This window comes from Paenibacillus sabuli, assembly GCF_014705605.1.
Classification (GTDB): Bacteria; Bacillota; Bacilli; order Paenibacillales; family Paenibacillaceae; genus Paenibacillus_D; species Paenibacillus_D sabuli.
The window spans coordinates 1-115,343 of the sequence record NZ_JACXIZ010000016.1 but is presented as its reverse complement, the minus strand read 5'-3'; the positions used below and the strand labels follow the sequence as shown (position 1 = coordinate 115,343).

The following is a 115,343-nucleotide window of genomic DNA, read 5'->3' as shown; positions in this document are numbered from 1 at the left end:
GCAGATGAACGCCGGACGGCATGAAGCGCTGACGACCCAATCCAACGAACGCATCTTGCGCTTCGCTCGCCATCTCTCGGACAAAGGCACGCGAATCTGGATTCGCCATGTACTCGTCCCCGGCGTGACGGACAGCTACGAGGACTTGCTGGCGCTCGGACGGTTCGTCGGCACGCTCAATCGTGTCGAGCGGGTCGAGCTATTGCCTTATCACCGTATGGGCGTCTACAAATGGCAGCAGTTAGGACTCGACTATGCGCTTGATGGAGTACCGACACCGGCAGACCCGGAGGTCGCTCGTGCCCGCCGCATTATCGAATCGGGCAGAGCAGAGCGCGCTTCATCAAGCCACAGCGGCTAATGAAAACGGGAACGCAATCCTACGTCGTAGACGGGCTGCATCCCCCGTGCTGAACCGTCTCGTCCGCATCCACGCTCTGCGCCAGCCGGCGCCCGATCAGCCGCTTGCGATACAGCATCTTGCCGACCTCTGCCACACCGGCAATCGTGCTCCGATTGCTCATCGAGCCGAACAGGATGCCCGCGACCGGAATGATCTGGAGGAGCTTTTTCCAGCCGAACGACTCCGCGTACGTATGAAAAACCTCTCTCCAGCCCTGGAGCTGCGACACGGCCTGAATGTCCCGGTTCGGGTCGTCGTAGTCGGCCAGCTCCTCCAAAATCGCCTGCTTGCCCACAATGTCGGACGAGGCGAATTGCATGCATTTGACGATGAACACCCGCTCCAGCGGTTCGTCCGGATTGTAGCCGTAGCACAGGGCGATCTCCTGCAGCACCTTCAAGGACTGCCCGATGACGAGCGGGATATCGGCCGCCAGCGTCACGAAGCCTCCGATCCCGGTGGTCGCGCCCTGTGCCGCCGCCAGCCGGGAACGATCGACCGCCAGCTCGTCGGCTACCCGATCCAGCACGCTCAGCGGCAGCTCCTCCACCGACGGCACGCCCGATGCCTCATGCGCCGTACTGTCCAATCTCAGCTCATAGCCCGCTTGGCGGGCATGCTCCTGCAGCAGCAGGGCGATGCCTCGCTTCTGCACAAGATGCTTGCCGCCTTCCTGCACGAATTGACCGAGCTCGGCCATCCATTCCGCCAGCTTGTCCTTGACTGCCTTCGGCATTAATCGGTCCAGCATCGCAAAGGGCAAACGGCCCGCTTTATCCCAAATCGGCAAGCTTTTTTGATCTTTCTCCCATTCGACTATGCGCATGAACTCCTGCGCCAACGCTTCCCGCGATTCCATTTCTACCTCCGTGTGCGCCTGTTTGATCTGCCTTCATGATACCCGAAGCGTGGCCAAAAAGTGCTAGGTTTGTGTGTGTGTGAGCGATTGACCGCTCTCGCCTGGTCACGGCAATTAATATCGTATCTGCATAGTTCAACCCTAACCGTTCCCGTTTTTAGTTAAAGGACAGTCAGGACTACCATTTTCGTAGAATGCGTTGTAATCATCTCCTTTGTCATTTTCCGAAAAGCCGTTTTGAAGATCCTTCAAATCCTAGCGAGCAACGCGGCAGATGCCCTCGGCTTCACGCAAGGCAGGCGTTTCGCCTCAATTCGTCCTTACAACAAGAACATGCGCGAAGACAAGGATTTATCACAAGATTGCGCCCGGCACCGGGTCCCAGCTCAGCTCGATGCGGGTGCTGCCCGCGGCGGCGGCCTGGAGATGGCCCGGCGCAGCGGGCAGCGTATAGATCAGGATATACGGGCTCCAGTCTCCGGCGACCGCGCCATTGACCGCGCGTACCCGATACTGATGCTCCGATGCCGCTGCCAGCCCCTCATGCAGATTATTGGCATTCAGTCCCCCCGTGACGACCAGCGTTCCGTATACTGTCAGCGTCAGCGGCTGGTTCGTATTGATGCCGTCGACGATCAGATAGACGGGCTGGTCCGGCGAGCCGAAGGTCGCGGATTGATCGAGATTCAGATGGCCCGCCCGCACGACCGCCAGCGGCCCTTCGCGGCCCGCTACGAATGCCGCGAGCGCCGAGGCGCCGCACCCGGAGCAGCTTTCCGCTTGCGCCATGCGCTCGTCGAGCTGCTGCCCGGGCCCATCCAGCTCGGACTCCAGGTAGTCGCTCACCGCTTCCCCGATCCCCTCCACCCCGATGAAGGGGATCAAGTTATGCTCATTTTGCTGACTGCCCGAGAGGAGGATCGCATCCCCGGCAGTGGGATTGGCCAGCGCCGGCCGCCGGATCGCGGGGCTCTCCCGCTCGCGCATCACAGGCGTCGTGCTCTGGCGGATCGACACGTCCCGAATGGCCGTGCGCGCAGTCCCCGGATCGCTATGGATCGTCAGACGCGTTCACGTGATCGATGACCCCTTCCAATTCGTAAAATGACAACACAAAAAGTAAGCCAATCTTTGTTGGCAGCCCGGCTATCTTATGCGTTCGCACGCACGTAGACCCGTGGCTTTGCGCCCCCGTCTTTCGTTCGGGTTTGCCGTTTTCAACCTGCGTCGACTTTCCTTCCAGGTAGGCCCTTTTATCTATCCACTCAATCCTTTTCTATCCATGGAAACGAATCCCTGTATCCTGATTCGTCTAAATTGTAAACTTTGTCTAATTTTGAAAGAAAAAAGAAGACTGTCCAATGACAGCCTGCTTTTCCTTATGATGTTGTTCTCGGGAGGAGCGGGCTTGCCGCCACGTCTCTACACCTTAAAGGCCGCCGTGCGCTGCTTGAGGTCTTGCGACGCCTGGCGCAGCTGGTCGGCGAGACCGCCAAGCTCGTCGGAGATGCGGTACTGCTCCTCGGACAAGGTGTTCATGTGCTTCATCGAATCGTTGACCTCCGAGCTGGTGGTGGTCAGCTTCTCGACGGAGCCGACGATCTCGCCCATGCCCTTGGAAATCTCGCCGATCGAGGCGGAGATGTCGCTCACCTGCTGCGACAGGACGGCGCTCTGCGCCTCCAGCTCCTCGAACGTAGCGCCGCTCTCCTCCGACAATATCTTGGTCTGATCGATGACCTCGGCGAAGCGGCGGATCGTGCCTCCGCTGCGATCCAGGTCGCCCTGCATTTTTTTGATCTCGCCGGCGATGCTGCCGGCAATCTGATCGGTCTGCACCGACAGCTTGCGGATCTCGTCGGCGACGACGGCGAAGCCGCGCCCGTGCTCGCCCGCCCGCGCCGATTCGATCGAAGCATTGAGCGAGAGCAGGCTCGTCTGCTCGTTGAGCTCGCGAATCCCCGTCAGGAAGCCGGAGATCTGATTGTAGCGCTCCTGCATCATCTGGAAGGCCTCCAGCAGCCCGCCGAATTGCTCCGCCGTCTCCTGGACCTGACGCTTGACCTGATTCATACGCTGCAGCCCGACCTGCGAGGAGCCGCGCATCTGCTGCATGTCCGAATTGATCGTCTGGCTCGTCGCGTCGATCTCCTCCGAGCTGGCCGAGACCTCCTCGGTGATCGCGGAGATCGCCGCGGTCTCGTCGTATTGACCCGTCAGCAGCGCGCGCCCCGTGACGATGCCGCCGCGCACCTGCTCCGAGGCCTCGCGGTTGGTCCCCAGGCGGCGCTCGATCGTGTCCGACAGCCGCAGCACATCGCCGCTGACGCGGACCGTCGCCTGAATCGTCTCCCGCAGCTGCTTGCCCATCGCGCCGAGCTTGGCGTCGATCTCGCCGAATTCATTGCGCTCCTTGACCTCGCCATAATAGGTAAAATCTCCGGCACCGTAAGCGTCGATGCGGGCCATGATGCCTTGCAGGCCGCGCTTGATGCGGCGATTGAAGTTGATCGACATCACGTACGGCAGCACCGCCAGCACGATCAGATTAATGATGGCGATCGTAGATGCCAATTGTACCTGGCCGTCCAACCGCTCGTTCGTCTCCTCGACGTTACGGTCGAAGCGCAGGTTGAGATTGTCCGTCGTCATCTCCAGCATGACGGTGTAGATGTTGATCAGGTCGCCCAGCAGCCGCGAGCGCGTCTGCGTATCCAGCTGCTGATCGAGCTGGCCGCTGAGCAGCTCCAGGTTGTCGTAGGCCATGCGGATGACCCCGATCTGCTTGCGATACTCCGGCTCGTCCTCGAGCGCCTCGAATTGCTCGTCCAGCGTGGCGAACTTCTCGTCCAGCGCATCGACCTGCGCCGGCAGCGCGCTGAGCCGCTCCTGCAGCGCTCCCTCGCCGACGGTCTCGGGGGCGTCGATGGCCTTGACGACATACAGCATCGTCTCCAGGATCGCATCGGACAGCTCGCGGTAGCTGCGCTCGGCGTCGGCGAGTTCATTGTTCGCATTGACGTCGCCGGCCACCTGCGTGTTCAGATAGATGATCAGGCCCCCCGACGCGATATTGACAGCCGCGATGATCAGCATGAGCATCAACAACTGCTTGGCCAGTCCCAGCCTCCTTTTCCCCGGCTTTTTCTGCGCTTTTTCACCCGGTTTTTTTTGCTGCTTCTCGGTCATAATCGTCCTCCACTCTCTGTTGTAGTGCAACCCCGGACGCGCGCAGCTGGCGCAGCGGCAATGACCCTCTGTGAAGCAGCGAATCGTTGGCGTTCCATGCTATTGGCATACCGGCAGTCTGGCTGCCGTGACGGGACGATTGTCCGCTTTAGGCCCAAGACTTTGCGTCCCCGTCTTTCGGCGGGTTTGCCTTTTTCAGTTGGATGATATTATCGACATAATCCGACAATTTCAAGTATAAGGGAAAATATTCCGGGTGTAAATGAGGGAATCTTCATGTAAGCGCTTGTCGAACAAAAAAAGAGGGCCCTGCGACTCAGGGTCCTCTATAGGCGTCATGCGGACTAGCCGGGGTCCGCCGGAGAAGGCGCTGACCGCGGCTGCCGCTGCGAGGCTCCGGTGATTCGATAAGCCGTGCCGCTCGCGCGCTCGTGCCAGAGCCGGCGGCGGTGGTTGAACAAGCAGCGCATCACATGGATGAATACAAGAACGTCGAGCACCAGCAGCGCCAGCGCCGCGGGGACCAGCAGCAGGCCGGGGATGGCGTCCCCCAGTTGGCCTGCCATGGCCATATTCAGCCCGAACCAGCCGTAGAGCAGGCCGCCGCGCAGCGCCGCTTCGCGGAAGGTCAGACGCTCGCCTGCGCCGACGATGCGGATGCGCACGAGCGCGCGGCCCAGCGAGCGGCCGTTGGTCGCATAGGGAGCCAGCACCATATACCCGGCTGCCACCAAGCCCCCGGCCAGCGCTTGGCCGAGGATGGCGCAGACGACGAGCATCGCCAGCGCCGCGCATGCATCCACGCCGAATGCGATCAGCCGCCGCGTGTAGCTCACACGCTTGACCGTCAGGTCGAGTGCGTCGTCGAGCCGGTCGATCCGCGGCAGGAAGCGCGACAGGACCAGGGCCGCCAGCAGGAAGCCGACCATCCCGCCCAGCGTGTTGAGCATCAGGTCGTCAACGTCGAACAGCCGGTACGGATAATCGTAGTAGCCGTAGATGCCGGTGACCTGCGTCACCTCGAAGAGTAGCGCCAGGCCCGCCGAGGCGGCGAAGCAGCCGAACCAGGGCCAGTGGAAATAATAGCGCATGAAGATGCCGAACGGCACCGTCAGCAGCACGTTGAACACCGCCTGCAGCACCGCGCGCTCGCGGAGCAGGCGCACATATTCCGAGGGACGGCTGAGATCGATGCCGCTCTCGCGCAGGATGTCCCGGATGAACATGAAGGGCGTCAGCTGCATGTATGATCCGGACGCCGGCGGCGCATTGTGCCGGGAGGGCGGCAGCGGGAGCAACACGAGGAAGAAGGCATTCATCATATAGAGCAGGAACAAGTAGAGCAGCACGCCGCGCAGCTTGTTGACATAGCCGTGACGGCGGTATTGGACGATCAGGAAGGGCAGTGTGAACAGCAATGCCGCCACGGGGAATAGCAAAAATGCGTATTTTACGGGAAACAGATACGGCTCCAGCAATCGTGCACCGCCTTTCGCGATGGTCTCGGGTCGGGCCGCAAAGCGCGCCCGCTCCAGCATTATACCCGATCGGATCGCTTACAGAAACAGCGGCGTTTGCGTACTGCGCAAAAAAATGTGCGCTGTGCTTTTCGAACACGCTCGAAGCGGGTAAAGAGGTAATGGATAAGCTAGGTACGATCACCCATCCGTATGTACCTAATAAAAGGAGGCATCGCTCATGATCGAATGGATCGTCGCGTTCGCCCTGCTGCTGCTCCTGCTCGGTCCGCTCGGGATGTCGCGCTGGCGACGCGGCGTCTATACACGGCTGCGCGCGCAAGCCCCGGCCGGCCGAGGGACGATCAACAGCATGCGGCAGCTCGGGCGCGACGAGTCCCATATCCTGGTCCGCTTGCGCATTCGCATGGAACAGCCGCCCCAGCAGTCGCATACCTACTATGTCGAGCTGCGCATTCCGCTAGACCAGTTGCCGGAATACCGGCCGGGCAATCCGGTGACCATCTACTTCCGCGGCGGCAATCAGATCATCGTCGGCACCCTGCTCGGACGCTGCCTGTCGGTATCCTGAGCAGACGGTGCGGCACGCGTCATCTTCCCTGCCGAGGCCGGCCGTGATACGATAAGAGCAACATGATAGGTTACGGTCGCAGCACCGATGCGTCCGTCCGGAGGAGGAACAAGCATGAAGCATATCGTATCGATGCGCTGGCTGCTGGCGAGGCTGTACGAGCCCGACCTGGTCATCGTCGACTGCCGGTTCAAGCTCGGAGCGCCCGAGGCGGGGCGCAGCGCTTACGAGGCCGGCCACCTGCCGCGCGCAGTCTATCTCGACCTCGAGCGCGATCTGTCCGGCCCGCTCGGCGAGCATGGCGGGCGCCATCCACTGCCCGAGCCGTCCGTGCTGGCGCAGCGTCTGAGCGCGGCCGGGATCGGGGCCTCTTCCCGCGTCGTCGCTTACGACGATCAAGGCGGCGCGATGGCCGCACGGCTGTGGTGGCTGCTGCGCTATCTGGGCCATGAGCAGGCGTACGTCCTGGAGCAGGGCTACACGGCTTGGACGGAGGCTGGATTCCCCATCACGACGGAGCAGCCGGTGGTCGTGCCGGCGGCATTCGCAGCCCGCGTGCAGCCGGACATGCTCGTGCGCGCGGAAGAGGTGCGGGACCGACTGGGCCGCTCCGGCACGACGCTGATCGATTCGCGCGAGCGGCCGCGCTACCTGGGCGAGGTCGAGCCGATCGACCCGGTGGCCGGCCACATTCCCGGAGCGCGCAACGATTTTTGGGGCGAGGCCAAGCACCCGGACGGGACGTGGAAGAGTCCGGAGGAGCAGCGCGCCCGCTTCGCCGGGCTGTCCGAGACGGACGAGCTGATCGTCTACTGCGGCTCCGGCGTCACCGCCACGCCGAATGTGCTCACGCTCAGCGAGGCCGGCTTCACGAATGTGAAGCTGTATGCGGGGAGCTGGAGCGATTGGATTTCTTACTCTGACAATCCGATCGCAACGGGAGAGAAGTAAGAACTGCGAGGCCGCGTGGGACGCGGGTTTGGGGGCTGTGACAGGTTGCCGGGAGGCAGGCTGTTGCGGCTCTCTTTGGGCTTTTCTGTCAACAGCTTGCAAACAATCGTTGCTTGAAAATGATTGCAAGCGGCCCGGAACCAGCCACAGCGGAATGGTCGCGTAAGGTTGCTGTTGATCACTCGGAGGCTTTGCTTGCGGTCATCCACCAACAGGCTCGTCACAGCCTTCCTTGCGGAGCATGAGCTTCATCACCATTGGAAACACTTCGCTTCGTTTTCCTTGGCGTTGCTGGTATCCCCCGGTTTAGGAGCATCGACATCAGGAACGGAGCGGTTCGGGGGAGTGGTCGCGACGGAGCCGGATTCGTCCCGCCGCGTTAATCGTTACGAGCGGGCACTGTGTGGGGTGTCGGGGTGGCTCGGCCTCAGTGGAAGCGGAGGCTAAGGGGATCATTCATCCACAAACCCGGAAGGGTCAAAAGCGGAGCGCTAGCTTAAAGAAGCTTACGCAGCCTTACGTTCCTAAGCTTCCAAGCGTAAGGCGAAGCAAGCCCCGCACGGCTGAACACCCTAATTGTGGACACTGCACCTCTTATTCGATATTAATCGTAGAATTGCTTTAAATTGCTTCGTTTTTCACTAGTGCCGATGATCAAACCTTTATTTGCTTTGGCTTTACAGCACCTTGCTTCACCGCTTCCATATATTCATACTGACTCACGACTTCATAGGCCTGTGGATAAGATTCAAACTCATGTCGCTGGTAACATTCCGCCTCTATGATCGAATGATACGATTCGATGTGAGCGTTTTTATTCGGCGTTTTAGGCGGAATCCGCTCATGAATCATGACAAACTCGGTACAGGCATCTTCGAACAGATTGCTAATAAACTGCGGACCGTTGTCCGAACGTATGACGGGCTTTTCTGCCTTGTCAAAGAGCTGGCGTTTCATAAGCGCTTCCTGCGTGATCTGGACGAGATGCTTCGCCTCACATGTCAGTCCAATATGATACGTGACGACGGCGCGATCAAACACGTCCAGGATGCTCATAAGGAAGAAGAAACGTTGCTCGCCGCTAATCCAGCCATACTTAAGTCGGTCTCCCACAGTTGATTAGAGGCCGTTATCACGCGATTGTTGGCTAGTCGCTTGGGATGCTTGATCTTAATCTTTCGCTGTGGACGGAGCACATCCATTTGCTTGCATAGACGGTAGACTTTCTTCTTGTTAATGTTCAGATGATGGCGTCTTCGAAGAAGCACCGTCAGCTTGCGATAGCCGTAGTTCGCGCCTTCACCTGCCAGGAACTCCATGATCCATTCGCAAATCTGCTCATCGCTGATGGCTTTGCCGTCTTGTGTATACGATAAACCAGGTGCAGGGCGACCGGCCCTGTGAAGGGTTTCTTGTTCCTGCTGCTGCCTATTCACATGTGCATAATACGTGGATCGCTCTACCTCTAGCACTCGTAGCACGAAGCTCACGCTATGCCCTTGTCCAATGTATTTCTTAGCAATCTCTATTTTATCCGCAAGTGCGGGTTCGTTTTTTTTAGTAGGTCTTTGAGAATGTCCCTCTCCAGGGCTTGCTCTGCATAGAGCTTCTTAAGCTTCTCATTCTCTTTGGCGAGCTCTGCATAATCTTCTGCGGTGGGTACAAATTTCGCTTGCTTCATGCCTGTCCCATCCAATTGATCCAGATCCTTTCGCTTCTCCAGCTCTCTGGCCCAACGGAGTACCATCTTCGGGTCAAGCTCGTGCTGTCTTGCTACTGCGGTCATGTTGCCAATTTCTTTCCCCTTGGCGACCACCATCTTCTTGAAATTAAGATCATATTGCTTCTTCTTCATCTCGTTCCCCTCCGCCTCATTATTTATTGTATCTGAGTAAGGGGTGTACTGTCCAAGTTCAAATAGGGGCTAAATAGATACACGAAATCCGGTGTACTCGACGTACTACGCAGAATCGGCAAGTCCTTCTTGTGAACCCGATGAAGAATGCTGGAATGATTGTACAAACTTTGTCTCGCAGGCGCTGCTCGCAGGCGGAATGGAAATGAGATACGGGGTGAACTATCAACACTATCTTTCCTGGCATTTCGGTCCGCTAGTACCAAGTTTTCCATGGGGCGGAGCACAAAATTTTTACCAGCATTGGAGTGATAGGGCGGGTGTTGCAGCATACGCTACAGACTTGCAGACTGGCGATGCCGTAAATGCTGACTTTGATGGTGACGGTGATATGGAACATACGGCTATTATCACAAAAAATACAGGTAGCACAACGGCCCACAAATTCCTTACGCAGCATACTGCAGACAGAAAAGAAACAACAACTCTTAGCACTTGGTATAGTGCAGGCTACAATGTTTATGGTTACGAAATGGACAAAGCAGACAATTAATCACTGCAAGAAGCCCCCGCATTATGCGGGGGCTTCAGCTTATCCTGAAATGTCAGCAATATTATCCTTAACATCGAAAACAACAAAATATCGATTCAAAATTTTCTTTGTTGTAACTACTGTTTCTTGGCTGTCCTTTTTAAAAAAATAACCTGCACCCTCTTGTCGTTCAAATGTCCAACCCTCCCTCTGCATTCTTTCTTTGAGAAGATCCGTGTGCCTTGACGCTTTAGCAAGATATTCCCCCTTTACTTCCATTCGGAGGATAGATTGATCAGTTGTGTGTAACGAGTAGATGAGCTTCGCATTTTTGAATCCAATATTATTAATATAAATCCCCGCTATCATTATGCAAAGAATAATGACTCCGATAATACTAAATAAAAAAACTTTAGTTATCCTCCTCAGAAAAAACCCTCCCTCATAAGTGAAACGTTCATCACAACAGTAATGTTGCAAATATGAAGCAATAAAAAATCCACCTCACCTATTATGAGGCCAAAGTATATGCACATAAAGCCATCTCTGATCTTCTGATACCTCGACAATTTTTTTCAGACAGGACTGTTCGAACCATATCAACGATGGCATGGCTAGAAGGCACAAGTGACCCACGTGTAATTTTACCGGAACCTTTCGTTGTTCGGTTCCCCGCAACTACTAAGTACTGCGGGGAAATATACGATTACTTGCTCTTGATATTCAGCTTGAAAGTACCGTCTTTGACCAACTTAGCAAAGGTCATATTCTTCACAAGCCCATTATAGTTGAGCCATGGCAATCCACAGGATTCATGAAAGCGTTTCCCAAAATGACCCATGTCGGTTGTCGACCATATGGCCGATCCTGCGGCATCCTTCCCCTCCTGCTGCCCTATGCCGGTATCAAGTCGCAAGACTTCATACATAAAGTCCAATACCGAATGAAAAGAGGGAAATGACATGACAAGGCAACAGAAATGGTGGAGGAAATCGGGTATGGCGCTGCTGATCGCTTCACTCATGGTCAGTGTGTGGCCGGGTATCGCGGCAGCCCTGACGGCAGAAGCGCACGATGTGCATACCGATTCCACTACGCAAGGCAACTGGGTGGGCGCTTACGGCGCAGAGGGCTACGTGCTACCGTTCTTCAGCTCGAATCGCAGTACCGAAGGGCGCGATGACCCGCCCGCTGCCGATGTAGCGCTGCTGCCTGCCTACGTGGACAGCTACAGCAAATCGGGCAATGTGTCCTACTGGCAGTCCAACCCCACCGGCCTCAACTCGCTACAACTGCCTGACGCTAGCGGCAGGAAACGAATCGCGGTCTACACGGGCGGCAGCTTCACCTATTCCTTTCAATTGAACGATTCCGCACAGCATCTGTTTTCCGTGTTCTCCACCGATTACGGTGCAGGTGCCAGCGAAATCGTACGGTTCGAAATTTTGGATACAAACAATCAGGTGCTCGAGTCCCGGGAAGTGGGAGCCGTTGCAAACGGCAAGTATGTCAGTTTTTACGTGCAGGGCAGCTTCAAGCTCAAAGTAACGAAGGTTAGCGGCACACGCGCATTTGCGCAAGGCTTCTTCTTTGATGCGCCCGTCCCGCTGACGGCTGCGGGATTGACGGTCACCCCCTTGCCCGGGCGCGATCTCGAGCTGGAGTGGAGCGACAGTGCTTCGGGCTCCGTTGCGATACTCCGGAAGATCCAGGGCGAGGCCGATTTTGTAAAAATCGCAGAAACCGCCTCGGGTGTCGACAGCTATATCGACGAAAATGCAATGCCCGGGACGGAATATACGTATGCCCTTCAAAGTATTTCCGGCACGTTGTATTCGTTGCCTTCCGCTGCGGTCTCCTATGTGACGGCCAGCTATGATCCCACCAGTCTGGCGTGGGTACAAGCCCCCTATTCCGTCGCAGCTCCGGGTCAACCGGTCGAGCTGACCGCTGTGTTGACCGATGAGCACGAGGATCCGATCGCAGGCTACACGGTAAAATTCGAGCTGGAAGGGGAATATGTAGGCACCTACATCGATCCGGTCATCGGCGAGGCCGAGACCGACGGTAGCGGCACGGCCTCCCTGGTCTATACGCCGCCTTATGCAGGTGAGTTCGGGATCAGAGCGTGGACGGAGCCAAACGATGTCGATCTGCTGGATCGAGCTGAAGCGGTCACTGCATTGGACGTCCTGACGCCGGAGTGGGAATTGGAGCCGCTACTGCTGCGCGCGACTGATGCCGTGAAGCCCGGCACGTTAGTACAGGTGAGCGGTCATGCCATGCAGGCAGACGATTGGGACGACGTGAAGGCGGTCATCGAGCCCCTGGCATCCGCCGGTCCGACGCCGTCAGTAGGAGCGGTCGAGCTGGACATCATTCAAAAAGATGAACTGCGCGGTCAGTTTATGCAGATGTTGCTCCCTTCGACGATCTCGCCGGGCTCGTATCGGCTATGGGTCAGCAATGCGCAGGGATGGAGCGCGCCATTCGATCTGAATACGCCGCGTCCGTTGTTCCTGTCGGACTACGAGGCCTTCGAGGGATTGTCCATCGACGTATCGGGCCGGAATTTCCAGGCGCGCGAATTCGATGCGGAAGAGGAGACGAAGGTTCGACTGGACAATGGTACGAACGCCTACGAGGTGCCGGTTACCGAGCTGACCCCCTATTCCTTGCGATTTGTGGTCGAGGACGTACCACTCGGCGAATACGAGGTGCGCGTCTCCAACGACGGCGGGCAGACCTGGAGCGCGGTGCAGAGCGGACAGACGCTGACCGTCGTCTCCCCGGGCGAGGATCCGCTCGGACTGGGCGTGGCCTGGGCCGACCACTTTGATTGGGACAATGTGCTGGATGTGACGGATTACGGCGCCCTTGCGGACGATGGCATCGACGACACGACTGCGATCCAGGCGGCGATTGCGGCGGCCAAGAGCGACGGGGGCGGCGTTGTTTATTTGCCCACCGGTACCTTCCATGCCTCCATCGTGCAATTGCCCAGCGAGATCGTATTGATGGGCGACGGGCCCGACAGCACGATGCTCTATCATATCGGCGGCAAAGCGAACTTTATCCAGGCAGCCGGCGACGGCAAAACCGAGGGACGTACGGGAATCGCCAAAATCGGAATTCGCGCGGCGGACGATGCCATGTATCCGGACGCCTTTATCTGGCTCGGTCACGATTGGGGCGCGGCCGTCGACGATATGACGAAGCGAACCGCCAGCGAAATGTTCGTAGTCGAGACGAGCATCGAATATCCGGTGCTCGATCCCGTCGATACCTCCCAGGGAAGCGGCCGCGGACAAGGGATGCTTGCGATCGGCGATGAGCGGCTGATCATCAAGGACAATCGCATGATTGGCTGGGTCGCGCAATATAACCGCATCTATATGAACCGCTATGTGCAATCTTCGGGCAACTATCTGGAGTACAGCTACAGTCAGATGCCGATCACGGCCGATTATACGTTCATTCGCGATAATGAATTCGTGATGCGCGGGGAAATGGATGTGCAGGTGCACGGCATCAGCATCAAGTCGAACAGCCACGTCGAGAATAACATTGTCCGCACGACCGGGGCCAGCCTGAAGACGACGTACAACAACGACGGAGAGTCGATTATGGCGGAAATGCCGGGCGCTTACTTCTCTGTGGGCGAAGTGCTCGGGGCGACTGCCGACACGATCACGCTGGCGCCGACCCAGCCGTTGCCCGAGCCGATCACCTTGCGCCGAGGTACGCTGCAGATTGTCATCGTGGACGGGACGGGACTGGGACAGTATCGCGAGGTGCAGTATACATCGGGCACGACGTATACGTTGATGGAGGAATGGGATGTCGTCCCGGACCGCACGAGCAAGTTCTCGCTGATCGCTCCGAATGACCATATCACCGTCTACCGGAATGAGCTGACCGACAATCAGCGCGGGGTCTGGTTGTACGGCAACGCCATCGACGCCGTTGTCGTCGACAATACCCTGACCAATACAGACGGCATTTATATCGCTTCCACCGGTGCAGTGCAGACGGGCCGTTATACGCCCACTTATTTTGTCAACGTGAAGGGCAACCAACTGCTCGGCACGCCGGGCACGGGACATGCGTCGGGCATCATTGCGGTCTCGAATCGGAAGAATGTAGGCGGTCTTTTTTATGCGACAGGCGTTTACGGCATTGAGATCAGAGACAATTACTTGTACGGCAGCCAGGAGCCGATCTCGACGCCGCGGCATCAGAAGTTTTCCGGCATCGTCTCTTCGGCGGCGACGCTGTCCAGCGACGGCAATCCGGTGTTTACGCCGGAGGACCGCGACAATTTGAACGTCCTTATCGAGAACAATCAGCTGGAGCAAATGGCCGACGGACTGGTGCTGATGAGCGGCCTGTACGGCCACACCGCCCTCGGCAATCAATTCACCGACGTGCTGCGCGAGGTGTACGAGCCGTTCGGGCAGGACACGTCGCATTTGCTCGAGCTGCCGGGCGCATTCGCAGACAGGAGGGCGCCTTATTGGCCGACCGACAGCGAGCTGGAGATCGGACTGAGCGCATCCGACGAAGCCGAGCTGAGCTGGGACCCGGCCGAAGATATCGTGGGAGTGACGCACTACCGGATCTATAGGGATGATGTCCTGCTGGACACCGTCCCTGCCACTGCCACCGACTACGTCACCGCCCCGCTGCCCACAGGCGCGACGTACCGCTTCCAGGTATCGGCGCTGGATGCGGCGGGCAACGAGAGCTATTCCGTTCTGAGTGGAAGGGTTGAATTGTAACCTCTGGCGGCGGCGCAGCCTCAACCCCACTCGCGGGGTTGAGGCTTTTTGCTGCGTCCGATACTGCGACCGTTAAATTATCGCTTCATGCGTGATACATTGTGAATACACAGTCCATGGGCGAGAGACGTCTTCTATGGCTCCGGGCTGGAGAATACACCGCTGCAGCTCGCCATTCTGATCGCAGGCATCGCGCTTTTCGCCGCTTTCACCCTGCTTGCCTACCGACTGGCGGCGAAGCGCTTTTTGAAGGTCGAGCTGTTATGAACGTCACGCTTTCGAATCGCTCCGAAAAACCGATTTACCAGCAGCTCTACGAACAAATCGGCGCCCAGATTCTAAAAGGCGAGCTTGAAAGCGGGTATTGCCTGCCCCCCATTCGACAAGCCGCCCTGGAGCTCTCGGTGAGCGTCATCACCGTCAAGAAAGCCTGGGAAGCGCTGGAACGCGGCGCTCTGATCCACACGGTCACAGGCAAAGGATGCTTTGTGGCCGCCTTCACGCCCGAGGAGATGCTGCGCCTGCGCAACGATACGGTCTTGAAGCAAATGGCCATTGACGCGACCTTTTACAAGTCGTATGGCGTCACGCTGGAGAAACTCGGGCGGGGGGATCAGCCTGTGATCATTTTATCCATATGTCCAATTCAAATTTTATTTTTTTGTGGAAGCGATTTATCGGTTACAAGCGTATTGATGCTCCTCAATTTATATGATACTTTTGGCATATAGAGAGTTGGGGAGGAATGCCTATGAGTGCTGTCAATATCCATGCGGTCAAGCCCGGTATGATTGCGACCAAGGACATCTACAATTCAGAAGGTAAGGTGCTGATCGCCAAAGGTGTCAAACTGACGGAACGTTACTTGAACCGTTTGAAAAATTTCAATATTACAGAAATTGAGGTGCGCGAAGAACCCGGCGATGTGGGAGAGACCATCGCACTGTCGCTCGACCCGATCACGCTGACCCGCGATGAGTTGGAACTGCTGGTCAATCAGTCGATTCGGCGATTAATCAAGCCGGATGCCAAAAAGCAGGATCTTCGGCTGCTCGTCGAAGAGGTATTTGAAGAAATACTTCGCGACCATGCGCTGCTGAATGTAATGTTCAAGATTAAGCTGACTGGGGATACGACGTTCTTCCATGCTGTTCAGGTTGCCGTGCTGTCCGTTTCGACCGGCATGCAGATGGAGCTGGGCAAGACGCCCCTGGTTCAATTGGGCAAGGCGGCGCTTATGTGCGATTTCGGGAAATGCTTTCTGGATCGGGAGTTGCTCCATCATATCGGCACCTACGATGCCCGACAAGCCACCATGATGCACGAGCATACGATTGCCGGCTACATGTTTCTGAAGAACGAGTTTGCCGAGGAAATTGCGCTGGGTGCGCTTCAACATCACGAACGTTTCAACGGTTCGGGCTACCCGCAGCACTTGCACAATGACAAAATGCACTTGTATGCACGAATCATCTCGGTCTCGGACGTTTACATGGCGCTGCGCAGCCACCGCGCTTATCGTGCGGCCTATCAGCCCTACGAGGCCATCGAATACATTCTCGGCGCGGGCGATTATCTCTTCGACTCGCGGGTTGTCAACAGCTTCAACGAAATCGTCATTATCTACCCGCTTGGCAGCGTCGTTCAGCTCAACGACGGCCGTGCAGGACTTGTCACCGGGACCCGCGCGACGTATAGCCAACGGCCGGAGATTACGCTGATGTTCGACAAGCAAATGATGCCGATTCAGCACGATGTCATGGACTTGACCGTTCACCCTACGGCATTCATTACCCGAGTCCTGCACGAGTAGACGGCTACAACGGTTAATCGTTGCCTGTGCGTGCACATTATTTTCGGAAAATTCAGGCTTTTTGGTTACCCAGGCGTCTCCCGCCTGCGGTTAGGGGTCGAGAAGAAGCGACTCGCGCTGACGGCCTGCCCCGATAGAGCGGAGAAGCGACGATGCCATCGACCGGATGACGGCTCTAATGGACAAAGTGAGCGCCTTAGATGCCCTTCGCCGCCTAGCGGTCATACGAAACGCTTAGCGGGGATTATCCGCTGTGTAGGTGGTGGATATCACCGCTAGGCGTCGCTGGGGTTCGCTGGTGTCCATTAGAGCTGCCCTCCAATTGGCGTCACCCCGCGCCCGAACGCGCCCTTCATATTCACGCCCCCCGCCTCTCATACATTTCCCGCTGCCGCTTCTCGGAACCCCAGGTCTTTGCTGTCGGGGAGGAGATCAGGCACGCCTTGTGGAATAGGATCATGTACATCGATGCCGTGTCAAGGAGCCGACGGGGGGCCGTGTGACCTTGGGCTGCTTGTTTTTGGCATCGGTGCGCTCCTGCTCCTCGTGCTGATCGTGCTCGCCGTAAGGATTTCGTAATATTTATTCGATACACTAGTAAGACAATCGTTCGAATTCGGTTAGCTCTTCCCTGTAAGCTCAGAAATGCAAGACCTCCCGGTCTGCATACTGAAAGGGGATGAGCGATTGTGCGACAAATGCGTAAAACGTGGAGCTTGATGGGTCTGCTGCTGAGTGTCATGCTGGTGCTGGCTGCCTGCAACAACGGGATGAACGAGGAATCGACGAACAGGAATACCGCAGGCATGCAAGACGGCGACATGGAGTCGATGGGCGAACCAGACATGCAAGACGGCGACATGGAGTCGATGGACGAACAAGACATGCAAGACGGCGACATGGAGTCGATGGACGAACGCGAGAAGTAGACGTCCAGCAAAGGGGGAGGTGCGGCGGTGACAGCGCGAATCGTAGTAGCTGATGACGAATCCAACATTACCGACGTATGCCGGCGCTACCTCGAACGCGAGGGCTACGCCGTATGGATCGCCGCCGACGGCGAGCAAGCGCTTCGCCTCTGGGCCGCGCATCGACCGCATCTGCTCGTACTCGACCTGATGATGCCCCGGCTCGGCGGCCTGGAGGTCTGCAGCACCGTGCGCGGCCAGGCCGACACCCCGATCATCATGCTGACCGCGCGCGGCGAGGAGGCCGACCGGCTACTCGGGCTGACGATGGGCGCCGACGACTATCTCACCAAGCCCTTCAGTCCGCGCGAACTGGTGCTGCGGGTGCGCAATATTTTGCGCCGTGCCGGTCATGGCGGCAATGTCGACGCGGCACAATCCTACCACAGACACCCTCCGCTAGTCGGCGGCTCGGCCTATGGCGGGCCGGGATCGCAGGGCGCGGCGACGGGCGGCGAGATCGACCAGTGCAGCGCGCATGCGGGAGCGATCGTCTTCGACGGCCTGACGATCTACCCCGACGAGCGGCGGGTGGTCGTCCAGGGCCGGGAGGCGGAGCTGACGGCCAAGGAATTCGATCTCTTGCAGCTGCTCGCTACATATCCGGGCAAGGTCTTCTCCCGCAATCAGCTCCTGAGCGCGATCTGGGACATGGCCTACGACGGCGACACGACGACGGTGACCGTCCATGTGCGGCGGCTGCGCGAGAAGGTCGAGCCCAACCCCTCTGATCCGACCTACATCAAGACGGTGTGGGGAATCGGGTACAAGCTGGGCACGGGCGGCACGCCGTCATGAGGCTGCGCACCTACCTGCTGCTGGCCAACTGCATCAGCATCGCCTTTATCATTATCCTGCTGCTTGTTTTTTTTCGCTTCATGCTCGTGACCCGCGAGCAATTGATCTGGCTCGGCGCCGCGACCGTGTCCGCCGGGATCGTATCGGCCGCGCTGCACTTCTTGCTGGTGCGCCCGCTCGAAGCGAGCGTGCGGCGCATGAGACGCGGCGCGGCGCGCGTCGCTTCGGGCGAGCTGACGGCGCGCGTCGCGGACGCCGGACTCGCCGAGTTCCGGGAGCTGGCCGGGCAATTCAACACGATGGCCGCCAATCTGGAGCGCAGCTTCGCGCAGGTCGTCGCCGGGGAGCAGGCCCAGCGCCAGCTGGTGGCGAATATCGCGCATGACTTGCGCACACCCCTCGCCTCGCTCCAGGCCTACGCCGAGGCGCTCGAGGACGGCGTCGTCACCGACGAGGACGCCGTCCGGCGCTATGTCGGCACGATCCGCGCCGAGACGATCCGGCTGGGCGAGCTGATCCAGGATGTATTCGACCTGTCGACGCTGGACGCCGCAGACGCGGAGGCCGGTCCTCACGGCTCGCACGGCCCAGGCGATGGCGCCCGGACCGGCGACCCCGTCTCGACGGTCGTCGAGGACCTCCTCGTCGAGCTGCTCCCGCGCTTCGCGCCGCAGCTCGCGGCGAAGTCGCTCCAGCTCCAGGCGAGCGCGCCCGAGCGTCCGCTCGCCGTGCAGATGCCCGAGCGCTCACTCGTTCGCGTCCTGCAGAATCTGCTCGAGAACGCCATCCGGCACTCGCCGGCAGGCGGGCGGATCACAATCGAGACGCAGGCGGCGTCCGCCCGGCAGATCCGGATCGCCGTGATCGACGAAGGGCCGGGCGTCACGCCCGAGGAGCGCGACCGGATCTTCGAGCGCTTCTACCGTATTGACCGCTCGCGCAGCCGCGATGGGGGCGGCGCCGGGCTGGGGCTATCGATTGCCCGACTGCTCGTCGAGCAGCATGGCGGTGAGATCGGCGTCGAGGCGGCCCCCGGCGGAGGCGCCCGATTCTGGTTCTCCCTGGCGGCAGCGGATGGGATCGAATCAGGGAGGAGTAGCTGAAATTAGCTGCATGGTGCGAATGAAGCCCGGTTGCCCCGGGCAGGAGGTAGGGAAGGAGCTGACGGAATGAACGAATGGTTGAAGCGTCTGCGCAAGGGGTACGGCAAAAAGCTCGTCGCCCTGCACACCTGGAACGGCTGGATCGTCGTGCTGCTGGCCCTCTCCGGACTCGTCCTGCTCGGCGGGTATTGGCGAGGCGTGCTCGGCGAGGGGCGCGTCTGGCTCAAGTGGATTCACATCGTGATCGGCATCGTCTCTATCCTGCCGATTGCCTACTACCTCGCGCTCGCCGGCAAGCACTGGAAGCAGCTGCGGGGCAAGCCCTGGCAGAAGTTCAACGTCTATGTCGTCCTCTTCCTCCTGGTAGGCTGGCTGCTGTCCGGCCTCTTGCTGTGGCAATTCCGGCTGGTCGGCCCCGCTGTCGCCAATGCGGCGCTGGTCGTGCACGATCTGCTCACCTGGGTCGGCCTGCCCTACATCATCTATCACTCGCTGACCCGAGTGAAATGGCTCAAGGACCCGAATCGCCGCACGGTGCAAGCGCCAAGACCCGAGACTGCCGTCCATCCGGCAGCGACGCCGCAGCCCGTCTATACCCGGCGGGCGTTCATTCGCGGCGCGGTCGGCGTCGGACTCGCAGTCACCGTAGGCCCGTCCTTCGTGAAGTGGCTGGGCGAGGCGCTCGGCACGGCGGGCGGCTCCAATCTCGAGCAGCTCGTGGAGAACGATGCGAATCAGCTCCTGCCGGCTCCACAGCCGCTGCCAGCCTCTGCGCCGCCGCTGGGGGGCGGCGCGCAGGGCAGCTTCCGCGTCTACACGGTGACGCCGATCCCGTCCTTCACCAATGCCAACTGGTCGCTGCGTATCGACGGGCTCGTCGACAAGCCTCAGCAGTGGGACTGGGCAACCTTCGTCAAGCTGAAGCGCGCCGTGCAGGTGAGCGACTTCCATTGCGTGACCGGCTGGTCGGTGTACAACAACACCTGGGAGGGCATTCCGGTCAAGGACATGCTCGAGATGGCCGGCGTGAAGGGCACTGCCACCTCCGCGATCTTCCATTCCGGAGACGGCGTGTACACGAGCGGCATCTCGCTGGAGCAATTGGCCCAGGACGACGCAATGATCGCCGTGCTGCACGACGGCAAGCCGATCCCGAGCGATCTGGGCGGCCCGGTACGGCTCGTCATGCCCAAGATGTACGCCTACAAGTCGGTCAAATGGCTCAGTCGCATCGAGCTCATCGAGGGCACGCATATCGGCTACTGGGAGCAGCGCGGTTACAAGAACGAGGCGTGGGTGTAAGACCGCGCCTCGTTGCGCAGCTTGTGCTACTTGCTCCAGATACGTGTGTTCAGGTTCAACAAATCGACGATATCAAGGATCGACCGAAACTCTTGATAGGTTTTCATAATCGCGTCCTCTCCCAATCTGCGCAGTCCTTTTACCTCGAAAAAATCCACCCGGTGAATGGCAATCACCAACATACCCTCGTGCAAGCATAGATGAATCCCCTTTTTCGGAAACTGCTCACGGAGCCTCACCAGCCGCTCCAACATATCGACCGGCAGCAAATAGCGCGACGTCGTCTCATTGGTCGTACGCAGCCGATAATGCTGATCGAACTCGTGGCTAACGGTATTCATTTTTGATCCGGACAAGCTTGGCGGATAACCGATTCTTCCTTTACGCGACGCAATCGTCGTCGTGCCCGCAAAATGCTTGTGGAAATCGGCCATGAAGATCAAGCCTTCGAACACCGTGCTTGTGGTGTTGCCGTCCTCGGTCTCTTCCACTTCCTGTGCATGCAGCTCGGCCAATTTAAAATCGGTCTCGCCCAGCGTGCCGGCAAACAAATCCTCGCTTGTGTATTTCGTCGCCGCCTGTAAATAGTCGAACAGTGGCACCTTCAGCAGCTCCTCAAGTGGAATACCGCCCTCTGCTTCATAGTGACAGATGAAGCGGGCGCCCGCATCACCCTCGTAAGAAGCTTGTTCAATCATATTGGCCACCAATGGCGGCACGATGAGTCGCTTGTAATGGCGACTATAGCTCTTGATTATCCTGCGCGAGGCATAACGCATGTAGATGAACGAGCAGATAATCACCACGACGCCGAACACTAGTGCTGCGCCCTGCCCTTCCGAATCATCCCACTCGCCGTCCTGCACGACCAATACGAGAATACACACGCCAACTACAAATATGACCGCCCCCAAGATCCAACTAAGGCTGCGCAGCACCAGCGCCTTGTTGCGATGACGTCGTAATTGCTGCCACGCCTCGCCTACCGAAATCCCCCGAATTACATCCTCATACGATGGAAGCATCCATTTACCTTCTTTCTCCATTTTTAAGCTCCGTAACAACCGCAGAACGCCGCCTCGCACGGATTGCTCTGTATAATTCGACATCATTCGCAAAATTCCTTGTGCTTCCTTGCCTGCTGTTCTACAATAGATTTGCAAAAAGATGGTGATTCACAAGAGGGAGAAGGAGTGAGAAACGTGGTTCTAGCGGGTATCATCGTCGTGTGCATTATCGCGCTATACGTCATCGTCAAGTATAACAGTCTGGTTGGGATGCGAAATCGGATTAAGGAGGCACACGGCGCAATCGAGGTTTATTTGCAACAGCGCTTCGATGCCCTGCTCAAAGTGGCGCAGGCGGTCGTGGAATATGCGCGATACGAAGCGGACACATTGAAGGAAATCACCGCATTACGGGCCGGCGCCGACCAGCAATCTGCGGAAGCGAAGCTCAGTGCGATGGAGGGCCTGAACCAAAAGCTCAGCGCCATCGTCGCACGGGCGGAGGACTATCCCGAGCTGAACGCGGGCGAGAACTATCTGCATCTGCAACGGACGGCCAACGATCTGGAGGAAAAGCTGTCCGCCAGTCGCCGTACCTACAATGCAAACGTCGTTGCGTATAACACCGCCATCGCCTCCGTTCCCACCAACCTGTTTGCAGGCATGCTAGGCTTCCGGGAGCAAGGACTGTACGAGGTCGAGGAGGCCAAAAAAGCGGACGTGAACCTGAGCGAGCTGCTGCAGCGCTAGCCGAGCGGCGGGCCTCGTCCGATGGACGGCAGATGCCCGCCTTGTGCACGCCGTGACCGCGCCCAGCGCCGCCACTCGCCTGTTGTCCGCATTCCGCGAGGACGCCTAGCCAGCCGCGTCCCCCTCCCCGCCTCACCCCTTGATCGAGCCGACCAGCGCGCCCTTGGCGAAGTACTTCTGCAGAAACGGATACACGATCAGGATCGGCACCGTCGCGACGACGATGACCGCCATCTTGATCGTCTGCTCGGGCGGCGGGATGTAATCGGCGGCGAACGCGCCGGATTCATTGCTCATCCCCGTCGCCAGGATGACGATCTGGCGCAGCACGACCTGCATTGGATACATCTGCGCATCATTCAGATACAGGATCGCGTGCATATACGTATTCCAATAGGTCACCGCGTAGAAGAGCGAGATCGTCGCCAGCACCGGCATCGACAGCGGCAGCACGATCCGCAGCAGGATGCCGAAGTCGTTGCAGCCGTCGATCTTGGCCGACTCCTCCAGCCCCTCGGGCAGGTTCTGGAAGAAGCTGCGCAGGATGATCAGGTTGAAGGCATTGATCGCCGTCGGCAGGATCAGCGCCAGATAATTGTCGATCAAGCCGAGCTCCTTGACGACCAGGAAGGTCGGAATCATGCCGCCGTTGAACAGCATCGTGAACACGACCAGGAACATGATCGTCCGGCGGCCGTCCAGATCGCGCCGCGCCAGGCCGTAGGCCATGAGCACCGACAGGCACATGCTGATCAGCGTGCCGCCCGCCGTGACGCCGATGGAGACGAGCATCGCGCGCAGCACCATATCTGTGGAGAAGATATACGTATAGGCGTCGAAGCTGATGACCGTCGGGAACAGGATGAACGACTTGGACGACATTTCGGCGGCCGTCGTCAGCGACCCCGCCAGGACGTGGACGAACGGGAGCAACGTGACGAGTGCGATGATGGCCAGCAGTGTGAGATTGACGCCGCTGAAGAGGCGGCTGCCCCACGTTTTATCCTCGACCATGCGTAGTCCCTCCTTTGCGGGGCATCAGTAGATGCCCTCTTCGCCGAATGTTTTGGCCAGCCAGTTCGCGACCATGATCATGATCAGTCCGACGAACGACTTGAAGAAGCCGACGGCCGTACTGTAGCTGAATTGGCCGTTCTTCAGACCGGCGGTGTACACATACGTATCGAAGATCTCCGCCACCTCGCGGTTCATCGCATTGAGCAGCAGGTACACATGCTCGAAGCCGAGCTCCAGCACGTCGCCGATCTTCAGAATAAGCAGGAGCACGATGACACTGCGGATCGCCGGCAGCGTGACATGCCAGACCTGCCGCGTCCGTCCGGCGCCGTCCATGCGCGCCGCCTCGTACAATTGCGGGTCGACCGCCGCAATCGCCGCCAGGTACACAATCGTGCCCCACCCGGCCTCGCGCCAGATGACCTGGGCGATGTACATCGGCCGGAACCAGCTGTTGCTGAGCAGGAAGTTGATCTTCTCCAGCCCGAAGAACACGAGCAGCTCGTTGACGATGCCCCCGTCCAGCGTCAGCATGACGAAGGAAATCGAGACGATGATGACCCATGACATGAAGTGCGGGATGTAGACGATCGTCTGCACGATCCGCTTGAACATCAGCTGCCGCACTTCGTTGAGCATCAGCGCCAAGAGGATCGGCACCGGGAAAAAGAAGACCAGATTGAGTGCGAACAGCACCAGCGTGTTGCGAAAAATCATCCAGAAGGTCGGCTCGGCGAACAACCGCTCAAAATGTTGCAGCCCGACCCAGTCGCTGCCGGATATGCCAAGGTAGGGCTGGTAATTCTGAAACGATATGACCAGCCCCCACATCGGCACGTATTTGAACAACAGGAAGAAGAGGGCGCCGGGCAGGATCATGATATACAAATAGCGGTTCTTGACAATGCGCCGCAGCCGCTCGCTGCTGCGCCGGGTCGGCGCAGCAGGCGCTGCGCCGCGGCCGGAGGCCGGTGCAGTCGAATTCATGTCGGATCTTCCTTTCCTTGCGCCTGGAAGTTATTGCTGCGCTTGATACGCCTCGGTGTATTCCTGCATGATCTTGTCGCCGCCTTCGCTCTTCCAGCGGTCAATCGCCTTCTGGAAGCCGGCCGCATCGAGGTCGCCGAGCACGTACTGATACGTGGCGTCGGTGATGATCTGCTGTAGCGCCTGGCCGCGTTCGATGTAGGTCGGCGAGTCCAGCGGTGCGGACGGGTCGTGGATCAGCATCGAATTGTTAGCCTCGACCAGCTCCTCCGCCAGCGCGCGCGCCGGCAGCTCGAAGTAGCCCTTGAGCATCCCGTCGATCGTGTCCGGCCCGCCGATGCCCCAGGCGTTGTTCGGCTTGACGATCGTGTTATCGGTCACCTGATCGACCGTCTTGTTGGCCAGACCGTCCTTGATCTCGTAGTGCTCGCCTTCGACGCCCCAGGTGAGCAGGTTGGCGTTCTCGGCCGTCATCAGCTGATCGTAGAAGGCGAGGATCTTGTGCAGGTCCTCCTCCGACTTGACCGCCGACTTGGGGAACAGCACGATCGAGCCGTAGCCCGGGATCGCCCAGACGCCTCTGCCGCGCGGGCCTTTGATGCCGTTCTGCACGGTCAGCTCGGCATCCGGATTCATGTCCGCGAGCTGGTTGGACAGGGTTAGCACGTCGGGCATCGAGCCGATATAGACGCCGGCCTTGCCGTTGACGAGCAGATCGATCTGGTCGGTCTTGGACGTCACCGGGAAGTCCTGATTCATATAGCCCTTGCTATGAATGTCATGCAGATAATCGAGTGTATCCTTGAATGCCTCGTGCATGAATTCCGGCTTGAACTGGTCGCCCTCGTCGATATACCAGTAGTTCGGCGTGCCGAAGTAGGAGCTCACCGTCTTGAATGCGCCGTAGATGAGGTCGCTGCGGTCGGTCAGGCCGATCGTATCGTCTTGTCCGTTCTGATCCGGATCATCCTCGGTGAAGGCGCGGATCATCTCGTACAGATCCTCGGTCGTCTGCGGCGCCTCCAGGCCGAGGTTGTCCGCCCAGTCCTTGCGGTAGATCACGCCTTGCCGCGACAGCGGCCGTTCCATATACAGCGAGTAGATCTTGCCGTCGACCGCCGTGTTTTGCAGCACGTCCGGATTCAGGTTGCTCAGATTCTCATACTCCGCCAGCAGCGGGCCGATCTCCCAGAATTGATCATTGCGGATCGCTTCCTTGGCGAAATCGGTGTTGGTCGCCGAGACGGCCATCGGCAGGGAGCCTGTAGCGAAGGCCGCGTTCAGCTTCTCTTGATAACTGCCGGAGGGCACCCACTGGATGGATAGCTTCGTATTCGTCTTCTCCTCGATCATGCCCGGAATCAGGTCGTCCGGCACCTCGGCGGCGTGCTGCGTCGCCATCATCGTGATTTCGAACGGCGCTTCTGCCGCGCCGCCGTTGCCGCCTTGCGCCCCCGATGTGGTCGTGCTTCCCGCGCCGGTGTTGCCCGTGTTGACGTCCTCGCCGTTCGAGCCGCCGGCGCACGCCGCCACCAGACTCAGCGACATGACGGCCGCCAGGCCTGTCGCCCATGTACGAATCCGTTTCTGTGTGTGTGTCATGATCGTGTGTAGACCTCCTTTTAATGGATCGCGATCGCTTTTTGCCCTCGCGAATGAGTGGGTGTTAACGCTTTCACTATACGACCCATCGGGGGTTACGGGAATAATCATCATCTCACAATCCCAGTCGTACCAAGGCCTGGCGCGTCCGGACGCCGCCTTGGCCTGTCGTCATGATTATCGGTGGAACCGCAAAAAACCGACGCCGCGAGGCGTCGGTGAATCGTAAGCGTCGGGACTGCTGTCGGCATGCGCGATCACATTTTGTGCTGCTCGCGATACTGGCCGGGCGTCATGCTCTCCTGCTTGCGGAAGGAACGAATGAAATTCTGCGAATTCGTATACTGCAGCCGCGCCGCAATATCCTTGATCGGCAGCTCGGTCTCGGCCAGCCACTTCTTGGCCACATTGAGCCGGTAGGCGGCCAGGTATTCGCTGAACGAGCTGTTCGTCTCCTTGCGGAAGACGCTGCTGAGGTAATTGGCATTGTAATGCAGCTCGGCGGCGCACTGCTCGAGCGTCAGCTCCGTGTCGTAACGCCGGCGCACAATCTCGATGATCTGCTCGGAGATGTTGTGATACTGCTGCTCCTGACGGTCGCGGAAGACGCCCGCCAGCGGCACGACGATCCGCTCGCGGAACCACTCCTCGATCTCGGCCGCCGTCTGCCGGCGATGTAGCTCCTCGAAGAGAGAGCCCGAGGCCTGCAGCTGGGCCTGGCCGATTCCCGATTCCTGCATCAGGATGAGCAGATTGTTGAGCAGGCGATTGAGCGGGATCTCATACTCCTGCGGCGGCAGCTCCGCCTGGAAGACCGCCTCCATCAGGCGCGCCAGCACCTCGCCGGCCTTGTCCGTGTCGGCGAGCTTGATGGCATCCATCAGCTCGGCTTCCTTCTGCTTCGGGTAGTTCAGATTCAGGTAATGCTTGCCCGAGTTGACGTCCGCGTACTGGATGATGATGCCCTCGCCGAGCTTCATCCGGTGCCGCAGCGCATCCCGCCCCTCGCGATACGCCTCCGGCAGCCGTCGCACATCGGAGAACGGCAGGCTGATGCCGATGCTCACCGTCAGCGAGAGATACGACTCGATGCTGTCGCGCAGCCGCTCGGTCAGGCCATAGACCAGGCTGGTGAAGGCCGCTTGCTGCCCGTCGGCATGCCCGATCAGCGCAGCCGCCGTCGTCTCGATTGCGACCGGCGCGGCCAGATGCTCCGCCGGTACCAGCTCGGCCACCATATTGTCGACCGCGAACAGCAGCAGCGGCAGGTCCTCCTTCTTGTAGCGCGTCTGCTCGAGCCCGTCGATCTGCAGCGTCACGACCGCCATTGTTCGCCAGCTGTCGAGCTGAGCGCCGTACCCGTAGCGGCGCAGCCGCTCCGGGATGCGGGAGGGCTTCACATTGCCCTGGTAGACCTTGATCAAGTCAAAGGTCCGCACCTGCCCCAGCTGCCCGCGCACCTCCTGCTCCAGCGCCGACTTGGAGCGGAACAGGCCGCGCACCTCGTCGCTGATCACCTGGAGCTCGTCGCCCTTGCCGCGCTGCCGGCCGCCGGGGGCGACCTGCCGCAGCAGCTGGCCGATCGGCGAATACATCCGCCGCGAGCCGAGCCAGGCGATCGCCATCGACAGCAGCAGCAGCGCGAGACAGACATACAGGGTGTACTGGCCGATCTTGCCGGATTCGCGGGTGATGCTGTCGATCGAGACGAGCGAGATGTAATACCAGCCGTTGAAGCCCGAGCGGTAGTAGCTGAGCGTGTACGGCTTGCCGTCGATGCGGGTCGTGACCTGGTCGGCGGATTGGCTGCGCAGCAGCTCCGGCGCGAAGACGCCGGTCTCGGCGACGGTGCGCCCGATCAGCGACGGATCGGGATGCAGCAGGATGCGCAGCCGATCATCGACGATCATGACGCGCCCCGACTCCTCGTCGATGTTGTACTGGATGACGTCCTGCAGGCTGCAGGCCGGAATATTGGCGGCCACAAAGCCGATCTTGTCCAGGCTGTTCGGAGGCAGCTGCTTGACGAGCGAGATGTTGTACGGGCAGCCCGGCTGCACCGCCAGCTCCTCGCCGTGGAACCAGCCGCTCGGATTGAGCATCCATGACGTGCTGTCCGGGATGCGGGTCATGCTGAGCAGCTCCTGATGGTAGGCGTACTCATCGAGTTGATAGAGGCCCGAATTTTTGACGAGCCAGTTCAACGCTTCGTTGACGAGGATGACATCCTCCAGCTTCGTATCGAAGGCCTGGAGATGCCCCAGCTCGTTGCGCAGATTGTTGTAGATTTCGAAGGATTGTTCGCTTAGCGATATTGTAATCGCTTCCTTTACAACCGTCGAACTCACCAGTTGATTGAGCGTATGATTGACTGTGGAGAGCACCTGCTCGACATTGGCGTTGGTCTGCCGCAGCAGCTGCATCTTCGAGCGCGTCACATGCTCCTCGATCTCATGCTTGGCGGTGACATAGGAGGTGATGCCGATGAACAGCACCGGCAGCGCGCTCAGCAGGAAGCCGAATAACGTCAGCTTCGCCAAAAAGCTCAGCTTGTGCATGCGCAGCGCCCCCCTTTCGTGATACACTAATCATACACGTTCTTGTCGGGTTGTAAAGTTCTAGGGGGTGCCGCACGATGCACGTCAATGCTCGTCCGCGATTGCTTAACCGCTTACACCCAAAATCGCTGCCGCTCCTGCTCGCACTGCTCCTGGCAGCGGCGCTGACCGGCTGCAGCCGGCAGCCGGCCGCGCCGGAGCAGCCGCCATTGGAGCTCAGCATCATGCTGCCGCTGCACCTGATCCAGCCGCCCAGCGACGAGCTGGTGGCCGAGCTGGAGAAGATGACCGGCACCGACCTCGACCTGCGCTGGGTCCCCGACGAGATCTACTCCGACAAGCTCAGTCTCGCCGTCGCCAGCGGCTCCTATATGAAGGCGACCTATGTCAATTTCAACGAATACCAGTATATGAAGAACGCGATCCGGCTCGGCCACTTCTGGGAGATCGGTCCTTATCTGTGGGATTATCCGAATCTGCGCAAGCTCAGCTCGCTTGTCTTCGAGGAATCGGCCGTCGACGACCAGATCTACGGGCTGTACGCAGAGCGTCCCGCTTCGCGGCAGGGCATCATCCTGCGTCAGGACTGGCTCGACCGTCTGGGGCTGGAGCCGCCGGGGACGCTGGAGGAGCTGTACGAGGTGCTGCGGGCCTTCACCGAGGACGATCCCGACGGCAACGGCCAGGACGATACCTTCGGACTGGCCGACCGCAACGATCTGATCTACGGCGCCTTCAAGACACTCGGCTCCTACTTCGGCACCCCGAACAACTGGGGCCTGATCGGCGGGCAGATCGTGCCCGAATTCGAGACGGACGCCTACATGGAGACGATGAAATTCATGAAGCGCCTCTATGACGAGGGCCTCATCAATCGCGACTTCGCCGTGACCAGCAAGCAGAATCAGCGCACGAGGTTCGTCACCGGCGCGGCCGGCGTCTATATCGGCAGCATGGCCGACGCGCAGCGGCTCGCCGACTCGGCTGTTGCGCTCGATCCGCAGGCCGCCTTCACGCTCGTCAACCGCATCCAGGGCCCTGCCGGACTGCGGGTGTGGGCGATGCCCGGCTATGGCGGAATGTTCCTGTTCTCCAAGAGCGCCGTGCAGACCAAGGAGGAGCTGCATCAGATCCTTGCCTTCTTCGACCGCTCCATGGACGCCGACGTCAGCAACATGATGCGCTACGGCTTCGAGGGCCGACATCATGAGCGGGCCGATGGCGAGGTCGTGCTGCCGCCTGAGCAGGAGCAGCTGCGCGTCGACGAGGTCAATGCGATGCATACGCTGATGATCGGCGAGCTGAGCAACCCGAATCTGCTGCCCATCGCCGAGCTGCGCCCGCTGGCCGAGCTGGCGGAGACGCTGATCAAGGACAATACCCGCTTCGTCGTGCGCGACGCGACCGCGAACCTGGAGTCCGCCCGGGACGACGAGTCCGGACTGGAGCTGCAGGGCATCATCACTGACGCGACCTACAACTTCATGCTCGGCTACCTCGACGAGCAGGGCTTCCGCCGCGAGGTACAGCGATGGAAGGACAGCGGCGGGGCCCGAATCATCGAGGAATACAATGCGTCATACCAACAATTCCGCGGCAGCCAGTAACGCCGCCCATTCGGAGGAGATCCCCATGCAGATTCAGATTAAAATGTACACCGACATCCCCTACGGCCCCCATGAACGCAACGTCCTCGACGTCTATATCGCCGAGCAGGAGCCGTCGCCCGGCCCGTCGCCGGTCCTGGTGTTCTTCCACGGCGGCGGCTATATCCGCGGAGGCAAGGCTGATGTGCATCGCTACGCGTTCGTCCACCAATGCCTCAGCGCCGGCATCTCGGTCGTCTCCTGCAATTATCGGTTCATCCAGAGCGACCCGTATCCCGCCCCGATGGAGGACGGGACGCGCGCGCTCCAATTCGTCCGGCATATGGCTCCGGAATGGGGGCTGGACCCGGACCGCATCGCCTCCGCCGGGGCATCGGCCGGCGGGCACCTCGCGCTGTGGAATGCGCTGCGCGGCGACCTGGCCCGGCCCGACAGCGACGATCCGATCGAGCGCCAATCCTCCGCCGTGTGCGGCTTCCTCGGCTTCATCACCCAGGTGTCCAAGGATCAGCGCTTCTACGAAGGCCGCTACCACGGCCCGCACATCCAGCCGAATCTGCAGCTCTTCTACGGCCTGTCCGATCCGGAGGAGCGTCATCGGCCCGAGATCCTCGCCCTGGCCGAGCAGGCGTCGGCCATCCACTATATGTCGGCGTCGGCGCCACCCGCCTTCATGGTCTACACGCTGCCGCTGGACGGTCCGACGATCCCGGCTGACGCGCCCGTCGGCGAGGTGATCCATCATCCGGTGCACGGCTACGTGCTGCAGCAAGCGTACACGCGATTTGGCATCCCGTATACGCTCCGGCATGGGGCCGATCCAGAGCGTCCGGGCGAGCTGCTGGCGTTCCTGCAGCGCTGCTTCACCAGAGACTGACACGCACAGGGCCGCCACCGGAGGCGACCGGCATGTCAAGATCCGCATATGCATCTTGAATCCCGCACATCCGACAGGATATGCGGGATTTTTGACATGAATATGCCGCTGTGCCGCTCGTGCTGCTGTACGCGATCAGCGTCTATCTGTCGGCGCTGATCTACCGCAAGCAGCTGCAGCAGGATGCGGCCTTCGATGCGGGGGATACGGATCGTCGCTGGCCATGGAATCGCCGAATAGGAACTTCAAGCAACACCAAACGGCTTGGCTCTCCACAAGCCCACTAAGCGGCAGCATCCTTCGATGCTGCCGCTTGACCGATTTACAGGGGATACGATTTAATAAAGTAGAACATCATGAAGAATTGGAGGAAGGCCAATGATTACCGGACATTTGAACCGATGGCCGCTCGAAGCGGCGGCCTACGGGCCGCGCATGCGGCAAGCCATGGACTTTTTGACGCAGACCGATCTCGCCGGGCTCGCGACCGGCCAGCACGAGATTGACGGCCCGCATCTATTCGCCATCGTGCAGGAGGTCGATACCGAGCGCGCCGCAGCACGCCGTTGGGAGTCGCATGATCGCTACACCGATATCCAACTGCTCCTCGATGGCGAGGAACAGATCGGCTTCGCGGATCAGACCGGCAGCGTAGAGTCCGAGCGCCACGACGACCGCGACCTCGTCTTCTACAGCAAGGCCGAGCTGCAGCACGAGCTGCAGCTCTTGCCTGGCATGTACGCCGTCTTCTTCCCGCAGGAGCTGCATCGCCCCTGCTGCACGAATGGCGAGCCGCGCCGCATCCGCAAGATCGTCGTCAAAATTGACCTGAACGGATAGGTTTGGCAGGGGCGGCCGGCTCTACCGGACAATGGAGCCGCTTAGCGGCGTTTTTTGGCCCCCTTCGACGTGTAATGGACATGAGGAACGCTTAGCGAGGATTTGGGTCCGTGTACCTGGCGCAAATGCCCGCTAAGCGTCGCTGGTGTCCATTAGAAGTGACGCCGCCCCGCGTCCGCTCGCCCGCGCCTCTCTCGCTGCAGTCCGCCAGCTCCGCTTGGGATGGCGTCGCCATCCGCGCCATGCGCCTACTGCTAAGCCTTCAGGCGCCGAGCGCCATCCCCTCTAGCGCCCCTGACGCGGTACGCCGCCGTTGCCGATGATCGGACGCCGGCTCTCGCCGGGGGGCGGCGCCTGCGGCGCATGGCCGGGGTACGGCGAATACCCGTAGCCCGACTGGACGCCTCCCGCGCCGCCGGGCGAGGCGAATTCCGCAGTACCGATGCCGGGCCAATCGGCCTGCGGTTGCGGGATTCCGGCCTGGAAGGAAGGCTGCGATTGGGGCATGTAGGCCTGCGGCGGCTGGGCCAACGGTTGCCATATGCGGCCTTGCGGCATTGAGGCTTGTGCCCCCGGCGCCTGCGGCTGTGCGATGCGGCCTTGCGGCATCTGTGCTTGCGGCCCTCCTATGCTCGCCTGGGGCATCCCGCCTTGGAGCTGCGGCATCTGCGGCTGCGCTATTCGAGCTTGCGGCATTTGCGCCTGCGGCGGCTGCGCTTGCGCCGCCTGTGTTGCTTGCGCGGCCTGCGTGGCCTGCTCCGCTGACTGCGGCGCACGTGTCGACTTGCGATCGCAGCCGACCGGCGGCCCGATCGTGACCGTCGACTGGATTGGCGCCAGCACCTGCTTCAGCAGCTTCTCGTCGAGACAGTACGTATATGCCAGTACGCTCGGCGGCGCGAGCCGCAGCAGATCTGAGACCGGAATGAACTCCGGGATGGGCGCGTCAAAGACCGCCAGTAAATGGGTGTTGTCCTCGGTAGCGATCTCCCAGTGGAACCAGCCTTGCGGCACATTGGCAACCGTTCCCGGCGTGATCGTGAAGCTCAACAGTTCCTTTGTAAACGGATTAATCAGCGAGACGACAGCCGCGCCGCTGATCGCATACACAATCTCGCTGGCATTCTGGTGAATATGCGGCTCCACCACATTTCCCTTTGATAAGAAGATATCCAGCAGCGAGGCATTGCCGAGCGTATTGAGCTGCTGGACGCCGAGCGCATTGATGTAGTTGTTTTTGTCCTTCGTAAAAAAGCGATTGTTGTTTAAATTGTACGTATACTGAACATCCGGCGATGTAAAGTCCATGTACGAAACCGCCATCCCTCATCCCTCCCGTGAAAATTCGTATCGTCTACTTCTATTCCACGGTTCGTCAAATTATGAGTTGTTCATTTTACATGCGTTCACGCGCCTTGTACACACTGGGCTTGGCACCGACCTGCCGCTCGAACAGCCGGCTGAAATATTTGGCATCCTCATACCCGACTCGACGCGAGATCTCATACACCTTGAGCTCGGTCGTCAGCAGCAGCCGCTTGGCGTGCTCCATCCGGACCGCGGTCAAGTACTGGAGGAAGGGCTGCCCGGTCTTCTTGTGAAAAAGCTGGCTCAGGTAATGCGGATGGACATAGAAGCGCTCGGCCACCTGAACCAGCGTCAGCGGCTCGTGGGCGTGCAGGTCGATATAGGCGCGGACCCGATGCGCCAGATCGTAGCGCTCCTCGTCCGAAGGCGGCGCAGGCAGACTGTCCTCGTCCGTGGCAGTCTCCTGCAGCCGCGCTCTGATCCGGCTGTAAGCCGTCGAATGCTCGCGCAGCGCCGCCAGCTCCTGCTTGCTGTCCAGGCCTGCCCGGATGTCGGACGCGAGCTCGCGCAGTCCGCGCTCCACCTCCTTCTCCTCGATCGGCTTGAGCACGTAGTGGCGCACCCCGTACTGCATCGCTTGGCGGGCATATTCGAAGTCCGAGTGTCCGGTGAGGATCATGAAGCGCGCCTCCGGCCACTCCGCTCGCCAGCGTGCGATCATCGCGAGTCCATCCAGCCGCGGCATTCGAATATCGGTCACGATCAGCTCCGGCTCCAGCCTGCGCGCCGCCTCCAGCGCCTCGGCTCCGTTGCGCGCCTGGCCGCAGACGACATAGCCGTTGCCGTGCCAGTCGATCATGCTTTTGAGGCCCTCGACGATCTTGGTCTCATCATCGACGAGCAGTACCCGCAGCCGCCGCGCTTCTTCTTGCTCTGATTGCATCTGCTTCAGCCCCCTAGTCGAATTGCCCCTGCTCATGAAGCCCTCCGCTCGGCAGCGCCACCGTCACAGTCGTCCCCTCCCCCGGTCCGGAGACGACGTCGAGACCGCAGCCGCAGCCGTACTGAAGCCGGAGGCGTCGATGTACATTGCCCAGTCCGATCGAGGACTGAGGCCGCTCAGCGTCAGCCTCCGCAGGCTCTGTCGCTACGACCTCCCCGGCAGGCGACTGCTCGCGGACATCCGCGGCCTGCAGCTGCGCCTGGAGCCGCGCCAGCGCGAACGCAGACATGCCCTCGCCGTCATCAGCCACATGCAGGCGCGCTTGGCCGTCCGGTCCGAGCGTTCCGTGGATGCGCACGCGGTAAGCGCGATCCTGATCGACGAAGCCGTGGACGATGGCATTCTCCACGATCGGCTGCAGCGTCATCTTCATCAGGGGCATCCGCATCCAGGCAGCGCCCAGCTCCACCTCCAACCGGAAGCGATGGTCGAATCGGATATTCTGCAGCTCCATGTACAGGCCGATGTATTGCAGCTCGTCCGCCAGCGTATGGGTCTGGTCGTCCGCCAGCGTCAGCTGGAACATGCGGCCGAGCGACTTGATCATGGCGGCGACATCGGGCGCCTGATCCAGGTAGGCCTGCATGCGGATCGATTCCAGCGTATTGTAGAGCCAGTGCGGATTGATCTGATTCTGCAGCGCCCGCCAGCGGGCTTCGTCCTGCCGAATCCGCGCCTGATAGACGTCCTGAATCAGATGCTTGATCCGGGCGACCATCAGATTGTAGGTGCGGGTGAGCGCGCCCAGCTCGACGTTGAGCCCGCGCTCCGGGATCGGGAGATAGCGGCCGTCCTCCAGCTGCCGCATGTGGCGGATCAGCCGGGAGATCGGCCGGCTGATCTGGTAGCTGAGCAGCATGGAGATGACGAGCATCGCGCAGACGGCGCTGGCCGCGATCAGCAGCGCCAGCTCGCGGGAGGCGCCGATCTCGCTGCGCAGCTCCTCCATCGGCACCGCCACCGTGACCTGGAGCCGTTCGCCGCTGCCGTAGCCGAGCACCCACGCATGCGGCGCCAGCTCCGGAGCGGCACGCTCCGGGGCGAAGGCCGCGGCGGCTAGGGCAGAATCGTAGACGAGCGCATGCTCCGGCGTCTCGATCACGATCCGGCGCCGGAACGGCAGCGCCGCGCCGTCCGCCGGCTCGCTGCCTGCGACCAGACGGTGCGGCGAGAGCTGGAACAGCAGGATACCGGCTTCGCGGCCCTCGATGTCCTGCACCAGCCGCCCCGCGGAGAAGACGCCGACCACCGCGCCGGAGGGATGGTAGAGCTGGGCATGCGTCGGCACGATGACCAACTTGCCTCCGGCTTCGCGGATGCGCGACAGCCACTTGTCCCAAAAAGCCGAATCCGTCACGTCCGGCGCGTAACCGTTGTTGTACGCGATCCCGGACGATGCCAGCAGCGCCACGCCATGCAGATGCGGCAGCTGCGTCATGAAGGTCGACAGCTGGCGATGCAGCAGCAGATTCAGCCGAATCCGCTCGCTGTCGGTATACCTGGTCTCCCGCCCGATGTAATCGACCAACTCGTAATCGCTGTAGATCGTCAGGGACGCATTCTCCACCTGGGCGATATACGTATCGAGCGAGGTGCCGAGCTGCGCCGCCAGCAGCCCGGCGAGCTGCGTGGAGGTCTCGACGATTCGATCCTTGGCCGAGCCGAAAAAAATCTGCACGACAATCAGGATCGGAAGAATGCAGAGCAAGGCAAAGCTGATAAAAAGCTTGGTGACGAATCGGCTTCCCTTGCCGGTCTCGCCCAAGCTCGGCGCAATCGAACGGTCCACGGACATCCCCTCTTCTGCGAACGCTTACAATCGGAGTATGTCCATTATAAGGAGCCCGCCACGCCACCGCAACCGCAAGATGAGCATTCGGCCCAACACCTGAACGATGTCCCCCTATAATGTGAACGATGTCCCATCGTACTCGGCCAGACCGACAGTTATAATGAAAGCGCAACCAAAAGGCGCAAGCCAGAAAGCAGGGGATACTCATGGCAGACGCCGCCCAAGCGAGGCGGACTTCGCACAACACGGCGGTTGGCGCGCGGCCACAACGGCAAGGACTGCTGCGCGAATTGCGCAACTACTGGCCCTTATACGCGATGGCGATGCCCGGCGTACTGTTTTTTCTCGTCTTCAAGTACGTGCCGCTCGCCGGATCGGTCATCGCCTTCAAGGATTACATGATCTTCAAGGGGCTGGCGGAGAGCCCTTGGGTCGGATGGAAGCATTTTCGAGCCTTTTTCGAGTACCCCGATTTTGCCCGTGTTTTTCGCAACACGCTGCTGATCGGGCTGTACAACCTCGTCTTCGTGTTTCCGTTCCCAATTGTGCTGGCGCTGCTGTTCAACGAGCTGCGCAGCATGGCGTACAAGCGGACGCTGCAGACGATCTATTACGTGCCGCACTTCTTCTCCTGGGTCATCATCGCCGGCATCACCTTCGACGTGCTCTCCAATACCGGGATCGTCAATGCGCTGCGCGAGTGGGTCGGCCTGGAGCCGGTGCTGTTCATGCAGGAGGAGCGCTTCTTCCGCAGCATCGTCGTGCTGACGAGCATCTGGCGCGACGCCGGATGGGGCACGATCGTGCTCCTGGCGGCGATCGCCGGCATCAACCCGGAGGTGTACGAGTCAGCGCTGGTGGATGGCGCGGGGCGGATCCGGCAGATCTTCAGCATCACGCTGCCGCTCATCATGCCGACCGTCCTGGTGCTGTTCCTGCTGCAGATCGGCCACTTCCTGGACCTGAGCTTCGAGCAGATCTACAATCTGCTGACGCCGATGACCTACGGCGTCGGAGACGTCATCGACACGTACGTCTACCGGGTCGGCATCATCGAGGCGCAGTACAGCTCCACGACGGCGATCGGGCTGTTCCAGTCCGTCATCGGACTTGTCCTGGTGCTGGGCTTCAATAGCCTGGCCAAGCGCTACCAGCGGGAAGGAGGGTTGTTCTGATATGCCTGCCATGCAAGCAAGTCTCGGCGAGCGGCTATTTCGCCTTGGCGTCATCCTCGCGCTGGGCGCCTTCGGCTTCCTGATGCTGGTGCCGCTGCTCAAGGTGGTGTCCACCTCCTTCAGCTCGCCGTACGCCGTCGACGCGGGCCGGGTGTTCCTGTGGCCGGTCGACTTCACCCTGGCCTCGTGGGCCAAGATCGTCGAGCGGACGGCGCTGTGGCGCTCGTTCGGCCTGACGGTCGTCGTCACGGTACTGGGCACGACGCTCTGTCTGCTGCTCACGGCGCTGATGGCGTACCCGATGTCCAAGCGGGAATTTCGCCCGGCTCGGCTGCTGGCCGTCATGGTCGTGATCACGATGATCTTCCGCTATCCGATCATTCCGTACTTTTTGACGGTCCGGGAGATCGGATTATACGATAATTTCTGGGTGCTGATTGTCCCCAATCTGCTGACCGCGTACAATCTGATTATTATGCGCACCTTCTTCCGGGAGCTGCCGCGCGAGCTGGAAGAAGCCGCCCAGATGGAGGGCTGCGGTTATTTCCGGACCTTGTTCCACCTGGTGCTGCCGATCTCCAAGGCGGTGCTGGCTACACTCGGTATCTTCTACGCCGTCATGCTGTGGAACCAGTTCATGCACCCGCTGATGTTCATCGACAATCAGCATCTGTATCCGCTTCAGCTGCGCCTGCGGGAGTATATGGTCAGCACGGAGTCGACGCTGGCCAGCGGCTTCGAAGGCAGCGTGCCGTACAACAATGCGACGCTGAAGGCCGCTACGGTGATCTTCGCCACGGTACCGATTTTGGCGGTGTACCCGTTCTTGCAGCAACACTTCGTCAAGGGTGCCACGCTCGGCTCCGTCAAGTAGGTCACGCAGGTCTAGAAGGTCTAGCAAGTCTAGCAACGTCAATTTAACACGAGAAAGAGGGATGTCAGCAGATGGCACACACACCACGCAGATGGGGATACGCCGCCATGGGCGCCGTACTGGCTACGGCGGTACTGAGCGGCTGCAGCGGCGGCAATGCCGGGGAGCAAAGCGACGGGAATCGGACGAATGCGGGGAACGGTGGCGACCCTGGCGGTCAGGGCAAGGCCGAGGAGACGCGCTATATCGAGGTATGGCGCAATCTGGACAGCACCTTCGCCATCGAAAAAGACGGCCCCTACTCCAAAATGGTGCAAGCCGATACCGGCGTCGGGCTGTACATGCCCTTCGTCGCCTGGAACAGCGGCAGCGCCTACGTGCAGAAGCTGAACACGCGCATCGCCAGCGGCGAGCTGCCGGACCTGTTCATGCCGTGGCAGGGCAACGAAGCCGCGCTGATGAAGCAGGGCGCGCTGGCCGACCTGACCGAGCTGCTGCCGGAGTACGCGCCGCATGTATGGGACCGTATCCCGCAGGAGGTGTGGGATGTGGTGCGCAGCGCCGACCCTTCCGGCGAGGGCCGCATCTACTACGTGCCGCTCGTCCAGACCTATACGTATTACGGTGCGTACATTCGACAGGATTGGCTGGACAATGTCGGGATGGAGCTGCCGCGGACGAAGGACGAATACGTCGAGGTGCTTCGGGCGTTTCGCGATCAGGACGCCAACGGCAACGGCGACCCGAGCGACGAGATCCCCGTGACCGGACGCGAGCAGGGCCGCTGGATGGATCATCTGTTCGGCATGTACGGCGTTGCCATGTGGGAGGGGCTGCCGATGTGGGACCTGTACGACGGCGAGCTGACCTACTCCGCGATCACGCCGAATATGAAGGCGGCGCTGGAATTTGCCCAGATGCTGTACCGGGAGCGGCTGCTCGACCCCAATACGTTCCTGAACAAAGGCAGCGAATGGACCGCCAAGATCTACAACGACAAGGTCGGCAGCTGGTACCACATCAATCAGGGCATGAACGTGCGCATCGAGAATATCGCCAAGGTCAACCCGGACGTCAACCTGGTCGCGCTCGGCCTGCCCGAGGTGGACGGCTACGACGGCTTCATCACCAATACGCAGATCAACCGCCCGATGTGGGTGATCGCCGACAAGGACGAGCAGACGACGATCGACGCACTCTCGCTGCTGGAATGGTCGGCCGACCCGGCTCATGCGGAGCAGGTGCAGCTCGGCGTCGAGGGGATGCACTACGAGGTGCAAGACGGCAAGCGCATCCTGCTGCCGAGCGACCCCGACCGGCAGGAGACCAGGATGCTGGCGAGCTTCATCACCGGCATGGACGAGGTTCAGCTCCAGGCCCAGTTCCAGCGCGATTCCTCGACGCCGGAGCAGCTGCGGGTCTTCGAGATGCGCGATGCGATCGTAGCGGAGATGCAGCCCTACGGCAAGACGGTCGCCGGGGACGGTATTCCTTCCTCCATCTATGACGGCTACTCCGATCTGAAGAACCATACGATGTACCAGGAATACATGAGCAAAATCATCATCGGCGAATGGCCGATCGACAAGTTCGACGAATTCGTGGACAAGTGGACCAAGAGCGGCGGCGAGGAGGTGACGGCGCGCGCCCGCGCATGGTATAACTTGATCGGCCGCTAATTGCGACGCCTCCCGGCACGGCGGTCAACCCGTCCTGCCGGGAAGCAATGGGGGCCTCTCTTTTGAGGATTATTGTAAGCGTTTCAAAAAAACATGCTGTATCTGGGAGGCGTGAAGGAATGATGAACTGGATGAGACGGATGCTGCCTTTACTGATTGTCGCCCTGCTGCTGCTGGCCGCGCCGCCGGCGCAACTGCGGGCCGACCCTGCCCCGACGTGGCGCAGCGCGCTGTATCCGGACGACTGGACGCCGGGCTATAGCGACGCCGAGGGCCGCTTCCTGCACGACTTCTCGTACGCCGGCTATGCCAAGGGGGAGCGCTCGATCCCCGATGTCGTCTATGGCTTGCACGTAGACGTCACGGCGGCACCGTACGCGGCCGACGCCGGAGGGACGGCTGACGCGACGGCCGCCATCCAGCAGGCGATCGACGACGTCGGCCTGGCGGGCGGCGGAGTCGTCTACCTGCCCCCCGGCACCTATCGCATCAAGCCGCAGGGCGCCAATCCTTACGCGCTGGCCATTCCGTACAGCAACGTCGTGCTGCGGGGCGCCGGACCGGAGCAGACCTTCCTCTACAACGACGACACCTATATGCGGCAGAAGAGCATCATTCTGATCAAGCCGCCGGAGGGAGACTGGTACGAGCCGGTCACCGACGCCGTCTATGCAACGTCCGACATACCGAGCGACTCGACGACCTTCGCCCTGGAGTCGGTGGACGACCTGCAGACAGGCGATTGGATCGTCGTGGCCGGCTCGGTCACAGAGGGCTTCATGGCGGACCACGGCATGGTCGGATACTGGAACACGTCGCTGCGTGGCCCTGCCTTCTATCGGCAGATCGCCGCGATCGACGAGACAGAGCGAACCGTCACCATCGATATCCCGACCCGCTACCCGCTCCTGGCGCGCGACGACGCGCGCGTCTACAAGGTGGCCCCTCATATCGCCGAGGTCGGCGTGGAGGACCTGTCCATCGGCAATCGGGAGAATACGAAGACCGGCTGGACGGGCACGGATTACAATACGGCCGGCACTGGCGCTTACGACGCGCATTCGAGCAATGCCGTCCTGCTAGTGCATGCTGTGGACAGCTGGGTGCGACGTGTGCACTCCTACCGCCCGGAGGTCAACGATGCCGATCATCACCTGCTCTCCAACGGCATCAAATCGCTGCGCACGCGCGGCGTGACCGTCATCGACTGCGTCATGTCCTCGCCCCAGTCGATCGCCGGGGGCGGCAACGGCTACATGTTCACCTCAGGCGGCAACGAAGGCCTGATTCAGGACAGCCGCGCTTCCTACGGCCGGCACAATTTCAGCTTCCAGCACATGGCCGCCAGCGGCAACGTGCTGTACCGCAATACGTCGACCGATCCGCTGCATGTCAGCGACTTTCACAATTTCCTGAGCATGGGCAATCTGTTCGACAATACGACGCTGCACAACGACACCATCGAATCGGTCTTCCGCAATTACGGCAGCGTGCTGGTGCACGGACAGACCGGCACGCAGAATACGTTCTGGAACACGCAGAGCTATGGCGGACTGCCGGGCTATCTGCAACAGACCGCCGTCGATTCGCGCCAATACGGCTACGGCTACATCATCGGCACGAGCGGCACCACGCCGGGGGTCAAGACAACACCGACGCAGATGAGCGGCGTCGAGACGGCGCCTGAGGACTGGGCCGAGGGCGTCGGTCTGGGCGAGACGCTCAGCCCGCAGTCGCTCTACGCGGATCAGCTCGCCAGACGGACCGGACGGACGCCTACGAATCCGCCCGCCCCCGAGCCGCAGATGCCCACCGGCTACCCGATCACCCAGGATGCCTATACGTACGGGGGGGCGCCGGATACGAATTACGGCACAGCCGTCAATCTAGCCGTCAAGGGCGACACTAATCCCGCCTACGTGCGCCGCGCCTATCTGAAGGCCGATGTGGCCGAGTGGGACAGCAGCGGCGGCGATGAGGCGGAGCTGCGCGTATACAGCGCGACGCCGGTCGATCCGGTCGACGTGCGCGTGTGGGGGCTGGCGGACGATGCCTGGTCAGAGAGCGCGATCACCTGGAACGATCCGCCCGATCCCGCCGGGCGCGTCTTGATCGGCGACGTGACCATCGCAGGCGCAGGCTGGTACAGCCTCGATGTCACGAGCTATCTCAATGGACTGGACCCGCAGCAGGCGGCGGCCTTCATGCTGGAGATCCCGGCCAAGTCGCCGGCCTACGTCCGGCTGCACGCCCGCGAGCAAGCGACGGAGCAGCCGTATATCGCACGGCTCGCCGATGATTCCGTCCGCCCGATCTGGCCGGTGCGGCCGGCGCTGGCCGGCAGCCAGACAATGCAGAGCCGCCTGACCGTCAATTGGCCGGCAGCTGTCGACGACCGCGGCGTGGCCGGGTACGAGATCTACCGGGACGGCGTGCTGCTGGATACGGTGGACGGCGATACGCATGCTTACCCAGTGAGCGGACTTAGTCCGGCGACCGCGTACGCCTTTGCCGTCCAGGCATTCGACGCGGCGGGCCATCGTTCGGGCGCGCTCGCGGGCGAGCTGAGCACGGCCCCCGACGACGGCCGCTACATGATGACGGACAATACGTACGTCACCGGCGGCCAGCACGCCGATACCAACTACGGGCAGGCCGCCGGCCTCGTCGTCAAGTCCGACCACAACAACAAGAGCTACGAGCGACGCGCCTACCTGCAGCTGGACATGGCGGATTACGAGGCGGCCAGCGCCGCCAGCGCGACCCTGTACGTGTACAAGAATACCGCGTCCGACCCGGTCACAGTGTCGGTATACGGGGTCGCGGACAATGCCTGGCAGGGCCAGACGCTGACCTGGAACACGCAGCCGTCCGCCGCGCTCCGCGTGACAGTCGGCGAGCTGGAGATGGAGGATCCCGGCTGGTACAGCCTCGACGTGAGCGCATTCGTGAACGAGCGCCTCGGCTTGGACCGCATCGCCTCCTTCGTGCTGCTGGGCCCGGAGCAGACCGTCAGCCCGTTCGTCAGCCTGGCGTCCAATCGGCATGCGGAGCACTATCCGTACGTGCGGATCGAAGCGCCCGGGGCATCGTAGGACGCGACCGCCTCGCGTCCCGCGTGCGCATTTGCGAGCGCGGCCCCGACTTTGGTATGGTTAGGAGGACACTGACCGACCAAGGAGGAGAATGACGATGCCGACTCATCTGGCAGATACGACAAAGCTGCACAACGGCGTTGAGATGCCCTGGCTGGGCCTGGGCGTATGGCGGGTGGAAGATGGGCAAGAGGTGGAGAGCTCAGTCCGCACCGCCATCGAGCATGGCTACCGCAGCATCGACACCGCCGCGGTATACGGCAATGAAGAAGGCGTGGGACGGGCGATTCGCGACTCTGGCGTGCCGCGCGAGCAGCTCTTCGTGACGACCAAGGTATGGAATGCCGACCAGGGCTACGACTCCGCACTGGCCGCCTATGAGCAGAGCCTGCAGCGGCTCGGGCTGGACTACGCCGACCTGTACCTCATCCACTGGCCGGTGAAGGGCAAGTACAAGCAGACGTGGCGCGCCCTGGAGCGGCTCTATTCGGACAAGCGCGTGCGCGCCGTCGGCGTCAGCAACTTCCACATCCACCACCTGGAGGATCTGAAGACAAGCAGCGAGCTCGTCCCGATGGTGAATCAGGTCGAATGCCATCCGCGTCTGTCGCAGGCGCCGCTGCGCGGGTATTGCCGCGAGCAGGGCATCCAGTTCGAGGCGTGGAGCCCGCTGATGCAGGGCAAGGAGCTGCTGGAGCATGAACTGTTCGTCCAACTGGCGGCCAAGTACGGCAAGACGCCCGCGCAGATCATCCTGCGCTGGGACCTGCAGCAGGGCATCGTGACGATCCCGAAGTCGATCACCCCGTCCCGCATTCGCGAGAACGCCGATGTCTTCGACTTCGAGCTCTCCGCCGAGGATATGGCGCAGATCGACACGCTCAACACCGATACCCGCGTCGGGGCCGATCCGGACAATTTTAATTTCTAAAATCCGATCTCGATAGTAAGCGAAAAACAGCAAGCACCGGTTCGAGCGAACCGGCGCTTGCTGTTTTCAGCTCGAAAATTTGACTTGCGCTTCCGCCCTATCTTCCGAATACGTGTTCCAGCTTATAAGCCCTCTATTTCTTCGATCACCTTCCTAGTATCCAAAATTTTTCTCCATAAAATGAAACATATTCAAAAAATGGACGTCTATTATTATAATATCTGGAAATCGAGAAGGAGATTCAGGCGGCGGAATTTGATAAAGGCCTGTTCAAGTTATTGGCCACGGCCACAGTTTCCGAGAATGGTTGGTTTATGCATCGAAGGGAGAAAACATAATGAAAGACCTTTCTAGTAATAATAAGTTGTTTTATTTAGATGGTCTAAGGGGACTTGCTGCACTAGTTGTCGTGATTTCACACTACATACAAGTATTTTATCCAGCAGCGTTGAATGGAAAAGCGGAACAAGCTCATTTTAAATGGGATACTTGGTACGGATATTCTCCTGTTAACTTATTTTATAATGGACAATTTGCCGTTTGTTTGTTTTTTGCGCTCAGCGGTTATGTGCTTAACGTCAAATTGTTTGATAAAAAGCTTGATGATAAAACCTTTCAAAAATTTTTATTTAATTATAATCTATTTATTGATATCTATTGAAAATAAGAATATTTTGTTATTTAATATATAAAAATATTTTTTAACATTTAAAAATAATTAGATTAATTATGGTCATGGTTGTGTCACCGAGAGAACTACAAGCTTTACAAACGAAACTATGGTAGTAACGGTTAGTTTCATTCTCACTTTACAACTATAACTAAATGTTAAAGGTGGTTTGTAGCCGATTAATTCTAGCGTACCACGAAATTAGTAAGACAAATCACAACATCAATAGGATAATAAAAACTATAATGGAAATTTACGTTTTACTTGTTGACTATTTCTAATACAATATGATACTCTAGTGGAAATATAAACTTGTTTTATATTCTAGTTGATATGCTGGCCAGCTGTCATATAAAAACATTGGGAGGTTACAAGTATGAAGATGAGGGTAAAAATTTTGGGGATAGCAGTAGTTGCATCTTTGCTAATAGGAGCTTTTTCGGTCTCCGCTTACTCCGAGAAATATTGGTTTGAAGTGCAAAACTATTTAAACGGAACCACCGTATTCAGCTTGGATAACTTGTCAACAAACACCAAAGTAAAGGCAGACACACTTAATTATGATAAAAGTATTAGCTCTAGCAAAGCAAAATTTACTGTGAATTTATACAAAAACTTTATAAATAATTATCCCGTCTCTACAACAGCAAACAATACACTTTATACGCTTGGATTTGGCACTGTTCCAGCAGGTAATTACACTCTTAATATTACAAAAAATGGGTCAGAAGGTCACTGGGTAAATGGAGAAGGGACTATAAATCAATAAATTCAGAAAAAACCTCAAGAACAAATCTAAAGCAAAAGATTTGTTCTTGAGGTTTTATAAAAGGAGAATCAACATGAGGTTGATTTATGACACGTTTTTATTTTCGATTTTATCAACTATTATTTATTTTATTTTCAAAATATCAACAAAAAAAATTAACAAAACTTTATGGAAAACTGAGTTAACTAAACTATCTTTTGTTTTCTATATTTCAGTCTTAATATTCATAATTTTAATATATAACACTGTTAAAACTGATTACCTTTTGTATAATTTCATTCCTTTAAAGTCCATATTAGATTATTTGAAAAACATTAATTTAAATGTTTCATTAAAGAATTTATTAGGAAATATAATTATTTTTTTTCCATTGGGTTTCTATTTTAAGTTTGGGTTTAAAATTATTCCAGTGCGAAGTTTGCTATATTATTCACTTATTATTCCTACAGTTTTTGAGTCAATACAATTTGTTTTTTATTTGCTTAACATAGGAATGAGAACAGTTGATATTGATGATGTCATACTAAATGGTCTTGGTATCATATGCGGATATTATCTGTCAAAAATAACTTTAGAAAAATGGATTTCTAGCTATAATACTAATCGCTCTCAACGAGGTGAAACATGATATGACATTGTTAATAAAAACAAATAATATATGTAAGAAATATAATAGTAACATTAATCAGTTTCAATTAAAACCTACTTCTATTTCATTTGAAAAAGGGAAAATTTACATCATTAAGGGACGGAGCGGTTCTGGAAAATCGACACTGTTAAATATTATTGGCGGTATAGATCGCCCTACCTCAGGAACTGTATTTTTTAATAACGAATCTTTTTATGATTTGTCAGATAATAAACAATCCGAAATAAGGAATAAAAATTTTGGATTTGTTTTTCAATCTTTTAATTTGATTCCTGAATTGACAGCAAAAGATAACATTTCCCTTCCAAAGCATTTTAATAAAAATATTAATATTAATGATAATAAAATAAATAGAATTGCTGAGGAATTGGGAATTAAGCATTTACTAAATAGTAAACCTTTTCAATTATCAGGAGGGGAGCAACAAAGGATAGCAATTGCGAGAGCTTTAATAACAACTCCTGAAATTATATTTGCAGATGAGCCCACTGGAAATTTAGACAATTTAAACAGTCAAAATGTTGCTAAATTATTAATTGATTTAGTATCAAACAGAAATGTAACCTTGATCTTAGTTACTCATGAAGAAAACCTAATTAAACATCAACACACCAAGTTTTTTATGCATGATGGAGAATTAAAATTGGAGGAAGGGGAAGACGATGCTTAGTCTCGCATTTAAGTTATTGATTTCACGAAAAAAATGGTTTTTGCTTCTAGTAGTCTGTTTTGCTCTTGTTATTTCTTCTGTTGTTGCAATTTATTCTTCAACAAAAACTATACAGACTAATTTGGTGAGCCAATCAATTCAACAGTACGGTGGATTTTCTGGAGTGGTACTGGGCGTTAAAAATGGAAGAGCAAATAAAAATCAATCAATTGAATTTGGTGAGTATAAATTAATCGATGCTTATAACATTCAAAATAACATTTCACTTAATATAGGATGGGCCGATAAAAAATATTTTGAAATAGGTGAAATATCACTTATTTCAGGCAGATTTCCTTTGGCTGAAAAAGAAATAATTGTTGAGTCATATTATTTGAAAGCATTAGATTCTACATGGAAAATTAATCAAACCAGAAAAATAAAAGTTGGAGATAAGAAGCTTTCACTTAAATTAGTAGGGATTGTTGAAAATTATTCATCAAGATGGATCATTCGTGACAACAAATATCCAAACTTTTTTTTATTTAATTCTAATCAAATAACAAAATCAGATAAAAGTAATTTTTTAGTAAAATTCATTAAAGAAAAATCTATAAATGAAAACATTAACATCCTACCAAAAGTTTTCGAAAACTATAATGATTACATTATTAATGATAATTTATTGTATTTCGGGTTAAGAGATTACGAAAAAATATCTGTATTATCCCTTGTTTTAGCAATTGCATTGTTAATTTCTTCATCGTTCTGCATAATTACTATGGTAACCTTTTTCAATATAAATCAAAAGAATAAATTCGCAATACTTAAGACGTTAGGTTGTTCAAATAATAATTTGCATTTAATATCATTTACACAAACTATTTATATATATTTTTCAGGAATAATAACCTCCATTCCCCTAATATTATTGTTTCACAGTTTAATTATCAAGAATTCATATGTTATTTCCGCTTTCAGCAAAACTATATTTTTAGACATTTTATTAGGAGTTATGAGTTGGATTTTTACACTTTTTATATTAGTAACATCTTTACATTTTTTATCTAATAAAAAAAATCAAAAGAATAGTATTAATGAAAATATAAAAGAAATAAACACAATAGATAATAAATACTCAAACATTATAGACGGAAATAAATTTTTCACTTTTAAACAACTATTGTTTCAATTTTTTACATATAGGAAGCAAAATATTTTATTTTTATTTACATTAAGTTTTTCAATAATTCTAATACTTCTATCAGTAACTTTTGCAAAAGAATCTCAGGGAATTTGGAATACCAAAGTAGATTTTTATTTAAATTCTCAGCAAATGATTGGTTTAAAGGTTATAAATGGACATTCAGTTGTTTTAAATAAAGGAAATTCTTTTACACCTAGTGAAGTTAGAGAAATCGAATCACTTAGAGGAATAAGATTTATAGAAAAATCTCCATATATGCTTGATGTTCACCCAGTTATTGATGATAATCTTTTAACTTCAACTCTTAAAACTTGGGTAAACGATTATAAATTTGAAAATGGGCAATATTCTTTAAAAGGAACTATCGTCCCTAACGTTAAATATGTTCTAGTTACAACTGAAGAATTATCAAAATTAACTTCAATTTCAAATAAAAAAGAATTAGAGAATATAGTTTTCATGCACATACCTGAGATTAAAAATGATGAAATAAAAATATTACAAGGTAAAAATATTAAATTATCAAGATCTACCTTAAATGAAAATGTAATAAGCACAGAAACCTGGGATTTTAAGATTTCAAAAATTTCAAATGATCCTTATGAAGTGAATTTTGATGGTACTTCTAATACAAATAATGAAGTAACAATTATATTGGATGAAAGAACAGCAATTGAAAAAAAAATTACACAAGGATACAGAGAATTAAAAATTTACACACATGATGAGTTGTCTAATAACGATGCTGCATTTATATACAACAAAATTAATGAATTAACCATAGGTGTGCCGGGTTCTCTTTTTCAAAATATATCAAATTTAATCTTTGAACGCACTCGAATTACTAATTTTTTAGATTTTTTAGGGAAACTCTCATTTTATATTTCAGTATCATTTTCTATTGTATCTTTTTCATTGGTTATATACGGAAAATATAAAATTCAAAAAAGGAAATGGGGAATTTATAGAACATTAGGAATGAGTACAAACAGACTTTTTTATTACCTATTAATAGAACTATTTGTTTACTATTGTTTATCATTATTAATAACTTTCGCAGTATATTTATTATATTTATTTTTAAATAAATTAGTTTTTTCTTTAATATCCTATATTTTCTTTTATATTTTAGTGATTTTTTTGGTTTTACTAATGATGATTGCCTCCGCACTAATAATTAGAGAAAAAATTACTAAAGATTCAATCTCCAAATTATTGAGAATTGAAGATTAAACGGAATCAATGTTCCAAGAAATGAGTTTAATTGACAACTGTTATTTAAAAACAATGAGATGACCAGTAGCCGCCGCCGCACCGCGGTGCCTGGCTTCGGCTGATAGGCGTGGAGATACCGCACACAACCATTTAACGTAAAAAGCCGTTAAAGATTGTCCGCAACCGCACAACTCAGTCGAATCTGGTAAACCCTTAGTACCCTGTTGAACCATGGACTGAACCGTCCAAATTAAAAATCGTTTGACGAATGTAACGGCACACTCTCGCTGCAATATTCACGATGTTTCGAATCAGGGTGCGAATTCGACGACGAAGGGTCCATCGTCTTCACGCAAACTTTCTCGGCTCACGATGCGAAGCAGATTGTTAAGTGAACAAACCTTAGTGCAAGTCCAGTTCATTGGTGCCGAGCTTACTGGCTGGGGGGTGTTCCAAATCCAGACCGGTTTTAAGCTCGCTGTGGTACTTCTCGCTTATCTCAGATCGAGATGTAATTCGATGACACGCCACACGGAGAGTAGGCAAAGTGAGCGGCGACACTGCACGGCTGCCACACCGCGTATTCCGCAAAATTGGAAAGCTTCGTCCCGAAATCTGCATACGTCGGCACCGTGGCAATCATTACATTTACATCCCACATTATCGCCAAATTATAAATAAATTTACCTTAAAATCCCATATTGAGGGGATTCTCAGAAGTTTCTCTTCCCGTTATCCTCCATTCCACAATGGAAGTTGTTTATGCCACTCGTGTATGTAATAAACAAGAAGAACGGCATCGCCTATGTCTATGAGTCCGAAAACTAATGGGATACAGAGAAACAGCAATCGCGTAGACGCCACACTTGTGTCGGTAAGATAAATCCAGTTACAGGTGCGTTGATTCCATCGTCTAACAGAGTCCTTAACGCCTGCTAAACGGGGAACTGTTTACATTACAGAAACGAAGCGTCTCTATGGAGGCGCGACGAATCTGCTGGATACGAGCAGTGGGCATTACCGCGGATTTGAAGCAGTGCTTTCCGGATCATTACAACCTAAGTTCCCGCCTCCAACCCTCGTTATAATTGAGGCGGGAACTTAGGTTACATGCAACACATCCAACATGCTAGTGAGCCTCAATTATTTACTAGGGCAATCGATCGTAGGCGTCCTCTTACTCCCCTGCACCCGCCGACTGATACCATTCATTCGCAGACGCGACCATCTCGGCGCCGCCCTCGGCGTGCCACTGCTCGAGGAACTGGTCGTACTCGGCGATGTCGCGCGAGCCGGAGATGAACATGATGACGGCATCGGTCAGCAGCTTGTTGAGCTTTTGCGTGTTGCGCGAGACCGCGTCGATCGGCGGGGCTGTCGACATCGGATCGATGATGATTTCGGCTGCTTCCGCGTTGGCCTGGAACGTCTCATAGTAATGCTGCAGCACCGGGTCCTTGCGCACCCGCGCCTGCCAGTAGTCCGGATACGTATGCTCGTTGGTCCCCGTCATGTACGCGCTGCCGTTGTTCAGATCGTCGTTGAACTTGGGCAGGATCGGGAAGTACTTGCCGTCCTTCACCTCATGGTGCACGCCCTCCTCGCCGATCGCCAGGCTCTTGAAGACGTCGTCCGCCAGCTTGGCGTCGAGGAAGCGCATCGCCGCTTCTTTGTTTTCCGAAGCCTTCGGAATGGCAATGTACCACGTAATCGCGGTGCTGATGCCGACCTCGGCCGCGCCTTCTGCGCTCTGCAGATACGGAATCACAGCAATCTCGCTCTCGGGCGCGCTCTGCTCCAGCGCCTTGACCAGACCTGGCGCGTTCCACCACGCCATACGGAACATCGCCGCCTGCCCGCTGCTGAACTTCTCGATCGCCTTGGGCGTCGTATTGATCGGCATCTCCGAATCAAGCAGTCCCTCGCTGTACAACTTGTTCATATACGTCAGGAAGTCCTTCATCTGCGGCAGCTCGGCCTTGTGCGCGAGCGTCCCGTCCGTCTCGTTCCACGCATTGTGGATGCCGAAGGCGGCGGAGATATCGCCGAAGATCGCGTCCTTGCTGCCCGTCAGCGGGATGACCCCCTTCTCGTCCTTGATCGTTTTGAGCACCGTGTACAGCTCGTCCGGGGTCGTCGGCGCCTCCAGCCCGAGCTCATCCATCCAGTCCTGGCGCACGATCAGCTCCTCGCCGATGCTGATGCCCGAGCCCGTCTCGGGCACCGCGTAGATCTGACCGTCGATGGTCGAGCTCTGCCACGACGGCTCTTTGATGGCCGCCTTGACGTTGGCTCCGTAACTGTCGATCAGCTCGTCCAGCGGCTCCAGCGCGCCGGCCGTCGCGAGCTTGAAGAATTGGGGCGCGCTCAGCTTCATCAGATCGAAGTCCTCCTTGTTGGCGACCATCAGATTAAGCTTCTCGTCGGCGTTCTCGGCCGGCAGCATCTCATACTTGACCGGGAAGCCGGTCTTCTCCGTGATGGCCTTGGCCATATAGTCCTCGTTCGGGTCGAACAGGCTGTACTGCATCAGCATGCGCAGCTCCGGCTCCTCCGCCCCTTCCGCATTACCGCCGCCGTCCCCAGACGACGCGCCGTTGTTGCCTCCGCATGCCGCCAGTACGAGCATGCACGCGATCGCCAGGGCGATCATTGCGTTTCGTTTCATCGATTAGCGCCTCCCTTGTGCAGATAGATTGCGTGTCGCGCCACGCTCACCCCTTCACCGATCCGACCAGCACGCCCTTGACGAAGTACTTCTGCAAGAACGGATAGACGAGCAGGATCGGCAGCGTAGCCAATAATATGGAAGCAGCCTGAATCGACTGCGGAGTGGTATTAAGAGCAGCGTCGACGTTGTCCTTGAGGAACTCGCTGCTCGAAGAGACGAGTAGCTCCTTGAGGAACAGCTGCAGCGGCTTGAGATCCTGGTTGGTGATGTAGATCATCGCCGTGAAGTAGTCGTTCCAGAAGTACACCGCGAAAAACAGCGCAATCGTCGCCATGACCGGCAGCGAAAGCGGCAGCATGATCCGGAACAGCGTACGGACATTGCTGGCGCCGTCGATCTTGGCCGACTCCTCCAGACTGTCGGGGAGCGCCTCGAAGTAATTTTTGATGATCAGCAAATTGAATACATTGATCGCCGCCGGCAAGAACAGCGCCGGCATCGTGTTGACCAGCCCGAGCGCCTGCATCAGCAGGTACATCGGGATAAGTCCGCCGCTGAACAGCATGGTGAAGACGAACATCAGCAGCAGCCACTTGCGGCCGCGCAGCCGTAACCGCGACAGCGGATAGGCCGTGATCGTCGTCACGAACAGTCCGAGCGCCGTGCCGACGACGGCGAGCAAGACCGAATTGCCCAGCGACGTCAGGAACATCGCGTCCTCCAGGACATATTGATACGTCCCGAGCTGGAAGCCGACGGGCCATAGATTGACGCTGCCCGACACCACCGCCGCCTCGCTGCTGAGCGACTTGGCGGTCAGGTTCACGAAGGGCAGCAGCGTCACGAGACCGAAGAAGATAAAAAAGGCGATATTGCACCCGTTGAACAGCCGCTCGGATAACGATGTGCGAATGGACACGTCGTCCCCCCCTTTCTTTACCAGATGCCGCGCTGCAGATACTTGCGACTCAGCGCATTGCCGCCAATGACGAGCGTCAATGAGATGAGCGATTCGAACACGCCCACCGCAGTCGTAAAGCTGTAGTCCTGATTGCCGAGTCCCATACGGTACACATAGCTGCCAATGACGTCGGAGACGTTGTAGACCGTCGGATTGTACATGACAAGGATCTGCTCGGTGCCAGCCTCGAGAATATTGCCCAAACGCAGGATGAACATGAGCAGGATGATCGGCGCAATGCCGGGCAGGGTAATGTGCCATAGCTGCCGCAGCCGGCTCGCGCCGTCGATCTTGGACGCCTCGTAAAGGCCCGGATCAATCGTCGCGAATGCCGCCAGATAGACGATCGTGCTCCAGCCGGTCTCCTTCCATCCCGCCGAGGCGATCAGGACGCCGCGGAAGACGCTGCTGTCGAGGAAGAAGGCGATCGGCTCAATGCCAAGCAGCCCGAGCGCCTTGTTGAACAGTCCGCCGTTGGTCGAGAGCAGGTCGATGAACAGCCCCCCGACGATGACCCAGGACAGGAAGTGAGGCACATAGATGACCGTCTGCACCGTACGCTTGAACAGCATATGCCGCAGCTCGTTGAGCAGCAGCGCGACCAGAATCGGCAACGGGAACAAAATGGCGATCTTCAGCACGCTGATGATGACCGTGTTGCAGAACACCCGGGCAAAATCGGGCGACTGGAACAGATTGGCGAAATGCTTGCCGCCGACCCATGGACTGCCCGCGTAGCCTTCGAAAATGTTGAAATCCTTGAACGCAATGCTGATGCCGTACATCGGCGCGTACTTGAACACCAGCAAAAACAAGATGCCTGGCACAAGCAACAGATACAAGTCCCAGTCCCGTCGCATGTCGGCGCCGAGCCGCTGGCCCGCGCGCGACCGCGCCGGACGCATGGCCAGTGTGCCGCGGCGAAGTGCGGCTGGCGCGTCGTTGTGTTTCATCGTGGCCCCTCCCCGTCCATGCCGCTTGTGATGTATGCTTAAATTGTATCGGGGAGCGCGCGGCGCGAACAGGCGAGGCTCATGACGCTTTTTGGTACTTTCATGTCGAGAATGCGCTTTCAATAATTTGCAAGCGCAAACAACGGACAACTAGCGGGAGATAATCTGACTCGGAAATGAGCGGCGCGAAGCCGCGGCGATCGGCGATGCGCCATCGGCTCGCGCTCACCCCGACTTCATCCCGCCGGGCGTGATGCCCCAATACTTGCGGAAGACCTTGGTAAAATAGCTCACGTCGCGGTAGCCGACAAGCCGGGCCGCGTCGTATACGCGACCGCCGTCCCGCAGGAAGGCCTTGGCCCGCTCCATCTTGCGCTCGAGCACGTAGGCGGAGAAGGAGACGCCCGTCTCCTGCTTGAACAGCCGGCTCAGGTACGAGCTGTTGACATATAGTCGGTCGGCAACCGTATGCAGCGTAATGTCCTGGTCGAGTTCACCGTCGACGATCTTCAGGATGGCGCGTACGACCTGATTATTCGTCGTCTTGCGGCGGCACTGCAGATATGTGCAGATGCGCGCCGCCATTCGGCTCAGCCAGTCCCATGCCTGCGCCTGGCTGGCGAGCGAACGGACGTGGTGGAAGTAGTCCGCATCCTCGCCCGCAACCTGACGGATCGTCCAGCCCCGCTTGCGAATCGCCCGCAGAAGCAGATGGCTCGCGTACAGCACCGCCTCGTGGACGTCCTCCGCTGTCTCAGCCCGCGCCAGGCTGTCGTCCCACAGCAAGCGCAGCGCGGCCTGCGCCTGCGTCTCGTCGCCCGTCTCCAGAGCGAGCTCGAGCGCGTGCTCGGAGCCGGGCGTCGGTGCGGCGGGCGGAGCGTCTCCCGCCTGACGCTCGGCCGCATAGGGGATGGCGATGCCGCCCCCGTACACGATTCGCTCCTGCAGCGCCCGGCAAGCCTGGGCGTACAGCTCCGCCGTATCGCCGATGCCGCCTGCGCGCGCACAGATACCAGCGCTGGCAGACAGCCCGAGCGTCTCCCGCACATGGGAGAGCAGCCGGCCGACCGAGGCATGGACGCGCAGCGCGCAGTCATCCGGATCGTCCTCCGGCGGCATGGTGAAGATGAGCAGCGTCCGCCCCGACGCATCCGAAGCGATCCAGCACGACGCGGCAGCCAGTATCTCGCGGGCGAGATGCTCCACCTCGAATTGGGACAATGGACTGCCGAAGGCGCGATCCGCCCACTGCCCGGGGGAGACGGCCTCCCGTCCGACCGCGGCGTCCGCGCTCGGCTTGTGGTCGCCAGCCCCTGCCGCCTCCGGCTGCGCTGCGCCGCCCGCAGGGACGCTTGCCGCGCGACTGCCGCCCCGGCCCCTTGCCTGCCCGTTGTCCTCTCGCGTCGGCTCGCCCGTCATGCCCGCCGCGTCGCCGTACCGCCCCGGCCCCGGCAACGGGTCGACATCAACCACCGCGACGACAAAGCACTGGTCCGCGCGCAGCGCGACGCCGTAATCCTCGCAGCGCCGCAGCACCGTGGTCTCATCGTAGGCACCGCTCGTCCAGCGCTGTAAGAAGGCGCTCTGCAAATGTGGCAGATGAGCCGTCCAGCGCTCGCGCAGCGCCGCCTCCTCCCGCCAGCGCTCCAGCTCGGCGCGCAGCTCGCGTCCCGCCCGCAGCACCGCTTCCAGCAACTCCCCGTCGTCGACAGGCTTAAGCAGGTACTGCGAGACGCCCTGGCCGAGCGCATCCTGCGCATAGCGGAAGTTGTCATGGCCGCTGACGATGATCAGCTTTGTGAAGGCGCTCGTCTCTGGACGCTCCCGCAGCTTGCGCACGAGCGTCAGGCCGTCCATCTGCGGCATCTGCACATCGATCAGCAGGATGTCCGGCTTTTTGCGCTCGGCCAGATGCAGCGCCTCGGCCCCGCTCGCAGCCAGCGCCACGACCTCGATGCCGTGCGCCCCCCACGGGATATGATTGGCCAGCCCCTGCCGCTGCTGCAGCTCATCGTCTACAATCATCAGCTTCATGTCGTCTGCTCCTCCTCGTGTACGGGCAGCGCAGCAGCATCCAGAGCCTCGCGGGAGCGCAGCGGCAGCCGCAGCGTGACGGCCGTGCCTTCTCCCTCCCGGCTCTCGATAGCCAGCTCTGCCCCGGCGCCGTAGTATAGCTTGATCCGAGCCAGCACATTGCGCAGACCGAACAGGTCGCGGACGGCCGTCTCGCTCACCGAATAGAGGTGGAAGTCCTGCCGGGCCAGCCGCTCCATCTCCTGCCGGACGTAATGCGCGCGCGCCGCGCTCATGCCCGCGCCGTTGTCGCGCACCTCGATCTGCAACAGGCGCTCGTCTACGACCCGTACGGCGACGAGCAGTCGACCGCCCTCGTCCCGGCCCTCCAGTCCGTGCAGAATGGCGTTCTCCACCAGCGGCTGCAGCAGCAGCTTCAGGATCGGCACGTCGCGCGCCGCCGCCTCCACCCGATACTCAACTGCGAAGCTGTCCAGGAAGCGAAGCTGCTGCACACGGACATAGTAGTGCAGGTGCGAGAGGCATTCGTCGACCGTAATGACCGCCTCCCCCTTGTTGAGGCTGAGGCGGAAGAAGCGCGACAGGTTGAGCACCATCTCGCTGATCTCCTCCGCCTCGTAATTTTGCGCCGTGCGGTGAATCGAATTGAGCGTGTTGTACAGGAAGTGCGGGTTGATCTGCGCTTGCAAAAAATTAAGCTCAGTCTTGGCCAGTCGAAGCTGCTGCTCGTAATGATCCTCGATCAGGCGGCGCTGGTCGACGACCATCCGGTTGAACGCCTCGGTGAGGTAACCAAGCTCGTCCTGGCGGCGGTTGTCGAGCCGAACGGTCAAGGCGCCGCCGCCGACCCGCTTCATTCCCTTGACCAGCTTGTCGACCGGCGCCGCGATGCCGGCGTAGATGACCCAAGAAATGCCGAGCGCCAGCAGGATACTGATGACAATGATGACGAGCGTATACACGCGCAGTTGATCCGTCTTGGCGTACAGCTCATGGCGCGGCTGCCGCATCGTGAGCTGCCAGTTGGAGTAGCTCGAGTCGATGGACACGGTCAGCATCCCGGCATCCTCCTCCCGCTGCGGGGACGATGCCGGGACGACGTCGCCCCCTTCCGCCCTGCTGGAGCCGGCGACAATCTGGCCTGTTTCCGTGCGCAGGTAGATCGTCGTTCCCGGCGAGGGCAGCAGCGACTGCATCAGGTTAGTGAGCCGGCTCATGTCGAGCGAGATGAGGACCAGGTCGCCCCGCCGCTGGCTGTTGTACAGATCCATCGTCCGCACGAGCGAGACGCCGTCCGTCTGCGCCAGCTCGCCCAGTTGGCCGCCGCCCACCTCCTCCTCCGCCAGCAGATAGGCGATGGCGGTGCCGTTCTCCGCCGCGATCCGCTCCAGCCAGCGCCGCTGCGCGGGGACATCCACCATGCGGCCGCCGTCGCGGGTGGAGACCAGCATTTGCGAGGGCATGTGATAGACGGCGATCTGCGACACCATGCGATTGACCGAGTTGACGTTAGACAGCTTGCCGAGCACCTGCGCGAAGTCGACAACCGCCGCGGCGTCGACCCGCTCGCCATGCTTATTGAGCAGTTGGAGCAGATCGGGGTCGGTCGCCACCAGCGTCGAGATCTCCTCGACATTTTGCAGCGTCAGATCAATGTAGTCCATCGCCGAGGAGAGCGCCGTCTCCGAGCGCTCCGCCGCCTGCTCAAGCAAAATATGGCGGGAGCGCTCGACCGCGAACAGACTGGCCAGCACGAGCGGCAGCAGGATCAGCAGGAAGTAACAGGTCAGCCGGAACTGAATGTTGCTCTGGAACCGGTCCCGCAGACGGGATAGGGGATTGTTCACGATGAGCCATCCTCCTCGCGCTGCGCATCGTACCAGGCATTGACCTCCCGCGTGATCTGCTCGCCGCCCTCGGCGTACCACTGCGCTACGAAGTCGTCGAAGGCCTCCGGCGGATCGACGCCGACGACGATGCGGGTGAACACCTCCTCCAGCTCCCTGAGCCGGGTCATATGCCCGCTCATCGCCGGCGTCGGCGTGCCGTAGAAGCGATCGGGGATCAGATTGTGCGCGATCCGCTGCTGATTGTCGTACAGGCGGAACTGCTCGCCAAGCGAGTCAAGCCGCCTCTTGTCCAGCAGTGGATCGGGGATATCGACCAACGCCTGATACATGCCGCGATACAGATGCTTGTCATGCTCGGGAAAGTCGGTCACCATCCGGCCGTCCTCCATCGTCCAGATCTCTCCCTCGAAGCCTAACTTGAGGGCCTTGGCGCCGTCGCCCGCGATGAAATTGAGCAGCTGTACGACCCGCTCCGGGTGTTCGGCACCGACGGGCGTCACATTGAAGCCGCGGATCAGATTGTTGCCGTAGACGCCGTACGTCCCGCTTGGTCCAACCGGATAGTCGAGCGCGATCCACTCCGCCTCCGGATCGTTGCGCATGCTCTGCGCGATCGGCCCGCGCGTATCGTACCAGGCTGCGGAATAAAGGCCCACTTGACCGCCCGCGATCTTGTCGATCAAATTGCCGTTGCGGTTAAGCGGGAAGAGCGGGTCCAGCAGCCCCTCGCGGTATAGCCGCGCCAGGAAAGCCAGCCCCTCCTTCATCTCCGGCAAGGTGCTGCCGTAGACAAGCTCGCCGCCGCGCTCCAGCCAGATGCCGCGCTGCACGCCGAAGGCGCCGAGCAGCGGCGCCGAGCGCCCGAGGTCCTCGGTCAGCAGCAGGCCGATCGTATCGTCCTTGCCGTTGCCGTCGGGGTCGTCCTCGGCGAAGGCCCGAATCACCTCGTAATAATCGTCCAGCGTGACCGGAGGCCCCAGACCGAGGCGGTCCAGCCAGTCCTTGCGCGCGTACATCAGCTCCGTGCCCTGCACCTCCATCAGGCTCGGGATGGCATAGATCTCCCCCTCGTACCGCACGCGCGCCCACGCCTCCTCGGGAATGCGACGCAGCAGCTCCTGCCCGTACGTCGCGAGGAGATAATCGAGCGGCAGCAGCTTGCCCCGGTCCACATATTCATCCACCCATACCGGATTGTAGGTATGGATCAGATCGGGCAGCTTGCCCGAGGCCATAATGGCGTTCAGCTTCTCCTCGTACACCTCGCTCGGCGGCAGCTCCACGCGTACGTCCAGCTCCGTCTCTTCGCGCACGTAGGCGATATACGGATTCGTGTTCTCGTCCATGCCGTCCGGGAAGGTCAGCCCGAGATCGTTGATGACGATCTCGACGCGGGCCTCCTCTCGGACCGCGACCGGGCCTCGCGCCTGCTCGCGCCCGAGCGACGCCGTTAGCAGGACGAGGAGCAAGAGCGACAGACTGATCGCGAGCTTGCGCATGTTCGACTCCCCCATCCATCGGAATGTGAAGAATCATACCACAATTCAGCGAATAGAAGTTTAAAATTTATCGCCCTTTAGCGAAAATAGAATGGGGATGTAAGAAAAACGAACAAACGTAAAGCGTTTGCAATTACGTGGACAAAGAGGAGGGCCTGTCCACCGAAAGGACAGCTCCTCCTCGTTCCACAAAATCGAGCGCCTGGACGGCATATGCAACGCCGCCCCGCTTGATTTCAAGCGAAACGGCCCGCGCCCTACTTGGCGGCGCCTTCTCGCACTATAGCGGCCGCAGCGCCGGCCACTCCAGCTCGATGCCGGCCTCGCGGAGCTGCTGCTGATACGCGCCCAGCGCTGCGGCATCGCCCCGCAGCTCACGTGGCCGCATGCCGTGCACGAAGCAGTAGCTCACGCAGTGCGCCGCCGCCTCGCCGATGTTCCACTCGACGGGATGGAGACGGTAGCAGCCGTTCGTAATATGCGTGACGCCGAGATTTTTGGCGGCGGCCAGCAGGTTGTTCACGCGCACCGGGATGAGACTGCCGAGCGGAATCTGGAACGGCAGCGACGAGATATCGATGTACGGCCGTCCGCCCGTGCTCGGATGCAGATCGATCCGGTAGCAGCCGACCCCGACCGTGTCGGCGAAGCGCTCGGCCTGACCATCCGGTCGGCAAGCTGTAGCGACATGCTGCTCGAGCACCGTGAAGACGGCGCGGATTCGACGCGATTCGCGAATGTACGGGTACATTGCCAGCCCGTCCTCTGTTCCCGTGACGTCCGGCCGCAGCCGAAGTCCCGGGTAGCCCTTCCCCCCGTCCGGACGGGGCGCCTCGGTCTGCATCCAATACAGCATCGACAGACTCAATTGCTTGGCCGCCTCCAGATGGAGGGTCCGTTCCGCTGGCGGGACATCGATGACCGAGCCGAGCCAGTAGTCGTTTTGCGGCCAATTGACGAGCGTCATCGAGGTGCGATGCGGCCCCGGCGCCAGATGCTCGCGCGCAGCGATCTGGCGGTAACGGAATAGCGAGAACGCTCCGTCGCCCGGGAACAAGCCGTAGCGAATCGGCTCCATCGTCGCCGGCCGCACCCCGGTCCAGCTGAGCAAGCGATCCGGCCAAAAATCGGGCTGGTACGACGCCCAAAAGTCATACTGCTCGGGTCTGGCAATCGTGTGGTCCTCGCCCTCCAGGTAGTCCATGGCAAAGCACTGCGTAAAGCCCTGCATATTCTGCGGCTGCGCCTCGCCCTCCACGGCATGCGGCTCCCCCGTCTCGCTACGCGACTCCGCGCCAGTGACGTACTCGACGCCCGCCAGCGGCAGCACGTCTCCGCATTCCGTCGCGTCGAGAAAGTATGGCGCGCTCAGCCGCAGTCTGCGGCCGCTGTCAAGGCTCTGTACGGTCACGGCGACGATCTCGTCGCCGGACGTCTCCGCCTGCACCGGGACATGACGCGTCCACAAACGCAGCTGGCCGCTATGAAGATACGGCGCCAGCATGCCTTCCAGTACGGCCAGCGCGACACGCGGCTCGTGGCACAGGCGACTGACGCTGCCGCCGCCGGGATTGAGCTGCGGAGCGGTCCGCGCCGCCTCCGTGAGCGGCAGTCGCTCGCGATAGTAGTCCCGCACGCCCTCTCGGAATTGGCGGTACGTGCGTGTGCATCCGAACGACTCGATCCACGGGTGCTCGTCCGGCGGCACGGCTTGGCTGGTCAGTTGGCCGCCGATCCAGCGCGTCTCCTCGGTCAGGATGACCGTCAGCCCTGCCTTCGCCGCAGCCAGCGCCGCGGCGACGCCGCCCGTCCCGCCCCCGACAATGACGAGATCGGCTTGCTGCGTTTGCTTCATTCGTTATGACCTCCTTGCCTGCCGCGTGCAAGCAGCGGGCCTTTTTGTTCCATTGTAGGAGCCTGCCGAACGATACGCTAGGGTAGAGCGATGACCTTTTTTGGTAACCTGGTGCGATGGTATTCGACTGACCACGCCACAAGGAGGCGGGAGACGCATGGAGCCGGACGAGCAGATCCGATACTGGCAGCATGCCGCAGCCGAGCCGACGACGCGCACCGTCACCGGCGATTTCGACCATGACGTGCTGCAGGGCGTGCTCGAAGAATGAGCATGGGCGGCAAAGCCGCTTGACTCCAAAACGACGGCAGCCCCCCGATCCGCCGAATAATCGGATCGGGGGGCTGCCGTTCGCATGTCGGACAAGATCGGCGCGGCCATGCGGCCGCTCCCGCTACAGCTCGGGAATCTCCAATTGCGCGCCGGCCTGCAGTTGATCGCCGTCGGCCAAGCCGTTCGCTTCAGCGATAGTCGCCGCATGCTTGCCGGAGCCATAGTACTGGCGCGCGATGCTGTAGAGCGTATCGCCGCGCTGCACCGTATGCGTCCAGCCTCCGGCGGTTCCGTCCTCCTGCTCCGCCGCGGCGAGCGGAGGGATCTCCAGATTGCTGCCGGCCTTGAGGTCGTCGGTCGCGGCCAGTCCGTTGTGCCGCGCGATCAGGGCCGCGTAGTCCCGCGAGCCGTAGAACTGCTGCGACAGCCGGTAGAACGTATCGCCGGCCTGCACCAGATAGGTCGCGGGCAGCTCCACCTTGGTATAATCCTGCAGCGGCCGCTCCGAGGCATCTGCGCCGGAGGACGGCGCCGGGATCTTGAGCTTGGTGCCGACCTTCATGTCGTTGAGCAGCACGATGCCGTTGTGCTCGGCCAACAACGCCACGTATTGCTTGGAGCCGTAGAACCTCGCCGAGATCGAGCTGAGCGTGTCGCCCTTGCGCACGGTGTAAGTCGTCGGGAAGCTGCGCTCGTCAGCCGCGCCGCCATTCCCGCTCGTACCGCCGCCGCTCGCGCCGTTCGAGCCCGTGCTGCCGCTGCCTGAGGCCGAGTCAACTGCCGCGCCTGATGACTCGCCCGATGATTCGCCGCCTGCAGCGCCCGCGTCCTCATCCGTCTCTGTCCCGCCCGTTGCTTCCGGCTCGCTTGCTTCCCCTGACTCGCCTCCCGGCTCATCCGCTGGATCGGACACGCTGGAGCCGCCTTCGTCGGAGCCGCCGTCTTCCCCTGCGCCGCCGGATGCCGGCCCGTCTCCCGCGTTCGTGTCGTCCGCCGGGGCTTGTCCGCCGCCGCCGTCCTGCGCTTGCTGCCCGTCCTGTGCCGGGTCGTCGAGGTTGCTATAGATCCCGTACAAGACGCCGCAGACGATGACCAGAATGGCCAGCACCGCGATGCCCAGCCACATCTGCCGCCGCCTTTTGCCGGGCTCGCTGCCGCCATGGCGGTCCGACCGCGACCCTAGCGGGCCGCGTTTGGCATTCAATTGTGGATCCATGGTCCGCACGCTCCTTTGTACGCCCGCAGGCTGTCCTATCCATCTATTGTACGCAGATGCATGACCTCGTGTAAATCCCCGTCCAGGCCTAAAAGTGCCCTACTCGCCGCCGCGGCGCTCGAAAGCCGTCACGATGCCGATCAGCACCTCGACGGCGCGCACCATGTGATCGGCCGAGATGTATTCGTAGCGGCCGTGATAATTCTCCCCGCCGGTGAACAGATTCGGCGTCGGCAGGCCCATATACGAGAGCTGCGAGCCGTCCGTGCCGCCGCGGATCGGCTCAATGATCGGCTCGATGCCAAGGCCAAGCATCACATCGCGCGCCGCCTCGACGATCTCGAATACCGGCTCGATCTTCTCCCGCATGTTGAAATATTGGTCCTGAATCTCGAGCGCCACCCGGTCCGCGCCGTAGCGGCCGCGCAGCTCCTCCACGAGCGTCGTCAGCTCCGTCTTGCGGCGGGCAAAGCCATCCCGGTCGAAGTCGCGGATCAGCAGCTGCAGCCGCGCCTCCTCCACCGTGCCCTGAATGCCCATCAGATGATAAAAGCCCTCGTACCCCGCCGTGCGCTCGGGCGTCTCGTCTGCGGGCAAGCGGGCCGCCAGCTCGGCCGCCATGCGGGCGGCGTTGACCATCTTGCCCTTGGCCGTGCCGGGGTGCACGTTGACGCCGTTGCAGACGATCGTGGCCAGCGCCGCGTTGAAGCTCTCATACTGCAGCTCGCCGAGCGGACCGCCGTCCACCGTGTAGGCGAAGTCCGCGCCGAACGCCTGCACATCGAAGCGATGCGGGCCGCGGCCGATCTCCTCGTCCGGCGTGAAGGCCACGCGCAGCCGCCCGTGCCGCAGCTCCGGATGCGCCTGCAGATGGGCGAGCAGCGTCATGATCTCGGCGATGCCGGCCTTGTTGTCCGCGCCGAGCAGCGTCGTGCCGTCGGTCGTGATCAGGGTATGGCCGGCGTACTGCGCCAGCTCGGGAAATTCGCGCGGCGAGAGCACGACGGGCGGATCCTGGCGCAAGACGATATCGCCGCCCTCATAGTGCACGACCTGCGGACGGACATTGGCGCCGCTCAGCTCCGTCGCCGTATCCAGATGAGCGAGCAGCCCGATCGTCGGCACCGGCCGATCCGTGTTGGCGGGCAGCGTCGCCATCAAGTAGCCGTTCTCATCGAGCGTGATCTCCTGCAGGCCGAGGCCCTGCAGCTCCTCCGCCAGAAGCTTCGCAAGCACGAGCTGACCCGGCGTGGACGGGCAGCTCGTGCTTGTCGGATTGGACTGGGTATCGATTTGGACATAGGCGCTTAGGCGCCGGATCAGTTCCTGCTTCACAGGCACAGTTCCCCTTTCGCACTGGGCGCAGCCAATCCGAGCTCACCCGGACACGAGGCAAGATCAGACGGCTGCTGAATTACTCCCATTTTGCGGCAGCCGGGGGCGAATGTCAATTTTCGACTGGAACGACGAACCGGACACGACAAAAACCCCGTCTCCAGCGGAGACGGGGGTGAAGCCAATCGTATTTATTGGGTCGCCGGAATGACCAGCACGTCGCCGGCCTTGAGCCGGTCGCTGTCCTGCAGCGTATTGGCCTCGACAATCAAGCTTGCCTGCGAGGCGCTGCCGTAATAGAGCAGCGCGATGCTGTAGAGCGTCTCGCCCTTCTGCACCGTGTGCTGCTGCGCGGACGCAGCAGCGGGCGCGGAAGCCTCCTCGGACGCCGGAGCTGTCGCCTCAGACGATGCCGACGATGTCGGGGAAGCCTCCTTGCCCTGCGCCGTACGCGCATTCTCGAGCGCCGGGATCTCCAGCGACGAGCCGGCCTTGAGCGCGCCCGTCTCGTCCAGCCCATTGTGCAGCGCGATCGCTTCGGCGTGCGCGCCGGTGCCGTAGAATTGCTTCGACAGATGAATCAGGGTATCGCCGGATTGCACGAGATACGTCGCCGGCAGCTCGACCTCCGTATAATCCGGGCGCGTAAGCGACGAGGTCTCCGCTACTAGGGTGTCCACAGTCGGCAGCTCCAGCGTCGTGCCGGCCTTCATGGTATTGATGAAGATCAGATGGTTGTATTCCGCCAGCGCCGCTACATACTGCGCGGAGCCATAATAAGCTGCCGCAATCGAGGTCAGCGAATCGCCCTCCTGCACCGTGTAGACCGTCGGCAGCTCCAGCGCCGGCTGCTGGCTGGCGCCTTCCTCTGCTGCCTGTTCGGCCGAGGCCGTCGAGACGGCCGTCTTGCCTCCTGCAACCGCCGTCGATGGCTCGGCAGGAGCTTCGACAGCCGCGCTTTCCTCGGACGACGCAGGCGGCGCGCCGGCGCCGTCAGATTCCATCGTCGCATCTGTGGCGGAAGGCGCGGCTGCCTCGGCGTTCGGCACGCCGGCTGCAGCGCCGGAATCGGCTTTCGCCTGTTCGACCTTTGCAGGGGCATTTGCCGCGCTCGGCGCGTCAGCTCCAGCACGCTCGGCTGCGCCGACAGGCTCGGCCACAGCCTGCGCCTTGGCTGCGCTCGCATCCGCAGCGCCGGCTGTATTGTCATTCGCGGGCTCCAGCGCGAGATCGCCGCTCTCATTCGTCTGCCCGTCCGTTTGCACCGTGTCATTGTTCATGGCTCCGGCAGCCAATGCCACGTGCTCCAGCCCGGTGCGCGTGGTAAGGTACATGTTGTACAGCATCCCGCACATGACAGCCAGAGACAGGACTACCGCGATGCCCAGACCGACCATCATGCGTTGCATCTTTGGCTTTTTACCTGTGGGCCGCCTGCGCGGCGAGAATACCATATCGCTTTGTTGGGAATCCAAAACCTGATCTTCTCCTTTATTCGTCAAATTATTGGGCCCAAGGATTCTAAATAACACGTAACAAGCATCCAAAGACCCTTGTTGTTGATCCTTAAGGCTCATCCACTGACAGCATACTACACGAATCTGAACAAAAACTAAACATTGGAAAATCCGGACGTATTGTCAATTCACACAAACGAAAGGGTATTGCGCATCAAACTGGAAATTCTTCTGCATCGCTCGACAATCTGAGTCCAAAAAACACGGCCTACCCCTTTCGAGTAGACCGTGTTTTGCGGCGCAATCAGCGCCAGTTTTGAGGCGGGGGCGGGGGCGGGGCGTAGTGGCCGCCATCCGGACCGCGCGGATCCGCTTTGTTTTGGAAGAGGCTCACCAGAAGCAGCAGCCCTGCGGCCAGATGCAGCGCCCAGCCCAGCAGCGGGATGGAGCCGAGCAAGGAAGCTACGATGCCCACGACCGAGCCGTACATCGCCTCCCGGCTCCGCGCCGAGAGCACCAAGGTCACGATATGCACCACCAGCATGAATGTGAGGACGGTATAACCGCTCCCCAAGACAACGGCGCCGCCCAGCAGCGGGATGGCCAGCAGCAGCTCGCCAAAGCCGGAAAGCAGTTTCATCAGTTTTGCCATGCGCGCATCCCACCTGTCCTTGTATAAATACGATCATTCCCTGCGTATATGTTGTTATACGGTACAGATGCGATTCGGTTACATGCACGCTTTATTAATGGATTAATGATAAAATTCACTGTTAAATACGATAAAAGATTCATGTTCCCTTTTGACACTTACCAGTAGTCGGATAGCTGTATATTCGATACAAGTTAATTGTTTGACATTGCTGTTTTTTTTGATCGGAAAATCGAATCACCCACCCTGCTCGCCCTTCCTCAATGCTGTAAAATAAAGGGTGCTGGCTGCTACCATATCTATCTTTCGCTACTTCGATTGCCTTATTTCTCCCGAACGGAGGGATGTGGTTCCAATAATAAATAAAGGAGAAGATGAGTACTCCGCTAATAGCAGCAGAGCTAAAAAAAAGAAAAATCTTTTTGTGTCTATGCACTTGTAAACTACGCAAACTGTAAAAATGAAACAACACGACTGCGAAAAATAAAACCATGCTCCCCCATACCATTAATATGTCCAAATAGCTTTACCAAACCTTCACCCCCGCTTAACGCCCCGTTGATACAAGCCCATTAAGCTACTTGAGGAAACGTTAAAATTACGATCCACTGAAGAGAGGGAGTGCCTGGATGAACACGAAAGCACGCTGGATGCGCAAGATGGTGGCCGGCGCGATGGCCGGAAGCCTGCTCGCCGCCTCGGCAAGCGGAGCGGCCGCACAGGATGCCGATCTGACGCAAGCATCGGCGCAAGCCGAAATCGAGAATGTCATTCTGCTCGTACCGGACGGAATGGCCATTGATGCTACCGCCCTGGCGCGCTGGTACAAGGGCTCGGCGCTGACGCTCGACAGCATGGCGAGCGGGCTGGTACGCACGCATTCGGCGGATGCGCCGATTGCCGACTCGGCGCCGGCGGGCACCGCCTTTGCCACCGGCTACAAGTCGCACACCGGCTTCGTCGGCGTGCTGCCGGACGAGGCGACGACGCCCGGCGTCCCCACGGTCGACCCCGCCGACGCCCGCAAGCCGATCGCTTCGGTGCTCGAGGCGGCCAAGCTGGACGGCAAGGCGACCGGCATCATCGCCACCTCGGAGATCATGCACGCCACGCCGGCCGACTTCACCGCGCATTATCCGAATCGGGGCAACTACGACGCGCTCAGCATGCAGCAGGTCTACAACGGTGTCGACGTCGTGCTCGGCGGCGGCAGCCAGTTCCTGACGCGCGAAGGCCGACCGGACGGCGCCAATCTGATCACGTCCATCCAGGCCCTCGGCTATGACTATATTACGACGCCGGACGAGCTGCGCCAGACCGACGCAGCCAAGGTGTGGGGCATGTTCGCTCCCCGCGCGATGGCCTACGACATGGATCGCGACCCGGCCGAGCAGCCGAGCCTCGCCGAGATGACGGACAAGGCAATCGAGCTGCTGGACCGCGACGAGGACGGCTTCTTCCTGATGGTCGAAGGCAGCAAGGTCGACTGGGCCGCGCATGCCAATGACCCGATCGGCATCCTCAGCGACGTGCTGGCCTTCGACGAGGCGGTTAAGGTGGCGCTCGACTTCGCCAAGGAAGACGGCAGCACCGCGGTCATCGCCGTCACCGACCACGGCAACGGCGGCTTGACGATCGGCGACCGGGCGACGAGCGGTACATACGACAAGGAGCCGTTGTCCGCCTTCATCGGTCCGCTCAAGAAGGCCAAGCTGACCGGCGAAGGCGTGGAAGGCAAGCTGAACGAAGGCCGTACGAACGTCGAGCAGGTCATGGCCGACTACTACGGCATCACCGATCTGACGGACGAGGAGCTGCAGGCGATCCGCGACGCTCAGCCCGGACGCCTGAACTATGCGGTCGGCCCGATGATCAGCGCGCGCGCCCACATCGGCTGGACGACGGGCGGCCATACCGGCGGCGACGTCGTGCTGTACACGTACGCGCCCGAAGGCGCCGAGCGTCCGATGGGCGTCATCGACAACACCGATATCGCCTGGTACATGGCCGAGTCGCTCGGCCTCGATCTGGATGCGACCAGCGAGCGGCTGTTCGTCGATGCCAAGAAGGCGTTCGCCGCGATCGGCGCGGACTATCGCACCGACGGCGACCAGCTCGTCGTGACGCTGGACGGCCAGACGCTGGAGCTGCCGTTCCACAAGAGCATCGCCCGCCTGGACGGCAAGAGCGTCGCGCTCGAAGGCGTGATCGTGCACAACGGCAAGCGCATCTATGTACCGCAGCAGGCGGTCGAGCTGCTCGCCAGCTAACCCCTCGTTCTACCGGCAAGCCCCCGCTATACCCCTCTGCTATCCAAAGACGCCTCCGGCGAGCACCGCGCATGCGGCTTGCCGGGGGCGTCTCTTGTTCGTATATCGGTGCCGACCGCCGCACAGGTGCGGCGCAGCCGATGATTACGGGACGGTCACATTGTCGAAGTCGGCGCGGCGGATGACGTCGGGGAGCGGGACGCGTTCAGGAAGCGCCGCGTGCAGCCCGTCTGCGCCCGAGCGGGATGCACATCGGCGTACCGTAGCACGGGTCATTGACAATCCGGCAGCTCAGTCCGAATACCTGCTCCACCGTGGCGGCCGTCATTACGTCCTCCGGCGGACCCTCGGCATACAGCCTCCCCTCGCGCACTGCCACGATGTGATCGGCGTAGCGCGCCGCCAGATTCAGATCGTGCAGCACCATGACGATCGTACGCCGCTCGGCGGCATTGAGCTCGTCCAGCATATCCAGGATCTCGATCTGATGCGTCAGGTCGAGATAGGTCGTCGGCTCGTCGAGCAGCAGCGTGCCGGTGCCCTGCGCCAGCGTCATCGCGATCCAGGCGCGCTGCCGCTGGCCGCCGGAGAGCGCATCGACGGCGCGATCCGCGAGCGCCTCCATACGCGTCGCCTGCAGCGCCGCCTGCACCATCCGCTCGTCCTCGGCCGACCATTGCTTGAGCCAGCTCTGATGCGGATAGCGGCCCTGACGGACGAGCTGGCGCACGGTCAGCCCCTCCGGCGCGGACGGGCCCTGGGGCAGGATCGCCAATTGGCGCGCCACCTCCTTGGTGGCCATGGACGCAATGTCCCGGCCGTCGAGCAGCACCGCGCCCTCGACCGGCTTGAGCAGCCGCGCAACGGTGCGCAGCAGCGTTGATTTGCCGCAGCCGTTGCTGCCGATGAAGACGGTGATGCGGCCTTGCGGGATCGTCAGATTCAGGTCCTGCACGATCGGCTTGTCGCCATAGGCGACGGTGAGATGGCTGGCTTCCAGCACGGTCACGGCCTGTTCCTCCTTTTTGTTGCCCAATGCAGCGTACTCGGCCGTGCGAGACGGCCTCCATGGCCTACTGCCTTCGGATCTTCGGTAATACTTCGTCCTCCCCGCCCATACGCGCCATACGCGATCATCGATTGCGGCCTCTGAACAGCAGGTAGAGGAAAAACGGCGCGCCGACACCTGCGGTGAACACCCCCGCCGGTACGTCCAGCGGATAGAACGCCGTGCGGGCGATCAGGTCGGCGGCGAACACGATCAGCCCGCCCAGCAGGCCGGCGACGACCAATTGCCCGCCCAGCGGGCGACCGACCAGCCGCCGCGCCAGATGCGGCGCCAGCAAGCCGACGAAGCCCACCGCTCCCGCCACCGAGACGGCGAACCCGGCCAGCACCACGCTGATCAGCAGCAGCGCCGCGCGGTGCGGCTGGATCGCCACGCCCAGGCCTCCGGCCACCTCGTCGCCGAGTTCCTGCGCATTGAGACTGCGGGCGAATGCCAGCGCCAGCGGCAGCCCGGCCGCCACGACCGGCCAGACCGTATGCACGTCCTGCCACGACGCGCCGTATACGCTGCCGGTGAGCCAGATGTACGCCTCGCCCGCCGACACCATCGGGCTGCGTACGATCATCATCGTCGTCACCGCACTGGCTGCCGCGCTCAGCCCGATGCCCACGAGCACGAGCCGGATCGGCGTCACCCCGCCTTGCCACGACAGCGCGTAGATGAGCAGCGAGACGAGCAGCGCGCCGGCGATCGCCGCCGCCGGCAGCCACTGCAGGCTGACGGTGCCCGCGGCGTAGGTGAGAAAGGCGACCGCCGCCGCCGAGGCGCCGCCGGTAATGCCGACGATGTCGGGTGAGGCGAGCGGATTACGAATGAGACCCTGCAGGATCGTCCCCGAGATGCCGAGCGCGGCGCCGACGAGCAGCGCGGTCAGCACGCGCGGCAGCCGCAGCGTCAGCACGACGAAGTCATGCTCGCCGCTGCCGATGCCGAGCATCGTCGCCAGCACCTCCCACGGCGGGATGCTCGTATGACCCAGACCCGTCCCCGCGATGCAGACGAGTGCCGCGAGCAGAGAGAGCCCCCCGATGAATCGCAGCGTCCGACGCTCGATCTGAAAGTTCACAGCGCCTCTCCTGCTGCGATACGTGTACACCCGGTTCATCGCCAGACCACTCCCTTGCGTGCGTAGTAGACGAAGAACGGTACGCCGATGAGCGCCGTCATGACGCCGATCGGCACCTCCTGCGGCATCAGGACGAGGCGTGCGGCCACATCCGCCAGCAGCAGCAGCGCAGCGCCGAGCACTGCCGCATAGGGCACGAGCCAGCGATAGTCATTGCCGGTCAGCGCACGCGCCAGATGAGGGACGACGAGGCCGACGAAGCCGACCGCGCCGACCACCGCTACCGCGCCGCCGGCCAGCACGACGATCAGCACGCCGAGCACTGCCTTGACGAGCAGCGTATTCTGCCCGAGTCCGCGGGCGATCTCCTCGCCGGTCGCGAGCAGATTGATCGCCCGCCCCATCACCAGCGCGATCGCCAGCGCCGCGAGCAGGAAGGGCAACAGCACGACGAGATTGTCCAACGGTCGCCCGCTGACCGAGCCCGCCAGCCAGAACAGCACGTCCTGCAGCCCGGCCTCGTCCATGACGAGGATCGCCTGGGTGAAGGACGCGCACAGCGCCGTGATCGCCGCGCCCGCCATGACGAGCTTGACCGGCGTCAGTCCGTCTCGGCCGAGCGAGCCGAGCCCGTAGACGAGCAGCGCCGCGAGGGCCGCGCCGGCGAAGGCGAATCCCATCAACGGACGCATCGCATGCACGTCGAGCAGCAGCGCCGCCAGCACGACGAACAGGATGGCGCCGCTATTGATGCCGAAGACGCCCGGCGAAGCCAGCGGATTGCGCGTGAGCGCCTGCATCAGCGCCCCGGCCACCGCCAGCGCGGCTCCGGTCGCCGTCGCGATCAGCGCCCGCGAGAGCCGCTCCGTATGAATGATGATATGCTCGACCACGGATGCGTCGTAATGCAAGAAGGACGCACGAAGCACCTCCCAGGAGATGGAGGTGCGACCGAGCATCAGACTGCACAGGAAGGCCCCGCAGAGCAGGGCCAGCGCCGACAGTAATCCTAGGACAGGATGCCTGGCGATCATTGATCAAGGCCGAAGTGCGCGTACAGCTCGTCCAGCATGATGTGCGCGGACAGGTAGCCGCCCGCGAAGTTCCATGCCGTGCCGTCTACCTGTACGACGTGGCCGTTCTTCACCGCGTCGAGATTTTGCCACAGCGGGTGCGCGGTCCACTCTTCATACAACTGATCGACAGCGCCCGTCTCGTCCGGCGAGTTGAAGTTGAAGATGACGTCCGCATTCATGTCCTGAATGCTCTCCTTGGAGGTGAGCTGCACGCCCCATTCCTCCGAATCGTGGCCCGGCGGACGCGTGAAGCCGAGTTCTTTGAGGATGCCGCCGGCGTAGCCGGAGTAGAAGATTCGTGCATGATCGGCACGGAAGTTGGTGATCGTCGCCTCGATCGGGAGCTGTCCTTCCATCTGCGTCTTGAAGTCGGCGACGCGCGTATCCCATGCCTGCATCAGCTCGTCGGCCTTGTCCTGCTGACCGAGCGCCTCACCCATCAGCCGCACCGTGTCCTTCCAATCGTATACCTGGTCGATCATGACCGTCGGCGCAATCGCCGAGAGCTGATCGTAGATCTTCTCATGACGCAGCTTCGTCGCCAGAATGACGTCCGGCTTCAGCTTGTGCACTTCCTCCAGATTCGGCTGATGCTCCGCGCCCAGCAGCGGCACATCGCCCAGCGCATCCTGCAGATACGCGTACACCGGCTCCTCCGGCGACCACGACTCGACGATGCCGACCGGCGTTATGCCGAAGGCGACGGCGACATCGTTGGCGCCCTGGTACAAGGAGACGACCCGCTCCGGCGTGCCGGTGACCGTCGTCTCGCCCATCGCATGCACGATCGTGCGCGACTGTGCTTTCTCCTCTGCCGGCTCAGCCGCATTCGACTGCGCTGCACCGCTGTCTTCCGTCTGTGCCTGTGCGGCGTCTTGCGCCTCCGCGTCGGTTTCCTCGGCATTGCCGCCTTCTCCACAGCCGGCAATGACCACCACTGCAAGCAGCACTGCGACCAGCAGCATGCCGCTCCATTTCATTCTGCGCATGATGTCCTTCTTCCCCTTTGCCTCATGCTTGCCTTTGCTTGTGACAGCGCGCAAGTGAGTGATAGTGATTCTCATTACTGATTATACGGGGTCGCCCTCAATTGAACATAGACAAAAGCGCGCACTATTTGGACATTTCCGTTCCGAATAGACGCTGCAGCCGGCCCAGCAGCAACTGATGCGAATACGACGTGTACAAGGTGTACAGATGCTGATGCTCCAGCAGGGAATAGACTGCCCCTCGCCGTACTGCGCGCAGTCGCTGCCAGCGTGGATCAGCCTGGAGCCTGCGCATCGTATCTCCGATCTTGCGCAGTGTCGCCGGCGTGCCGTCATTGCGAAAGCTCGTCAGCAGGATGCGGTCGGAATCGTAGCCGAACAACTCCTCCAGCGTCACAACGCGGTAATATTCAATATCCGCGATCCCGTCCGGCATCTGCGCTTGCAGGTCGCCGTAGAGCACCGCCCCGACATTGCGCCTGCCGAACAAGCAGACATGGTCAGGACCAATCCCGGCGATCAGCACTTCCTCCCTGCCGAGTCGCGGCGCGAGCGTCGTGCGCGCTGCCGCCGCCTCCTCCTCATAGTGCGCTAGCCATCGCTCCGCCGTCTCCCGCCGGCCGATCGCAACGGCCAGCTGTCTCAACTGCTCGCGCCAATCGAGGGCGAACGGAATCGTCACAGTGGGCGCGATATGCTCGAACATCGGTACCTTGGGCGCCGTGATCTCGTCGTGCTGCTCATAGGTCACGATGAGGTCAGGCCGCGCCTCCGCGAGCTTGTCCAGATCGGGACGGTAGCCGCCGATCGGGACGATCCCGCGCAGTTGCTCGGGCAGCGGGTAGTAGCCATTGACGAGCGCGGCATAGGGTACCATGCCGAGGGCCAGCAGATGACCGGTCAGGTGATGCTGAAGCGCCACGATGCGCACGGAGGTCCGGATGCGGCTGACATAGGCAGACGGCGACAGGCCCGCGACAAGTTTGAACTTGCGGCTAAAATAGAATTCGTCGTTGAAGCCGACACGTTGGGCAACCATGCGCAGCGCATCCCCGGTCAGCGCCAGCTCCCGCTTCGCTTGAGCGATTCGCACCGCCGCCAGATACGCCAGCGGCGTCTGACCATAGCGGCGCTTGAACAAGCGGGAGAAGTAATCCGCGCTCATCCCGGCCCGCTCCGCCAGCAGCTCCCGGGTAATGGGCTCGCGGTAATGGCGCTCCATGTAGGACGCAGCCTGGTCGATCGCATGACCAGGTACATCCGCATCCGCTTCCGGCGCACGCTGCGCATACGGCAGCAGGTGGGCCAGCAGCTCGTGCAGCAAGGCCGCTGCACGCAGCCGCTCCCAGCCACCGGTCTTCAGCAACCGGTCCATCGTGCGGACTTTGGCAAGCTGATCCGCCAGCTCCGGGACCGGCCATGCCCCGGTCAGCGGCAGCTCAGCCGTCTCGGCTTGGCCGTTCACGATGCGCACCGTCTGAAATTCAATCGCCCAGTACCGGGACCGGCCGCAGCAATCGATGACGATCTCTTCGGCACTGTCGGGCGACAGCAGGATAGCTTCGCCACCCTGCACTTGCAGCCGCTCGTCGCCGCAGATCCGGCGCATGCCCGCGCCGTGCTCCACGAGCAACAGCAGGAAGGCATGGCGCGGCCGCATGCGCATTGTCCCTGTGCAGGGGCGCTCGCCTTTCCCGCCCGCCCCCGCCGGATCGGGGACCTCTTCGTCTACGGCAGACGTTATATGTATGAGAGAATATAGCAATCCGCTGAGCTCATCAGCCTGTGGATTGCACGCGTTGCGATTCATTCGGCAATCATCCTTCGGTGCCGGAGAAGACAGTGACTCGGCAGCTGCCTGTTCTCCCGGAATAGTTGAGAACAATTCTCAACTATGATTGTACGAGATCAGGCGCGCCGTTGCAAGAGCAACCAATCCGCGAGCATACTGCAGCCATGTCGCTTTGCAAATAACTCGATATGGCTTGCCAGGGCCAAAGTGAAATGGAAAAGAGCCTTTGTCGCGGCTAACGACAAAGGCTCTCGAGAACATGGACAAGTCGCGCAAAAAAGCAGCTTCGCTTTTATTCGCCCAGCACCGTCACGGTCAGCGCATCGCTCTGCGTCGCACCGCCGGGTCCCGCCAGCTCGGCCACATATTCGTATTCGCCGGCCGCGCGTCCGCTCACGGCGGTAGCCGCTGTCTGGGCGCCCGGCGTAGCGGCCTGCAGCGGCTGCGTGTCGATCAGCTCGCCGTTTTCGTACAGCCGATACTCTGTAGCATTGGTGCCCCACCACAGGTTCATCGTCATCGTGTAGCTCCCGTCGCCGTCCCAATTATCGCTGGCGAGCGTCGGCATGCCTGGCGCGGCATCTGCGACCGTCACGATATGCGGGGCGCAAGACGTCGCGCCATAACTGTTGATCAGCTCGCACGTATACGTATACGTGCCGTTGGTCCGCCCGCTCACCGCCGACTCCACCGTCTGCGCGCCCGGCGTCTCGTCGGTCAATGTCCGCTCGTCGATCAGCTCGCCGTTCTCGTATAGCCGGTACAACGTGCCGTTGTCGCCCCACCACAGGTTCATCGTGATGCGATAATCGCCGTCGGACAAGCCGGTATCATGACCATTATCGTCCCACAGCACCGGCGTCCCGGGCGCGCCGGCGGCGAGCGGCGTCGCCTCCAGCAGCCATCCGCCCCAAGCGCCGAGCGCGGTCGCCTGCGCCTCGCCGAGCTCCCGGCCGCTCGCGGCCTCTACCACTGTCAGATATGCCTGCAGCTCCGCCCGCGCCTGCGCGCCGTCGCCTGCGGCTGCGGCCGCTCGGCCCGCCTCCAGCAGCTCGGACGCCTGCTCGGCCCACGCCGCGCCGCCACTTGCCTCCGTCTCTGCCGCGAAGCGCGCCGTGAGGACACCCAGGCTCTCGAAGGTCGGATACACGGCGAAGCTAAGCTCAGCCTCTGCCGTATGGCCTGCGGCATCGCGCGCCTCGGCGCGTACCGTCTGCAGGCCCGCCTCCAGCGTATAAGCCTCCGCCTCCAGTGCCAGCCCGGTGCAGCTGTCCGGCGCCAAGCCGGACAACGCATCGGACGCCTGACATGCAATGCGGACGCTCTGGTCGATCGTGTAGACGATCGCTCCGTCTGCCATCTGCGCGTCGACGGCCTCGAGCGTCAGCGCCGGTGCGGTCGTATCCACCTGCACCTGCAGTGTCTGCGCCGTCTCATCCCCTGCGGCCGCAGCCCGGTAAGCGAAGTCGTACACGCCGTCCGCCAGCACCAATGGTCCGTTGTACGGCACGTAGCCCCCCGTCGACGGCAGCGTGCCGTAGACGGCTTGCGTGGCCGTCAGTCGGTAGGCCGCTGCAGCGGCCTGGCTCAGCGTCAGCTCGGGAGCGGCGGCATACCAGCCGCCTTGTCCGTCAGGCTCGGCCGGATTCAGCGCCGCTGCGGGCGCCTCCTCCGGCTGAGCGAGATGCAGCTCCAGATACAGTCCGTGCTCGGCATGCTCCGACGAGCGCAGGCCGAACGGATAGCGATTGCCTGCCGGCGCGTCATGCTGCAGCGCCAGGGCGATCCGGCTGCCGCCGGTCAGCTGCGCCTCCACCAGCGCCGTGATATCGATCGTCCGCCACTGCTCCGTCGCATCCACGCCGACCGACCCGGCGAGCGCGCCGACCGTCGGCCGCGTGTTCCAGGTCACCGTGCCTTCGTCCCACAGCTCGGCGGGATCGAGCGCCATGACGTCGAGCGCATGGGGCACGGTCAGCGTCTCGCCCGCCGTATTGAGCGAGCCGTACACATGCAGCACCGCCTGCTCCAGCTCGCCCTCCAGCATCGGGGCCTCAAAGGCGACATAGGCCTCGCGGTAGTAGTTGAGATTGCTGTCGGACTTGACCGTCAGACTCGGCGAATTGCCATAGTTGTCGTCGCCATAGGTACCGCCCCGCACGTTCGCATCGTCGGTCGGACGCAGGACGACCCGCGACGGATCGCTCACCGTCGCCACGATCGTCTCGTGCACGAGACGCCCCGACGCGCTGACGACAATCGCCGAGATGCGCGCCGTGCCCTCGGCGATACCCGAGACCTCGCCTGCAGCGCTCACGGTCGCGACCGCTGGATCGCTGCTCGCATACGCGATCTGCGCCTCGCTCAGGTCGGCGGGACTGCCGTCAGTCAGCGTGCCGCTCACCGTCAGCTGGGCGCTCTGCCCGAGGGGCACCGTCTCCGCCCCGGACACCGTCACCGCCTCGAGCTCCAGCGTCTGCGGCTCGATGACCGGCCACACGCCGCCGTCATGCAGGATGCGCGCTTCGGTGATGCTCATCCAATTGTTGACCGTATTGCCGTAGCCGACAATCCGGACGTAGCGCGCCGAGGCCGCCGCGAACGCGTGCTCCTCCAGCTCGAGCGTATCGCCGGCGCTCGTGCCGCTGTACAGCGGCGTCCAGCTCGAGCCGTCCAGCGAGCCGAGCACGTCGAAGGTGAAGGCGCGCACGTCCCCCTGATACCAAGCCAGTCGCACGCCGTCTACCGACATCGCGCTGCCCAGATCGTATTGCACCCATTGGCCGTCTCCCTCCGCCGAGAAGAACGTGCCCAGGTTGCCGTCAATCGTGAACGCCGGCGGATACGTGCCGTCGATGCTCGCGGTGACGGGCCCGCCGGACGGCGTACGGAAGTGAATCTGATACACCGCATCCGGCAGGCCGGCTCGCGAGACTGTGACGCTCGCGCTGCCGGGCAGCGCGGCCGCCTGCTGGACGGTGACCGCGTCGCCAGGATCGGCCGTAGTCGCAGCGACGACCGGCACGGACGCGCCGCTGGCCAGCACCCGGGTGTACGTGTACTTGGCGGACGCGAAGTCCGTCAGCGGCGTCCCGTCCACGCTTAGTCCATCCAGCTCCGGCATCGCCGGTGCGTCGATCGACCAGTCTGTCAGCGGCTCCACGGCCGGTGCGGCCAGGGTCGGTTCCCCCTCGTAGAGCGGCGTCAGCAGCACCGACAGCTGCAAGTCGTCGACCTCCTCGAGCTGGATCGCCAGCTTGTGCATGGCGGCGTTGGACGATTGCTCCGCCGGATCGGGCGAGGTCCACAGCGGCGCCGCGTCCATCGAGGCGAAGGCGGCGCCGGTCGCCGGCGAGAGGATGCGCGCCAGCAGCTGCTCGCCGTCGTAGGTGAGCACCGCCGAGCGGCCGTCCGGCGCAATCTCGATATCGGCATGCGTATGCATGAACCACCAGGCGTCCACCGGCGCATTCGCCTCCAGCTCGTCCTGGATCAGGGCCTGGCGGCGGTGGTCCAGCAGCGCGACGCCGCGCTCCCAGCGTGTCACGCCGTGCGGCGCATACGCCTCAGTCAAGTCCGCGATCGAGTAGCTCTCCGCCGGCCCGCTAGCCGTGCGCGTGATCTCGCCGGTCGCCAGCGGGTCCTGATCGGGACCGGAGCCGGGATTGACGACGAGCGTATTCTGCCCCTCGGCGCGCTTGCGGTAGTAGTCCCAGCGCGTCCCGTCAGCCCCGTCGCTCCAGTAGCCGGGCACGCCGTAGTCCTCGGAGCCGAGCTCCTCGGCCCAGCGCTGGCCGAGCGCGTCGAAGACGAAGGTGCCCAGGTCGAGGTCGCCGTGATTCGACTGATTGTCGCCGGCCTTGAAGCCCGTGAACACCGCCTGCTGGTCGTCCCAGGCACTACGCGAGGTGACGACCTCCGAGGCCCGGAAGTACTTGTCCAGCGGCCAATCTGCCGCCGTCAGCGCCTCCGCGTAGCCCGGCTCGTACCAGAGCAGCTGCCGCGGCGTCACATTGGCGCCCTGCAGCGCCCACCAGCTGTAGACCGGCTCGTCGTAGCGCTCGCCCAGCCACAGCATCTCCGGCGGCCGCTGCGTCGTGCCGCTCGCATCATAATAATGGAACATGCGTCCGCTCGGCCCGGCCAGATAGATCGGGTAATCCCCGGTCGTGCTCAGCCCGGGCAGGTCCGCCAGACCGTAGCTGTCGCCGAGCGCTGTCTCCAGCGCATCGATATACGGCACCAGATAGCGCGTCGCGAAGGCCCAGTACCCGACACTCTCGGGGTATGCCCCGTCCGGCGCATATTCGTCGATCGCGATCGGCAGGTTGTCCAGACCGCGGGAGATGATATCGTCCGCCAGGGCCGGGGCCTTGTCGGCCACCGCCAGGGCGCCGAGCCCGAGCCCGCCGTTGGTGACGATGTTCCAATTGTTCGTCGTCGTCGCCCACCAGGCACCGGTGTCATAGCCCTCCTGGCCCGGCGTCAGCCCCAGCTCGACGATCGCCGTCTCCAGCGTCGCCCGCCGCGCCGGCGTCCAGTAGTCGTACAGCCAGTCGTACCCGATCGCGAAGGCATGCGTCATCTCGGCGGTGCTCAGGAAGCTCACCGGATTCCAGTCCGGAAAGGCCGCCGCTGCCTCCAGCTCGTCCCACAGCCGCTCGGCGTAACGGTCATCTTCGCTCACCTGATACGCCGTCGCCAGATAATACGCGCGGTCCAGCACCTGGCGCGTGATGATCAGCAGGGTCCGCCCGTCGGGAAATTCATACTCCGACACCGGCTGCGCGAGCAGCGCCTCGGCCCGCGACTCGATCTGATCGTACCAGGCTCCGGCGGTCGGATCCGTCTGCACCATCGTCCGGATTGCGGCAAAATCGGCTGCCGTCGCCATCAGGCGCGGATGCTCGGGCGACAGGTCCGCAATGACCGAATCCGCCGGCAGACCGGCGCCGTCGGTGCGAATCGAGACGTCGTCAAGATTCACCTTCTCCCCGGGGGAGAGCAGCGCTGCGAACCGCAGCATCACCGGCTGCGTCACATCGAGCGCGGCATTGATCGCACCGCTGGCCACCTCGACGCCGTCCAGGTAGCTCGTATACGTCCCGGTGGACAGATCGACCACCGCTGCGGCGTCGACATACTCGCTGCCGTCGAGCGTCAGGCCGGCCGGCGGATTGGCGATCAGGCCGGGGCCGTTCAGCGAGACCAGTTGCGTCGCTGCCGGCGCGTTATTGTCATTGCTGCGCAGCTCCAGATAGAAGCGGTGGCCCAGCGTCCGCACCCGCATCTCGACGCGGAGCTGACCCTCCTCCTCCAGCGACACGCGCTTCTCCACGCGCGGACCGCCGTAGCCGGTCGCCTCGCTCACGCGTGCATATTCCAGCACCTGGCCGCCGTCCTCGGCGATGACCGTCAGCGGCGACTGCGCGCTGCGCGCACTGCTCGTCCATGCGGCATCGTCCGCGCTGTCGACATGCGGCGGTCCGCCCGTCGCATCCTGCTCGAAGTCGTACGCGAACAGCTGAAAAGGCCACGACGGGTCCGCCGCCGCCCGCTCGCCCGGCAGCATGACCGCCGCGAGCAGCGCGGCCAGCAGCGGTGCCGCCAGCCACGCCGCCGCCCGGCCTCCAATCTTGTGCGATACGTTCATCTCAATTCCCTCCTGTAATTGGGGATTCGGGCTTTATTTCCAATTCTAAATGTAAGCCCTTACAGACAATAGTATCGCGAATTACCGGCCCCAAAGTAAATGCAAAAAAGATGAAGGAAGCTGGACAATTGGTTAACCGCGCCGAAAGGCGCGCGGCGTCATGCCGATCGCCCGCGAGAACACGCGCGTGAAGTACAGCGCATCCTCGTATCCGACCTGGCGGGCGACCTCCGACACCGGCAGATTGCTCTCCTTGAGCAGCTGCATCGCACTGTCCATACGAATCCGCGTAATGTACTGCACCGGCGTACAGCCGACGTGACGCTTGAAGAGCACCGAGTAGTAGCTGCTCGACAGCGAGGCCCGGCGCGCCAGCGCCTCCCGCTCCAGCGGGTCCGCGTAATGCTGCTCAATATAGGCGGCGCTGGCATGAATCGCCTGCTCGGCCGGATCCGCCTCGCGCTGCGCGCTCGTCTGATCGAAGACGTGATGCAGCAGCGTCACGAAGGCCAGCTGGGCCCGACCGGCGAAGCCGGGGGACTTGCTCGTCCACAGCCGGTAGAGCCGCTCCATGCCGACGCGCATCCCAGCCTGATCGGGCATCGGCATGACGAGCGGCAGCGGCAGGATGCGCGCTGCCGGGCGCTCGCATGCGGCCGCTTCGCCCTCCCATACGACGCGTGTATAGTCATATTGTACGGTATAGTAACAGAGCGGCCGCTGCGGTTCGCTGCGCAGCACGAGGTGGCGGCCGTAGGGGATCTGGAAGACACAGCCGGCTTCGAGCGCGGTGCGCGCCCCGTCCAGCTCCAGCTCGCCTTCGCCGCCGTAGACGTATACGAAACTGAGCAGCCGGGTCGGATTACTGATAATGTAGGGCTGTCTTTGCCAGAAGTCCCGGTTCCGATGAAAGACATTGATGATGCGGCAATGCAATTGTGCGAGCAGCTCGCGCATGACGCCGTCCCTCCCGTGCGTGGACAGGCCGATCGGGCCTGTCTCGTGTCTATACAATTCGATGATGCGGACCGGGATTCCTTGGCGGCAGGCAAAATAAGCGGATAGCCGGCAGGATAATCCGTACGCGAGGACGAATATGCGATACAATAGAGAAGAATCGAATGCAAGAGAGGAAGAATGCTCATATGATTATCCAACCGAGAACACGCGGCTTCATCTGCACGACCGCCCACCCGCTGGGCTGCGCGGCGCAGGTGCGGCAGCAGATCGAATACGTACGCGCCCGCCCGGCAGTGAAAGGCCCGCGCAGCGCGCTCATCATCGGAGCCTCTACCGGCTACGGCCTGTCGGCGCGCATCGCCGCCGCCTTTGGCGCCGGCGCCGCCACAATCGGCGTCTATCGTCCGAGTCAGGGCAGTGCCCGGCGCACCGCCTCTGCCGGCTGGTACAACTCCGCCGCCTTTGAGCAGGCGGCCGCCGAGGCCGGCCTCATCTCGGCGAGCGTCACCGGCGACGCCTTCGATGCCGCCACCAAAGCAGCCGCGATCGCCAAGATCCGAGCGCTGGTCGGCCAGGTCGATCTCGTCGTCTACAGCGTCGCCACCGCGCGCCGTATCGATCCGCAGACCGGCGAAGCGCGCCAATCGGTGCTCAAGCCGCTCGGCGCTCCCTATACGAACAAGACCGTGAACTTCCACACCGGCGAGATCAGCACGGTCACGATCGAGCCCGGTACCGAGGCCGAGGTCGCGGATACTGTAGCGGTCATGGGCGGCGACGACTGGGCCGCCTGGATCGACGCGCTCCGCGAGGCCGAGGTGCTCAGCCCGGACGCCGGCACGGTGGCCTACTCGTATATCGGCTCGGCGATCACACAGGCAATCTACCGGGCCGGCACGATCGGCGCTGCCAAGGACGATCTGGAGCGCACCGCGCAGCGGCTGGACGAGCGTCTGTCCTCGGACGGCGGCCGCGCCTATGTCGCGGTGACCAAGGCGCTCGTCACGCAATCCAGCTCCGCCATTCCGGTCGTGCCGCTGTATGTGTCCGTCTTGTACAAGGTCATGAAGGAAAAGGGGCTGCACGAGGGCTGTATCGAGCAGTCGTACCGCTTGCTGGCGGAGCGGCTGTACGCGGACGGCGGCACTCCAGTCGACCGGGAGGGCCGCATCCGCCTCGACGATCTGGAGCTGCGCGAGGACGTCCAGGCCGAGGTGACACGGCGCTGGGACGCCCTGACCGGCGACAATCTCGGGGCGCTCGCCGATCTGGAGGGCTACCGCCGCGAATTTTTCCGGCTGTTTGGCTTTGAGATGCCCGGCATCGATTACGAGGCCGACGTCGATCCCGAGGTCGCCATCCCGGCCGCCGTAGCCGCTGAGCCGCCCGCGCGCTAATTTTTCGTATCCGAGGAGGTCCGCCCATGCCCCGTCCGCTCCCGCCCCCCGGCCCTGCGCATGAGCGCCGATCGGCAGATGCCGCGCCGCCGCCGCGTCTGCCGATCGGCGAGATGATGCTCGTCCCGCTGTCGGTGTTCCACGCCCGCCAAATCTGTGACTGGCGCTATCCGTCGCCCTACGAGCGTTTCAATTGGCCTGCCTGGGCCGACATGGTGCGCAGCGGCTCCGATTTCGGAGACCGGCGCGTTCGGCGGCGTCAGTTCGCCGCGATCGTCGATCCCTGGGGCGGCCTGCTCGGATTCGCCCAGTTCTTCCCGCTGGTCGGCGTGCTCCGGCTCGGGCTCGGCCTGCACCCCGAGCTGTGCAGTCGAGGGCTCGGCGCGCGCTTCGTGCGCCTGATCGCCGATGAGGCGAGGCGCCGCGCGCCGGGCGAGCAGATCGATCTGGAGGTGCTGACGTGGAATACCCGGGCGATTCGCGCCTACGAGCGGGCGGGCTTTTGCATCACGGATACGTACGAGCGCGACTCCACGCACGGCCGGGCGCAGTTCCACTGCATGGTTTACCTGCCGGAGCACGGGCCCGGCCAGCCTCCGCTCGAGGCGTAGACTGACCGATGGGCAAGGCGAGACGACGCGTCTTGTTTCCCGCGAGCAGCCCATGAGGTCGCTCGTCAGAGCGCCCGCCAGAGCACCCGGCTGTAATTCTAATGGTCATGAGCGGCGCTCAGTTGCAGCGTCGCTGTCGCAACGCGCTGCAGCCGCACGCTCAGTACGCGTGCGGCTGCAGCGCATCGTGATCGATCCGGTCGACGAACAGCACCCCGCTCGCCGCCGTGTGCACCGACATCGTGCGAATCCGGGTCCTCGTCTCCAGATCGGTGTACGTGCGCGATACCATCGCATCCGCCCGGCCTTCGAGCGCGAGCAGATTCGACACAAAATACGGGCGCCAGCTCCAATTGGAGCCGCGGTACCCGCTCTGTCTGCGCCATGCGCCGCCGCGGCCTTCGCGCACATAATTGGACGAGAGCTGCTGGCCGTCCTCGCGGCACAGGTAGACGCGTATGCAGCTATCGTCAAGCAGCGGCAGGAGCTGCTCGATCAGCCGATCGGCCAGCTCGGCCGCATCCGCGCCGAGCCGGTCCGCATCCGCCGCAGGCGACGCCACCGCTTCGGCATGCACCGCGCCGACCTGCCGCTTGAGCCGACCTGCCGCCCGGCGCCACCGCCGCTCGACGGCCAGCAGGCTCATCCGGTGCGCCTCCAGCTCTTCCTCGATCAGTCCGGCAAACTCGCCCGCGGCGCGGAACTGCGGCTCCGCCGGGGCGAACAAGTAGCCCTGTGCATACCGGGCGCCGATCTCGATCGCCCGCCGCAGATCCTCGCGCGTCTCGATGCCCTCGATCAGCAGGGATGCGCCAATCTGCTCGGCCAACGTCGAGAACGAGCGCAGCGCGCCGAAGTAGCCGTAGTCGCTGGCGCTCTGCTTCATCATGTGGATGTCCACCTTGAGCAGGCTCGGTGCGATCTGGGCGATGCGGTCGGCGTTGCTGAAGCCCTTGCCGACATCGTCAATGGCGATCTGGCAGCCGTGCGCCCGGTAGACGTCGATGATCTCGCGCAGCACCTGCATCGAGCCCAGGAAGGCCTCCTCCGTCACCTCGATGACGATGCGCGACGGCTCGATCCCGTACTTGTGAATCAGTTGGAGCGTGAGCAGTTCGCCCGTTTCTTGGTATTGCTCGTACATCCAGGAAGGCTTGAGGTTGAGGAACAGCTGGGGGCGTTCGCCGTCTCCTCCTGCACGCGCCGCCTGCGCGAGAGCCTGCTCGCGGATGATGCGGTCAATCTCCAGTTGGTCGCCCGCATCGATGCGGGGATCCGTAAAAAAAGGACCGAGTGTGCGGTAACCGCCGTCAACACGCTGACGGCCAAGCACTTCATAGCCGACAATGCGTCTCGTATCCAGCGCCAGGACCGGTTGGAAGCATGGCGCCAGCGTCGACTTGTCGGGCTTTGACGGCAATGGCTGGTTGCTCTCTTCGTTGTACATGTCGATCTCCCTCATCCGGCTGCCGATGTCATAAAAATTGACATTCAATATGTTACGTATTTTAAGGGAGCCGGGGAGGAATGTAAAGCAGCAATTCGATGCTAGGGCATGCCGGTCAGGTAAAAATCGCCTCCAGTCGGCGCGCCCCATCCACATCCTTCTGGGTAACGCCGCCTGCGTCGTGCGTCGTCAAGGACAGCGTTACCCGTTTATAATCGATCACAATGCGCGGGTGATGCTGCATTTCCTCGGCCGCCTCGGCTGCTTGGGCTACCCGGGCGATCGCCTCGGGGAAGCTCCCGAGTGTATACGTCTTCTCGATCGTCTGCTCCGGTCCGCTCGACCAGCCCTCCAGGGTCTGAAGCGCATGCTCGAGCTCGGCTTGGCTCAATATATCGGTCATTGCCACCGCTCCTCTGCTCCAAAGATTCACGTTCCTGCGCGGTTCTGAGACCGCGCCTTTCGCCTGTCTTTCGTCAGGTCAGCCTGACGATCCGGCTCTCCTTGTCATCTACCGCCACTTCGATAATGTGGAACTTCGGATGATAGGTCACCTGACCCTCTCCGACCCGAATGCTGGGCTGCTCGCCGAGTCCGTAGAAGACATCGTCGGCCAGCGCCTCCATGACCTCCTTGCGCTCCGGCTCTTCGAGCGCGTGCCAGTCCTCCTCTGCCATCTCAAAAAACAAGTAACTGTTCGGAATCGCGCCCACCGCTTCGCACAATTCATCCAGGATCTCGCGGTATTCCCTGCCGTGCCGCACACCCATCGTTCCTCCGCCTTCCTGATTAGGATTACCCGCTTTTGCGGGCGGTGACAAGCTTTTGACACAGGTTGCGCACAAAAGTCGCGCAATTGCTCTAATTTCTTGCAATGTTTTGTCGATATATAAGATATGACTATTCTTTTGGACGGGGTGTCGTATGGAAAAATCAACGATCATTGGCATTTTACTCGGTATCGTAGCGGTTGTGCTCGGCATGTTTCTCAAGCACGCGCCGCTCACCAATCTGATTAATCCGGCTGCATTCATCATCATCCTTGTCGGTACAGCGGCCTCGCTGTTTATCGGCTTTCCGATGGCAGAGCTGGCCAAGTTCCCGAAGCTGATCAAGCTCATCTTCACGACGCCGAAGCTCATCGCCCGCGACGAGCTGATCCGTCTGTTCATGGACTGGGCGACGATTACCCGCCGCGAGGGCCTGCTCGCCCTGGAGACGCAGGTGGACGAGATCAAGGACCCGTTCCTGCGCGGCGGCATGAGGATGATCATCGACGGCAACGATCAGGACTTCGTACGCGACGTGCTGCTCGAGGATATCGCCGCCACCGAGGAGCGGCACAAGGCCGGTGCCCTGATCTTCTCCCAGGCCGGCATGTACGCGCCGACGCTCGGCGTACTCGGCGCCGTCATCGGCCTGATCGCCGCGCTCTCGGATATGAGCGACATGAACAAGCTCGCGGCTGCCATTGCCGCAGCCTTCGTCGCCACGCTGCTCGGGATTTTTACCGGCTACGTGCTGTGGCATCCGATCGCCAACAAGCTCAAGCGCATGTCGCGCCGCGAGATCGAGATTCGCATCATGATGGTCGAGGGCCTGCTCTCGATTCAGTCCGGCGTCTCCACGATCGCGATCAGCCAAAAGCTAGCCGTCTTCCTGACTCCTACGCAGCGTGCGAAAATGGCGGAGCAGGAGGAGGGCGAGCTCATTGAGCAAAAAGCATAAGCGCGACGACCATGAGGAGCATGCGGACGAGACCTGGCTCATCCCGTATGCGGACCTGCTGACGCTGTTGCTGGCTCTGTTCATTGTATTGTACGCCACCAGCTCCGTCGATGCCAAAAAATTCGAGGATATGAGCAAGGCGTTCAGCGTCGCCTTCAATACCGGCTCCGGGGTGCTCCAGAACAGCGCCGTCATCACGACCGGCCAGCAGTTCGAGAATGCGACGCGCGAACGGCGCACGGGCTCCGGCGGACAGACCGACGCGCAGGAGATGGAGCGGGAGGCGCTGATGCAGCTCGAGCAAGAAGATCTCGAGGAGCTGAAGGGCCAACTGGACGAGTATATTCGGCAGAACGGCCTGACGACGCAACTGGATACCAAGCTGAATCAATCGCAGCTGATGATTACGATCCGCGACAACGCGCTGTTCGCATCCGGCAGCGCCATCGTCAAGCCCGATGCTCGCGAGCTGGCCGTCGCCATATCCAACATGCTGCAGCAGTATCCCAATTATCAGATCATCGTCTCCGGTCATACCGACAATCAGCCGATCTCGACACCGGCGTTCGAGTCCAACTGGGAGCTGAGCTCCAAGCGCGCGCTCGAATTCATGAATATCCTCATGGAGAATCCGGAGCTCGACCGGCAGCGGCTGCGTGCGACCGCCTATGGCGAATACCACCCGGTCGACACGAACGATACCGAGGCCGGACGCGCCAAAAACCGTCGTGTCGAAGTGTCGATCATCCGCAACTACGTCGATCCGGAAAACGCGGAATCCATCGGCATCACTGGCGGCACCTAGCCATAGCGGCGCCGCTACCTGTAGTGTAGACGAACGGGCTCGCATACAAACCCAAGCGGCAGAGCCTGAAGTGAAATCAAGCTTGCGTTGCGAGATGGCCGGCTCTATTGTCGCCTCGTCATCTCTTTGCAACAGGCGAAATCATTTACTTGCTTATTTTAACAGAAAGCCCGCCGATTCGGCGGGCTTTTTCAAAAGAATAGAAAGTATATGATTTGGCCCATACTTGTCTATCTTTCTCGGAACGTAACTTGTGTCGCCGCCAGAGGACGGCGCCAGCCGTTTCGCCTTGTGGCGCGGCACGTCATCGGGGAGAGACGGCAGGCCGATAGTCCAACGTGCGAAACAGCTGCTCCAGCTCGCCCCGCCCCAGGTCCCGCCACTGGCCTACCGGAAGCTCGCCAAGCTGAATGTTCATGATGCGCACTCGCTGCAGGCGCCGCACCCGGTAGCCCAGCGCCGCGCACATGCGCCGAATCTGGCGGTTGCGTCCCTCCGTCAAAATCATGCGCACCGTCTGGGCGCCGACCCGCTCGACCTGGCAAGGCAGCGTCATCGAGCCCAGCACCTTGACCCCGGTGCGCATCGTGTCCACGAATTGCTCCGTCACCGGCTGGTCCACCGTGACGATATATTCCTTCTCATGTTGGCCTTCGGCGCGCAGGATGCGATTGACAATATCGCCGTCACTGGTCATCAGGATCAAGCCTTCGGAATCCTTGTCTAGCCGGCCAATCGGAAAGATCCGTTCCCGATGCCCGACAAAATCGACGATATTGCCGCGCACATGGCGCTCGGTCGTACTGGTGATGCCCACCGGCTTGTGCAGGGCGATATAGACGAGCGGACTGCGATCGCCGATTAGCGTCCCGTCCACACGCACCTCATCGCCCGGCTCGGCCTGGCTGCCCAGCTCAGCCGGCGCTCCGTTGATGGTAACCCGTCCTTCGGCCACCAGCTTGTCCGCCTCGCGGCGGGAGCAGTGCCCAGTCTCACTGATATACTTGTTGATTCGCATATGCTGCGTTCTCCTCGCTGTCATGATGTGCCCCTGCCGGAGCGCGCTTCGACGCAAGTGCGTGCTCAAGCGTCGCCCGTCGCCGCATCGCGGGCCGGCAGCATGATCGTGACGGTCGTGCCCACACCCTCCTCGCTGCGGATATCGAGCGTGCCGCGGTGCATATGGATGATACGCTGACTCACCATGATACCAAGCCCGGTGCCGGCTTCCTTCCCGGTAAAGAACGGACTGCCCAGCTGCGCCATCATGGACTCCGGCATCCCCGTGCCTTCGTCCGCTATCGTGACCATGAGCATCTGGGGTCCTTGCCGCCCTATCTCGATCTGGATCAGCCCCCCGCGCGGCATCGCCTCAATGGCATTTTTCAGCACGTTGATAAAGACCTGCTTGAGCTGATTCTCCTCGCATGCCAGTACGCAGCGCTCTTCGGTGAAGCGCGTCTCAAAAATAATATTGCATAGATGCGCTTCGCTATCAAGCAAAGAAATGACATCGCCAAGAATGAAGCGAATATCCTTTTGCTCGAATTTGCTCGCCTGCGGCTTCGCCAGAATCAGGAACTCACTGACAATCAGGTTGATGCGATCCAGCTCGGAGAGCATCAGATCGTTGTGCTGCAGGTTCAATCGATTCGTCTGCTGCTGCAACTGCAAGAAGCCCCGCAGCGTTGTCAGCGGATTTCGGATCTCATGAGCAACGCCGGCCGCCAGCTGGCCCACCGTCGAGAGCTTCTCCGATTGCCGGAGCAGCTCCTCCATTTGGTTGCGGCTCGTCATATCACGGGTGATGCTCGCCAATCCGCAGCTTTGGCCGCTGCGATCCTTGATCAGGGACGTCGTCACGCTGACGGGGACGAGCCGTCCCTGGCGCGTGCGACGCATCGTCTCGCGCGCCCCGAGCGGGCGTCCCTCCATGAGCTGGCGCATGTCCTCCTGTTCCTCGCCCAGACGGTCATCGGGCACGAGCGGCAACACCTGCCCCCGCGCCTCAGCCGCACTCCAGCCAAACAGCTTTTCGAATGCCGGATTGACCTTCGTTACACGACGCTCCAGATCTACCACATGGATAGCATCTGTAGTATGATTAAAAAAAGATTCGAGTATTTCATTCATAGCCAAACTCACCTCAGGGCGCCTGATTCGCATCCGCACTCGCATCGCACGTAAGCAATCGCAGCGCGCGGGCACCGCAATCGCTTCTATGCGGCCGGCAGATCGCGGACGGCGCGGCAAGGGATGTCTCATGCAGCGTTACTGCCGCCGTAGGAATTGCTCTACTTGGATCATACCATATTTCACCGCCCTTGAAAGCGCCCCATGGTCCCAACCTTGTGCAGATTCGCCAAAAATTATACACAGGTTTTTCTACATATTCACAAGTGTTCGGGATAGATTGTGCACAAAAATGTGGATATTATCAAGATTATCCACAGACTTATAAACATGCTGTTAACAACGAACGCTCGTTCCCTGAACAACTCGTGATTATTCGACGTTGTTCGACATATCCTCTTACAATATGCCTAGAAGGAGCTGCTTGGACATGCTGCCGATATCCACTCATGAGCGCTGGATGCGCGAGGCCATCGCCGAGGCGCACAAGGCCGAGACGATCCGGGAGGTGCCGATCGGGGCGGTCATCGTCCGGCATGGCAAAGTCATCGCCAAGGGACATAACCTGCGGGAGTCGGTGCACGATGCGACAGCGCATGCGGAGCTCATCGCCATACGCGAGGCCAGCGCTGCGAACGGAGCCTGGCGGCTGCTCGACTGCACCTTGTATGTCACCCTCGAGCCGTGCCCGATGTGTGCAGGCGCGATCGTGCAATCTCGAATCGGGACAGTCGTGTACGGCGCCCCCGATCCCAAAGCCGGCTGTGCCGGCACGCTGATGAATCTATTGCAAGAGCCGCGATTCAACCACGAAGCCGCCGTCATATCCGGCGTTCTACAGGAGGAATGCGCGGCTCTGCTAACGAATTTCTTCCGGCGCTTGCGGGGCAAGCAGGTCTGACCCGACTCGCCAGACCCGGACTTGCTCACGCCATACCGCCGGTCAGCTCGCCCTGGAGCGAATCTCTGGACGCCGGTCGAGCCGCCTCGGCCTCGCAGCTGGCTTGCTCGAGCAAGCGTTGCTTTTTTTCTTTATAATAATCCTCGACCTGGTTGCGCAGAATGAATGCGCGCAGCGCGCTCGCCTTCTCGGCGCTCAGCTCCAGATACCGCGTCCCGTAAAAAATGCCGCCCTTCGTCGTCTCCATGCGCACCACCTCGGTCGTGCAGACGAACGGGAAGCCCAGATCGAGCTCCAGTTCGAGCCGGCTGTCGGTCTGGATGTCCACCGTGGTGGCAATGGAGACTCCGACCCCGCCGAGGCTGATATTAACGGTGGTGACCTCCACCGGCTCGGACATTGCAGCGCGGGGGTGAATGCCGTGCAAGATCGCGTTGAGCTTGCCGGGATGCTGCACGGCGATCCGAGGATGCTGGCGCTTCTCGTTGAAGCGCCGTTTGTTTTCCGGCGGATTGATAATGATGAGCGCGCCCGTATCCTTGGCCACGACCGACGATTCGAACACAAAAAGCCCGATTGACGTGTAGACAATCAGCTTGACCTTCTCCCCGAGCTCAAAGGCATGGGACTGCGGCATTTCCACTTCAATGACATCCCCGGCCACATACGTGATCATGCCCGTCGAGACGTAGTTCTTTTTTTCGACCGCGACCTTTGAATTCAACAAGACCCCGACATCGCTCCCCTCCTTCGCTCCATAGAAGGGCAGCTTTTTTTCCGAGTTGGTTCCTCTAGCGCTCATGCTCGGTTCACTCCTCTACTGTATGGCCCTTACGTAAAAGTCGAGTCCGACCGCCTTTCGACCTATTTCCTGAGCCGTTAGCGGCAGGCTTCCGCTGGTGCGATTTCCGGGAAATGGAGAATTTATGGGAATTCGCGCATGGTCCATAATACTTAATTATAGCAGGATCCTGCTTGTTTTCAATCTTTAATTTAACTTAATTTGGAAACGCTTGCGGGGTGCGGCGCCGGCCAGGCCGATCGTGAATCCTGAGCCGGCCTTCTCAAGTTGCGTCTTTCCGTCCATGCCGAGCCATGTTTCGAATTGCGGTCTAACCGGTCCGTCTCCTATTTATAAAAAAGACGCCCCATTACGGAGCGTCTGAATGGACAGAAGAAATATCCTTTGGGTATGTCCCTGTCCATAAATCCACTGAAAAGAATCACAGCATGGACCATGATGCGCTATTTTCTTCACATCATAACCGCAACCGCTTCGGCGCGCGTCAAGGCAGCCTGCGGAGCAACCGAATGAAGGCCTCGGCCCAGTGTCCGACAATATCGTCCCATTGAGCCAAAGGCTTGAGGCTAATCTTCGTATCAGGCGTAAAGCTGTCCATTTCTAGCTGCGAATTGACCAACTGGGCCTGAACAAGCCGGATAGCGGGCGCCTCCTCGCCTATTCGCTCGAACAGCAACACAGCGAGAGTCACGGTTCCGTTCGAGCCGGAGCTGTCTCCGATCTTTGTATGGGCGAATCGTAAGATGTCTCCTTCCAACAACGGAGCAACGGTAAAACCCTGCATGCCGCTTGTCGCCTTCTTCAACCGCAACGTGTCGGAATCGACCGCCAGAAGCAGATCGAACGCATACAGATCGGTCACGTCTTCCGCAAGGACAGCAACCTCGATCTCACACCCTTTGTCTTCAGCCGTCATTCGGAATGAAACGGGCGGAGCGGCCCCGGATGTTATGGGAACGGCAGCCAGCAGTATAATGAACAAAATAACCAGCTTTAACCAGCTGAAATGATGCATACGCTTCTCCTTCTCCATGGAGCAGGGAGGCGGTCACTGCCATCAGACCAAACGCCTCCCATCTTCATATACGCCCTAGTCGGCTCTCCATTCATTCAGAATCATTTGGGCAACTGCAGCCAAATTGCGGATATCAATGATGTTGAGGTTCAGCACATCGGCTTTCTCCACCTCGCTCCAGCCAGCTTCGCCAGGAGCGGCGTTATAGTAATTCGCTATGAGTGAAAGGTCGTGAATGGTGATGCGTGTCGCCCCTGGCTTCATCGTTACCAGTTGCAGACGGAATTGCTGCAGCGCCGTCTCCAGCTCCATCTTGGCTTGATCAATGGCGGATTGACTGTTGCCCGACGCTTGCGCCGATACGATGGCGGTTTGCAGCCCGCTTCTGGATCCTTCGGCGTATTGGCCGAGCTTGACGCCTTCCATTGTCCGTCCATGCAGTGCCAATGCCTCTGCAATAACAGCATCGAGCGATGTGCGATCGCCCGGCACAATGGAATCGACAACCGCCAGCTCGTACGGCGTCTGAGGTACGCCTATAGGCACCTCCTCGCCGTTGATGGACGCCTCCGCATCAGTCAGGAATATGGCGGTTTCCCCGAGGGAGGCCTCTTCCTTTACCTGACCGATCAGTTGGAACAGCGCACCGTCCTCCTCGGTCGCATCCTGGCCCGCGACGGCCAGGATCAGCAAGATTTCCCCGGTATCCGGCTTCACCGAGCTGCCCAGCAAGGATAGGTCCGGATGCAGCAGTTGAATTGCCGCTTCGTCCAGCGACTCGGAGCCCTCCTCTCCGGCGAGGGCAAAGACCAGCTTGGTCGGATCGACTTGAATGACGACGGACAGCAGCTTGAATGGGCTCTGAACCCCCTCGAGGCCAACGTCCAATTGAAGGCCTTCGCCCGCCATGGCTTCGTCGCTTCCGGTCAAGGTCAATGCAGGGGCCGCCTCTCCGGGCGACGCCGACTCGGTTGTGTCATAGATGCGGGCGGTAAATACCGTCTTGTCGCTCTTCAGATTGATCTGCCCATTTGGATGTTGGATGACGAAATCGACGAACGAACCCTCTTCTACGGTAAAGGTTGCATCGTAGCTATCGTATTGAACCGCCTGCAGAGTCTGATCGAAGACAGTTGTACCGTCCACCCGAATGGAGTAATTCAGTTCGGACGGACCGATCAGACCCTGAACGTTCACTTCACCTTCGACAGAGCTGGTCCATCTCCTGACCGCCGGCGTATCGGCTGTCACGCGGCTTGGGTAGCCGCCCGGCTGCGTCACCTTCAACGTCTCGTCGGCTCCGCCTTGCCACTGCCAGTTCCATGTGAATTCCGGCGTGTAATGCATAGGCTGGAACACATCTTCATCGTAGTATCCGTATTGCCATCCGTTCTCGCCTTGCTCGCCCGTGAAGGACAGGAAGGAGTCCGCCACCGGCTGCCCTGCCGTTCCTTGAATGGACTGGACGTTTCCCTTCACGAAGACGATCGATTCGCCGAGAGGGATGCTGACCTTGCCGTTCACCGGCTGCGCGACAGTCTCCACGCCCATCATATCGACGATTGTGAGCGGTTCATTGGTGTAGAACTCGCCGATCTCGCCTTCATCATCTGCCGACCAGGCGATCCTCAGCTCGTCTTCGTCGGAATCCGTAAATTTCATAATATATAAATTGCTCAGGCTGTCGACGAATTCCCGTCCGAGCGCTGTTGCGCCGTTCAATTGATGCACCATATTCGCCGTTGCGACATAAGCTGGATTCGGCGTATACTTGCCTTCCGGCGCTTGATCTGACTTCAGCAAGCCCATGTAAGGGAAAGAGGCGTCATCTCGAAGCAGATACGTGTAGCTGCGCTCCACATTGTCGAAGCTGCTCATCAACGCCATCTGGCGCGCATTGAAATTCGCCGTATATTTGCGATCCTGACTGCTGAAGCCGAACTCCGTCACCCAGATCGGCTTGGTCTCGCCGTTGTTGAACCGTTTGATCTGCTCATTCAGATCGTTGATCTCCGTCCAGACCAGCTCGGGCCATCTTACATTCCAATTCTGCACATACGGATGGATAACAACGCCGTCCATATAGTCCAGAGCTCCGAGCTCGAAGAGCGCTTCCAAATAACCGGTCGGAATCATGACCGAGGCTGTGCCGATAACCGGAACATCGGGGTAAGCGCTCTTCAGCACCTCATACGTCTTCTTCAACATTTCGGTATAATAGAAGGGTTTGTCGGCAGTGGCTGGTCCGTTGGAGAAGCTGCCGTTATATTCGTTCCATACCTCGATGGCGGGAATGCCGGCTTCCATCGCCGTATAGTAGTCCAGCATCGCTTTCCCGTAATTGGCATAGCCTTCCCGACCGTCTTCCGTATAGGGAGACACCCCGGAGGTAGCCTTGATGTCCGGCGACATCGTGCCGGCCTTCTGCCCCGCCCACTGGAACGCCGAGCTCTTCCAGGCCTGGGTCGTTGAATTATAGGTCATCTCCCGGAAATCTGTGGAATGCTCGTAATCATCCCATCTGACGCTTGGCATCGACGCATACCCGTAGTGCCACTGATCGCCGCCCTGCACACCGGAGAACTGGCTTTCGGAGTGGAAGCTGACCCCGCCGCCGACCTTCCAGATGTCAATGGCGAATCTGGTTCCGTCAAACCAACTGTTAACGGCATCCTGATTGCCAGGCGTCACTACAAAATCGATTACAGTCCCTTCCACAACATTGATCTGGTTCAGTGAAATCGTCGTTGAAGACTGAGCAGATTTATAATCGTCAAAAATTTCCTGTCCGTCCACGAAGATGCGGAAGCCTGTTCCATCCGTACCTGTGCCTTGTGTTTGAGACAGCTTCCAGTACCCGGTAATGTTCACCTGGCCTTCCAGATTGCTGACCCATCTGCGGATGGTCCACGCCTGTTGATTGCCGTTCGGATCGGTGTCGTACAGCTTGTTGGCAAAGGACATGATCGGCAATACTTGAAGATCGTTCATCTTCGCGGTCTGCATATACCCTCCGGTAACATCCTCAAAATTATAGACGCCCTTGGTCTGCTCCACGCTTCCCCAATAATGCTCGTCCCGTACATGACGAATCCCCGCCTTGTTGATCAGCGGCATAACGTCCACATCCCAATTCTGGGCAAAATGCGTCATGACGCCGAATCTCGTATCATCGGCATCCGTCTCCGTATGGCGGATCACGCCGAACGTCGTTTTCGCCGAAGCGACAACGTCGGCTCCGACGACGGCCGTCAGATCCATCTCGTAATAGCCGATCGCTCCGGCGGGGGCCGGTTCAATGAGGGTCGTCCCCGCGGCGTTGACCGGGGTGCTGCCGCTTGCAGCCGTGTTGCCCCAGAAGTCGCGGACAACCCAGTTCACCGTCTCCGCATCGCTTTCCGCCAAAATGATAACGGTTTCATTTTCAAAGAAAATATTTCCTAGCGCATGCTGTGACAACGTCAAGGTGCCTGTCTCGGCTGCCATTACCCGAGGTGCGGGCAGGAGCGCGCCGATAGCGAGCAGCATTGCCAGCATAATCGAAATCATTGCCTTTCTTTGTTGGACTCGCATGTTGACCTCAGCCTCCGTTTATCTATTGAATTGTCTTGCCAGACCGTTCCCGGGTCGCACTGCTCACCCCCTTTCTGTACATATAAACACAATATTCGGTGTTCCCGGAACGGGGAGTTCCATCGTTATCAGCCTTCCTTCGGTATGATGCTATAATCCGACATTATTCCGAGCCGTTATATTCCGGGTCGTAGCCGTATCCCATTCGATACCGGAATTCCGTTGATCTGTGGTGGAGAAGCAGATGTTGTCCGCGAGCTCGACATCGCTTGCCTGCATCAGATAGATCGTGCCGCAATACGTCTCGTCATAGATCGGCTTCTCTTGCTGGCTGGAGCCATACGTATGCGCATCCATCGGAATTTGATTGGCATTGATAATCGTATTGCCGATCACCCTGACATCGCGGCAGGAGGAGAGGAACATCGCCATGCGCGGGCAATTGACGAAGGTGTTCCGTTCGATCAGGATTTGCTCGAAGATCGGATATGCGGTGCGGCCGCCGGGCAAATAAACGCCCATATACAAGACGGCCATCTGCCAGGCGTTCAGATCGCAATTGCGGAACTGATTATTGCGAATGACGAGATTGCCGGCGCCATGCCCCTCGGACCAGCGGGCTTCGGAGCCTGTTTCAATCTGAATCGCCGCTCCTTGTATGCTGTCGAACACATTGTGCTCCACGAGGCCGTCGAAGCCATGAATGAGTACGCCGCGAGCCCGATTATTTGTAAAGCGATTGTGCCGTATGATGAAGTGCCGCATGTCGTACCGCCTGGTTGAACAGCACCGAGTCTCCGGACCTCCCAATTCCAGTCCAGAACCAGTTGTCGAATATGAATGCGACGGCTGTTGCGGATGCGGATGTAGGGGCGTGCCTGGCCAAACAGCAGCTCCGCTCCGTTCCCTTCAATGGTGAAATCCTCGAACCCGTCCAGATCGAGATAAGCGCCAGAAGCGGGCTCCTCGTGGAAATAATAGACGCCGGGAGGAATGATCTGTCTGGAGGCTCCGAGCTCCCGGCAGCGACGGAGCGCTTGCCGGAACGGCTCTGCATGACAGATGTTGGCCCGGTCCGGCTGTGCGCCGAAGTCGCGCACATGGACCGCAGGTCCCTTCTTGTCGACGGGTAAATCAATGGTTGCGGCTGCCATTCTAATCATCCTTTCACACCGGAGCCCATCACGCTTTGCTTCAGCTGCCGGGAGCTGATCACGGTCATGAGAATGACCGGCAAGGTCATCAGCACGGAGAGGCCCAGAATAAAGTTTTGTTTGGTGCTGCCGTTAATGGACAAGCTGTACAAGGCGACGTTGATCGTCCACAGATGCTGCTTCTCCGTCACCAGCCAGGCCCAGAAGAAGTCGTTCCAGTTCCCGATGAACGTCTGAAGCACAATCAGCGTAATAATCGGCTTCGACAGCGGCATACATATTTTGGCGAACAGATACAGATTGGACGCGCCGTCCATCCGGGCCGCCTCGAAATAATCGCTCGGAATCTGGTCGAAAAAACCTTTGAACAAATAGACGAAGAAGCCGAACGGGTACAGAAACGGCAGCAGCAGCGCCCCATAATTGTCATAGAACCCGATTTCCTTGTACATGACGAGCTGTGGAAGCATGATGGAGGCGAACGGAATCATCATCGCTCCCAGGAAATACAGCAATACGGCATTGCCGGCTTTGCGATCCAGGAGACGTGAAATAACGAAAGCCGACAGAGAGCATAAGACGACTTGAGTAACGATCGCCCAGCCAATCACGAGCAGCGTATTGAATACGAATGTCAGGAAGCTGTACTGCGCAATCAACTCGTTGTTGGAATAGACGTAAGACGGCAGCTGAAAGTAATACCAGTAGTTCTCGAGCAGCAACACATTGTTGGTGTTCAGAGTGCTATGGGAGAAGAAGCCCTCCAGCTTGTATTTGTCGGCAAACAAGGCGGTCAGCCTCGAATCGAATTCGTCCCGTGCCGGCGAGGCTTCCGGTTGGCGGGGCAGGCCGACCGAATCAAATTCATAGCCGATCGCATCGCTAGCTCTGACGTAACGATCGCCGTGCAGCAACACATCCGCTTTCACCACGGAACCTCTGTATACGCCGAAGTCGCGCAGAAGCTCCAGCTTCATCTTGTGTGCGCGAGAATAGAAGATCGTCTTGCCCTCCTTGACCCCGAACGTCTTGATTTCGAATAGGGAGTCGCGCGGATATTCCGCCAGTGTCGAGAACATGGCTAAAATGTTGTCCCGCTGCGCCAAATCCAGCAGCTCCCGATCGTCCATTGCTCCCAGCTCCGAATAGTCCAGCACAATGGACAGGCTTCGAGCCGCCTCGGGTATCGTCTTGGGAGGCACATCGTATATTCTGACATGGTCCTTGACCGAATTGCTGATCGTGTATAACAGTGGATACAGGAGCAGCAACGAGAACAGCACCGTAAAGGAGTAGGCGGTTATTTTCAGGATCCGGTCGGCCGTTGGCGACTTTATTTTGCCGGATTTGTTTGACATGAGGTGTACCCCTTTCTAGTTCTTTTGCGACCGATCCAGCTTCATCTGCACGGCCGACATGACGGCGATGACGCAGAGCAGGACGATGGAGGCCGATGAGCCTCGTCCATAATTAAAGTCTTGCTGGAACGTATTGTAGATATAGACGCCCATCGTGGTAGATGCGCCGCTTGGCCCGCCTGCCGTATACATATACGGAGCGTCCAGCAGCTGCATGGTCAGAATGACGGCCATCACAAGCTGAATGAAGATAAGGAAGCGAATATTAGGCAAAATAATATGAACAATTCGTCGCCACCCTGTACAGCCGTCTAGTTGAGACGATTCTATCATCTCCCTGGATATGCCCTGTATGGCTGATAAATAGAGCAGGACGGACAATCCGCCGCCCAGAACGCCCGGGAAGACAATACAAAATTTGGTGAAATCGGGGTCGCTCAGCCACGCCTGCGGCTGTCCGCCGAAGAAGAGTAGAATGCGATTGGCGACACCATAGTCGGGATGCCAGATCCACTTCCAGATAATCATGTTGACAGCGGTCGGAATAAGCGCCGGTACGATATACAGAGTCGTGAAAACGTGACGCAATCGAATCAACTCGTTCAGGAACAGCGCTTGCACAATCGGGATCAGGAAGGTCATAATCAGGGTCAGGAACAAGAACACAAACGTGTTGCTCCAGGCGTCCCAATAATATTGGGTAGAAAACATTCGGGCATAGTTAGCGAAGCCGACGAACGGGCCGGGCGCTTCAATTGCATTGTAGTCGAACAAGGACATATAGAAGGCTTTAATAATGAGATAATATTTCAGCCATGCCGTCAGCAGGATCGGCGGTGCGAGCAGCAGCCAAGGCGCAAGCTTTCTTTGCAAGCTGTACCCTCTGGTATGGATGCGCGCCTGAAGCGGTTGATTCATTCCGTATAACCTCCAATATGATGACTGTTTATTCGAGACTAACAAATCGGGCGAGAGGTAGAAACGCACATTATTGACATTGTAGGGGATGCAAATTCAACTTTTTGAATCGCTTACAATGTAAATTTGTTGAGGGGGGAAGTTTGGAGTAAGCGTTACCAAAAGTTAAAAACGCGTCCATTCTCCCTTGATTTTGTGACCCATGCATTCGATTGAATTCCGATATAATTAGAATTGTTCATCGCGAACTCCGGTTTGCATGCTCATCATAATGAGGAGGTCTGTCCAAATGTTCAACAAAAAAAAGGGGCGTACAACGCTGGCTTTGCTGCTTGGGATAGCGGTGTTAAGCGGATGCGGCGCTAACAATGGCAATACGCCTGACGACAACGGCGCATCCGCCAGTCCAACAGCGGCACCGAAGGAAGCGACATCGGCGCCAACCGACAAGAAAGATCCGGTTACGCTCACACTATGGGATAACGGTCGGGAGCGCGACGATTGGACCATCCAGTTCGAAGAGTCGTTCCTGAAAGCGCATCCGCACATTACTTTGAACAAGGTAGTCAAGGAAGGAGATCCCGGCAATGCGTTCTATCAGGCAGTCGCCGCGGGCAACGCGCCGGATCTGGTCGGCGTATCCTTCGCCATGATGGACAAATATATGAAGGCGGGCATTCTGGAGCCGCTGAACTCTTATGTATCGCAATGGGATGAGTGGGGTCATTATACGAAGGAATATGCGGATATGTTCACGAAGGACGGACAGATTCTGGGCTTGCCGGGCACGATTGCGCCGATGCTGTTCGGCTATAACAAAGCGCTCTTCGCCGATGCCGGTATAACGGAGCTCCCGCAAACCTGGAATGATGCGATCGAGGTCGCCAAAAAAATCAATAATCCATCCAGCCAAATTGCCGGCTACGCCACATTGGCCGCTGAATGGACCGAATGGTTCTTCCAATATTATGTATGGCAAGCCGGCGGCGATCTGACGAAGATGAATGCCGACGGGACCGCGGAGCTGACCTTCACCGATCCGGCGGTGATCAAGGCGGCCGAATTTTACAAGAAGCTTCGCTCCGAGAAGGTGATGCAATCCGATCTGACGTTGAAGTTCGACGATCTGGTCGACCAATTCGCGCAAGGCAAAATCGGCATGATGCCGTTCGCGGGAGATTGGGTGTCGATGGCGGTATCCAAGGGCATGAATCCGGACGATCTCGGATTGATGCTGCCGCCCGCCGGACCTTCGGGCTCCAGGGCTACGGCTATTGCCGGCGGGGCATGGGTCATTAACGCGAAGACGACGCAGGCGAAGAAGGACGCGGCCTGGGAATATCTCAAGTTCTATCATTCACGGGCGAGCCTGATCGGCAGCGCCGAGAACAAAGCAAGCAAGGGCGCGTCGAATCCGCTCGTGTCGCCGCGCGACGATATCGCTTACGCCGATTACTACAAGTTCCCGGAAGAATACTCCGACGTTCTGAATCAAGTGAATACGGTTGGCAGACTGGAGTTCTATGGCAAAGCCGATTTCGGCATATATGTAGATCGGGCGGTCCAGAAGATTCTGACCGATCCGAACGCCGACCCGACCAAGGAATTCGAGGCGGCGCAGAAGCTGGCGGCGTCCGAAGCGTTGGACAACTTCAACGCCAAGGCAACGGAATAAGGAAAGGAGACGAGAGAGAACTGCCGGGCGCAGTTCTCTTTCCCCATTCTTCAAACCATGCTACAGTTAGGCTACAAGTTATAAACGGCGGGGTGGGGTTACAGGATGATCAAGCTGCTCGGCCATCTATTCGTTCGTTTCTCCAACGGCATTATTAGGCTGTTGCGCAGCATTACGATCTTTCAGCGATTGATCGCAGCATTCCTGGTGCTGGTGCTGGTGCCTACGGTCTTCATTACGTTGTTTACGTACAGCAAATATGTCAATGAGATCGAGAAGAATATGGAGAGCTTCCTCTCCTTGCTGGTGCAAAACGTCAATGTGCAGATCCAGGACAAATTCAGTCTGATCGAGCGACTGGCCATCCTGTTTTACACGGATGCCAATGTCATTGCCGGTATCGAAGGCAGCGCTACACTTCCCTCCGACTCCGAGGCTTTCGTTGCCCATGAAGCCGTAATTGGTCATCGGCTACTGGAGATTGCCATTCATAATGAGAATATTCTGATGATGGAGGTCATTACGCCCGACCATCAATTTTTTATGCGGGATGAATATGGCAATCGTCGGGGCGGTTATATCCGGGACCCGGAACGGTTCCGCGCCAGCGAATATTACAAGGCGGCGATTGCTCAACACGGTTATCCGGTCTGGTTCGACACAAGCAATGAGAACGACATCTTCTATAAGAGCCCGACCGCGCTGTTCGGCGTTTCCGAAAGCATCACGATGACTCAGGCTATCTACAATACGGATACGCGCAAATTTCTGGGCGTGCTGGTCATCAATCTCCAAATCGAATATTTGACGGAATCGCTTCGCTCTTACGCCTTCTATGGAAGCGGCAACACGTTCCTGTTCGGCAAGAACGGCGTCATCAAGGGCATTCATTCGGATCTGTCAGCGCCCCATCTGTCCGAGCTGCGCAGCATTGATCAGGTGCTGGGACAAGCGACAGAAGGGAGCTATAGCGGCCGTCTCAATCAAGTGAACGTATTCCTTGTCTACAAGCAAGTGCCGTATACGGATCTGTCGGTTGTGCATGTGGTTGACCGGGACAAGCTGCTTGGCCAGGCCTATCGTATTCGCAATTTATGTTTGACCCTGGTTGCGGGCCTCATACTTGTATCGTTGCTGGTGCTGTATTGGACGACGATCAGCATATCCAGGCCGCTGCAGAAGCTGATGAAGGCGATGCGGACGTTCGCGAAAGATCACTTCAGCGTCAATTACAAGCCTTCCGGGCGGGACGAGCTTACGGTGCTGGGCGAGCAATTCGTGGATATGACTGTCAATACCAAGCAACTGGTCGATCAAATCTATATTGCCGAAATACGAGAGAAGTCGCTGCAATTAAGCAAGTCCCAGGCCGAGCTGAACGCACTGCAAATGCAGATCAATCCGCATTTCCTGTATAATACGCTCGATATTATACGCTGGGAAGCTCTGTATGAAGCAGATGGCGAAAGCACGGTCAGTCGAATGATCGATGATTTCTGCCGGCTGATGCGCATGTCGATCACGACTGGTGAAGACACGGTTACCGTTCGAAGCGAATTGAATTATGCCGAGACGTATATCGGTGTCATCAATTTCCGCCACCGGGATCAGATTGCGCTTCATATCCATATGGATTTTGATCCCGACGCTTATCGGATGCCGAAGTTTACGCTTCAGCCCTTGATGGAGAATGCCGTTCAGCATGCGTTCGACGAGGATGTCTCCCAGGCGGTCATCCGGATTGAAGGCAGAAGGGACGGCGATGAAATCAGGATTCGAATTGAGGATAACGGCATGGGGATGGACGAGGAGACGTTGACCGATATTCGTCGCATACTGGACGGCGATGAGCCGCCCGCTCAAGGGATAGCGCTAGATAATGTCAATCGGCGGCTCAAGCTTTCGTACGGAGATCGTTACGGGCTGTCGATATCGAGCAGCCCGGCGGGCGGGACGGCGATAACGGTGAGCATACCGGCGTCGGGATCTCCGCCAGCGGTACAATAAGCGGGCGTCAGCATGGACGCCGTTCATGAGAGGGAGCGCAAGGGCATGTATTATCAGGTTTTATTGGTGGATGACGAGGAGATTGTTTGCAACGGGCTGCGCCGGTTCCTGGACTGGGAAGGCTGCGGCTATCAGGTGGCGGCGGTTGCCAATTCCGTCGATCAGGCAATCGCCTGCCTGGAGCGGCGGCCTGTCGATCTGGTTATTACCGATATCCGCATGCCGGCTCGGAGCGGGTTGGAGCTGCTGGAGTTGATTCGGGAGGAATATCCGGACATCATCGCGATTGTGTTAAGCGGTTACGGAGAATTTGAATACGCGCGGCAGGCGCTTCGGCTAGGAGCCGCCGATTTCCTGACGAAGCCGGTCAACTTCGGTGAATTAAAACGACTGCTGGCTTCCTTCCTCCCCAGACTGGAGATGGAGCGGATTGAAGTATCCGAACGGCGGGAATACAAGCAGATGAAGATCAATTTTCTGTTGAATCATTTGGCCAAGGGCAACAAAGGAGCTCCTGTTGTCAATAACGCTTCGCTGCTGGAGCCTTGCTTGTCGAGTCGTGAATTTGGCGTTATTCGTTTGCGGTTCCGGACGGCGATCTCTCGAAGCAGTGCGGTCGAGGCGTTCAAGTCGTATTGGATGGAGGGCATGTTGTCGTCCTTGCCGCCTATCGAAGGCTGTGAGCGGGCGTATCCGTTCAATAATGAGCTATACGAATTGGCCTTCCTTGTCTTCTTCGATGAGTGCGCATCCTCGGCGCCGTTCATCGCCGGACTGGAGCGGCAGCTTGAGCGCTTTCAGACGGAAGGGATGATCGGTGTCAGCAACCGTCACAGGGGGATGGAGCATATCCATGAGGCTTATCGGGAAGCTGGCCAGGCGCTGCATTATATGGTGATGATCGGCTCTGACCGCCCGGCCATCTACGGCGAGATTGAAGCTCGTCCTATCTTCGAGCAGCAATTGGACGAGACGTTCAGCATGGATTTGCTGCGCATGCTCGCTTCCCTTCCGCAGAGGGACGACCTGACGGACTATATTCTTGGAGAGATGGATGCGATAAGTGCCCGGGACGGCTCAGGCATGGCAGAGGTGCAATCGTTCTGCATCCAGGTCGCCATGGTGCTTAATCAGCATTGGCAGAACATACGCGGGGCAAGCCTCGTCGGAGATGCGACGTTTCAATCACTTATTCATGATCTGCTGCTTGCTCCGCATCCGGCTGTTGCCAGAGAGCGGGTGGGGGAGTGGCTGACGAAGCTTGTGGTCGAAATGTCGGCTCGGGACGACGCGGAATCCGGGGACGTTATCGCGAATATAAAGCGGTATATTCAGGAGCATTATGCGGAGAATATTACGCTGAACTCGCTCTCCAACGTATTTTATTTGCATCCGATCTATCTGAGCCGCTTGTTCAAGGAAAAGGCCGGCTTAAACTTCGTAGAATATCTGACGGTGGTGCGGATGAATGTGGCAAAGGAGCTGCTGCTGAATCCGACATTAAAGGTGCATGACATCTGTCAGATGATCGGTTACGAAAGTCCGAGGTACTTCACCAAATTGTTCAAGAACGCTACGGGCATGACACCGAAAGCGTACCGGGAGGGAGCTTCGTGAAGCAGCCCGCAAGGCGGATTGTTGTCAGCAGTCGAATCTGCCAGGCGCGGCGTGGCACACCTGCAGGTTCTCCAGCTGTCATGCGCCGAATCCATCCGGACACGCAGCTCCAGGTTCACCCCGTACCCTTCTTGTCCCAGATACGCAAAAATCGGGGCGTACCCGAATGTGCCTTGGTAGGTCAACGCGACGCCTTCTTTTTGGGTGCCGGAGTTGTCAAACGGGGTGGCGTCTATGTAATTGGATTTTCAATTTCAACACTACTGTCCAGTGAAGTCAAATTAAAAAGAACCGCGTAGATATGCGGTTCTAAAGTGTTTGGAAAGTGGCGGCCCCAGCCAGAATCGAACTGACATCTACCCTTTAGGAGAGGGTTGCTCTATCCGTTGAGCTACGGAGCCATGGAAGTGAAGATTATAAAAAAGTTGATTGAGACCTGGTGCATTGCATTGCGTTGCCCGCTCCAACCCACAGAGCGGTTTCTGCACAATCGTTGTTGTCCTGTTGCTGTCCTAATGACAGCCGAAGGACAACATTGTCAACAAGTGCCTCACATGACCTTCAAGAGCAGGAAAGTAACAGTAAGGTTTTTCCCTGCTTTAGTGAAGCATGCCGCGACAGAAATTGAAATCCGCAGTTAAAGAAACCGTTGTTCTATCTACTGAGCTACGGGGCCGTGTAGCGGATACAGGTACTTATTATACAATCTTTCCGCTCAGATGCCAAGTCATTGCGGCTGAATGCCGGCAATGCGATGCGCTTGCTGCTGCGCGAGCAGGCACAGCTCCGTCGCCTTGTAGGCAATACTTGCGCCCGGTCTGCTCTCCTCCTCCATGCCCTTGCTTCATACCCCCCGCTATTATACACGACCTCTAGCCTTCTTCTGCAAGTGCAGCCGGGTGGGCCGCCTCCTCCAGGGCGCGCTCAAGCGATGCACGGTGCTCCCTTTCTTCGCGCGCCGTATAGCTCAGCGCCCCTGTCATCACACGCAGCACCGCTTCCTTCCAGCGATGCACGGCCGCGATATCGAACAGCAGCGCCCCGGTGCGCCGCATGAAAAAATCAAGCGGCGTCGCCGCCATTTCGCAGCGCACGGCATAGCTCAGCTCAGCCGCCCAGTCCGGGGGCAGCTCGCCAGGCGCCTGACTCGCCGGCAGTGGCTGCTGCGGCAGCTGTGCATAGACGATCGGCGTATTCGATCCGTAGCGGCGGGCCAAGCGAGCCGCTGCCGCACGCGGCAGACCGAGCGCGACACCGGCCTCGGTCCACTCCGCGAGCCGCTCCGGCAGCTTGGCGGCGCCGCCGACATCTCCGCCCGAGAGCGGCATCCGTTTGGTGCGGCACGCACCGAAGGTGCCTTGGCCTCCCTGCTGCAGCCGCTGCGCCAAGAGATCGGTGACATGCTCAGCCATCTTGCGGTAGCCCGTCAGCTTGCCGCCCGCGATGGTGATCAGCCCGGAAGGGGCCGTCAGAATCTCGTCCCGACGCGAGATCTCCGACGGCGACTTGCCCTCCTGGTAGATCAGCGGGCGCACGCCTGCCCAGCTCGACTCGACATCGTCCGCCTGCAGCTCCAGCCCGGGGAACATCGCACCTGCCGCCCGCAGCACATAGTCCTGATCTTGCTCCGTCACGAGCGGATGCGCCGGATCGGCCTCGTAAAGCGTATCTGTCGTACCGACGTACGTCTTGCCCGCTCTGGGGATTGCGAATAGCATGCGGCCATCCGGCGTATCGAAATAGACCGCCTGGCGCAGCGGGAAGCGTCCACCGTCAAAAACGAGGTGAACGCCCTTGGTGAGCCGCAGCATCTTGCCGCTGCGCGAGCCGTCCTGCTCGCGCAGCCGGTCCACCCACGGGCCGGCGGCATTGACGACGCAGGCCGCCCGCAGCTCGTGTGCGGCCCCGCTCCGCACGTCGCGTACCTGCGCGCCGCAGACCTTCCCCTGCGCATCGTAGCGGAGCTGCTCGGCCTTGACATAATTGATTGCGTCGGCGCCTTGCCGGACGGCTTCCTTGAGGACCTCGATCGTCAGCCGCGCGTCGTCGGTCCGATATTCGACGTAATATCCGCCTCCCAGGAGACCTTCCTTGCGCAAGAGCGGCTCGCGCCGCAGCGCCTCTTCCGCGCTCAGCATGCTGCGACGCTCTGCCCGCTTCACGCCTGCCAGGAAGTCGTACGCCCGCAATCCGAGCGACGTGCTGAAGCGGCCAAAGGTGCCGCCTTGGTACAGCGGCAGCAGCATCCATTCGGGTGTCGTCACATGCGGCCCGTTCTCGTAGACGATCGCACGCTCCTTGCCTACCTCCGCCACCATTTTGACCTCCAGCTGCTTTAGATACCGCAATCCGCCGTGCACCAGCTTGGTGGAACGGCTCGAGGTGCCCGCCGCGAAATCCTGCATCTCGATCACAGCGGTCCGCATCCCCCGGCTGGCCGCATCCAGGGCGATGCCCGCCCCGGTGATGCCGCCGCCGATGATCAGGACATCATAGGTCGCGCCCGCCATACGTTCCAGCCGTTCGGCACGGGTCGCTGCATCCATTTGCTGCATTTGTTTTGCCTCCTTGTTGTCCCGCTAGCTTTAGCCTGTCATTTCAAGCCACAAAAAAACCACGCCTCACCGCCGCTGCTTGGCAGCGGCAGGGACGTGGTTTCTCCAGATCTCCACACCTGATGAACTTTGATTCCAGTATACCACATTTATGCGGCAACGGGAAGCTGTCTTACATCGGCGCCATCATGCCGGTTCCCATGCCGAGCTCGTCGAACGGGATGGCATCCGTCGGAATGTCTTGCGTGAATTCGACATCTTCGTTGATGTTGTCGTATTGCCCGTTTATGGTCAGGCCGATTTTGGCCGTCTCGCCTTCTTGCGTGACATCGAGATTCGCATTGACCTGCTGGTACACCATGTAATCATCGGCAATGGCGCCGATCATCGACAACTCGTTAATTGTGACGCTCTCTTTCATTTTGTCGAGCTCCGTCTGCAGCTCTCCCTCTTCGAGGCTGTTCAGCTCTGCCTGCGCTTCTTCCAGGTCGGATTCTTGCAGAGCCAGCGCTTCGCGATACTCGGCATTGTCTCTGAACAGATCGATGACTTCCGGTGCGACGTTCTGAACGAGCGTCATGACCATTTGGTCAAAATTATCCTGCGTGACCGAAAATTTCACGATCTGGTCGGGATCCACGCCTTCGGGAAGCGTCACGTCGCCTTCCTTGAGCTCTGTAAAATACGTCTCTTCGTCAAAATGCTTTACGAAAATATTAAGGATGTCCTGAGACATTTGGCGCTGCGTGTCCATATTCAGCGTCGGCATCTCAGTACCCGCTTCGGCAGCCAGCTCCTGCAGATCGACTTCCACGAATTTACCGGCCAGCTCACCGAGCGGCAGCATCGGCGTTTGCGGAATTTTGACGTACATTTTTTCTTCCGTCATGATGAACGGTACGTTCAGACTGAAAGCCATGTCCCCGGGCACTTCAATATTCATAACCATTTCCATGCGCATCGGATCGGCCTCGTAGACGCCGGTCATGCTCAGCTTGGCGTTCTTGAACGTGTCGATCATCGCCGCGGCCTGTTGATCCCCGCCGCCCATTGCCGAAGGCGGCAGCTCCAGCTCTGTCAGCTGCATATCCGCACTGAACGTGTACGATTTCATATCTACCGAGTTTTCAAGGGCGCTTTGCACCGCTTCTTTAGGCGCTTTTCCGTTGCTGCAGCCTGCGGCAATCACCACGATCATCAGCGCGATGAGCGGCAGCAGCATCCGTCTTTTTCCAAACATGTAGTCACTCTCCCTTTCCCGTTTCAAGCAAGCATTTCTATATTAATATAAAGTCACCCCGCAGAACAGGATAACATTATGAGAATTCATTAAGAAAGACGGGAACCCGACATAACGAGTTACCCGTCTTTATATACGTTCAAACATTTGGAAATGTTTCATTTAAATTAATGGCCTTCCCCGTGATTTTGCCGGGAATGGTTGGCCTGCTTCGTTTTTTTGCTTCCGGATAACGGAGCTTGGGTCGCTTCCACGTCATGGCGATGTCGGCGCTCGGCCTTGTCCTGCGGCGCCGATCCGGGCACGGGCTGTGATTTGGGCTTGCTCATCGCTGCGTCTCCTCCTTCGCGGAAGGGTTGCGATGATTGATGCCGTCTTGATGACGGCGGTCGTTCTTGTCCTGCTGGATCTGCTGCGCCTGGTGCGCGTTGACAGGCGCGGCCTGCAAATCATCCGTCACGCCCTGCAGGTTCGCATCCGGCTGCTTCATGCGCGATTTTCCCATCTCGTCTTCTCCTTCCTCAGTTTGGCTCACGTTCATTATGACCTATGCATGCGTCAACGAATGGAGCGCCTGCGCGCATTCGTGCAGTACACGCATGTAATCGCGCACCAGCTCTTGCACCGGACCGTCCTCGACGTCCACGGCCCGGCCATGCTTGTCCACATCGACGAGCTCGGCGCGGATCTCCCGGCTGTCTGCATACGATACCTTGTAATCCAGTGTATAGGCCTGATGTCCTGGAACCTGAATATGGATGCGCAGTACCTGGGAATTCGCACCATCTTGCAGCACTTCGGCTCGCGCGCCCGGCGGCATCAGCTCCGGCAGTCTTTCTTGCCAGGCGGCAACGAGCGCTTCGCCGCCGATGCGCAGGCGATCATGAGTTGTCATATAGGGATTCCACCTCCGTCCTCCATAACATGCGACAGCGAGGGCCAATCTATGCGTCGTTGTCGACGGCACGTATGCGGACGGCTTTCGGCCGCTCTGGCGTATCCTCGCCATGCATGCAGTAAAATCAAAAAGCCCTCGGCGAAAGCCGAGGACTGCTGCATGCCAGATGAAACGGCGCGTGTAGCACAATTAAAAATTTGGCGGAGAGAGTGGGATTCGAACCCACGTGGGCTTGCACCCTAACGGTTTTCAAGACCGCCCCGTTATGACCGCTTCGGTATCTCTCCACAGAGGTTCACGCCATATATTGTACCACAGGCCGCAGGCAGGATTCAACTGCCGGCGAGCCTATGGATGGCTATCAATCAGCAAGATGCACGACCTAGCGGACTCCGATGTGCGTCAGCCCGCCCATATATGGACGCAGCGCCTCCGGAATCCGTACCGAGCCGTCCGCTTGCTGGTTATTCTCGAGAATTGCGGCGACGGTGCGGCCAATCGCCAGTCCCGAGCCGTTCAGCGTATGCACGTATTCCGGCTTGCTCTTCGCGTCGCGGCGGAAGCGAATGCCCGCGCGCCGCGCTTGGAAATCCTCGAAATTGGAGCACGAGGAAATCTCGCGGTACATGCCGCTCTGCGGCAGCCATACCTCCAGATCGTACGTCTTGGCCGAGGCGAAGCCCATATCCCCGGTACACAGCGCAAGCACCCGATATGGCAAGCCGAGCAGCTGCAGGACCGTCTCCGCATGGGCAGTGAGCGTCTCCAGCTCTTCGTAGGATTGCTCCGGGCGCACCAGCTTCACCAGCTCCACCTTGTTGAACTGGTGCTGACGGATCAGGCCCCGCGTATCACGTCCGGCCGACCCGGCTTCCGAGCGGAAGCAGGACGAATACGCGACGTAATACTTCGGGAGTTCCTCGGCGGAGACAATCTCCTCGCGATGCAGATTCGTCACCGGCACCTCCGCGGTCGGGATGAGGTAATATTCGCTGTTCTGAATCTTGAACAGATCCTCTTCGAACTTGGGCAGTTGCCCGGTGCCGATCAGACTGCCGCGGTTGACCAGGTAAGGCGGGAGGATCTCCTCGTAGCCGTGCCGGTCGCTGTGCAGGTCCATCATGAAGCTGATCAGCGCCCGTTCCAGCCGCGCCCCGAGTCCGCGGTAAAAGACGAAGCGCGAGCCCGTTACCTTGGCGGCCGCCTCAAAATCAAGCAGGCCAAGGCGTGAAGCGATGTCCCAGTGCGCCTGCGGCTCGAATTCGAATTGCGGCGGTTCTCCGACGCGTCTGATCTCCACGTTATCCGCCTCGGAGGCGCCCACCGGCACGCTCTCGTGCGGGACGTTCGGAATGGTACGCGTCAGCTCCTCCATCTCCGCCTGCACCGTGCGCGTCTCCTCGTCCAGCGCCTTGATTCGGTCGCCGACCTCGCGCATCTCCACAATCAGCGCTTCGGCGTCGCCGCCGCTTTTTTTGAGTCGTGCCACTTCCTGCGACACGGTGTTGCGCCGATTTTTGAGCTGCTCGACCTCTTGCAGCAGCTCGCGCCACTTGCCGTCCAGCTTCGGGAATTCGCGCAGGCCTTCCAGTGCGGCGCCCCGGCGCTCGAGCGCCTGCTCCACTTTGTCGTATTCATTTCGCAGCCATTTGATATCCAGCACGAACCGTGCGCCTCCTCTCAAGGCCAGATGCGGCAGCAGCTCAACGTACGGCTGCCGCCTCCTCTGCCATCGTAATGAAGTAGGTGTGCATGCGATAGTCGTCCGTCAGTTCCGGATGATACGAGCACGCCAGCAGATTACCCTGCCGAGCCATGACGATCTCGCCCTTGTACGTCGCCAGCACCTCCACGCCTTCGCCGACGGAGGTGATCAACGGCGCACGGATGAATACCGCCCGCACCGGCTCTTCGACGCCGGCGACATCCAGCGCAGTCTCGAAGCTTTCGCGCTGCCGACCAAAGGCATTGCGCGCTACGGTCATGTTCATCAGCTGAAGATGTCCGTCCTCTTGACCTTCGATACGCTCCGCCAGGACGATCAAGCCGGCGCAGGTGCCGAAGATCGGCTTGCCCTCGGCCGCGAATGCGCGCAGCGCTTCAATAAACCCATACTGCCGCATTAGCTTACCGATCGTCGTGCTCTCGCCGCCGGGGACGATGATGCCGTCGATACCGGCCAGCTCGTCCGTACGCTTGATCGCGACGCCTTCGCCGCCGGCCTGCCGAATGCTTCGTATATGTTCAGCCACGGCGCCTTGCAGCGCCAGGACTCCGATTTTCATGCGACATACCCTTCCTTCTGTATCTTGCTTACAATCCGCGATCCTGCATACGCTCCGGTGCGGTCAACTTGCTGATCTCAATGCCCTTCATCGGCGTGCCGAGATTTTTGGACACGCGTGTGATCAATTCGTAATCGGTATAATGCGTCGTCGCCTCGACAATTGCGCGCGCGAATTTCTCCGGGCTGTCGGACTTGAAGATCCCCGAACCGACGAATACGCCATCCGCTCCCAGATGCATCATGAGCGCTGCGTCCGAAGGCGTCGCTACCCCGCCTGCGGCGAAGTTGACGACCGGCAGCTTGCCCGCCTCGTGGACCTCGGCCAGCAGCTCGTAAGGCACACCGAGCGTCTTGGCTTCATGATACAGCTCGTCTTTGGACAGATTCTGCACCTTGCGGATTTGACCCGTGATCAGACGCAGATGACGCACCGCTTCGACGATATTGCCGGTCCCCGGCTCGCCCTTGGTGCGCAGCATCGAGGCCCCTTCCTGAATGCGGCGCAGCGCCTCGCCGAGGTCCTTGGCTCCGCATACGAACGGCACCGTGAAATTGTGCTTGTCGATATGGAATACTTCGTCCGCCGGCGTGAGCACTTCGCTCTCGTCGATATAGTCCACGCCCATCGATTCGAGCACCTTCGCCTCGACATAGTGGCCGATCCGCGCCTTCGCCATGACCGGGATGGAGACGACCTTCATGACCTCTTCGACGATTGTCGGATCTGCCATCCGGGCGACACCGCCCGCTGCGCGAATGTCCGATGGGACGCGCTCCAGCGCCATTACGGCCGTTGCACCCGCAGCTTCTGCGATTTTGGCTTGCTCCGCACTCATGACGTCCATGATGACGCCGCCTTTTTGCATCTCTGCCATGCCGCGCTTGACGCGCGAAGTTCCCGTTTCCATCTTTACCGTTGCCTCCTAGGATTCATTCATCCGAAATTGTAATCTAACAGTTTATTTTACAGCATAGACGCGCAATCCTCAACCACTTCCCCCACAGTGCCGCAGCTTAGAACAGATCGACAATCCCGTTGAAGAGGCCGGAGAAAAAGTCGCCGATCGCCCGGAACATCAGACGCCACCAGCTCCCCTTTTTGACTTCCTCGCTCGTCACCAGGTTGACCGTCCGCTCGAGCGTCGCGCCGCTCGAATCGGTATACTGATACGTCGCTTGTCCAACTACGGTGCCTGTGGCAATCGGGGCCACCAGCTCGTCAGCCGACTGGACCGTCGATTCCAGCAGCTCGATCTGCGGCTCGATTTCCTTCTCCACCAGGAAGCTCACGCCCGATTCGGTCACGATCGGCACCTCGGTTTGGACGCCTTTGCTGACCGGCACGGTCTCGAGCGTCTCGAGCGTCGACTTGGCTGCGACGACCGTCTTGGTCTCAAAATTGGTGAAGCCGTAATCGAGCAGCTTGGCCGTCTGCAAAAAGCGCTGCGGCTCCGATTGCGCCCCCATCACCACGGAAATCAAGCGCATGCCGTCGCGCTCGGCCGTGCCGGTAAAGCAATATTTCGCCGCACTCGTATGTCCTGTCTTCATGCCGTCCAGTCCTTCATAGACATAGGGCTCGAATGCCGGCACGTCCTTGTTGCCCTCCAGCATCCAATTGTAGTTGATCATCGGATCCTTGTCGCGCTCGCGAAATTTGTAGGAGGGTATGCTGGAATACGTGAGAAACTCGTCATGCGTGTCCAAAATGTAATAGGCCAGCATGGCCGCATCCTTGGCCGACATGATCGTCTCCCCGCCGATCGATTGCGGTTGGTACTCCGGTGACATGTCTTCGCGGTTCAATCCCGTTGCATTAATAAAGTGCGCCGTTTCCAGCCCCAGCTCCTCGGCTGTCTCGTTCATTCGGCGAGCAAAGGCCTCTTCCGAGCCCTCGATATGCTCGGCCAAAGCAATCGACGCGTCATTGGCCGATCCCACCGCCATGGCGATAAACAGCTCCTCCACCGTGTGCTGATCGCCCTGTGCCAAAAATACATGAGAGCCTTGCCTGGTTGTCGTCGCCGCATTGTGCTGCACGGTAATGACCTCGTCCCAGCTCAGATTGCCGTCCGCAATCTCTTCCATGACGATGTATTCCGTCATCATCTTGGACATGCTGGCAGGCGGCAGCGCCTCCTCGGAATTCATGTCATAGAGCACTTGTCCCGTCTCGGCATCCATTAAAAAGGCAGACTTGACCTGCAGACCGAGCGGATTGTTCCCGCCTGGCGTCTCCTCGGCAGCCAGCGCCGTCCCTGCGGTCAGCAGCAAGACGCCGATGATCAACAATGCGGCGATGGATGGCTTGCTTATTCTCGCCATCTGACTCCATACCAAAGCATTCCTCTCCCTTACGTCCGAAAATATCATACGTGTACCATTGTACCATAACGCAAGGGCCAGCGAAAAAGACCGGGGACCGATATCAAAAAACAGGCAGGCAGCGGTGCTGCGCACCGGCTACCTGCCTGCGATTGCCCTTACAGCGAGTAGTTGGGGGCTTCCTTCGTGATCTGCACGTCGTGCGGATGACTCTCACGCAGTCCCGCGCCGGTGATTCGAATGAATTGGGTATCGTTTTTGAGCGCCTCGATGCTGTCCGTTCCGCAGTAGCCCATGCCTGCGCGCAAGCCGCCCATCAATTGATGGAGCGTATCGGCAAGCGGCCCCTTGTACGGCACGCGGCCCTCGATGCCTTCGGGCACCAGCTTGTTCTCGTTCTCTTGGAAATAACGGTCCTTGCTGCCTTCCTTCATTGCGCCGAGCGAGCCCATGCCCCGATATACCTTGAAGCGCCGACCCTGATAGATCTCGGATTCCCCGGGGCTCTCCTCCGTACCAGCGAACAAGCTGCCGATCATAATCGCGCTGGCGCCTGCGGCAATCGCCTTGGTGATGTCGCCGGAATATTTGATTCCTCCGTCACCGATGACGGGGACATTGTATTCCATCGCCACGCTGGCACAATCGTAGATGGCGGTAATCTGCGGCACACCGATGCCCGCCACGACACGGGTGGTGCAGATCGAGCCCGGGCCGATGCCGACCTTGACGACCGACGCGCCAGCCTCGATCAGATCGCGAGTCGCTTCGCCGGTGGCTACGTTGCCAGCGATGATCGTCAGGTCCGGATACAGGCCGCGCAGCTTGGCCACAGTCTCGATAATGTTGCGGTGATGGCCGTGTGCCGAGTCTACAACGAGCGCGTCGATCCCGGCCTCCACCAATGCCTCCGTGCGATCGAAGGTATCCTTGGAGATGCCGACGGCGGCGCCGCACAGCAGCCGACCGTGCCGGTCCTTGGCCGCGCGCGGGAATTGGATCGCTTTTTCGATATCCTTGATGGTAATGAGACCTTTCAGTACGTTCTGATCGTCGACCAGCGGCAGCTTCTCGATCTTGTGCTTCTGGAGCAGCACCTCCGCCTCCTGCAGCGTCGTGCCGACCGGCGCAGTCACGAGCTGCTCATGCGTCATGACCTCGTGAATCTTGATGGAGTAATCATGGACGAAGCGCAGGTCCCGGTTCGTGATAATCCCGACCAGATGGCCCTGCTCGTCGACCACCGGTACGCCGGAGATTCGATACTTGCCCATCAATTCCTCGGCGTCGTAGACGTGATGCTCCGGCGTGAGCGAGAATGGATTCGTGATGACCCCGCTCTCCGAGCGCTTGACCCGGTCCACCTCTTGCGTCTGCTCTGCGATGGACATGTTTTTGTGAATGATGCCGATGCCGCCCTCACGCGCCATCGCAATGGCCAGCGCCGATTCCGTGACCGTATCCATGCCCGCGCTGATAATCGGTACATTGAGCTTGACCGCGTCGCTGAGCCGCGTAGAGAGGTCCACCTCTCGCGGCAGCGTCTCCGATTTGCGCGGTACGAGCAATACATCGTCAAAGGTTAGTCCTTCCTTTGCGAATTTGTTTTCCCACACAGCCGATTTCCTCCTCCTTATGGTAAAAGAACTGACCGAGGATCGACGCTGCTGCGCCGCCTTCGGTCAGGCATGTCCAGCCTGGCGCTGCGTTGCCGAGCGACCAGGCGCGTATGCATATTAGTGCAATATTAGCAGAGGGGTTTGGGGCTGTCAAGCTTTCCCCCACAAGCTTTCATTGCATTTTCATCCGATTGAACAGCACTGGAAATACACGCCCCGGAGGTAGTCCGTAATAGCGCTTGAGGTGCATCATGTGCGGCTGATCGTAAAACCATGCGAGCAGGAAGATTCCGCCAGCGGTGTGCCGCGATGCATCTCACGCAGCAAGCTTTGGAAGCGAAGGATACACATGACGGCCTTAGGGGAGACGCCCAGCTCTTGGCGAAACAGCCGGTGCAACGTCCGTACGCTACAGCCGAGCTGCTCGCTTAGCATCTGCACCGATCCGATTCCACGCTGTGCATACATGGCGGACAAGCCGCCTATCAGAAGCTGGCGCTCGCCCTCGCGGCGAGAGGTCGACACGCCCTGAGCCATGCGCCGCATCAGATGCGCTTCCAGCGCTTCCACTGCCGGGTCCAGCGCATGCAGCCGCTGGACAACCGGCGCCTGTAGCGGAAGATGATGACGCACCCGGAACCGCCTCCTTGAGTGACAACCTATAAAAGTTAACAAAACAGCCCCTCGAGATCGAAATCTCAAGGGGCTGTGCATGGTTGCTCGGCGACGTCCTACTCTCCCAGGACCCTGCGGTCCAAGTACCATCGGCGCTGAAGGGCTTAA

The 115,343-nt window shown here is 59.1% G+C and carries 88 protein-coding genes, 2 tRNA genes, 3 pseudogenes and 2 riboswitches (1 of these 95 running past the window's edge); of the genes and pseudogenes, 35 read left to right on the top strand and 58 right to left on the bottom strand.

Annotated elements, in window-relative coordinates:
* On the top strand, nt 1-361 hold the 3' end of the coding sequence (pflA, locus tag IDH44_RS10140; protein WP_223869538.1) for a pyruvate formate-lyase-activating protein. 428 nt of this gene lie to the left of the window's left edge; only the last 361 of its 789 coding nucleotides appear in the window; its start codon lies beyond the left edge, outside the window; it ends in the stop codon at nt 359-361.
* 19 nt (nt 362-380) lie between these two features.
* On the opposite strand, the gene IDH44_RS10135 is transcribed toward pflA, so the two are convergent.
* From IDH44_RS10135 to IDH44_RS10120, 4 genes are all read right to left on the bottom strand, one after another.
* A complete protein-coding gene (locus IDH44_RS10135) occupies nt 381-1,262 on the bottom strand; it encodes an EcsC family protein (protein WP_190917233.1) in 882 nt (293 codons plus the stop codon).
* 354 nt (nt 1,263-1,616) lie between these two features.
* Nucleotides 1,617-2,279 carry a hypothetical protein gene (locus tag IDH44_RS10130; protein WP_190917231.1) on the bottom strand — a complete coding sequence of 221 codons (663 nt, stop codon included), beginning with the start codon at nt 2,277-2,279 and terminating at the stop codon, nt 1,617-1,619.
* A gap of 116 nt (nt 2,280-2,395) precedes the next feature.
* Nucleotides 2,396-2,485, bottom strand: a riboswitch (cyclic di-GMP riboswitch).
* A gap of 199 nt (nt 2,486-2,684) precedes the next feature.
* A complete protein-coding gene (locus tag IDH44_RS10125; RefSeq protein WP_190917229.1) occupies nt 2,685-4,451 on the bottom strand; it encodes a methyl-accepting chemotaxis protein in 1,767 nt (588 codons plus the stop codon).
* 109 nt (nt 4,452-4,560) lie between these two features.
* Nucleotides 4,561-4,652, bottom strand: a riboswitch (cyclic di-GMP riboswitch).
* A 143-nt stretch (nt 4,653-4,795) separates the two neighbouring features.
* The gene (locus IDH44_RS10120) at nt 4,796-5,929 is read right to left on the bottom strand and encodes a VanZ family protein (RefSeq protein ID WP_190917227.1); all 1,134 of its coding nucleotides are present in this window, start codon (nt 5,927-5,929) and stop codon (nt 4,796-4,798) included.
* Between the two features lie 220 nt (nt 5,930-6,149).
* On the opposite strand from IDH44_RS10120, the gene IDH44_RS10115 reads away from it, so the two are divergent.
* Nucleotides 6,150-6,500, top strand: coding sequence for a hypothetical protein (locus IDH44_RS10115; protein ID WP_190917225.1), 351 nt, complete (start codon nt 6,150-6,152; stop codon nt 6,498-6,500).
* A 114-nt stretch (nt 6,501-6,614) separates the two neighbouring features.
* The gene (locus tag IDH44_RS10110) at nt 6,615-7,451 is read left to right on the top strand and encodes a sulfurtransferase (protein WP_190917224.1); all 837 of its coding nucleotides are present in this window, start codon (nt 6,615-6,617) and stop codon (nt 7,449-7,451) included.
* Nucleotides 7,452-8,105: 654 nt separating this feature from the next.
* On the opposite strand, the gene IDH44_RS10105 is transcribed toward IDH44_RS10110, so the two are convergent.
* From IDH44_RS10105 to IDH44_RS10095, 3 genes are read right to left on the bottom strand one after another with little or no spacing between them, the layout of a single operon-like run.
* Nucleotides 8,106-8,492 (bottom strand): integrase core domain-containing protein, encoded by a 387-nt coding sequence (locus IDH44_RS10105; protein WP_317890155.1) that lies wholly within the window; start codon nt 8,490-8,492, stop codon nt 8,106-8,108.
* Nucleotides 8,493-8,503: 11 nt separating this feature from the next.
* Nucleotides 8,504-8,941, bottom strand: a complete 438-nt coding sequence (locus IDH44_RS27140) for an IS3 family transposase (RefSeq protein WP_190917220.1) — start codon at nt 8,939-8,941, stop codon at nt 8,504-8,506.
* Nucleotides 8,942-8,976: 35 nt separating this feature from the next.
* On the bottom strand, nt 8,977-9,306 hold the full coding sequence (locus tag IDH44_RS10095) for a transposase (protein WP_190917218.1): 330 nt from the start codon (nt 9,304-9,306) through the stop codon (nt 8,977-8,979).
* 91 nt (nt 9,307-9,397) lie between these two features.
* Between IDH44_RS10095 and IDH44_RS10090 the strand changes: the two genes are divergently transcribed.
* From IDH44_RS10090 to IDH44_RS10055, 8 genes and pseudogenes are all read left to right on the top strand, one after another.
* Nucleotides 9,398-9,859 (top strand): amidase domain-containing protein, encoded by a 462-nt coding sequence (locus IDH44_RS10090; protein ID WP_190917216.1) that lies wholly within the window; start codon nt 9,398-9,400, stop codon nt 9,857-9,859.
* 941 nt (nt 9,860-10,800) lie between these two features.
* On the top strand, nt 10,801-14,619 hold the full coding sequence (locus IDH44_RS10085) for a glycosyl hydrolase family 28-related protein (RefSeq protein WP_190917214.1): 3,819 nt from the start codon (nt 10,801-10,803) through the stop codon (nt 14,617-14,619).
* A 263-nt stretch (nt 14,620-14,882) separates the two neighbouring features.
* Nucleotides 14,883-15,221: pseudogene (locus IDH44_RS10080) on the top strand (GntR family transcriptional regulator); the annotation flags it as partial.
* A 149-nt stretch (nt 15,222-15,370) separates the two neighbouring features.
* Entirely contained in the window at nt 15,371-16,432 is a 1,062-nt protein-coding gene (locus IDH44_RS10075) for an HD-GYP domain-containing protein (RefSeq protein ID WP_190917210.1), read from the top strand.
* Between the two features lie 689 nt (nt 16,433-17,121).
* Nucleotides 17,122-17,361 carry a hypothetical protein gene (locus tag IDH44_RS10070; RefSeq protein ID WP_190917208.1) on the top strand — a complete coding sequence of 80 codons (240 nt, stop codon included), beginning with the start codon at nt 17,122-17,124 and terminating at the stop codon, nt 17,359-17,361.
* Nucleotides 17,362-17,388: 27 nt separating this feature from the next.
* Complete coding sequence (locus IDH44_RS10065) at nt 17,389-18,198, top strand: response regulator transcription factor (RefSeq protein WP_190917206.1); 810 nt, start codon at nt 17,389-17,391, stop codon at nt 18,196-18,198.
* Complete coding sequence (locus IDH44_RS10060) at nt 18,195-19,301, top strand: sensor histidine kinase (protein WP_190917204.1); 1,107 nt, start codon at nt 18,195-18,197, stop codon at nt 19,299-19,301. Before IDH44_RS10065 ends, IDH44_RS10060 begins: the two co-directional genes overlap by 4 nt.
* Nucleotides 19,302-19,367: 66 nt before the next feature.
* On the top strand, nt 19,368-20,603 hold the full coding sequence (locus IDH44_RS10055) for a molybdopterin-dependent oxidoreductase (RefSeq protein WP_190917202.1): 1,236 nt from the start codon (nt 19,368-19,370) through the stop codon (nt 20,601-20,603).
* 26 nt (nt 20,604-20,629) lie between these two features.
* On the opposite strand, the gene IDH44_RS10050 is transcribed toward IDH44_RS10055, so the two are convergent.
* Entirely contained in the window at nt 20,630-21,649 is a 1,020-nt protein-coding gene (locus tag IDH44_RS10050) for a DUF3137 domain-containing protein (RefSeq protein ID WP_190917200.1), read from the bottom strand.
* Nucleotides 21,650-21,805: 156 nt separating this feature from the next.
* Here IDH44_RS10050 and IDH44_RS10045 point away from each other — a divergent pair, with 156 nt between their 5' ends.
* Nucleotides 21,806-22,360: a LemA family protein gene (locus IDH44_RS10045; RefSeq protein WP_190917198.1), complete on the top strand. Its 555-nt coding sequence runs from the start codon at nt 21,806-21,808 to the stop codon at nt 22,358-22,360.
* Between the two features lie 132 nt (nt 22,361-22,492).
* Here IDH44_RS10045 and IDH44_RS10040 read toward each other — a convergent pair whose 3' ends face one another.
* The 4 genes from IDH44_RS10040 to IDH44_RS10025 form a co-directional block, all read right to left on the bottom strand.
* On the bottom strand, nt 22,493-23,374 hold the full coding sequence (locus tag IDH44_RS10040) for a carbohydrate ABC transporter permease (RefSeq protein WP_190917196.1): 882 nt from the start codon (nt 23,372-23,374) through the stop codon (nt 22,493-22,495).
* 24 nt (nt 23,375-23,398) lie between these two features.
* Nucleotides 23,399-24,364, bottom strand: coding sequence for an ABC transporter permease (locus IDH44_RS10035; RefSeq protein WP_190917194.1), 966 nt, complete (start codon nt 24,362-24,364; stop codon nt 23,399-23,401).
* A gap of 30 nt (nt 24,365-24,394) precedes the next feature.
* Nucleotides 24,395-25,966 carry an extracellular solute-binding protein gene (locus IDH44_RS10030; RefSeq protein ID WP_190917192.1) on the bottom strand — a complete coding sequence of 524 codons (1,572 nt, stop codon included), beginning with the start codon at nt 25,964-25,966 and terminating at the stop codon, nt 24,395-24,397.
* A gap of 257 nt (nt 25,967-26,223) precedes the next feature.
* The gene (locus IDH44_RS10025; protein ID WP_190917190.1) at nt 26,224-28,524 is read right to left on the bottom strand and encodes a helix-turn-helix domain-containing protein; all 2,301 of its coding nucleotides are present in this window, start codon (nt 28,522-28,524) and stop codon (nt 26,224-26,226) included.
* 77 nt (nt 28,525-28,601) lie between these two features.
* Between IDH44_RS10025 and IDH44_RS10020 the strand changes: the two genes are divergently transcribed.
* From IDH44_RS10020 to IDH44_RS10005, 4 genes are all read left to right on the top strand, one after another.
* Nucleotides 28,602-30,131 (top strand): extracellular solute-binding protein, encoded by a 1,530-nt coding sequence (locus tag IDH44_RS10020; RefSeq protein WP_190917188.1) that lies wholly within the window; start codon nt 28,602-28,604, stop codon nt 30,129-30,131.
* Nucleotides 30,132-30,156: 25 nt separating this feature from the next.
* Complete coding sequence (locus IDH44_RS10015) at nt 30,157-31,008, top strand: alpha/beta hydrolase (RefSeq protein WP_190917186.1); 852 nt, start codon at nt 30,157-30,159, stop codon at nt 31,006-31,008.
* Between the two features lie 110 nt (nt 31,009-31,118).
* Complete coding sequence (locus IDH44_RS10010; protein ID WP_190917184.1) at nt 31,119-31,295, top strand: hypothetical protein; 177 nt, start codon at nt 31,119-31,121, stop codon at nt 31,293-31,295.
* 91 nt (nt 31,296-31,386) lie between these two features.
* Nucleotides 31,387-31,848 carry a YhcH/YjgK/YiaL family protein gene (locus IDH44_RS10005; RefSeq protein ID WP_190917181.1) on the top strand — a complete coding sequence of 154 codons (462 nt, stop codon included), beginning with the start codon at nt 31,387-31,389 and terminating at the stop codon, nt 31,846-31,848.
* Between the two features lie 791 nt (nt 31,849-32,639).
* On the opposite strand, the pseudogene IDH44_RS26480 reads toward IDH44_RS10005, so the two are convergent.
* The 3 genes and pseudogenes from IDH44_RS26480 to IDH44_RS27135 form a co-directional block, all read right to left on the bottom strand.
* Nucleotides 32,640-33,171: pseudogene (locus IDH44_RS26480) on the bottom strand (cupin domain-containing protein); the annotation flags it as partial.
* 73 nt (nt 33,172-33,244) lie between these two features.
* Nucleotides 33,245-34,099, bottom strand: coding sequence for a response regulator transcription factor (locus IDH44_RS09995; protein ID WP_190917177.1), 855 nt, complete (start codon nt 34,097-34,099; stop codon nt 33,245-33,247).
* A 13-nt stretch (nt 34,100-34,112) separates the two neighbouring features.
* The gene (locus IDH44_RS27135) at nt 34,113-35,948 is read right to left on the bottom strand and encodes a sensor histidine kinase (RefSeq protein ID WP_190917175.1); all 1,836 of its coding nucleotides are present in this window, start codon (nt 35,946-35,948) and stop codon (nt 34,113-34,115) included.
* Between the two features lie 209 nt (nt 35,949-36,157).
* Here IDH44_RS27135 and IDH44_RS09985 point away from each other — a divergent pair, with 209 nt between their 5' ends.
* The 10 genes from IDH44_RS09985 to IDH44_RS09940 all read left to right on the top strand — a co-directional run bounded on the left by IDH44_RS09985 (nt 36,158) and on the right by IDH44_RS09940 (nt 48,882).
* Nucleotides 36,158-37,126: an ABC transporter permease gene (locus tag IDH44_RS09985; RefSeq protein ID WP_190917173.1), complete on the top strand. Its 969-nt coding sequence runs from the start codon at nt 36,158-36,160 to the stop codon at nt 37,124-37,126.
* A gap of 1 nt (nt 37,127) precedes the next feature.
* The gene (locus IDH44_RS09980) at nt 37,128-38,000 is read left to right on the top strand and encodes a carbohydrate ABC transporter permease (RefSeq protein ID WP_317890154.1); all 873 of its coding nucleotides are present in this window, start codon (nt 37,128-37,130) and stop codon (nt 37,998-38,000) included.
* A 71-nt stretch (nt 38,001-38,071) separates the two neighbouring features.
* Nucleotides 38,072-39,679: an extracellular solute-binding protein gene (locus tag IDH44_RS09975; RefSeq protein WP_190917171.1), complete on the top strand. Its 1,608-nt coding sequence runs from the start codon at nt 38,072-38,074 to the stop codon at nt 39,677-39,679.
* Between the two features lie 119 nt (nt 39,680-39,798).
* Complete coding sequence (locus IDH44_RS09970; RefSeq protein WP_190917169.1) at nt 39,799-42,774, top strand: CBM96 family carbohydrate-binding protein; 2,976 nt, start codon at nt 39,799-39,801, stop codon at nt 42,772-42,774.
* Nucleotides 42,775-42,871: 97 nt separating this feature from the next.
* Nucleotides 42,872-43,705, top strand: a complete 834-nt coding sequence (locus tag IDH44_RS09965; protein ID WP_190917167.1) for an aldo/keto reductase — start codon at nt 42,872-42,874, stop codon at nt 43,703-43,705.
* A gap of 337 nt (nt 43,706-44,042) precedes the next feature.
* Nucleotides 44,043-44,366: an acyltransferase family protein gene (locus tag IDH44_RS09960; protein WP_190917165.1), complete on the top strand. Its 324-nt coding sequence runs from the start codon at nt 44,043-44,045 to the stop codon at nt 44,364-44,366.
* A gap of 385 nt (nt 44,367-44,751) precedes the next feature.
* Entirely contained in the window at nt 44,752-45,144 is a 393-nt protein-coding gene (locus tag IDH44_RS09955) for a hypothetical protein (RefSeq protein WP_190917163.1), read from the top strand.
* A 73-nt stretch (nt 45,145-45,217) separates the two neighbouring features.
* Nucleotides 45,218-45,772: a VanZ family protein gene (locus IDH44_RS27375; RefSeq protein ID WP_190917161.1), complete on the top strand. Its 555-nt coding sequence runs from the start codon at nt 45,218-45,220 to the stop codon at nt 45,770-45,772.
* Between the two features lies 1 nt (nt 45,773).
* On the top strand, nt 45,774-46,463 hold the full coding sequence (locus IDH44_RS09945) for an ABC transporter ATP-binding protein (RefSeq protein WP_190917160.1): 690 nt from the start codon (nt 45,774-45,776) through the stop codon (nt 46,461-46,463).
* Nucleotides 46,456-48,882, top strand: a complete 2,427-nt coding sequence (locus IDH44_RS09940) for an ABC transporter permease (protein ID WP_190917157.1) — start codon at nt 46,456-46,458, stop codon at nt 48,880-48,882. The genes IDH44_RS09945 and IDH44_RS09940 overlap by 8 nt, the downstream gene beginning before the upstream one ends.
* 1,159 nt (nt 48,883-50,041) lie before the next feature.
* Here the strand turns inward: IDH44_RS09940 and IDH44_RS09935 are convergent.
* The 11 genes from IDH44_RS09935 to IDH44_RS09885 all read right to left on the bottom strand — a co-directional run bounded on the left by IDH44_RS09935 (nt 50,042) and on the right by IDH44_RS09885 (nt 65,620).
* Nucleotides 50,042-51,532, bottom strand: a complete 1,491-nt coding sequence (locus tag IDH44_RS09935; RefSeq protein ID WP_223869537.1) for an extracellular solute-binding protein — start codon at nt 51,530-51,532, stop codon at nt 50,042-50,044.
* A gap of 46 nt (nt 51,533-51,578) precedes the next feature.
* Complete coding sequence (locus IDH44_RS09930; protein WP_317890153.1) at nt 51,579-52,454, bottom strand: carbohydrate ABC transporter permease; 876 nt, start codon at nt 52,452-52,454, stop codon at nt 51,579-51,581.
* A 17-nt stretch (nt 52,455-52,471) separates the two neighbouring features.
* Complete coding sequence (locus IDH44_RS09925; protein WP_190917362.1) at nt 52,472-53,401, bottom strand: ABC transporter permease; 930 nt, start codon at nt 53,399-53,401, stop codon at nt 52,472-52,474.
* Nucleotides 53,402-53,674: 273 nt separating this feature from the next.
* The gene (locus IDH44_RS09920) at nt 53,675-55,483 is read right to left on the bottom strand and encodes a response regulator (RefSeq protein WP_190917155.1); all 1,809 of its coding nucleotides are present in this window, start codon (nt 55,481-55,483) and stop codon (nt 53,675-53,677) included.
* On the bottom strand, nt 55,480-57,330 hold the full coding sequence (locus IDH44_RS09915; protein ID WP_317890152.1) for a cache domain-containing sensor histidine kinase: 1,851 nt from the start codon (nt 57,328-57,330) through the stop codon (nt 55,480-55,482). Before IDH44_RS09915 ends, IDH44_RS09920 begins: the two co-directional genes overlap by 4 nt.
* Nucleotides 57,327-58,832: an extracellular solute-binding protein gene (locus IDH44_RS09910; protein WP_223869536.1), complete on the bottom strand. Its 1,506-nt coding sequence runs from the start codon at nt 58,830-58,832 to the stop codon at nt 57,327-57,329. The genes IDH44_RS09915 and IDH44_RS09910 overlap by 4 nt, the downstream gene beginning before the upstream one ends.
* Nucleotides 58,833-59,112: 280 nt before the next feature.
* Nucleotides 59,113-60,687, bottom strand: coding sequence for an FAD-dependent oxidoreductase (locus IDH44_RS09905; protein WP_190917151.1), 1,575 nt, complete (start codon nt 60,685-60,687; stop codon nt 59,113-59,115).
* A gap of 394 nt (nt 60,688-61,081) precedes the next feature.
* Nucleotides 61,082-62,176 carry a LysM peptidoglycan-binding domain-containing protein gene (locus IDH44_RS09900; protein WP_190917150.1) on the bottom strand — a complete coding sequence of 365 codons (1,095 nt, stop codon included), beginning with the start codon at nt 62,174-62,176 and terminating at the stop codon, nt 61,082-61,084.
* Between the two features lie 99 nt (nt 62,177-62,275).
* Entirely contained in the window at nt 62,276-63,511 is a 1,236-nt protein-coding gene (gene pepT / locus IDH44_RS09895; protein WP_190917149.1) for a peptidase T, read from the bottom strand.
* Nucleotides 63,512-63,702: 191 nt separating this feature from the next.
* A complete protein-coding gene (locus IDH44_RS09890; protein ID WP_190917148.1) occupies nt 63,703-64,920 on the bottom strand; it encodes a LysM peptidoglycan-binding domain-containing protein in 1,218 nt (405 codons plus the stop codon).
* A 352-nt stretch (nt 64,921-65,272) separates the two neighbouring features.
* Nucleotides 65,273-65,620: a hypothetical protein gene (locus tag IDH44_RS09885; protein ID WP_190917147.1), complete on the bottom strand. Its 348-nt coding sequence runs from the start codon at nt 65,618-65,620 to the stop codon at nt 65,273-65,275.
* Between the two features lie 629 nt (nt 65,621-66,249).
* On the opposite strand from IDH44_RS09885, the gene IDH44_RS09880 reads away from it, so the two are divergent.
* Entirely contained in the window at nt 66,250-67,890 is a 1,641-nt protein-coding gene (locus IDH44_RS09880; RefSeq protein WP_223869535.1) for an alkaline phosphatase, read from the top strand.
* A gap of 205 nt (nt 67,891-68,095) precedes the next feature.
* Here IDH44_RS09880 and IDH44_RS09875 read toward each other — a convergent pair whose 3' ends face one another.
* The 7 genes from IDH44_RS09875 to IDH44_RS09845 all read right to left on the bottom strand — a co-directional run bounded on the left by IDH44_RS09875 (nt 68,096) and on the right by IDH44_RS09845 (nt 80,492).
* Complete coding sequence (locus IDH44_RS09875) at nt 68,096-68,899, bottom strand: ABC transporter ATP-binding protein (RefSeq protein WP_190917146.1); 804 nt, start codon at nt 68,897-68,899, stop codon at nt 68,096-68,098.
* Nucleotides 68,900-69,023: 124 nt separating this feature from the next.
* The gene (locus IDH44_RS09870; protein ID WP_190917145.1) at nt 69,024-70,064 is read right to left on the bottom strand and encodes a FecCD family ABC transporter permease; all 1,041 of its coding nucleotides are present in this window, start codon (nt 70,062-70,064) and stop codon (nt 69,024-69,026) included.
* Nucleotides 70,061-71,059, bottom strand: coding sequence for a FecCD family ABC transporter permease (locus IDH44_RS09865; RefSeq protein WP_190917144.1), 999 nt, complete (start codon nt 71,057-71,059; stop codon nt 70,061-70,063). The genes IDH44_RS09870 and IDH44_RS09865 overlap by 4 nt, the downstream gene beginning before the upstream one ends.
* Nucleotides 71,056-72,090: an ABC transporter substrate-binding protein gene (locus IDH44_RS09860; RefSeq protein ID WP_190917143.1), complete on the bottom strand. Its 1,035-nt coding sequence runs from the start codon at nt 72,088-72,090 to the stop codon at nt 71,056-71,058. Before IDH44_RS09860 ends, IDH44_RS09865 begins: the two co-directional genes overlap by 4 nt.
* A gap of 124 nt (nt 72,091-72,214) precedes the next feature.
* Nucleotides 72,215-73,900, bottom strand: a complete 1,686-nt coding sequence (locus tag IDH44_RS09855) for a helix-turn-helix domain-containing protein (RefSeq protein WP_190917142.1) — start codon at nt 73,898-73,900, stop codon at nt 72,215-72,217.
* A 274-nt stretch (nt 73,901-74,174) separates the two neighbouring features.
* Nucleotides 74,175-79,535, bottom strand: a complete 5,361-nt coding sequence (locus IDH44_RS09850) for a CBM96 family carbohydrate-binding protein (protein WP_190917141.1) — start codon at nt 79,533-79,535, stop codon at nt 74,175-74,177.
* 132 nt (nt 79,536-79,667) lie between these two features.
* Entirely contained in the window at nt 79,668-80,492 is an 825-nt protein-coding gene (locus tag IDH44_RS09845) for an AraC family transcriptional regulator (RefSeq protein ID WP_190917140.1), read from the bottom strand.
* Nucleotides 80,493-80,680: 188 nt separating this feature from the next.
* Here IDH44_RS09845 and fabV point away from each other — a divergent pair, with 188 nt between their 5' ends.
* Both fabV and IDH44_RS09835 read left to right on the top strand, forming a co-directional pair.
* Entirely contained in the window at nt 80,681-81,892 is a 1,212-nt protein-coding gene (gene fabV, locus IDH44_RS09840) for an enoyl-ACP reductase FabV (protein WP_190917138.1), read from the top strand.
* 26 nt (nt 81,893-81,918) lie between these two features.
* On the top strand, nt 81,919-82,503 hold the full coding sequence (locus IDH44_RS09835) for a GNAT family N-acetyltransferase (protein WP_223869534.1): 585 nt from the start codon (nt 81,919-81,921) through the stop codon (nt 82,501-82,503).
* Nucleotides 82,504-82,663: 160 nt separating this feature from the next.
* Here the strand turns inward: IDH44_RS09835 and IDH44_RS09830 are convergent, their stop codons facing one another.
* The 3 genes from IDH44_RS09830 to IDH44_RS09820 all read right to left on the bottom strand — a co-directional run bounded on the left by IDH44_RS09830 (nt 82,664) and on the right by IDH44_RS09820 (nt 84,720).
* Entirely contained in the window at nt 82,664-83,950 is a 1,287-nt protein-coding gene (locus tag IDH44_RS09830) for an EAL domain-containing protein (protein WP_190917137.1), read from the bottom strand.
* 115 nt (nt 83,951-84,065) lie between these two features.
* Nucleotides 84,066-84,353 carry a 4a-hydroxytetrahydrobiopterin dehydratase gene (locus IDH44_RS09825; RefSeq protein WP_190917135.1) on the bottom strand — a complete coding sequence of 96 codons (288 nt, stop codon included), beginning with the start codon at nt 84,351-84,353 and terminating at the stop codon, nt 84,066-84,068.
* Nucleotides 84,354-84,426: 73 nt separating this feature from the next.
* The gene (locus tag IDH44_RS09820) at nt 84,427-84,720 is read right to left on the bottom strand and encodes a hypothetical protein (RefSeq protein WP_190917134.1); all 294 of its coding nucleotides are present in this window, start codon (nt 84,718-84,720) and stop codon (nt 84,427-84,429) included.
* A 154-nt stretch (nt 84,721-84,874) separates the two neighbouring features.
* On the opposite strand from IDH44_RS09820, the gene motA reads away from it, so the two are divergent.
* Nucleotides 84,875-85,678 carry a flagellar motor stator protein MotA gene (gene motA / locus IDH44_RS09815; RefSeq protein WP_190917133.1) on the top strand — a complete coding sequence of 268 codons (804 nt, stop codon included), beginning with the start codon at nt 84,875-84,877 and terminating at the stop codon, nt 85,676-85,678.
* Entirely contained in the window at nt 85,662-86,483 is an 822-nt protein-coding gene (locus IDH44_RS09810; protein WP_190917131.1) for a flagellar motor protein MotB, read from the top strand. The genes motA and IDH44_RS09810 overlap by 17 nt, the downstream gene beginning before the upstream one ends.
* Nucleotides 86,484-86,787: 304 nt before the next feature.
* On the opposite strand, the gene IDH44_RS09805 is transcribed toward IDH44_RS09810, so the two are convergent.
* A complete protein-coding gene (locus IDH44_RS09805; RefSeq protein ID WP_190917130.1) occupies nt 86,788-87,501 on the bottom strand; it encodes a pseudouridine synthase in 714 nt (237 codons plus the stop codon).
* Between the two features lie 65 nt (nt 87,502-87,566).
* Nucleotides 87,567-88,616, bottom strand: a complete 1,050-nt coding sequence (locus IDH44_RS09800) for an ATP-binding protein (RefSeq protein ID WP_223869533.1) — start codon at nt 88,614-88,616, stop codon at nt 87,567-87,569.
* A 430-nt stretch (nt 88,617-89,046) separates the two neighbouring features.
* Here IDH44_RS09800 and tadA point away from each other — a divergent pair, with 430 nt between their 5' ends.
* A complete protein-coding gene (gene tadA / locus IDH44_RS09795) occupies nt 89,047-89,517 on the top strand; it encodes a tRNA adenosine(34) deaminase TadA (protein ID WP_190917128.1) in 471 nt (156 codons plus the stop codon).
* Between the two features lie 25 nt (nt 89,518-89,542).
* Here tadA and IDH44_RS09790 read toward each other — a convergent pair whose 3' ends face one another.
* The 6 genes from IDH44_RS09790 to IDH44_RS09765 form a co-directional block, all read right to left on the bottom strand.
* Entirely contained in the window at nt 89,543-90,319 is a 777-nt protein-coding gene (locus IDH44_RS09790; RefSeq protein ID WP_190917127.1) for a flagellar brake protein, read from the bottom strand.
* Nucleotides 90,320-90,803: 484 nt separating this feature from the next.
* The gene (locus IDH44_RS09785; protein ID WP_190917126.1) at nt 90,804-91,334 is read right to left on the bottom strand and encodes a cohesin domain-containing protein; all 531 of its coding nucleotides are present in this window, start codon (nt 91,332-91,334) and stop codon (nt 90,804-90,806) included.
* 75 nt (nt 91,335-91,409) lie between these two features.
* Nucleotides 91,410-94,907, bottom strand: coding sequence for a glycosyl hydrolase (locus tag IDH44_RS09780; protein ID WP_190917125.1), 3,498 nt, complete (start codon nt 94,905-94,907; stop codon nt 91,410-91,412).
* 150 nt (nt 94,908-95,057) lie between these two features.
* Entirely contained in the window at nt 95,058-95,672 is a 615-nt protein-coding gene (locus IDH44_RS09775; protein WP_190917124.1) for a right-handed parallel beta-helix repeat-containing protein, read from the bottom strand.
* Between the two features lie 394 nt (nt 95,673-96,066).
* Complete coding sequence (locus IDH44_RS09770) at nt 96,067-97,419, bottom strand: carbohydrate ABC transporter permease (protein ID WP_190917123.1); 1,353 nt, start codon at nt 97,417-97,419, stop codon at nt 96,067-96,069.
* Nucleotides 97,420-97,434: 15 nt separating this feature from the next.
* Complete coding sequence (locus tag IDH44_RS09765; RefSeq protein ID WP_190917122.1) at nt 97,435-98,337, bottom strand: carbohydrate ABC transporter permease; 903 nt, start codon at nt 98,335-98,337, stop codon at nt 97,435-97,437.
* A gap of 289 nt (nt 98,338-98,626) precedes the next feature.
* Between IDH44_RS09765 and IDH44_RS09760 the strand changes: the two genes are divergently transcribed.
* The 3 genes from IDH44_RS09760 to IDH44_RS09750 all read left to right on the top strand — a co-directional run bounded on the left by IDH44_RS09760 (nt 98,627) and on the right by IDH44_RS09750 (nt 103,636).
* Nucleotides 98,627-100,012 carry an extracellular solute-binding protein gene (locus IDH44_RS09760; RefSeq protein ID WP_190917120.1) on the top strand — a complete coding sequence of 462 codons (1,386 nt, stop codon included), beginning with the start codon at nt 98,627-98,629 and terminating at the stop codon, nt 100,010-100,012.
* Between the two features lie 105 nt (nt 100,013-100,117).
* Nucleotides 100,118-102,019 carry a cache domain-containing sensor histidine kinase gene (locus IDH44_RS09755; protein WP_190917119.1) on the top strand — a complete coding sequence of 634 codons (1,902 nt, stop codon included), beginning with the start codon at nt 100,118-100,120 and terminating at the stop codon, nt 102,017-102,019.
* A gap of 45 nt (nt 102,020-102,064) precedes the next feature.
* The gene (locus IDH44_RS09750; RefSeq protein ID WP_190917118.1) at nt 102,065-103,636 is read left to right on the top strand and encodes a response regulator; all 1,572 of its coding nucleotides are present in this window, start codon (nt 102,065-102,067) and stop codon (nt 103,634-103,636) included.
* Nucleotides 103,637-103,737: 101 nt separating this feature from the next.
* Here the strand turns inward: IDH44_RS09750 and IDH44_RS26470 are convergent.
* The 14 genes and pseudogenes from IDH44_RS26470 to IDH44_RS27130 form a co-directional block, all read right to left on the bottom strand.
* Nucleotides 103,738-103,872 (bottom strand): annotated as a pseudogene (locus tag IDH44_RS26470) (IS1380 family transposase); the annotation flags it as partial.
* Between the two features lie 90 nt (nt 103,873-103,962).
* Nucleotides 103,963-104,037: transfer RNA gene (locus tag IDH44_RS09745), tRNA-Arg, on the bottom strand.
* 471 nt (nt 104,038-104,508) lie between these two features.
* Nucleotides 104,509-106,191: a glycerol-3-phosphate dehydrogenase/oxidase gene (locus IDH44_RS09740; RefSeq protein WP_317890151.1), complete on the bottom strand. Its 1,683-nt coding sequence runs from the start codon at nt 106,189-106,191 to the stop codon at nt 104,509-104,511.
* 172 nt (nt 106,192-106,363) lie between these two features.
* Nucleotides 106,364-107,431: a hypothetical protein gene (locus IDH44_RS09735; RefSeq protein WP_190917116.1), complete on the bottom strand. Its 1,068-nt coding sequence runs from the start codon at nt 107,429-107,431 to the stop codon at nt 106,364-106,366.
* Nucleotides 107,432-107,598: 167 nt separating this feature from the next.
* On the bottom strand, nt 107,599-107,760 hold the full coding sequence (locus IDH44_RS09730; RefSeq protein ID WP_190917115.1) for a small acid-soluble spore protein P: 162 nt from the start codon (nt 107,758-107,760) through the stop codon (nt 107,599-107,601).
* Nucleotides 107,757-107,936, bottom strand: coding sequence for a hypothetical protein (locus tag IDH44_RS09725; protein WP_190917114.1), 180 nt, complete (start codon nt 107,934-107,936; stop codon nt 107,757-107,759). Before IDH44_RS09725 ends, IDH44_RS09730 begins: the two co-directional genes overlap by 4 nt.
* A 42-nt stretch (nt 107,937-107,978) precedes the next feature.
* Nucleotides 107,979-108,326, bottom strand: coding sequence for a hypothetical protein (locus tag IDH44_RS09720; protein ID WP_190917112.1), 348 nt, complete (start codon nt 108,324-108,326; stop codon nt 107,979-107,981).
* Nucleotides 108,327-108,527: 201 nt separating this feature from the next.
* Nucleotides 108,528-108,616, bottom strand: a tRNA-Ser gene (locus IDH44_RS09715).
* Between the two features lie 95 nt (nt 108,617-108,711).
* The gene (gene serS / locus IDH44_RS09710) at nt 108,712-109,992 is read right to left on the bottom strand and encodes a serine--tRNA ligase (protein ID WP_190917110.1); all 1,281 of its coding nucleotides are present in this window, start codon (nt 109,990-109,992) and stop codon (nt 108,712-108,714) included.
* 40 nt (nt 109,993-110,032) lie between these two features.
* Nucleotides 110,033-110,614 carry a pyridoxal 5'-phosphate synthase glutaminase subunit PdxT gene (gene pdxT, locus IDH44_RS09705; RefSeq protein ID WP_190917108.1) on the bottom strand — a complete coding sequence of 194 codons (582 nt, stop codon included), beginning with the start codon at nt 110,612-110,614 and terminating at the stop codon, nt 110,033-110,035.
* A 28-nt stretch (nt 110,615-110,642) separates the two neighbouring features.
* Entirely contained in the window at nt 110,643-111,524 is an 882-nt protein-coding gene (gene pdxS / locus IDH44_RS09700; RefSeq protein ID WP_190917106.1) for a pyridoxal 5'-phosphate synthase lyase subunit PdxS, read from the bottom strand.
* 106 nt (nt 111,525-111,630) lie between these two features.
* Entirely contained in the window at nt 111,631-112,956 is a 1,326-nt protein-coding gene (locus IDH44_RS09695; protein ID WP_223869532.1) for a D-alanyl-D-alanine carboxypeptidase family protein, read from the bottom strand.
* A 143-nt stretch (nt 112,957-113,099) separates the two neighbouring features.
* Complete coding sequence (gene guaB, locus IDH44_RS09690; RefSeq protein WP_190917104.1) at nt 113,100-114,557, bottom strand: IMP dehydrogenase; 1,458 nt, start codon at nt 114,555-114,557, stop codon at nt 113,100-113,102.
* Nucleotides 114,558-114,809: 252 nt separating this feature from the next.
* Nucleotides 114,810-115,193 carry a helix-turn-helix domain-containing protein gene (locus tag IDH44_RS27130; protein ID WP_190917102.1) on the bottom strand — a complete coding sequence of 128 codons (384 nt, stop codon included), beginning with the start codon at nt 115,191-115,193 and terminating at the stop codon, nt 114,810-114,812.
* Nucleotides 115,194-115,343: the final 150 nt, after the last annotated feature.

Coding starts and splice junctions, on each gene's coding strand:
- IDH44_RS10135 (WP_190917233.1), bottom strand. CDS start 1,262: ATGGAATCGCGGGAAGCGTTGGCGCAGGAGTTCATGCGCATAGTCGAA.
- IDH44_RS10125 (WP_190917229.1), bottom strand. CDS start 4,451: ATGACCGAGAAGCAGCAAAAAAAACCGGGTGAAAAAGCGCAGAAAAAG.
- IDH44_RS10115 (WP_190917225.1), top strand. CDS start 6,150: ATGATCGAATGGATCGTCGCGTTCGCCCTGCTGCTGCTCCTGCTCGGT.
- IDH44_RS10110 (WP_190917224.1), top strand. CDS start 6,615: ATGAAGCATATCGTATCGATGCGCTGGCTGCTGGCGAGGCTGTACGAG.
- IDH44_RS10095 (WP_190917218.1), bottom strand. CDS start 9,306: ATGAAGAAGAAGCAATATGATCTTAATTTCAAGAAGATGGTGGTCGCC.
- IDH44_RS10085 (WP_190917214.1), top strand. CDS start 10,801: ATGACAAGGCAACAGAAATGGTGGAGGAAATCGGGTATGGCGCTGCTG.
- IDH44_RS10075 (WP_190917210.1), top strand. CDS start 15,371: ATGAGTGCTGTCAATATCCATGCGGTCAAGCCCGGTATGATTGCGACC.
- IDH44_RS10060 (WP_190917204.1), top strand. CDS start 18,195: ATGAGGCTGCGCACCTACCTGCTGCTGGCCAACTGCATCAGCATCGCC.
- IDH44_RS10055 (WP_190917202.1), top strand. CDS start 19,368: ATGAACGAATGGTTGAAGCGTCTGCGCAAGGGGTACGGCAAAAAGCTC.
- IDH44_RS10050 (WP_190917200.1), bottom strand. CDS start 21,649: ATGGAGAAAGAAGGTAAATGGATGCTTCCATCGTATGAGGATGTAATT.
- IDH44_RS10040 (WP_190917196.1), bottom strand. CDS start 23,374: ATGGTCGAGGATAAAACGTGGGGCAGCCGCCTCTTCAGCGGCGTCAAT.
- IDH44_RS10035 (WP_190917194.1), bottom strand. CDS start 24,364: ATGAATTCGACTGCACCGGCCTCCGGCCGCGGCGCAGCGCCTGCTGCG.
- IDH44_RS10030 (WP_190917192.1), bottom strand. CDS start 25,966: ATGACACACACACAGAAACGGATTCGTACATGGGCGACAGGCCTGGCG.
- IDH44_RS10025 (WP_190917190.1), bottom strand. CDS start 28,524: ATGCACAAGCTGAGCTTTTTGGCGAAGCTGACGTTATTCGGCTTCCTG.
- IDH44_RS10020 (WP_190917188.1), top strand. CDS start 28,602: ATGCACGTCAATGCTCGTCCGCGATTGCTTAACCGCTTACACCCAAAA.
- IDH44_RS10015 (WP_190917186.1), top strand. CDS start 30,157: ATGCAGATTCAGATTAAAATGTACACCGACATCCCCTACGGCCCCCAT.
- IDH44_RS10005 (WP_190917181.1), top strand. CDS start 31,387: ATGATTACCGGACATTTGAACCGATGGCCGCTCGAAGCGGCGGCCTAC.
- IDH44_RS09995 (WP_190917177.1), bottom strand. CDS start 34,099: ATGCAATCAGAGCAAGAAGAAGCGCGGCGGCTGCGGGTACTGCTCGTC.
- IDH44_RS09985 (WP_190917173.1), top strand. CDS start 36,158: ATGGCAGACGCCGCCCAAGCGAGGCGGACTTCGCACAACACGGCGGTT.
- IDH44_RS09980 (WP_317890154.1), top strand. CDS start 37,128: ATGCCTGCCATGCAAGCAAGTCTCGGCGAGCGGCTATTTCGCCTTGGC.
- IDH44_RS09975 (WP_190917171.1), top strand. CDS start 38,072: ATGGCACACACACCACGCAGATGGGGATACGCCGCCATGGGCGCCGTA.
- IDH44_RS09970 (WP_190917169.1), top strand. CDS start 39,799: ATGATGAACTGGATGAGACGGATGCTGCCTTTACTGATTGTCGCCCTG.
- IDH44_RS09965 (WP_190917167.1), top strand. CDS start 42,872: ATGCCGACTCATCTGGCAGATACGACAAAGCTGCACAACGGCGTTGAG.
- IDH44_RS09960 (WP_190917165.1), top strand. CDS start 44,043: ATGAAAGACCTTTCTAGTAATAATAAGTTGTTTTATTTAGATGGTCTA.
- IDH44_RS09955 (WP_190917163.1), top strand. CDS start 44,752: ATGAAGATGAGGGTAAAAATTTTGGGGATAGCAGTAGTTGCATCTTTG.
- IDH44_RS27375 (WP_190917161.1), top strand. CDS start 45,218: ATGAGGTTGATTTATGACACGTTTTTATTTTCGATTTTATCAACTATT.
- IDH44_RS09945 (WP_190917160.1), top strand. CDS start 45,774: ATGACATTGTTAATAAAAACAAATAATATATGTAAGAAATATAATAGT.
- IDH44_RS09940 (WP_190917157.1), top strand. CDS start 46,456: ATGCTTAGTCTCGCATTTAAGTTATTGATTTCACGAAAAAAATGGTTT.
- IDH44_RS09935 (WP_223869537.1), bottom strand. CDS start 51,532: ATGAAACGAAACGCAATGATCGCCCTGGCGATCGCGTGCATGCTCGTA.
- IDH44_RS09925 (WP_190917362.1), bottom strand. CDS start 53,401: ATGCGTCCGGCGCGGTCGCGCGCGGGCCAGCGGCTCGGCGCCGACATG.
- IDH44_RS09920 (WP_190917155.1), bottom strand. CDS start 55,483: ATGAAGCTGATGATTGTAGACGATGAGCTGCAGCAGCGGCAGGGGCTG.
- IDH44_RS09910 (WP_223869536.1), bottom strand. CDS start 58,832: ATGCGCAAGCTCGCGATCAGTCTGTCGCTCTTGCTCCTCGTCCTGCTA.
- IDH44_RS09905 (WP_190917151.1), bottom strand. CDS start 60,687: ATGAAGCAAACGCAGCAAGCCGATCTCGTCATTGTCGGGGGCGGGACG.
- IDH44_RS09900 (WP_190917150.1), bottom strand. CDS start 62,176: ATGGATCCACAATTGAATGCCAAACGCGGCCCGCTAGGGTCGCGGTCG.
- IDH44_RS09890 (WP_190917148.1), bottom strand. CDS start 64,920: ATGCAACGCATGATGGTCGGTCTGGGCATCGCGGTAGTCCTGTCTCTG.
- IDH44_RS09885 (WP_190917147.1), bottom strand. CDS start 65,620: ATGGCAAAACTGATGAAACTGCTTTCCGGCTTTGGCGAGCTGCTGCTG.
- IDH44_RS09880 (WP_223869535.1), top strand. CDS start 66,250: ATGAACACGAAAGCACGCTGGATGCGCAAGATGGTGGCCGGCGCGATG.
- IDH44_RS09870 (WP_190917145.1), bottom strand. CDS start 70,064: ATGAACCGGGTGTACACGTATCGCAGCAGGAGAGGCGCTGTGAACTTT.
- IDH44_RS09865 (WP_190917144.1), bottom strand. CDS start 71,059: ATGATCGCCAGGCATCCTGTCCTAGGATTACTGTCGGCGCTGGCCCTG.
- IDH44_RS09860 (WP_190917143.1), bottom strand. CDS start 72,090: ATGCGCAGAATGAAATGGAGCGGCATGCTGCTGGTCGCAGTGCTGCTT.
- IDH44_RS09855 (WP_190917142.1), bottom strand. CDS start 73,900: ATGAATCGCAACGCGTGCAATCCACAGGCTGATGAGCTCAGCGGATTG.
- IDH44_RS09850 (WP_190917141.1), bottom strand. CDS start 79,535: ATGAACGTATCGCACAAGATTGGAGGCCGGGCGGCGGCGTGGCTGGCG.
- IDH44_RS09845 (WP_190917140.1), bottom strand. CDS start 80,492: ATGCGCGAGCTGCTCGCACAATTGCATTGCCGCATCATCAATGTCTTT.
- fabV (WP_190917138.1), top strand. CDS start 80,681: ATGATTATCCAACCGAGAACACGCGGCTTCATCTGCACGACCGCCCAC.
- IDH44_RS09835 (WP_223869534.1), top strand. CDS start 81,919: ATGCCCCGTCCGCTCCCGCCCCCCGGCCCTGCGCATGAGCGCCGATCG.
- IDH44_RS09830 (WP_190917137.1), bottom strand. CDS start 83,950: ATGTACAACGAAGAGAGCAACCAGCCATTGCCGTCAAAGCCCGACAAG.
- IDH44_RS09825 (WP_190917135.1), bottom strand. CDS start 84,353: ATGACCGATATATTGAGCCAAGCCGAGCTCGAGCATGCGCTTCAGACC.
- IDH44_RS09820 (WP_190917134.1), bottom strand. CDS start 84,720: ATGGGTGTGCGGCACGGCAGGGAATACCGCGAGATCCTGGATGAATTG.
- motA (WP_190917133.1), top strand. CDS start 84,875: ATGGAAAAATCAACGATCATTGGCATTTTACTCGGTATCGTAGCGGTT.
- IDH44_RS09805 (WP_190917130.1), bottom strand. CDS start 87,501: ATGCGAATCAACAAGTATATCAGTGAGACTGGGCACTGCTCCCGCCGC.
- IDH44_RS09800 (WP_223869533.1), bottom strand. CDS start 88,616: ATGAATGAAATACTCGAATCTTTTTTTAATCATACTACAGATGCTATC.
- tadA (WP_190917128.1), top strand. CDS start 89,047: ATGCTGCCGATATCCACTCATGAGCGCTGGATGCGCGAGGCCATCGCC.
- IDH44_RS09790 (WP_190917127.1), bottom strand. CDS start 90,319: ATGAGCGCTAGAGGAACCAACTCGGAAAAAAAGCTGCCCTTCTATGGA.
- IDH44_RS09785 (WP_190917126.1), bottom strand. CDS start 91,334: ATGCATCATTTCAGCTGGTTAAAGCTGGTTATTTTGTTCATTATACTG.
- IDH44_RS09780 (WP_190917125.1), bottom strand. CDS start 94,907: ATGCGAGTCCAACAAAGAAAGGCAATGATTTCGATTATGCTGGCAATG.
- IDH44_RS09775 (WP_190917124.1), bottom strand. CDS start 95,672: ATGCGGCACTTCATCATACGGCACAATCGCTTTACAAATAATCGGGCT.
- IDH44_RS09770 (WP_190917123.1), bottom strand. CDS start 97,419: ATGTCAAACAAATCCGGCAAAATAAAGTCGCCAACGGCCGACCGGATC.
- IDH44_RS09765 (WP_190917122.1), bottom strand. CDS start 98,337: ATGAATCAACCGCTTCAGGCGCGCATCCATACCAGAGGGTACAGCTTG.
- IDH44_RS09760 (WP_190917120.1), top strand. CDS start 98,627: ATGTTCAACAAAAAAAAGGGGCGTACAACGCTGGCTTTGCTGCTTGGG.
- IDH44_RS09755 (WP_190917119.1), top strand. CDS start 100,118: ATGATCAAGCTGCTCGGCCATCTATTCGTTCGTTTCTCCAACGGCATT.
- IDH44_RS09750 (WP_190917118.1), top strand. CDS start 102,065: ATGTATTATCAGGTTTTATTGGTGGATGACGAGGAGATTGTTTGCAAC.
- IDH44_RS09740 (WP_317890151.1), bottom strand. CDS start 106,191: ATGCAGCAAATGGATGCAGCGACCCGTGCCGAACGGCTGGAACGTATG.
- IDH44_RS09735 (WP_190917116.1), bottom strand. CDS start 107,431: ATGTTTGGAAAAAGACGGATGCTGCTGCCGCTCATCGCGCTGATGATC.
- IDH44_RS09730 (WP_190917115.1), bottom strand. CDS start 107,760: ATGAGCAAGCCCAAATCACAGCCCGTGCCCGGATCGGCGCCGCAGGAC.
- IDH44_RS09725 (WP_190917114.1), bottom strand. CDS start 107,936: ATGGGAAAATCGCGCATGAAGCAGCCGGATGCGAACCTGCAGGGCGTG.
- IDH44_RS09720 (WP_190917112.1), bottom strand. CDS start 108,326: ATGACAACTCATGATCGCCTGCGCATCGGCGGCGAAGCGCTCGTTGCC.
- pdxT (WP_190917108.1), bottom strand. CDS start 110,614: ATGAAAATCGGAGTCCTGGCGCTGCAAGGCGCCGTGGCTGAACATATA.
- pdxS (WP_190917106.1), bottom strand. CDS start 111,524: ATGGAAACGGGAACTTCGCGCGTCAAGCGCGGCATGGCAGAGATGCAA.